This window comes from Algoriphagus aquaeductus, assembly GCF_003253485.1.
GTDB lineage: Bacteria > Bacteroidota > Bacteroidia > Cytophagales > Cyclobacteriaceae > Algoriphagus > Algoriphagus aquaeductus.
Window position 1 is genome coordinate 57,672 of the sequence record NZ_QKTX01000007.1, and the last position, 115,343, is coordinate 173,014.

At 43.0% G+C, this 115,343-nt stretch carries 108 protein-coding genes and 1 pseudogene (2 of these 109 cut by a window edge); 55 read left to right on the forward strand and 54 right to left on the reverse strand.

Features of this window, described 5'->3' with window-relative positions; all coding sequences use genetic code 11:
- Positions 1-1,142 carry the 5' portion of a tyrosine--tRNA ligase gene (tyrS, locus tag CLV31_RS10840; RefSeq protein ID WP_111392917.1) on the reverse strand. It extends 151 nt beyond the left edge of the window, so the window shows 1,142 of its 1,293 coding nt (coding positions 1-1,142); its start codon is at positions 1,140-1,142; its stop codon lies beyond the left edge, outside the window.
- Between the two features lie 173 nt (positions 1,143-1,315).
- On the opposite strand from tyrS, the gene CLV31_RS10845 reads away from it, so the two are divergent.
- Positions 1,316-4,558, forward strand: coding sequence for a S41 family peptidase (locus CLV31_RS10845; protein ID WP_111393081.1), 3,243 nt, complete (start codon positions 1,316-1,318; stop codon positions 4,556-4,558).
- Positions 4,559-4,618: 60 nt separating this feature from the next.
- Here CLV31_RS10845 and CLV31_RS10850 read toward each other — a convergent pair whose 3' ends face one another.
- Together CLV31_RS10850 and CLV31_RS10855 are read right to left on the reverse strand one after the other, a co-directional pair.
- Complete coding sequence (locus CLV31_RS10850) at positions 4,619-4,948, reverse strand: BlaI/MecI/CopY family transcriptional regulator (RefSeq protein WP_111392918.1); 330 nt, start codon at positions 4,946-4,948, stop codon at positions 4,619-4,621.
- Between the two features lie 175 nt (positions 4,949-5,123).
- On the reverse strand, positions 5,124-5,873 hold the full coding sequence (locus tag CLV31_RS10855; protein ID WP_111392919.1) for an acyl-CoA desaturase: 750 nt from the start codon (positions 5,871-5,873) through the stop codon (positions 5,124-5,126).
- A gap of 139 nt (positions 5,874-6,012) precedes the next feature.
- Here CLV31_RS10855 and CLV31_RS10860 point away from each other — a divergent pair, with 139 nt between their 5' ends.
- Positions 6,013-6,378 carry a phage holin family protein gene (locus CLV31_RS10860; protein ID WP_111392920.1) on the forward strand — a complete coding sequence of 122 codons (366 nt, stop codon included), beginning with the start codon at positions 6,013-6,015 and terminating at the stop codon, positions 6,376-6,378.
- Here CLV31_RS10860 and CLV31_RS10865 read toward each other — a convergent pair.
- Complete coding sequence (locus CLV31_RS10865; protein ID WP_111392921.1) at positions 6,367-6,789, reverse strand: AlbA family DNA-binding domain-containing protein; 423 nt, start codon at positions 6,787-6,789, stop codon at positions 6,367-6,369. The two genes, CLV31_RS10860 and CLV31_RS10865, sit on opposite strands and share 12 nt — an antisense overlap.
- 95 nt (positions 6,790-6,884) lie before the next feature.
- On the opposite strand from CLV31_RS10865, the gene CLV31_RS10870 reads away from it, so the two are divergent.
- The 5 genes from CLV31_RS10870 (at position 6,885) to CLV31_RS10895 (ending at position 11,909) form a co-directional block, all read left to right on the forward strand.
- A complete protein-coding gene (locus CLV31_RS10870; protein ID WP_111392922.1) occupies positions 6,885-7,442 on the forward strand; it encodes a hypothetical protein in 558 nt (185 codons plus the stop codon).
- Positions 7,443-7,500: 58 nt separating this feature from the next.
- On the forward strand, positions 7,501-8,403 hold the full coding sequence (locus CLV31_RS10875) for a histone deacetylase family protein (protein ID WP_111392923.1): 903 nt from the start codon (positions 7,501-7,503) through the stop codon (positions 8,401-8,403).
- A 96-nt stretch (positions 8,404-8,499) separates the two neighbouring features.
- Positions 8,500-9,132, forward strand: a complete 633-nt coding sequence (locus CLV31_RS10880) for an OmpH family outer membrane protein (RefSeq protein WP_111392924.1) — start codon at positions 8,500-8,502, stop codon at positions 9,130-9,132.
- Positions 9,133-9,324: 192 nt separating this feature from the next.
- Positions 9,325-10,296 carry a deoxyhypusine synthase family protein gene (locus tag CLV31_RS10890; RefSeq protein ID WP_111392926.1) on the forward strand — a complete coding sequence of 324 codons (972 nt, stop codon included), beginning with the start codon at positions 9,325-9,327 and terminating at the stop codon, positions 10,294-10,296.
- A 26-nt stretch (positions 10,297-10,322) separates the two neighbouring features.
- Complete coding sequence (locus CLV31_RS10895) at positions 10,323-11,909, forward strand: OmpA family protein (RefSeq protein WP_181452611.1); 1,587 nt, start codon at positions 10,323-10,325, stop codon at positions 11,907-11,909.
- Between the two features lie 61 nt (positions 11,910-11,970).
- Here the strand turns inward: CLV31_RS10895 and CLV31_RS10900 are convergent, their stop codons facing one another.
- The gene (locus CLV31_RS10900; RefSeq protein WP_111392928.1) at positions 11,971-13,431 is read right to left on the reverse strand and encodes a Gfo/Idh/MocA family protein; all 1,461 of its coding nucleotides are present in this window, start codon (positions 13,429-13,431) and stop codon (positions 11,971-11,973) included.
- Positions 13,432-13,736: 305 nt separating this feature from the next.
- Here CLV31_RS10900 and CLV31_RS10905 point away from each other — a divergent pair, with 305 nt between their 5' ends.
- The 3 genes from CLV31_RS10905 to CLV31_RS10915 all read left to right on the forward strand — a co-directional run bounded on the left by CLV31_RS10905 (position 13,737) and on the right by CLV31_RS10915 (position 18,042).
- Positions 13,737-15,329, forward strand: a complete 1,593-nt coding sequence (locus CLV31_RS10905; protein WP_245943379.1) for a beta-N-acetylhexosaminidase — start codon at positions 13,737-13,739, stop codon at positions 15,327-15,329.
- A gap of 163 nt (positions 15,330-15,492) precedes the next feature.
- Entirely contained in the window at positions 15,493-16,848 is a 1,356-nt protein-coding gene (locus CLV31_RS10910; protein ID WP_111392929.1) for an alanine/glycine:cation symporter family protein, read from the forward strand.
- 81 nt (positions 16,849-16,929) lie between these two features.
- The gene (locus CLV31_RS10915; RefSeq protein WP_245943380.1) at positions 16,930-18,042 is read left to right on the forward strand and encodes a glycerate kinase family protein; all 1,113 of its coding nucleotides are present in this window, start codon (positions 16,930-16,932) and stop codon (positions 18,040-18,042) included.
- On the opposite strand, the gene CLV31_RS10920 is transcribed toward CLV31_RS10915, so the two are convergent.
- From CLV31_RS10920 to CLV31_RS10945, 6 genes are all read right to left on the reverse strand, one after another.
- A complete protein-coding gene (locus CLV31_RS10920) occupies positions 18,043-18,480 on the reverse strand; it encodes a DUF6526 family protein (RefSeq protein ID WP_111392931.1) in 438 nt (145 codons plus the stop codon).
- Positions 18,481-18,773: 293 nt separating this feature from the next.
- Positions 18,774-18,962 carry a hypothetical protein gene (locus CLV31_RS21825; protein WP_181452612.1) on the reverse strand — a complete coding sequence of 63 codons (189 nt, stop codon included), beginning with the start codon at positions 18,960-18,962 and terminating at the stop codon, positions 18,774-18,776.
- 57 nt (positions 18,963-19,019) lie between these two features.
- A complete protein-coding gene (locus CLV31_RS10930) occupies positions 19,020-19,505 on the reverse strand; it encodes a hypothetical protein (protein ID WP_111392932.1) in 486 nt (161 codons plus the stop codon).
- 72 nt (positions 19,506-19,577) lie between these two features.
- The gene (locus tag CLV31_RS10935; protein WP_111392933.1) at positions 19,578-19,934 is read right to left on the reverse strand and encodes a response regulator; all 357 of its coding nucleotides are present in this window, start codon (positions 19,932-19,934) and stop codon (positions 19,578-19,580) included.
- Between the two features lie 100 nt (positions 19,935-20,034).
- Positions 20,035-20,361: a DUF962 domain-containing protein gene (locus CLV31_RS10940; protein ID WP_111393083.1), complete on the reverse strand. Its 327-nt coding sequence runs from the start codon at positions 20,359-20,361 to the stop codon at positions 20,035-20,037.
- 5 nt (positions 20,362-20,366) lie between these two features.
- The gene (locus tag CLV31_RS10945; protein WP_111393084.1) at positions 20,367-20,942 is read right to left on the reverse strand and encodes a DUF4136 domain-containing protein; all 576 of its coding nucleotides are present in this window, start codon (positions 20,940-20,942) and stop codon (positions 20,367-20,369) included.
- 133 nt (positions 20,943-21,075) lie between these two features.
- Between CLV31_RS10945 and CLV31_RS10950 the strand changes: the two genes are divergently transcribed.
- On the forward strand, positions 21,076-21,558 hold the full coding sequence (locus CLV31_RS10950; RefSeq protein ID WP_111392934.1) for a deoxycytidylate deaminase: 483 nt from the start codon (positions 21,076-21,078) through the stop codon (positions 21,556-21,558).
- Here CLV31_RS10950 and murB read toward each other — a convergent pair.
- On the reverse strand, positions 21,555-22,568 hold the full coding sequence (murB, locus tag CLV31_RS10955; protein WP_111392935.1) for a UDP-N-acetylmuramate dehydrogenase: 1,014 nt from the start codon (positions 22,566-22,568) through the stop codon (positions 21,555-21,557). The two genes, CLV31_RS10950 and murB, sit on opposite strands and share 4 nt — an antisense overlap.
- Before the next feature lie 78 nt (positions 22,569-22,646).
- Here murB and CLV31_RS10960 point away from each other — a divergent pair, with 78 nt between their 5' ends.
- Complete coding sequence (locus CLV31_RS10960; RefSeq protein ID WP_111392936.1) at positions 22,647-23,591, forward strand: succinylglutamate desuccinylase/aspartoacylase family protein; 945 nt, start codon at positions 22,647-22,649, stop codon at positions 23,589-23,591.
- A 216-nt stretch (positions 23,592-23,807) separates the two neighbouring features.
- On the opposite strand, the gene CLV31_RS10965 is transcribed toward CLV31_RS10960, so the two are convergent.
- The gene (locus CLV31_RS10965) at positions 23,808-25,538 is read right to left on the reverse strand and encodes a phospho-sugar mutase (protein WP_111392937.1); all 1,731 of its coding nucleotides are present in this window, start codon (positions 25,536-25,538) and stop codon (positions 23,808-23,810) included.
- Positions 25,539-25,737: 199 nt separating this feature from the next.
- Between CLV31_RS10965 and CLV31_RS10970 the strand changes: the two genes are divergently transcribed.
- Positions 25,738-26,595 (forward strand): hypothetical protein, encoded by an 858-nt coding sequence (locus CLV31_RS10970; RefSeq protein ID WP_181452613.1) that lies wholly within the window; start codon positions 25,738-25,740, stop codon positions 26,593-26,595.
- Positions 26,596-26,622: 27 nt separating this feature from the next.
- Positions 26,623-28,437: a glycoside hydrolase family 2 protein gene (locus CLV31_RS10975; protein WP_111392939.1), complete on the forward strand. Its 1,815-nt coding sequence runs from the start codon at positions 26,623-26,625 to the stop codon at positions 28,435-28,437.
- Between the two features lie 229 nt (positions 28,438-28,666).
- On the opposite strand, the gene hppD is transcribed toward CLV31_RS10975, so the two are convergent.
- Complete coding sequence (gene hppD / locus CLV31_RS10980) at positions 28,667-29,761, reverse strand: 4-hydroxyphenylpyruvate dioxygenase (protein WP_111392940.1); 1,095 nt, start codon at positions 29,759-29,761, stop codon at positions 28,667-28,669.
- Here hppD and CLV31_RS21830 point away from each other — a divergent pair.
- On the forward strand, positions 29,760-29,915 hold the full coding sequence (locus CLV31_RS21830; RefSeq protein WP_181452614.1) for a hypothetical protein: 156 nt from the start codon (positions 29,760-29,762) through the stop codon (positions 29,913-29,915). The genes hppD and CLV31_RS21830 overlap by 2 nt on opposite strands.
- A gap of 20 nt (positions 29,916-29,935) precedes the next feature.
- On the opposite strand, the gene CLV31_RS10985 is transcribed toward CLV31_RS21830, so the two are convergent.
- From CLV31_RS10985 to CLV31_RS10995, 3 genes are all read right to left on the reverse strand, one after another.
- The gene (locus CLV31_RS10985; RefSeq protein WP_111393085.1) at positions 29,936-30,937 is read right to left on the reverse strand and encodes a 1-acyl-sn-glycerol-3-phosphate acyltransferase; all 1,002 of its coding nucleotides are present in this window, start codon (positions 30,935-30,937) and stop codon (positions 29,936-29,938) included.
- Positions 30,934-31,836 carry a bile acid:sodium symporter family protein gene (locus tag CLV31_RS10990; RefSeq protein WP_111392941.1) on the reverse strand — a complete coding sequence of 301 codons (903 nt, stop codon included), beginning with the start codon at positions 31,834-31,836 and terminating at the stop codon, positions 30,934-30,936. The genes CLV31_RS10985 and CLV31_RS10990 overlap by 4 nt, the downstream gene beginning before the upstream one ends.
- Positions 31,837-32,050: 214 nt before the next feature.
- Entirely contained in the window at positions 32,051-32,761 is a 711-nt protein-coding gene (locus tag CLV31_RS10995) for a head GIN domain-containing protein (protein ID WP_111392942.1), read from the reverse strand.
- Between the two features lie 417 nt (positions 32,762-33,178).
- Here CLV31_RS10995 and CLV31_RS11000 point away from each other — a divergent pair, with 417 nt between their 5' ends.
- Positions 33,179-33,715, forward strand: a complete 537-nt coding sequence (locus tag CLV31_RS11000) for a hypothetical protein (RefSeq protein ID WP_111392943.1) — start codon at positions 33,179-33,181, stop codon at positions 33,713-33,715.
- A gap of 3 nt (positions 33,716-33,718) precedes the next feature.
- On the forward strand, positions 33,719-34,792 hold the full coding sequence (locus CLV31_RS11005; protein ID WP_111392944.1) for a class I SAM-dependent methyltransferase: 1,074 nt from the start codon (positions 33,719-33,721) through the stop codon (positions 34,790-34,792).
- Positions 34,793-34,850: 58 nt separating this feature from the next.
- Here CLV31_RS11005 and CLV31_RS11010 read toward each other — a convergent pair whose 3' ends face one another.
- Together CLV31_RS11010 and CLV31_RS11015 are read right to left on the reverse strand one after the other, a co-directional pair.
- Positions 34,851-35,489: a response regulator gene (locus tag CLV31_RS11010; protein ID WP_111392945.1), complete on the reverse strand. Its 639-nt coding sequence runs from the start codon at positions 35,487-35,489 to the stop codon at positions 34,851-34,853.
- Entirely contained in the window at positions 35,482-37,305 is a 1,824-nt protein-coding gene (locus CLV31_RS11015) for a sensor histidine kinase (protein ID WP_146250891.1), read from the reverse strand. Before CLV31_RS11015 ends, CLV31_RS11010 begins: the two co-directional genes overlap by 8 nt.
- 398 nt (positions 37,306-37,703) lie before the next feature.
- Between CLV31_RS11015 and CLV31_RS11020 the strand changes: the two genes are divergently transcribed.
- Together CLV31_RS11020 and CLV31_RS11025 are read left to right on the forward strand one after the other, a co-directional pair.
- Positions 37,704-38,645 (forward strand): hypothetical protein, encoded by a 942-nt coding sequence (locus CLV31_RS11020; protein WP_181452615.1) that lies wholly within the window; start codon positions 37,704-37,706, stop codon positions 38,643-38,645.
- Positions 38,646-39,002: 357 nt separating this feature from the next.
- Complete coding sequence (locus tag CLV31_RS11025; protein WP_111392948.1) at positions 39,003-39,983, forward strand: fasciclin domain-containing protein; 981 nt, start codon at positions 39,003-39,005, stop codon at positions 39,981-39,983.
- 489 nt (positions 39,984-40,472) lie between these two features.
- Here the strand turns inward: CLV31_RS11025 and CLV31_RS11030 are convergent, their stop codons facing one another.
- Both CLV31_RS11030 and CLV31_RS11035 read right to left on the reverse strand, forming a co-directional pair.
- Positions 40,473-42,149 carry a membrane dipeptidase gene (locus CLV31_RS11030; protein ID WP_111392949.1) on the reverse strand — a complete coding sequence of 559 codons (1,677 nt, stop codon included), beginning with the start codon at positions 42,147-42,149 and terminating at the stop codon, positions 40,473-40,475.
- Between the two features lie 27 nt (positions 42,150-42,176).
- Positions 42,177-42,626 (reverse strand): D-Ala-D-Ala carboxypeptidase family metallohydrolase, encoded by a 450-nt coding sequence (locus CLV31_RS11035; RefSeq protein ID WP_111392950.1) that lies wholly within the window; start codon positions 42,624-42,626, stop codon positions 42,177-42,179.
- 521 nt (positions 42,627-43,147) lie between these two features.
- Here CLV31_RS11035 and CLV31_RS11040 point away from each other — a divergent pair.
- Complete coding sequence (locus tag CLV31_RS11040) at positions 43,148-44,338, forward strand: hypothetical protein (RefSeq protein ID WP_111392951.1); 1,191 nt, start codon at positions 43,148-43,150, stop codon at positions 44,336-44,338.
- A 127-nt stretch (positions 44,339-44,465) separates the two neighbouring features.
- Here CLV31_RS11040 and CLV31_RS22180 read toward each other — a convergent pair whose 3' ends face one another.
- Positions 44,466-44,597 (reverse strand): hypothetical protein, encoded by a 132-nt coding sequence (locus CLV31_RS22180; protein ID WP_262510280.1) that lies wholly within the window; start codon positions 44,595-44,597, stop codon positions 44,466-44,468.
- 35 nt (positions 44,598-44,632) lie between these two features.
- Here CLV31_RS22180 and CLV31_RS11045 point away from each other — a divergent pair, with 35 nt between their 5' ends.
- Both CLV31_RS11045 and CLV31_RS11055 read left to right on the forward strand, forming a co-directional pair.
- A complete protein-coding gene (locus CLV31_RS11045) occupies positions 44,633-45,646 on the forward strand; it encodes a hypothetical protein (RefSeq protein WP_111392952.1) in 1,014 nt (337 codons plus the stop codon).
- A 346-nt stretch (positions 45,647-45,992) separates the two neighbouring features.
- Positions 45,993-46,484, forward strand: a complete 492-nt coding sequence (locus CLV31_RS11055; RefSeq protein WP_111392954.1) for a hypothetical protein — start codon at positions 45,993-45,995, stop codon at positions 46,482-46,484.
- A 37-nt stretch (positions 46,485-46,521) separates the two neighbouring features.
- Here CLV31_RS11055 and CLV31_RS22055 read toward each other — a convergent pair whose 3' ends face one another.
- The gene (locus CLV31_RS22055; protein WP_245943381.1) at positions 46,522-47,085 is read right to left on the reverse strand and encodes a hypothetical protein; all 564 of its coding nucleotides are present in this window, start codon (positions 47,083-47,085) and stop codon (positions 46,522-46,524) included.
- 95 nt (positions 47,086-47,180) lie between these two features.
- On the opposite strand from CLV31_RS22055, the gene CLV31_RS11070 reads away from it, so the two are divergent.
- From CLV31_RS11070 to CLV31_RS11080, 3 genes are read left to right on the forward strand one after another with little or no spacing between them, the layout of a single operon-like run.
- A complete protein-coding gene (locus CLV31_RS11070; RefSeq protein WP_111392955.1) occupies positions 47,181-47,387 on the forward strand; it encodes a helix-turn-helix domain-containing protein in 207 nt (68 codons plus the stop codon).
- Between the two features lie 10 nt (positions 47,388-47,397).
- On the forward strand, positions 47,398-48,783 hold the full coding sequence (locus CLV31_RS11075; RefSeq protein WP_111392956.1) for an McrB family protein: 1,386 nt from the start codon (positions 47,398-47,400) through the stop codon (positions 48,781-48,783).
- Entirely contained in the window at positions 48,780-50,150 is a 1,371-nt protein-coding gene (locus CLV31_RS11080; protein ID WP_111392957.1) for an McrC family protein, read from the forward strand. The genes CLV31_RS11075 and CLV31_RS11080 overlap by 4 nt, the downstream gene beginning before the upstream one ends.
- 359 nt (positions 50,151-50,509) lie before the next feature.
- Here the strand turns inward: CLV31_RS11080 and tnpA are convergent, their stop codons facing one another.
- The 3 genes and pseudogenes from tnpA to smc form a co-directional block, all read right to left on the reverse strand.
- A complete protein-coding gene (gene tnpA, locus CLV31_RS11085; RefSeq protein ID WP_111392958.1) occupies positions 50,510-50,971 on the reverse strand; it encodes an IS200/IS605 family transposase in 462 nt (153 codons plus the stop codon).
- A gap of 494 nt (positions 50,972-51,465) precedes the next feature.
- Positions 51,466-52,296 (reverse strand): annotated as a pseudogene (locus CLV31_RS11090) (KilA-N domain-containing protein).
- A gap of 179 nt (positions 52,297-52,475) precedes the next feature.
- Positions 52,476-56,015 carry a chromosome segregation protein SMC gene (smc, locus tag CLV31_RS11095; RefSeq protein ID WP_111392959.1) on the reverse strand — a complete coding sequence of 1,180 codons (3,540 nt, stop codon included), beginning with the start codon at positions 56,013-56,015 and terminating at the stop codon, positions 52,476-52,478.
- 1,019 nt (positions 56,016-57,034) lie between these two features.
- On the opposite strand from smc, the gene CLV31_RS11100 reads away from it, so the two are divergent.
- From CLV31_RS11100 to CLV31_RS11115, 4 genes are all read left to right on the forward strand, one after another.
- Positions 57,035-57,556 carry a hypothetical protein gene (locus tag CLV31_RS11100; RefSeq protein ID WP_111392960.1) on the forward strand — a complete coding sequence of 174 codons (522 nt, stop codon included), beginning with the start codon at positions 57,035-57,037 and terminating at the stop codon, positions 57,554-57,556.
- A 77-nt stretch (positions 57,557-57,633) separates the two neighbouring features.
- Positions 57,634-58,134: a QcrA and Rieske domain-containing protein gene (locus CLV31_RS11105; protein WP_111392961.1), complete on the forward strand. Its 501-nt coding sequence runs from the start codon at positions 57,634-57,636 to the stop codon at positions 58,132-58,134.
- Positions 58,131-58,670: a YceI family protein gene (locus CLV31_RS11110; protein WP_111392962.1), complete on the forward strand. Its 540-nt coding sequence runs from the start codon at positions 58,131-58,133 to the stop codon at positions 58,668-58,670. The genes CLV31_RS11105 and CLV31_RS11110 overlap by 4 nt, the downstream gene beginning before the upstream one ends.
- Complete coding sequence (locus CLV31_RS11115) at positions 58,667-59,542, forward strand: DUF5777 family beta-barrel protein (protein ID WP_111392963.1); 876 nt, start codon at positions 58,667-58,669, stop codon at positions 59,540-59,542. The genes CLV31_RS11110 and CLV31_RS11115 overlap by 4 nt, the downstream gene beginning before the upstream one ends.
- Here CLV31_RS11115 and CLV31_RS11120 read toward each other — a convergent pair.
- Positions 59,536-61,119 (reverse strand): hypothetical protein, encoded by a 1,584-nt coding sequence (locus CLV31_RS11120; protein ID WP_111392964.1) that lies wholly within the window; start codon positions 61,117-61,119, stop codon positions 59,536-59,538. The two genes, CLV31_RS11115 and CLV31_RS11120, sit on opposite strands and share 7 nt — an antisense overlap.
- A gap of 208 nt (positions 61,120-61,327) precedes the next feature.
- Between CLV31_RS11120 and CLV31_RS11125 the strand changes: the two genes are divergently transcribed.
- Positions 61,328-61,882: an REP-associated tyrosine transposase gene (locus CLV31_RS11125; RefSeq protein ID WP_111392965.1), complete on the forward strand. Its 555-nt coding sequence runs from the start codon at positions 61,328-61,330 to the stop codon at positions 61,880-61,882.
- Positions 61,883-62,206: 324 nt separating this feature from the next.
- A complete protein-coding gene (locus CLV31_RS11130) occupies positions 62,207-63,121 on the forward strand; it encodes a helix-turn-helix transcriptional regulator (RefSeq protein WP_111392966.1) in 915 nt (304 codons plus the stop codon).
- Positions 63,122-63,414: 293 nt separating this feature from the next.
- Here CLV31_RS11130 and CLV31_RS11135 read toward each other — a convergent pair whose 3' ends face one another.
- The 4 genes from CLV31_RS11135 to CLV31_RS11150 form a co-directional block, all read right to left on the reverse strand.
- The gene (locus tag CLV31_RS11135; protein ID WP_111392967.1) at positions 63,415-64,929 is read right to left on the reverse strand and encodes a DUF4301 family protein; all 1,515 of its coding nucleotides are present in this window, start codon (positions 64,927-64,929) and stop codon (positions 63,415-63,417) included.
- 107 nt (positions 64,930-65,036) lie between these two features.
- Positions 65,037-65,795 carry a LytR/AlgR family response regulator transcription factor gene (locus CLV31_RS11140; protein WP_111392968.1) on the reverse strand — a complete coding sequence of 253 codons (759 nt, stop codon included), beginning with the start codon at positions 65,793-65,795 and terminating at the stop codon, positions 65,037-65,039.
- A complete protein-coding gene (locus tag CLV31_RS11145; protein WP_111392969.1) occupies positions 65,792-67,609 on the reverse strand; it encodes a sensor histidine kinase in 1,818 nt (605 codons plus the stop codon). The genes CLV31_RS11140 and CLV31_RS11145 overlap by 4 nt, the downstream gene beginning before the upstream one ends.
- Complete coding sequence (locus CLV31_RS11150) at positions 67,606-68,811, reverse strand: histidine kinase (protein ID WP_111392970.1); 1,206 nt, start codon at positions 68,809-68,811, stop codon at positions 67,606-67,608. The genes CLV31_RS11145 and CLV31_RS11150 overlap by 4 nt, the downstream gene beginning before the upstream one ends.
- A gap of 371 nt (positions 68,812-69,182) precedes the next feature.
- Here CLV31_RS11150 and CLV31_RS11155 point away from each other — a divergent pair, with 371 nt between their 5' ends.
- Positions 69,183-70,211 carry a hypothetical protein gene (locus CLV31_RS11155; protein ID WP_111392971.1) on the forward strand — a complete coding sequence of 343 codons (1,029 nt, stop codon included), beginning with the start codon at positions 69,183-69,185 and terminating at the stop codon, positions 70,209-70,211.
- A 25-nt stretch (positions 70,212-70,236) separates the two neighbouring features.
- On the opposite strand, the gene CLV31_RS11160 is transcribed toward CLV31_RS11155, so the two are convergent.
- The 3 genes from CLV31_RS11160 to CLV31_RS11175 form a co-directional block, all read right to left on the reverse strand.
- On the reverse strand, positions 70,237-71,106 hold the full coding sequence (locus CLV31_RS11160; RefSeq protein WP_111392972.1) for a 5-oxoprolinase subunit C family protein: 870 nt from the start codon (positions 71,104-71,106) through the stop codon (positions 70,237-70,239).
- The gene (locus tag CLV31_RS11165) at positions 71,103-71,798 is read right to left on the reverse strand and encodes a 5-oxoprolinase subunit B family protein (protein WP_111392973.1); all 696 of its coding nucleotides are present in this window, start codon (positions 71,796-71,798) and stop codon (positions 71,103-71,105) included. Before CLV31_RS11165 ends, CLV31_RS11160 begins: the two co-directional genes overlap by 4 nt.
- Positions 71,799-72,065: 267 nt before the next feature.
- The gene (locus CLV31_RS11175; RefSeq protein WP_111392975.1) at positions 72,066-72,788 is read right to left on the reverse strand and encodes a LamB/YcsF family protein; all 723 of its coding nucleotides are present in this window, start codon (positions 72,786-72,788) and stop codon (positions 72,066-72,068) included.
- 364 nt (positions 72,789-73,152) lie between these two features.
- Here CLV31_RS11175 and CLV31_RS11180 point away from each other — a divergent pair, with 364 nt between their 5' ends.
- From CLV31_RS11180 to CLV31_RS11185, 3 genes are all read left to right on the forward strand, one after another.
- Complete coding sequence (locus CLV31_RS11180; protein WP_111392976.1) at positions 73,153-73,278, forward strand: 30S ribosomal protein THX; 126 nt, start codon at positions 73,153-73,155, stop codon at positions 73,276-73,278.
- Positions 73,279-73,671: 393 nt separating this feature from the next.
- Complete coding sequence (locus CLV31_RS21835) at positions 73,672-73,833, forward strand: hypothetical protein (RefSeq protein ID WP_181452616.1); 162 nt, start codon at positions 73,672-73,674, stop codon at positions 73,831-73,833.
- Between the two features lie 114 nt (positions 73,834-73,947).
- A complete protein-coding gene (locus tag CLV31_RS11185; protein ID WP_111392977.1) occupies positions 73,948-75,120 on the forward strand; it encodes a serine hydrolase domain-containing protein in 1,173 nt (390 codons plus the stop codon).
- A 225-nt stretch (positions 75,121-75,345) separates the two neighbouring features.
- On the opposite strand, the gene CLV31_RS11190 is transcribed toward CLV31_RS11185, so the two are convergent.
- Both CLV31_RS11190 and CLV31_RS11195 read right to left on the reverse strand, forming a co-directional pair.
- Positions 75,346-75,633, reverse strand: coding sequence for a hypothetical protein (locus CLV31_RS11190; RefSeq protein WP_146250893.1), 288 nt, complete (start codon positions 75,631-75,633; stop codon positions 75,346-75,348).
- A 56-nt stretch (positions 75,634-75,689) separates the two neighbouring features.
- A complete protein-coding gene (locus CLV31_RS11195; RefSeq protein ID WP_111392979.1) occupies positions 75,690-76,208 on the reverse strand; it encodes a YdeI/OmpD-associated family protein in 519 nt (172 codons plus the stop codon).
- A gap of 401 nt (positions 76,209-76,609) precedes the next feature.
- On the opposite strand from CLV31_RS11195, the gene CLV31_RS11200 reads away from it, so the two are divergent.
- The 5 genes from CLV31_RS11200 to CLV31_RS11220 all read left to right on the forward strand — a co-directional run bounded on the left by CLV31_RS11200 (position 76,610) and on the right by CLV31_RS11220 (position 80,606).
- On the forward strand, positions 76,610-76,762 hold the full coding sequence (locus CLV31_RS11200) for a lmo0937 family membrane protein (RefSeq protein WP_111392980.1): 153 nt from the start codon (positions 76,610-76,612) through the stop codon (positions 76,760-76,762).
- An 86-nt stretch (positions 76,763-76,848) separates the two neighbouring features.
- Positions 76,849-77,184: a hypothetical protein gene (locus tag CLV31_RS11205; RefSeq protein ID WP_111392981.1), complete on the forward strand. Its 336-nt coding sequence runs from the start codon at positions 76,849-76,851 to the stop codon at positions 77,182-77,184.
- Positions 77,185-77,300: 116 nt separating this feature from the next.
- Positions 77,301-78,452 (forward strand): methionine aminotransferase, encoded by a 1,152-nt coding sequence (locus CLV31_RS11210; RefSeq protein ID WP_111392982.1) that lies wholly within the window; start codon positions 77,301-77,303, stop codon positions 78,450-78,452.
- 386 nt (positions 78,453-78,838) lie between these two features.
- Positions 78,839-79,708, forward strand: coding sequence for a sulfite exporter TauE/SafE family protein (locus CLV31_RS11215; RefSeq protein WP_111392983.1), 870 nt, complete (start codon positions 78,839-78,841; stop codon positions 79,706-79,708).
- A gap of 7 nt (positions 79,709-79,715) precedes the next feature.
- Positions 79,716-80,606, forward strand: coding sequence for a DUF1684 domain-containing protein (locus CLV31_RS11220; RefSeq protein ID WP_111392984.1), 891 nt, complete (start codon positions 79,716-79,718; stop codon positions 80,604-80,606).
- A gap of 16 nt (positions 80,607-80,622) precedes the next feature.
- Here CLV31_RS11220 and CLV31_RS11225 read toward each other — a convergent pair whose 3' ends face one another.
- A complete protein-coding gene (locus CLV31_RS11225) occupies positions 80,623-81,651 on the reverse strand; it encodes a sugar phosphate isomerase/epimerase family protein (RefSeq protein ID WP_111392985.1) in 1,029 nt (342 codons plus the stop codon).
- Between the two features lie 233 nt (positions 81,652-81,884).
- Here CLV31_RS11225 and CLV31_RS11230 point away from each other — a divergent pair, with 233 nt between their 5' ends.
- Genes CLV31_RS11230 through CLV31_RS11240 form a run of 3 tightly spaced genes read left to right on the forward strand, consistent with a single transcriptional unit; the run spans position 81,885 to position 84,548 of the window.
- A complete protein-coding gene (locus CLV31_RS11230) occupies positions 81,885-82,751 on the forward strand; it encodes a TraB/GumN family protein (protein WP_181452617.1) in 867 nt (288 codons plus the stop codon).
- A gap of 19 nt (positions 82,752-82,770) precedes the next feature.
- Positions 82,771-83,823 (forward strand): sensor histidine kinase, encoded by a 1,053-nt coding sequence (locus CLV31_RS11235; RefSeq protein WP_111392987.1) that lies wholly within the window; start codon positions 82,771-82,773, stop codon positions 83,821-83,823.
- Entirely contained in the window at positions 83,820-84,548 is a 729-nt protein-coding gene (locus CLV31_RS11240) for a LytR/AlgR family response regulator transcription factor (protein ID WP_111392988.1), read from the forward strand. The genes CLV31_RS11235 and CLV31_RS11240 overlap by 4 nt, the downstream gene beginning before the upstream one ends.
- Before the next feature lie 76 nt (positions 84,549-84,624).
- On the opposite strand, the gene ggt is transcribed toward CLV31_RS11240, so the two are convergent.
- From ggt to CLV31_RS11255, 3 genes are read right to left on the reverse strand one after another with little or no spacing between them, the layout of a single operon-like run.
- Entirely contained in the window at positions 84,625-86,328 is a 1,704-nt protein-coding gene (gene ggt, locus CLV31_RS11245; RefSeq protein ID WP_111392989.1) for a gamma-glutamyltransferase, read from the reverse strand.
- A complete protein-coding gene (locus CLV31_RS11250) occupies positions 86,325-88,697 on the reverse strand; it encodes a S9 family peptidase (protein ID WP_111392990.1) in 2,373 nt (790 codons plus the stop codon). The genes ggt and CLV31_RS11250 overlap by 4 nt, the downstream gene beginning before the upstream one ends.
- A gap of 28 nt (positions 88,698-88,725) precedes the next feature.
- Positions 88,726-89,061, reverse strand: a complete 336-nt coding sequence (locus CLV31_RS11255; protein ID WP_111392991.1) for an Hpt domain-containing protein — start codon at positions 89,059-89,061, stop codon at positions 88,726-88,728.
- Between the two features lie 162 nt (positions 89,062-89,223).
- Between CLV31_RS11255 and CLV31_RS21840 the strand changes: the two genes are divergently transcribed.
- Genes CLV31_RS21840 through CLV31_RS11265 form a run of 3 tightly spaced genes read left to right on the forward strand, consistent with a single transcriptional unit; the run spans position 89,224 to position 90,486 of the window.
- Positions 89,224-89,382 carry a hypothetical protein gene (locus CLV31_RS21840; protein WP_181452618.1) on the forward strand — a complete coding sequence of 53 codons (159 nt, stop codon included), beginning with the start codon at positions 89,224-89,226 and terminating at the stop codon, positions 89,380-89,382.
- Entirely contained in the window at positions 89,379-89,837 is a 459-nt protein-coding gene (locus CLV31_RS11260; RefSeq protein WP_111392992.1) for a DUF2452 domain-containing protein, read from the forward strand. The genes CLV31_RS21840 and CLV31_RS11260 overlap by 4 nt, the downstream gene beginning before the upstream one ends.
- 4 nt (positions 89,838-89,841) lie before the next feature.
- Positions 89,842-90,486: a DUF7255 family protein gene (locus CLV31_RS11265; protein ID WP_111392993.1), complete on the forward strand. Its 645-nt coding sequence runs from the start codon at positions 89,842-89,844 to the stop codon at positions 90,484-90,486.
- A 317-nt stretch (positions 90,487-90,803) separates the two neighbouring features.
- On the opposite strand, the gene CLV31_RS11270 is transcribed toward CLV31_RS11265, so the two are convergent.
- Entirely contained in the window at positions 90,804-91,421 is a 618-nt protein-coding gene (locus tag CLV31_RS11270) for a deoxynucleoside kinase (RefSeq protein ID WP_111392994.1), read from the reverse strand.
- A gap of 14 nt (positions 91,422-91,435) precedes the next feature.
- Complete coding sequence (locus CLV31_RS11275; protein ID WP_111392995.1) at positions 91,436-92,326, reverse strand: 3-hydroxybutyryl-CoA dehydrogenase; 891 nt, start codon at positions 92,324-92,326, stop codon at positions 91,436-91,438.
- 293 nt (positions 92,327-92,619) lie between these two features.
- Between CLV31_RS11275 and CLV31_RS11280 the strand changes: the two genes are divergently transcribed.
- The gene (locus CLV31_RS11280) at positions 92,620-93,453 is read left to right on the forward strand and encodes a CvfB family protein (protein ID WP_111392996.1); all 834 of its coding nucleotides are present in this window, start codon (positions 92,620-92,622) and stop codon (positions 93,451-93,453) included.
- Here the strand turns inward: CLV31_RS11280 and CLV31_RS11285 are convergent.
- Positions 93,450-93,809, reverse strand: a complete 360-nt coding sequence (locus CLV31_RS11285; RefSeq protein ID WP_111392997.1) for an arsenate reductase family protein — start codon at positions 93,807-93,809, stop codon at positions 93,450-93,452. The two genes, CLV31_RS11280 and CLV31_RS11285, sit on opposite strands and share 4 nt — an antisense overlap.
- 78 nt (positions 93,810-93,887) lie before the next feature.
- Here CLV31_RS11285 and CLV31_RS11290 point away from each other — a divergent pair, with 78 nt between their 5' ends.
- Together CLV31_RS11290 and CLV31_RS11295 are read left to right on the forward strand one after the other, a co-directional pair.
- On the forward strand, positions 93,888-94,376 hold the full coding sequence (locus CLV31_RS11290; protein WP_181452619.1) for a YkgJ family cysteine cluster protein: 489 nt from the start codon (positions 93,888-93,890) through the stop codon (positions 94,374-94,376).
- A gap of 45 nt (positions 94,377-94,421) precedes the next feature.
- Positions 94,422-95,354, forward strand: coding sequence for an ROK family protein (locus CLV31_RS11295; protein WP_111392999.1), 933 nt, complete (start codon positions 94,422-94,424; stop codon positions 95,352-95,354).
- Here CLV31_RS11295 and CLV31_RS11300 read toward each other — a convergent pair.
- Positions 95,335-95,721, reverse strand: coding sequence for a hypothetical protein (locus CLV31_RS11300; protein WP_111393000.1), 387 nt, complete (start codon positions 95,719-95,721; stop codon positions 95,335-95,337). The two genes, CLV31_RS11295 and CLV31_RS11300, sit on opposite strands and share 20 nt — an antisense overlap.
- Before the next feature lie 225 nt (positions 95,722-95,946).
- Between CLV31_RS11300 and CLV31_RS11305 the strand changes: the two genes are divergently transcribed.
- Genes CLV31_RS11305 through CLV31_RS11320 form a run of 4 tightly spaced genes read left to right on the forward strand, consistent with a single transcriptional unit; the run spans position 95,947 to position 101,725 of the window.
- A complete protein-coding gene (locus CLV31_RS11305) occupies positions 95,947-96,438 on the forward strand; it encodes a DNA topoisomerase IV (protein WP_111393001.1) in 492 nt (163 codons plus the stop codon).
- A 9-nt stretch (positions 96,439-96,447) separates the two neighbouring features.
- Positions 96,448-98,346 carry a DNA topoisomerase IV subunit B gene (locus CLV31_RS11310; RefSeq protein WP_111393002.1) on the forward strand — a complete coding sequence of 633 codons (1,899 nt, stop codon included), beginning with the start codon at positions 96,448-96,450 and terminating at the stop codon, positions 98,344-98,346.
- Positions 98,347-98,387: 41 nt separating this feature from the next.
- Positions 98,388-101,006 carry a DNA gyrase/topoisomerase IV subunit A gene (locus CLV31_RS11315; RefSeq protein WP_111393003.1) on the forward strand — a complete coding sequence of 873 codons (2,619 nt, stop codon included), beginning with the start codon at positions 98,388-98,390 and terminating at the stop codon, positions 101,004-101,006.
- A gap of 17 nt (positions 101,007-101,023) precedes the next feature.
- Positions 101,024-101,725 (forward strand): TrmH family RNA methyltransferase, encoded by a 702-nt coding sequence (locus tag CLV31_RS11320; RefSeq protein WP_111393004.1) that lies wholly within the window; start codon positions 101,024-101,026, stop codon positions 101,723-101,725.
- Positions 101,726-101,736: 11 nt separating this feature from the next.
- Here the strand turns inward: CLV31_RS11320 and CLV31_RS11325 are convergent, their stop codons facing one another.
- Positions 101,737-102,333 carry a hypothetical protein gene (locus tag CLV31_RS11325; protein ID WP_111393087.1) on the reverse strand — a complete coding sequence of 199 codons (597 nt, stop codon included), beginning with the start codon at positions 102,331-102,333 and terminating at the stop codon, positions 101,737-101,739.
- A 106-nt stretch (positions 102,334-102,439) separates the two neighbouring features.
- Here CLV31_RS11325 and CLV31_RS11330 point away from each other — a divergent pair, with 106 nt between their 5' ends.
- Positions 102,440-104,011, forward strand: coding sequence for a hypothetical protein (locus tag CLV31_RS11330; RefSeq protein ID WP_111393005.1), 1,572 nt, complete (start codon positions 102,440-102,442; stop codon positions 104,009-104,011).
- 53 nt (positions 104,012-104,064) lie between these two features.
- Here the strand turns inward: CLV31_RS11330 and CLV31_RS11335 are convergent, their stop codons facing one another.
- Entirely contained in the window at positions 104,065-104,502 is a 438-nt protein-coding gene (locus CLV31_RS11335; RefSeq protein ID WP_111393006.1) for a peptidylprolyl isomerase, read from the reverse strand.
- 116 nt (positions 104,503-104,618) lie between these two features.
- Complete coding sequence (pckA, locus tag CLV31_RS11340; protein ID WP_111393007.1) at positions 104,619-106,223, reverse strand: phosphoenolpyruvate carboxykinase (ATP); 1,605 nt, start codon at positions 106,221-106,223, stop codon at positions 104,619-104,621.
- A gap of 341 nt (positions 106,224-106,564) precedes the next feature.
- Here pckA and CLV31_RS11345 point away from each other — a divergent pair, with 341 nt between their 5' ends.
- Positions 106,565-108,064: a peptide MFS transporter gene (locus CLV31_RS11345; protein WP_245943386.1), complete on the forward strand. Its 1,500-nt coding sequence runs from the start codon at positions 106,565-106,567 to the stop codon at positions 108,062-108,064.
- 424 nt (positions 108,065-108,488) lie between these two features.
- Here CLV31_RS11345 and CLV31_RS11350 read toward each other — a convergent pair whose 3' ends face one another.
- The 7 genes from CLV31_RS11350 to CLV31_RS11380 all read right to left on the reverse strand — a co-directional run.
- Positions 108,489-111,482: a TonB-dependent receptor gene (locus tag CLV31_RS11350; protein ID WP_111393009.1), complete on the reverse strand. Its 2,994-nt coding sequence runs from the start codon at positions 111,480-111,482 to the stop codon at positions 108,489-108,491.
- A gap of 324 nt (positions 111,483-111,806) precedes the next feature.
- Positions 111,807-112,148, reverse strand: a complete 342-nt coding sequence (gene gldC, locus CLV31_RS11355; protein ID WP_111393010.1) for a gliding motility protein GldC — start codon at positions 112,146-112,148, stop codon at positions 111,807-111,809.
- 57 nt (positions 112,149-112,205) lie between these two features.
- Positions 112,206-112,865 carry a CoA transferase subunit B gene (locus tag CLV31_RS11360; protein ID WP_111393011.1) on the reverse strand — a complete coding sequence of 220 codons (660 nt, stop codon included), beginning with the start codon at positions 112,863-112,865 and terminating at the stop codon, positions 112,206-112,208.
- A gap of 64 nt (positions 112,866-112,929) precedes the next feature.
- Positions 112,930-113,628 carry a CoA transferase subunit A gene (locus CLV31_RS11365; protein ID WP_111393012.1) on the reverse strand — a complete coding sequence of 233 codons (699 nt, stop codon included), beginning with the start codon at positions 113,626-113,628 and terminating at the stop codon, positions 112,930-112,932.
- Between the two features lie 10 nt (positions 113,629-113,638).
- Positions 113,639-114,562 (reverse strand): bifunctional riboflavin kinase/FAD synthetase, encoded by a 924-nt coding sequence (locus CLV31_RS11370; RefSeq protein ID WP_111393013.1) that lies wholly within the window; start codon positions 114,560-114,562, stop codon positions 113,639-113,641.
- A complete protein-coding gene (gene truB, locus CLV31_RS11375; RefSeq protein WP_111393014.1) occupies positions 114,549-115,232 on the reverse strand; it encodes a tRNA pseudouridine(55) synthase TruB in 684 nt (227 codons plus the stop codon). The genes CLV31_RS11370 and truB overlap by 14 nt, the downstream gene beginning before the upstream one ends.
- A gap of 37 nt (positions 115,233-115,269) precedes the next feature.
- Positions 115,270-115,343, reverse strand: partial view of a DUF3098 domain-containing protein gene (locus CLV31_RS11380; RefSeq protein ID WP_111393015.1) — the final stretch only. 136 nt of this gene lie beyond the right edge of the window; 74 of the gene's 210 nt are visible here — the last part of the coding sequence; its start codon lies beyond the right edge, outside the window; its stop codon occupies positions 115,270-115,272.

Below are 115,343 nucleotides of genomic sequence, written 5' to 3' on the forward strand. Positions count from 1 at the left end.
TCTCCTTTGGAAGGGAAGATTTGAGCATGGGTTTTTTCTCCGAAAAGATCCAATATATTTTCAATCGAATTAAATTCTTCTTTGGTCAATTGAACCTGGGGCACACCTTCAAATACCGCCAGGAAAGTTCGCTCGTCCAAAGAAGCTAAGTCCTCTGTAGAGGATTTCCCAAAAAGAATCTCGGAAGCTTTTACAGCCATTTCGTAATCTTCCTGACTGTGGACCATGATGGTCACTTGCTTGGCGATTTCCTTTTGGAGCGTTCTCAGGTGAGGAGCTTGGGCATGCTCGGCTTCCAAGCGTTCGATGGTAGATTGATCCAGTATGGTAAAAATGCGGATATATTTAGATGCATCCTCATCTGACACATTCAGCCAAAACTGATAGAACGCATACGGAGAAGTCTTTTCCGGATCTAGCCATACGGAACCGCTTTCGGTTTTTCCGAATTTGGTGCCGTCTGCCTTGGTGATCAAGGGAACAGTCAAAGCATAGGCACTTCCACCGCCCATTCTTCGGATGAGTTCAGTCCCGGTGACGATATTTCCCCATTGATCTGAGCCGCCCAATTGGATGGTACAGTTGTTATTTTTCCAGAGATGGTAGAAGTCATAGCCCTGAATCAGCTGGTAGCTGAATTCGGTAAAGGAGAGTCCATTTCCATCTTCCAGTCTTCTTTTTACGCTGTCTTTGGACATCATATAATTGACCGTGATGTGCTTTCCTACTTCGCGGATAAAATCCAGAAAGGAAAACTGAGACATCCAGTCGTAGTTATTGACCAATTCAGCTTTGTTGGAAGTGGCACCTGAAAAGTCCAAAAATTTGGATAGTTGTCCTTGGATGCAAGCTACATTGTGATCTAGTGTGGCTTTGTCCAATAGATTTCGCTCGGCTGATTTGAAAGATGGATCTCCAATCATCCCGGTGGCCCCGCCGACCAAAGCGAAAGGTTTGTGACCTGCTCTTTGGAGGTGAAGCAAAGTCATCACACCCACCAAATGTCCGATATGAAGGGAATCTGCAGTAGGATCGAACCCCAAATAGGCCGAAGCCATGCCTTTGGCAAGGTGTTCTTCGATTTCAGGTGTCATGTCCTGGAGCATTCCTCTCCATCTCAGTTCTTGTATAAATGAATTCATCGGAAAAAGGTCGTTTTTAATTGCCCGCAAATATAGGGTTATCGGGGAAGTATGGAAATTTCCCTTTGGATTGAATTTTTGGTTAAGTTGCGCAACATAATTGCATGACCACTCTTCAAAAAGGCACAGGTGAGTGCCTGATTTATTTACTTACTTTCGCACAAATCCTTTTGATGTCTATGATAAAACGATTTCTAACTCTGGCTTTTGGAGCCTCCCTTTTTATGGGAAGTGCTGTCCAAGCCCAAACTTCACCCAATTGGTTTCGCTATCCGGCCATTTCTCCGGATGGAAGTCAGATTGCCTTTACTTACAAAGGTGACCTTTATCTTGTCCCCAGCGCAGGAGGCAAAGCCACCCAACTGACCTTTCACGAAGCACATGATTTTAAGCCTGTATGGTCTCGGGACGGGCAGCACATTGCTTTTGCTTCGGATCGGTATGGCAATTTTGATGTGTTTGTCATGAACGCCGGCGGGGGAGAAGCTACCCGACTGACTTATCATTCGACCGATGAGATGCCATTTGACTTCAGTTCAGATGATCAAAAAATCATTTTTGGTGCAGCTAGAATGGACTTGGCTGAGCATCGGCAATATCCTACCGGATCTCAGCCTGAATTGTATCAGGTCAACAAAAAAGGCGGTAGAGTGGATCAAGTTTGGACCATTCCTGCGGAGTATGTGCAAAGCTCCAAGGATGGCTCCAAGATGATCTATCATGATAAAAAAGGAGGGGAAAACGAATGGAGAAAGCATCATCAGTCAGGCATTGCCCGAGACATTTGGATGTATGATGCCTCCAAAAATGAGCATGTGATGCTGACCAAATTCTATGGGGAAGACCGCAATCCGGTTTTCTCTCCTGACGAATCAGAAATCTACTACCTCAGTGAAGCCAATGGCAGCTTCAATGTGTACAGTATGCCGGTAGCTAACCCAAATCAAACTCAGGCGCTGACTTCATTTAAGAATTTCCCCGTTCGGTTTTTGTCCATCGCCAAGGATGGAACCATGAGCTTTAGCTATGACGGGGAATTGTACACCATGAGAAAAGGCAGCGAGCCTAAAAAGGTACAAGTTTCCATTGCTACCCAAGCTATTTCCAATCCGGATAATTACATCTCTATCAATGGTGGTGTACGCGAAATGTCAATTTCCCCTGATGGTAAGGAAATTGCTTTCATTGCACGCGGAGAGGTTTTTGTCACTTCCGTGGATGGTTCACTGACCAAAAGAATCACCAATACGCCTGAGCAAGAGCGATTTGTGGAATTTGCTCCGGATGGAAAATCACTGGTTTATGCCTCTGAGCGTGAAGGCAAATGGCAGATTTTCAAAAGCTCCAAATTGAGAGCAGAAGAACCGTTTTTCTTTGCGGCAACCTTGCTCAAAGAAGAGCCTTTGGTAAGCATGGCTACAGAGGCCTACTTACCTAAGTTTTCTCCGGATGGAAAGAAACTGGCTTATGTAGAAGGAAGAAGAAGCCTGAAGGTGATGGATTTGGCCACAAAAGCGACGGTAACTTTGATGGGACCAGACTTGCTTTTCCACATGAGCGATGGGGATCAATATTTCACCTGGAGTCCTGACAGCAAGTGGCTCCTTGCCAGCTACCGACCTACGATGACCAATTCTGAGGTAGTTCTTTTGGATGCTTCGGGAAAGGAAAAAATGCGAAAGCTCACCCAAAGCGGGTATTCTGATGACAATGCGAAATGGGTCAACGGAGGAAAGCAGATGATCTGGTTTTCCAACCGGGACGGTCTGAGAAGCTATGCTACCAGCGGAAGAATGGAAGAAGACGTCTATGCCTTATTCTTTGATCAGGCTGCTTGGGATAAGTTTCGCTTGAGCAAGGAAGAGTTTGATCTTTTGAAGGAAATCGAAAAATCCAAAAAACCGGATGCCACAGAAGATAAATCTAAAACCGATTCAAAAGCTGACGAGAAAAAGACCGAAACTTTGGTATTCAACTGGGATGGGTTTGAGGATCGAAAGGCCCGATTGACCATTCATTCATCCATAATGGGTGACGCAGTGCTATCCAAAGACGGAGAAAAGCTGTTTTACCTCGCCCGGTTTGAGAAAGGCATGAACCTTTGGTCAACCAATTTGAGAACCAAAGAAACCAAGCAGGAAATTGCCTTAGACGCCAATTCAGGCCGGTTGATATGGGATAAAGACCAGAAAAATCTCTTTCTCCTTGCTGATGGAAGTATCTCCAAAATCAATCCGGAAGGCATGAAGAGGGAATCCATCAAGATTGCAGGGGAGATGACCTTTGATAAAAATGCGGAAACTGCACATCTTTTTGAGCATGTGTGGTTGAGAACAAAGGGGATTTTCTATACGCCGGACATGCATGGAATTGATTGGAATGCCATCAAGCCAGCCTACCAAAAGTATTTGCCACATATCGGTAATAGCTATGAGTTTGCAGAACTTCTTTCCGAAATGATCGGTGAGCTCAACGTGTCACACGCCGGAGCAAGATTTAGCAGGTCAGTGCCAATGGCCGATGCCACAGGTGCCCTTGGTGTATTTTTTGACTACAGCCATACTGGCAACGGGATCAAAATAACAGAGGTAATTCCCGGAGGTCCCTTAGACAAAGCAGATATAAAAGTAGGGGCTGGAATGATCATCGAACGAATTGACGGAGAATTGATCGCACCGGATTTTGATTTTGCAAAGCTTCTCAACAGAAAAGCGGATAAGTTTACCTTGATCGAAGTGTATGACCCTAAAACCAATTCAAGGAATCAGTATACCGTGAAACCGATCACTCTGGGTGCAGAGAATCAATTGCTTTATAAGCGTTGGGTAAAAAAGAACCAGGAAGAAGTGGAGAGGTTAAGTGGTGGAAAATTGGGTTACGTCCATATTCCTGGAATGAGCGACGGGCCTTATCGAAATGTCTATGAGGACATGTTGGGCAAGTATTTTGAAAAAGAAGGGATGGTGGTCGATACCCGATTCAACGGAGGCGGTGATTTGGTGGCTGATTTGGCGATGTTCTTTACGGGAGAGTCTTTCTTGACCTATGCCACCGCTGACAAAGTGGTGGGTGGTGAGCCTACCGCGCGCTGGACAAAACCTACTTTGGCCATGTTTAATGAAGCTAACTATTCGGATGGACATTGCTTTGCCTGCGGCTATACTGATTTGAAAATTGGAAAAACCGTCGGCATGCCTACTCCGGGAACCTGTTCTTTTGCCGGATGGGAAAGCCTTCCTGATGGAACCCGCTGGGGCGCTGTTCCGATTTCTGCCAAAAACAAAGCAGGAGAGTGGTTGGAAAATAATGAAACTAAGCCTCAGTTTGAAGTGAAAAATATGCCTGGTAAAATTGATCAAGGCATAGACCAACAACTCGAAAAGGCAGTGGAAGAATTGCTTAAGGACATCAAATAAAACAAGAAACCCCGGTCCAAAAGGCCGGGGTTTCTTAATTGCTTATCCATTTAAAGTATTTTACTGGTATTGCTTTGTGTTCAGTGATTCGTCGTTTTTGAAAAACTGAGTCAATTTAGCAAAAGAGGTGTCGAAGTATCCTTCCAGCATTCTCTTGATGATGAATGTTCTGTATTCATCTTTAGAAACGATTGGAAAGTATTCGTGGCTCTTGCCGTAAGATTTGTGACTTACAAACCCTTTTCTTTCAAGAATTCTTACGATAGTGGATACCGTATTGTAAGCGGGTTTTGGTTCTGTCATGGGGGTTAGGATATCTTTCACGAAGCCTCGCTCAATATCCCAGAGGATTTGCATGATTTCCTCTTCTGCTCTGGTTAATGGTTTCATAAGGTGTTAAGTTTTAATTCCATAGAAAATTATACGTTTAGTTTCTTATTTGCAAAGCAAATCGGAAAATATTTTTACATTTTAGTTGAAAGTTTTCAATAATCCATTGATAATTAGGTATTAAAAAATAAAGGTCTTCCGGTGGAAGACCTTTATTTTGTTTTTTTTTCAGCCTTTATGCCGCTCTTAATTTGATTATTTTTGTGGCATGCAAAAGCTTAACGATCGGATAAGTAGGGTCAAACTCGTACCATTTTACAGCGAAATTGGGTCTGTTGGGAAGTTTGTGATGATTGTTTTGAAATAACTCTCCGAGCATCAAAACATCCAGTAGCAATGAATTTTTTGATTGATCATTATTATCAAAATTGGCATAGCCGTATTTATGTCCGCTCCAGTTTACAATCGCACCATGGACCGGGCCCATTAAGAAATGAATGGGCAAAAGGAAATACATCCACCAATGAGTACCCGGAAGTTCGAAAACTGAAATGCACAACACATAAAGCAACACGTAAAATACACCCCAGCCAAGTCGTACGGCCATGTTGTCAGCGAACTTGTCAAAATTTCCCCAATCCGGAATATCTTTTGAAAACCGCTCTTCAGGTTTCAACTTGAAGCTGAAATAGTCATTGTAAATGTTTTTGGTCTTCCACATCATCGTAAAAAGATTCTCGGTGTGGTGTGGACTGTGCGGATCTTTGGGAGTGTCCGAATAGGCATGATGCATCCGGTGAAGAATAGCATAGGCTCTGGGTGAGAGATAGGAACTGCCTTGCCAAATCCAGGTGAAAAAGTAGAAGAATTTTTCCCAGAATTTACTCATCACAAACATCTGATGAGCGGCGTAGCGGTGAAGGAAGAAGCTCTGGCAAAACAGGGAGAAATACCAGTGCAATAGGAAGAAGATAATGATAATCACTCGGGCAATTGGTTTATTAATTGGACAAAGATAAGTTTTGATGGAGAAATAATCCCTAATTTCCTGCAACAGTCCTGAATATTGAGAATGATTTTAGTCAGTTTTTGTATTTTATGTCCAACCTTAACCATTTCCAATCATGAGCAGTCAGAGCAAAGCAAGCGCGATTTTGGTCAAAATAATAGTAGGAGGGATCTCGGTATTGATAGCGGATTTTCTGCTGAGGGGAGTTTCTCTGGATAGCTGGCTTACCGGATTTTTATTGGCGGCTGTGATCATTTTGATCAATTTCACCCTGAAGCCTCTGATGATCTTATTGACTCTTCCTATTACTCTTGTGACACTCGGACTGTTTTTATTGGTAATCAATGCCCTCGTGATTTTGATGGCCGCTGAGTTGATTCCCGGTTTTGCAGTGGATGGATTTTGGTGGGCTTTGGGATTTGCTGTAGTCTTGAGTATTATCAATGGTATTTTTGGAAACAGCCTAGATTCAGATCGCTAGGGTCTGATCATCTACTCGTTGGTAGGCTTTGGGTTCACCGTTTTTGACTTGCACATAGACTAATGGTCCAAGAGTGGGTCTGACCTCTACGATTAGAACTGATTTTTCCTCCTTCAAAAGATCGTTTTCATTGAGTTTCACTTCTTGAATGGACAGGGACGCGCGCGGAAGGCAAAATTCTTCATTTGCAGATTCTATCATGTAGCGTTCCTCTTCAGGATCTATCCCGGTGATTACTTTCTTGTCTGAAGTCCCGATCAGAATTATCCCTCCATCCGTATTTGCCATTCCGGAAATGGTTTTAGCGATTTTTTCTTTTGAAGTGATCTTTTGCTTGAAATCCAAGGTCTTACCTTCTTTCTGCTTGAGCAGTTTGTTAACAAAATCTTGATCAAATTTTTTTGAAAACATTTTATTACTTTACTTTCTCCAGCTATATTAATATTGCTTAGTACTCCATCCAATTTACTTAAGAGAATTCTTGTTGAATTAAAAATTTTTAAGACATGGCTTTTACCAATCCGGGATTTGATCCACAAACTATCGCCAACCTCAAGGATGAACTGGCTAAATCAGGAAAGACCTTTAAAGTGATTCCTGACGAAGAAAACTCCGATGAGTTTGTCAATTTCTATTTCATCGGAAAACATGAAGGGCGCGAAGTCATCTATGATGCGGCGCTTTATACACTCAGGTTACACCATGCCAGCGAAGTCTATGAATTGGCTGAGCATGAGGCTGCCAAAAAATTCCCCAATTTCAAAGGAATCAATTACGAAGAAGATGAAAATGGCAATATGAAACCACTTTCCAGCGAAGAGGAGGAAATAGGCTGGTTCATAACCGAAATCATCATGGATTTGGAAGAAGAGGAGGTCGTCAAAGTCCAAGAATTTGTGGATATCGATACCAATCATGATTACGGCATCGGGCTGGATGCTGCCATCAACGTGGAAGAAATCAATGAAAAGGTGGTCGCTAAGTTTATCCAGGAGTTCAATGATGATACCTTGGTGTTGGACGATACCTTGTATTCATTTCAGACTGAAGAAGATGAAATTTGAGTTTTTGGAAAAAATTCAAACCATACCTTTGCAGCGTTAGTTTTACTAGCGCTTTTTTATGCTTAAAATATCCTGGTCTCCTAAGTATGCTCATTCTTTGCCGGAAGGCCATCGCTTTCCCATGGAAAAATACACGTTGCTACCCGAGCAGCTTTTGTATGAGGGTACGGTAAGCCCTCAAAATTTTTTTGAGCCTTCACCTATCGACCCAAAGTGGATTTTGAATACCCATTCGGAATCATATTTTGATAAATTACAGCATCTGGAGTTGTCAAAATCCGAGATTAGAGCTACTGGTTTTCCCCTTAGCAAAGAATTGGTGGAAAGAGAGATTCTGATCGCGGGAGGCTCGGTACAGGCAGCCCTGTTTGCTTTGGAATATGGCATAGGTATGAATATCGCCGGAGGTACACACCATGCATTTTCCGATCGTGGAGAAGGTTTTTGTTTGCTGAATGATATCGCGATTACCGCCAATTTCCTGATCGAAAACCAACTTGCGACGCGTGTTTTGGTGGTAGATCTCGATGTTCATCAAGGCAATGGCACAGCCGAACTGTTTCGGGGAAGGAAGGATGTGTTCACCTTTAGCATGCACGGCGAGAAAAATTACCCACACCGTAAAGAAACCTCCCATTTGGATATTGGACTTCCTGACGGGACTTCAGATCCCAGTTATTTGCAGATTTTGGAAAAAGAACTCAGTAAGATCTTGGACAGTTTTTATCCCGACTTTGTGATTTACCAGAGTGGAGTGGATGTGTTAGCCACTGACCAGTTAGGCAGGCTTGGCATGAGTATCGAAGGGGTAAGGACCAGAGACAGGATGATCTTAAATTTCGCCAAACAGATCAAATCACCGATTATGTGCTGTATGGGAGGAGGATATTCGAAACACCTCAGAGATATTATTGATGGCCATGCCCAACTTTACCGATTGGCTCAAGATCTTTATTTTTAAGGCCTTAACTTGAATTAACCAAGGAAAAAAAAGGCGATTCTTGCAAAATCAATACTTTATCTATATTTGCGACCTGTCAACCATAATCAATTAAAAGTGAAAAAAGGATTAAAATTTATCGGTGTACTGGGTTTGGCTACAGTACTTTTCTATTCCTGCGGTCAAAAAACAGAATCAGGCTCCACGGCATCCTCTTCCGAAGAACGAGTAGCTGCCGGAGATATGAAGGTGGCTTTTGTGTACACTGACTCAGTGATCAACAAATACGATCTATTCAAAAAGAAATCAGAAGAAATTACCGAAAAAGGCAAAAAATTCGATGCTGACCTTCAGTCTAGAGCAAGAGGTTTTGAGCAGGAAGTAGCGCTATTCCAGCAAACCGGCGGTAATATGACCCAAAATCAAATTCGTGCCAAGCAGGATGAGTTGATGCAAAAAGAACAGAATCTCCTCAGCTACAGAAACAATTTGATGCAGGAGCTTTCTACGGATGAATCCAAGCTCTTGAATGATGTCTATGAGCAAGTGCAACTCTTTATGAAAGATTATGCCAAGGAGAATGGGATTGACATCATCCTTAGCCACACACGTGGCGGTGCAATGTGGTATGCCACAGACGCAATCGATGTGACGCAATCCGTCATCGATGGTTTGAATAAAAAGTACAATGCAAATCCAGCTGGTGCTACTACCCAACCTGCAGCAGCTGATACGACCGCTAAGAAATAATCAGTAACCAAACTGTATACTGACCAAAACCCAGATTGAATCTGGGTTTTTTTGTGGGTAAAAAATGGGTAATTTTGCCCCTCTCTTTGAAAATCCGAACGAAATGAAATAGCGCAAATGGGCCGTCTCAAAACTATTGAAGAGGAGTACCCATTTTCGATTTTCTGTGAACTTTAAAAACAAATATGACTTATGAAAATCACTGAATTTTTAAAACACAATTATAGACATTTCAATGCAGCGGCTTTGATCGATGCAGCAGAAGGGTATAAAACTCACCTCAATGAGGGCGGAAAAATGATGGTGACACTTGCCGGAGCCATGTCTACCGCCGAATTGGGGATTTCCCTCGCTGAAATGATCCGTCAGGATAAAGTGCAGATTATTTCCTGTACCGGTGCCAACTTGGAAGAAGATGTGTTTAATCTTGTGGCTCATGACTATTATGAGCGAGTGCCAAATTACCGAGAGCTTACACCGGACCAAGAGCAGGAGCTGCTTGAGCGACACATGAACCGGGTGACTGACACTTGTATTCCTGAAATGGAAGCCATGCGCCGAATTGAAAATGTCATTCTGGAAGAATGGGTGAAGGCCGATCAAGCAGGTGAAAGTTATTTCCCGCATGAATTTTTTTACAAAATCCTACTTTCAGGAAAGCTGGATGCTTCTTTTCAGATCGATCCAAAAAACAGTTGGCTGCTTGAAGCAGCGAAGAGGAACCTTCCTATCATCGTGCCGGGATGGGAAGACTCTACGCTTGGAAACATGTATGCAGGTCACGTGATCTCAGGAGATGTGAAGAATGTACATACTGTCCGAAGTGGCATTGAATACATGATGTTTTTGGCAGAATGGTATACGGTGAATGCAACGGAGGAAAGTAAAGTAGGATTTTTTCAAATTGGCGGGGGAATTGCAGGAGATTTCCCAATCTGTGTGGTTCCGATGTTGCACCAGGATTTGCAGCGTAATAATGTGCCTCTTTGGGGGTATTTCTGCCAAATCTCAGACTCGACTACTTCGTATGGCTCTTATTCCGGAGCAGTTCCCAATGAAAAAATCACCTGGGGCAAACTTGGAAAAGAGACGCCTAAGTATATCATCGAGTCCGATGCGACCATCGTGGCACCACTGGTGTTCGCAATCGTGTTGGATCAATAAGAATGAAAAAATCACTTCGAATAGTTATGAAAGCAGGCAACACGATGTTGCTTGCTTTTTGTATTTCTACCGGATTTACTCAACAGCTCAAATCCCTATCCGGTGCCAATAGCCCAAATGATGATACCAATCCGGTCTGGATTGGAAACAATACGCTGCTATTCACCAGAGCGTTTCATCCTCTAAACCTCGGCGGAAAATCTGACCCCGGAGATATCTGGATGACTCAGAAAAACCAAAACGGAGAATGGGGGGAAGCCATGCATCGGCCTGATTTGAGTTCGACTGGATACGATGTTCCGCTCGGTCTTGAGGATGTTTTGACTTTGTTGGTTTTAAGAACAGAAAATGGGTCCTCTTCCATTCATCAGTATTCCAAGTTTGGTCAGGATTGGAATTATTTGAGGAAGGTAAACTTCCCCGGACTTTCGGGTTTTGAACTGGGATTGACCGGTCGGGTAGTACAGGGAGGAAAGCTTATTTTCCTTTCCGGTAAGAAACCGGGCGGGGTGGGCAATGAGGATATCTATGTGAGTGAGAAGACAGGAGTGATTGACTGGACCGAGCCTTTGAATTTGGGAAAAACCATCAATGGTACTTCTCAGGAGGTAGGCCCGCATTTTGATCCGGAGTCAAACACGCTTTTTTATTCTTCCAGCTCGCATGCAGGAGCCACAGGCAAAGATATCCTTGTGGCGAAAAAACTGGGTGATTCCTGGCAATCATGGAGTAGGCCCGAAAAATGGGAGCAGATCAGTTCCAGAGGTTCGGAGTCTTCGATTACCTTTATTTCTAAAGAGGAAGTTGTCTGGACTTCTACCCAAAATAATGATGGATTTGCAGATTTAATGACCTTTACTCAACCGGTTCCCCTGGAAATTCCATCAGATTTTCAACCCTCAAGTATTATTGCTGAGCCATCTCCTGTCAGGTCGGTTTCATCCGATCGTATCCCTTCCACAAGTACGTCTTCTGCCACAGATGCAGCGGTCCCCATCAAAAACGAAGCGGAGCCTACAATGCCGGAAATTCCAATTTCCTGGTTAGTGATGGATGCCAAGTTGAAAATTGAAATTCCCTATTCCATCACTTGGCTTAGAGGCAATCAGCCGGTCATTTTTCCCAACGAAAGCCTGATCTCCGCGCTTGAAAATGCCAAAGTCACGACGGTTAAAATTTCTTCAAAAAACTATTTTCCCGCTTTTCTTTCGGTGGGAGAGCTGATGAAAAAAGGCAAGACGGTGGTCTTGATGACCAAAGCAGAAACCGGAAGTTCGGTCTTGCTTAGAGATGTCAACTTTAAGGTGGGAACAGCTGAATTGGAAGGGGAAATTACCTTGACCACGCTCAGGGAGTTATCTGAGTTTTTGCTAGAAAATACATCAATTATTTTGAGAATCAGTGGGCATACGGACAATGCGGGAGACCCTAATCTCAATAAGGAACTGTCTATGGAAAGAGCAGCCTCCGTAAGAAAATACTTAGTTTCGAATGGGGTGAGCTTTGAAAGACTGAGGATATCAGGTTGGGGAGGGACTAAGCCCATCGCGTCCAATTCCACTGAAGCAGGCCGGGCAAAAAATAGAAGAGTAGAATTAACGGTTGAAAATTAACCGGTAAATAAAGATTAAAGGTGAAACGGGCTTTTCTGGTATAGAAAAGCCCGTTTCGCTTTTAAAGTATATAACCTGGCCGGTACTCTCTTTTCACAAACTGATTGGCTGGTTCAAAATTGGTGATTTTCATATTTGGTCCGTCCCAAACCAGTTTGATGCCTCTTCCGGGATAATCAAATTGATTTTGTGATCCTTCTCTTGGTATTCGATAATCATAACTTCGAATCGCAAGATTACCCATCAAAACAGACTCAGTCAATGGTCCCGCCACCGAAAACGGAGAGCTCAACTGATTGAATTCTTTTGATCCATATCCACCGATGCAAGCTTCCACCCAATTGTTGTAGTGGCCTCGGTCTCCTTCCGGTACTCGGTACTCTGTCTTCGGAACAGAAACCTCCTTGGTTCTGGAAGTAGGCAATAGCTGAGGATTAGCGCCATAGGTTGAACACATCATTTTTCCTTTGGTGCCTTCGATAATCACTCCGTTTCCTCCGTCACCCATGATTTCATTGGGTTCCAACTCTTCGGGCCTTGTGGGCTGAATTCCGCCATCCATCCAGTGAAAAACCAGATCTTCCTTTCCCGGTCTGTCAAATCGCAGGGTGATATGAGAGGAGGGAGGGCAACTTTCCGGAAAATAACCTCGCTGAAATTCTCCCACATAGACTGACCCTACGGAGCATTCAGCAGATTTGGGATATCCGAGTCCCAAAACTCTAAACGGTGGCTCCATAATATGGCAGGCCATGTCTCCAAGAGCACCTGTTCCATAATCCCACCATCCTCTCCAGTTGAAGGGCACCAAATTACCTACATAGTCCTTGTAAGGTGCCGTACCCAACCAAAGGTCCCAATCCAAGTCAGATGGAGGTGTAACAGGAGTGCTGGGCCATTGAATGCCTTGAGGCCATACCGGACGGTTGGTCCAGGACCAAACTCGCGTAGCTTCCCCGATCAAACCTGCATTGTACCATTCCACCATCTGTCGGACCCCATCACCGGACGAGCCTTGATTTCCCATTTGGGTGACTACTTTATATTTCTCTGCAGCTTCTGTCAAAACCCGGGCTTCATAGATATCGTGCGACATGGGTTTTTGGACATAGACGTGTTTTCCCATTTTCATCGCCATCATCGCCTGAACGGCATGCATATGGTCTGGAGTGGATACCGTCACTGCATCGATATTTTTTTCTTCTTTTTCGAGCATGATTCGATAGTCCTTATAGTAGGAGGCTTTGCCATGATCTTGTCTCGCGCGGGCAGCCCGTGTATCATCTACATCACATAGGGCAACAATATCCGCTTTTCCACTTCTAAAAACACCGCTTACATCACTGTAGCCCATTCCACCCACACCAATGCAAGCTACCCGTAGTCGATCACTTGGTGCAATATATCCCTGCCCTCCCAAGACATGTCTGGGTACAATGTAAAATCCGGCCAATGCCAAGGCAGATCCTTTCAAAAAACTTCTCCTTGAGTTTTTATCCTCTGCTGTTTTGTTCTGATCCATAGTAAAGGTTAATAAAGAATGTTAGACAGTTTCGAGAAGTAATTAATGTCTATTTTTTCAAAAAAGGAATGGAAAATAGACGAATTGTAAATCCGGGTCTTTAAAAATCGGGATAACTAATTGTAACAATTAAAACAGGAAGCCGAAAAGCCTTTTTCTATAATTTTCACCTACAAAAAAAGGATTTATAATTTTTTAAACTAAGTTTCGACAAAATCAGGTTATCGCAAATTGGCAACCTGCATTCACCTTGAATTTCATCCTTTACGGATTATTGGACCTTTTCTAATCAACAACTAACTAATATGAAAAAAGTACTCTGGAGCCTTGCATTGGGAAGCCTTTTGGCCATGGCCTCCTGTAAAGAATCACCAAAATTGTCCCAGTCCGGCTTGCTTCCATTGCCTCAGGAGATATCTGATGGTTCGGGCACTTATGAATTAGGTGCATCCTCGGGTATCAAATTAACTGGGAGTAGTGAGAGACTGACTGGAATCGGCGAGTTTTTAGCGGAGAAACTGCGTCCCGCTACAGGGTTTGATTTTCCTGTATCATTTGATGCCGGGGATATCGAACTTGAGCTTACAGGAAACGACGATTCGGAGTCATATGAACTTACTGTGACTGCTGATGGAGTTAAGATCTCGTCAACTGGAGAAGCGGGTTTATTCTATGGGGTCCAAACACTTTTGCAGATCCTTCCTGCGGAAATTTATCAGGCTAACCTGCAAAACCAATCTTGGATGATTCCTCAAGGAATGATCAAGGATTCGCCTGAGTTTGAGTACCGTGGATCTATGCTGGATGTAGCACGGCATTTTATTTCGGTTGCCGATGTGAAATTTTATTTGGATCAAATGGCTCAATTGAAACTCAACTACCTTCACCTTCACCTTACCGATGATCAGGGTTGGAGGATCGAAATCAAGTCTTGGCCAAAATTGACTGAAATCGGTGGAAGTACTCAAGTGGGTGGGGGTAAAGGAGGTTTTTACACACAGGAAGATTATAAGGAAATTGTGGCTTATGCTGCCGAAAGATTCATCACCATTGTTCCCGAAGTGGATATGCCGGGACATACCAATTCAGCATTAGCTTCCTATGCAGAATTGAATCCGGGCGTGAATCTTCCCAACGGTAAGCTCGACTCGGTCAACAAAGCACCACTTGATTACAGTATGCCCACTCGAAATCCTCAGGCCTCCGAGCTGTATACAGGCATCGAAGTGGGATGGAGCACATTTGCTCCAAAATTGGAGTTAACCTATGCCTTTGTGGATAGTGTGGTTCGGGAAATCACAGAAATTACACCCGGACCTTATTTCCATATTGGCGGGGATGAATCACATGTTACCGAGAAGGAAGATTACATCTACTTTGTGGAGCGGGTTCAGGATATAGTTTCAAAATACGGGAAGACCAGCATCGGTTGGGATGAAGTAGCCACCGCCAAATTGCTCCCCGGGAATGTGGCACAATTCTGGGCGAAAGAAGAAAATGCCAAGTTGGCCAAAGATCAGGGAAATAAAGTACTGATGTCTCCTGCTAAAAAGATCTACCTGGATATGCAGTATGACAGTACCACCCGAATAGGCCTTCATTGGGCTGCCTATGTGGAATTGGATTCGGCTTACCTTTGGGAACCGACTGAATATGCACCGGGAATATCCAAAGAACATATTCTGGGAATTGAGGCTCCCTTATGGACAGAGACTGTTGTCAATCGGGAGGATATCAATTACCTGGCATTTCCAAGACTGGCTGCGGCAGCAGAAATCGCTTGGACTTCAAAAGACAGAAGAAATTGGGAAGGGTTTTCCAAAAGATTGCCTGCCCAAGGCAAGCGGTGGGATGTTCAGGGAGTTGGATTCTACAGGTCTCCCAAAGTGACTTGGTAAATAATTAGCCCGGTGAAAATTTCCATCACCGGGCTTTTTTATAAAAATTGAAAAAGCAGGCAAAGAGAATAAAATCAGCTTATCCTCCTGTCATTTTTTGTTTTTGACCAAAATGAGTCTATACTCGAGTTACAATTTAAAAGCACTGTCTATTCTATCATTCATGGGAGAAATCATCATTTCATTTAGTAACTGGATTTGGGGCCCACCTATTTTAGTATTGTTGTTGGGAGGGGGGACCTACTTTTTTATTCACTCGGGTTTTATTCCGTTTAGAAAAATGGGACATGCGATCAGCCTTCTTCGAGGTAAATACGATGACGATTTAGCCCCTGGCCAAATCTCCTCCCGACAAGCTTTATCAGCTGCAATTGCGTCTACTGTCGGCCTTGGCAATATTTCCGGTGTGGCTATTGCCCTGAATATGGGCGGACCCGGAGCTATTTTTTGGATGTGGGTGGCAGCCTTTGTGGGGATGGCGACCAAGTTTTACACTTGTAGCTTAGCGATCATGTACCGTGGGAAAGATTCAGCCGGGGTAATACAGGGTGGTCCGATGTATGTCATTGACCATGGAATGGGTAAGAAATGGAAATTTCTGTCTTATATATTTTGCATAGCCGGAGTGATTGGGTTACTGGCCATTTTTCAGGCCAACCAATTGACCGCTGTCATTCAAGCAGTGCTGATCGAACCGGATTCCATGGAGGAAACCGTCAGAAATCGCTGGATTATCGGAATCATTATGATGAGTTTGACCGCAACGGTGATTTTGGGAGGAATTCAGCGAATCGCCTCGGTAGCTTCCAAAATGGTTCCGTTCATGGTAGGGATCTATTTCTTTACCGTCTTGATTATTGTTTTCAAATATGTCGGCGATATTCCTGAAATGTTGCAGCTGATTTTTGTGGATGCATTTACCGGAACGGCAGTGATGGGAGGCGCAGTGGGTTCGGTAATTATTGTAGGAGCGAGAAGAGCGGCGTTTTCAAATGAGGCAGGAATAGGAACAGCTCCCATGGTTCACGGGCAGTCCAAAAATAATGAACCCATCCGGGAGGGCTTGATTGCGATGTTGGGACCTTTCATCGATACGATTGTCGTCTGTACTTTGACCGCCTTAGCCATTTTATTGACCCGGGTATGGGAGACTACCGAAAATGACGGAGTGAAGCTGACTTTAGCGGCTTTTGAAATCGGAATCCCTGTCATTGGAAAATATCTGCTGATGATCTCAGTATTGGTTTTTGCGCTTTCCACCATGTTTACTTATTCCTACTATGGCCACAAATGCTCCAACTATCTATTTGGAGCGGACAAAGCTAAATATTACAATTACTTCTATTTGGTCACGATCGTGGTAGGAGCAGTGGCATCTTTGGAGGTGGTGGTAAGCTTGGTGGACGGGATGTATGCCGTGATGGCATTCCCCAATATGATTGCAGCTTTGTACCTGGCTCCAAAAGTAAAGGCTGCATCCAAAGATTATTTCTCTAGAATGAGAGCCAAATCGAAGTAAAGAAATTGGTTACTTGGATAAGAAGTAATTCATTCCTTGCCCACTATTCTTTTGAAAGTAGGAATGTGAATTAAGTTTTGAATGATGAAATTTCTTGTTGCACCAAACGCCTTTAAAGGAACCCTTTCCGGCAAGGAAGCGGCCGAACTGATTTCTGCTACTTTGAAAAGGGAAAGGCCCACTGCTGATCTATTTGTGCAGCCTGTTGCCGACGGAGGAGATGGGACTTGCGAGATGTTGATTGAATCCCTTGGACTGGAAAAAATCCGGTGTGGGTCACTCAATGCAATCGGGCAGCCGATTCTTGGTTTTTTTGGTTGGGATAAAGTACACCAAAGAGCTTTTCTGGATGTATCTACCTGTACAGGCCTAGGAATCTTAAAAGATGAGCAAAAAAATCCCTGGCTGGCTTCGAGTTTCGGAACAGGAATTCTAATTCAAAAGGCCATCCAACTCGGAGCTAAAGAGCTGGTGTTAGGATTGGGAGGAAGTGCGAGTATTGACCTGGCTACCGGGATATTGATGTCATTTGGCTTCCGGTTTCTGGATAAAAGCGGACGTGAAATTCCGGCTTTCTCCCCGGGCTTGCTGGACGATTGCAAACACATCCAAGCGCCGATTGGACGATCTAAAGTGAAATTTACCTGCCTCTGTGATGTAAGAAATCCATTTTTTGGAGAATCCGGTGCAGTTAGGGTGTATGGCCTTCAGAAAGGTTTGGAGAAAAACCATCAACCTGATTTTGAACTGGCAGTGAATTCAATTTTCCAATTGATGCTAAAAAAATCACAAAAAAGCTGGAGGGATCAAGCGGGATTTGGGGCTGCAGGGGGAATTGCAATGGGATTGGATCTTTTTTTTCAGACAGAAATCAAATTTGGAGCGGACTATTTTTTTGATCAGGTAAAAATGGCTTCACAGATCGAAAAAGTGGACTGGGTCATCACAGGAGAAGGGAGATTTGACGCCCAAAGCAATCAAGGCAAGGCATGTTTTGAATTACTTCAACTCACCAGATCCAAAGGAAAGAAAATTGCAATCATTACTTCGGGAGATGAGGCCAATGCATTTGATTTTGATTTGGTTATGAAACTTCCCTCATTAGACTTTACAGCCCCAAATTTGAAAGAAAAAGCTCATGAAAATCTCCATGAGCTTGTTTGTGCTACGATACGATCCGGAAGGTTTGATTAATCAAACTCTTCTGTAATCCCCCTTCCAATCTTTGATTTGAAGTTTGATTTCTTTAGGGGATAATTTTTTCTGAATAGACAGTTCAATCAAATCGGGGAGCTCCCGATCACTTGCAAATCGCAGGGCAATTATTTGAGACAACTTCAATTGATTTTCCTTTTCTTCAAATGACTTTCCCAAAAGCTGAAAATACCTCCATCGCATTTCATTTAGGATTTGTCGATTCTGTAACTTAAGTGCATAGATTCTTGCCAAAAGAGGTAACAAAACCAAAATGACCGCACCTAAGAGTGCGTAGAGGCTGTCTGAAGTAGATTCCGGCGTGCTAAAATCCATGCGATATACGGTCCAACCCAAAAACAAAAGCGTAAGGGGGGTGAGGACAAAATGGTGGAAGGGATAATATCGGGTGTGGTTTTTATAATGTTGAGTTTTCATAGGAAATCAAAAAAAAAGGAGGCTAAGCCTCCTTAATTGAAATGTATGATGATTAATGTTCAGTTTTCTTTTTCTTGGATAAGGTACTGCGTACATCCACTGCGGATAAACCTGCACCCAAACCGACAAGAATACACACGATCAGAAGAAATAATTGTGCTCCTGACATGAGTGGCGAACTGAAAATATCAAGTAGTATCATGTTGTTGTTTTTGTATTACGATTGACAGCCCGAAGATAAATCCGGATACTGACAATACCAAGATTCTCTGTGCTAACTCCCGGGTTTGGGTTTAATCCAAGTCGTCCTCGAAATCTTCGTCGTCTTCAAAGTCTTCGTCTTCCTCGTCGAAATCGACAATGTTGTCGTCTACAAATTCGTTTTCTTCATCGAGATCATATTCGTCCTCGAAATCGTCTTCGAATTCATCCTCTTCTTCAAAGTCATCAATTTCTTCGAAATCTTCTTCAAAATCCTCCATAGCTATGTTTAAAGGGGTTTTAATGATTGAACACCACGAAATAAGAGAAAAATTCAATTAGACCAATACTGGAATCTTTAATTTTTTTTCACGCTCAATTTTTGTTGGAATTGAATTTTCTGAAATCCACTTCTCCCTTAGTTGTTTAGCCCAAGTCTGCATGTAAAAAATCACATCTTCCCGGCAATTTTTATTCAATTGATCGCGCTTTTCTTTGGTCATTTGGGACAGAATTTCAGGATCAGAGAGCCTTTCCAAATGTCCCAAATCTTCAATACTCAATCCAAAATCCAACATTTTGGAGACCATCAGGTCCATCGGATAGCCACTGCTAGGACAGTAATCAATTAATTGCTCATTCCAATCTCCATGCCGCTGCATCGCAAATCGATGTATGTCATCTTTGGACAATTTGGTTAATTCCTGGGCAAGGTTTCCACAATTACATGCGCCCATATGCCCCCACTGATACGCTGCCCCATGTTGAAGTTTAGCAATTGTCCGTTCAATAGCAGCAATTAATTCTGGATTTGCTTTTGCCATAGCCTTACTTTTTTCAGAGTTAACTATAAACCAGAACTTCAGGTTTAAAAAAAAAAAAACTGATCTTTTGGATCAGTTAAAGATATGCTTGATGTATTTTTTTATCAGCGGCTTAGAAAGATAGTCCTTTACGATTCGGTACTGGCTTGCTTTTGAAATATCCCGCTCATCTACCGAACTACTCAAAATGTAAATCTGAGCATCTTCATCCTGAGGTTGAAATTTGTCCAGAAAGTCCCATCCATTCATTTCAGGCATGTTCAAATCCAAAAAGAGATAGTTGGGCTTTAGATCTGTGATTTCCTCCAATGCCCTTTTTGCACTCTGGTACTTGTAAAACTGACATGGCTCCTTGACATTTTTGGATATCAGTTTTTCAGTCACAAATGTGCTGATGGGATCGTCGTCTATGAGAACTATTGTTAACATCGAAATGCAATTATATGCGCCTGAAATGCATAATTACTTATACAAAAGTACATGCTATTTTTACAAACGCAAATACTTTGCCAGAAAAGGTTGTAATTTTTCAAGATGATTTGGACGAAGGCGAGAATTTTTCCTTGCCTCTGAGCAGATCGAAAAAAAGCAAAAAGTCAGAACCTAAACTATAAAGTGGGTATTTGAAGGTTGCAGGCTTATTTTTCTCAAAAAAGAAATGGCCTACCCATGCAAAACCATAGCCTACAATGGGAATAATAATCAACCAAAAATAGCTTTGGAGATAAAGGCAAACCACCAAAATCAGTAGGACCAGACCGGTGCCGACAAAGTGAAGGACTCTTGAAATGGGGTGTTGATGCTCCGAGAGGTAATAAGGATAAAACTCCTTGATCGAGGTGAATTTTTCTTCCATGGTCATTATTGGGTCATTTGGTTCTGTTGGATGAAGGTATCGGTGGCACTTTTTAAAGACTTTAAAGTCCTTTTAGGTTTGTTCTTGGGATTGGTCACTTCTGTCACCGCAGTCAAGGTCATCAGAAACTTGTCCTGAACCGGATCTATGAAATCTAGAATGACCTGAAGCAATTCATAATTGGATGTGCTTACTCTGGGTCGGTTATTCATGCTATACGGATTGAAAAACCAAGGATCATAAATCCGGTAACCCCAAAAAGGATAAGGATTCATTTGGTTCACGATTTCTCGCTGCCTGAGATCTTCATTGGAATGGTAGCGAATGACTAAGTCGGGTTGCTTGGCGTCATAGACCATTCCTGCGGCTTCCAGCTGCTTTTGCAGTTCGTATTTGACCATCTCATCGATCAGCTGATCCGAAAAACTCTGCATTTCCAATTCTTTGTTGACAATGACAAAACTTCGATAAGGCTTTCTTATTGGTATTTCAGTGTTTTCCTTAAAGACCTCTACAGAACTGCATGAAACCGCAAGGAAGGCCAAGGTCAAAATTAGAAACAGGCGACTGTTCAGATTCATGGGGTGATTTCTCAGCATAATTGTTGGTAACTAGGGAAAGTTAATTTTTCTTTCTTAACGAAAAAACTGCCATCGATAGTCATTATCATTTTTTGGCTAGGCATTGTATTGCTACTTTTGGCAAAAGAACATCATGAGTAGACCTGATTTTGACGATATTTTTATGGAGTTGGCCGTCAATTTGGCCAAAAGATCACATTGCATCAAAAAGCACGTCGGGGCAGTACTGACCAAAGACACACGAATAATCTCCATCGGATACAATGGTCCTCCAGCCGGCACTCACAACTGTGATGTGGAATTTCCGGAACATGGATGTGCCAGAGACTCCAAGGGGAGTTGTTCGTTGGCATTACACGCAGAGCAAAATGCCATTCTGTATGCCGTCAAAAACAATACTTCTGTTGAGGGTTCTACTCTTTATGTCACTTTGGCCCCCTGTCTGGCCTGCGCAAGGATAATTTTCTCTATGGGAATATCAAAGGTGGTTTACCTTTTCTCCTATGCCGAATACAAAGGAATAGGATCAGACGAAGGGGTGGATTTTTTGAAAAAATTCGGGGTAACCGTGGACCGCTATGCCAAAGAATTGGAAGTACATGATCCTTTGATTTAGATAAAATTTACTTCAGGGGTCAAAACGATCCCAAATTTCTTGTGGACCGAATCCTGAATTTGTCGGGAAAGGTCTTGAATCTCCTCTCCGGTTCCCCCTCCATAATTGACCAAGACCAAGGCTTGTCTTGCATGAACCCCCACATTGCCAATACGCTTGCCTTTCCAGCCTGCCTGTTCGATTAGCCAGCCTGCCGGTACTTTGATGCCCTCTGGGGTAGGATATCCGGGAATAGTCGGATATTCACCTTGTAGCGTCTCATATTGGACCTTCTCAATGGTTGGATTTTTAAAAAATGAACCTGCATTCCCGATTTCTTTTGGGTCAGGCAACTTGGATTGACGGATCTCAATGACTGCCTCACTCACTGCTTGGATGCTCAATTTTTCAATTCCTCTTTCACGAAGGACATCTTGGATTGCCCCATAGTCAACTTTGAACTGAGGTTTTTTGGACAATCTGAAAGTGACCGAAGTGATGACATACTGATCTTTTAATTCATGCTTAAAGACACTTTCTCGATAGCCGAACCTGCAGGCCTCTGCATCAAAAGCACTTAATTCCATCGTGCTCCTGTTTAATGCCTTCAGACTATGAAAAACCTCCTTGATTTCTACTCCATAGGCTCCGATATTTTGCATAGGAGAGGCTCCGACCGTTCCCGGAATGAGGGATAAATTTTCAATTCCTGCCCAGTCTTTTTCTATGCAATATCTCACCCAATCATGCCAAACTTCTCCCGAACCCACCTCAATCCAGACCGAATTGTCATCTTCGGAAAGCAAGTGGATTCCTTTGATTTCCACCTTAATCACTAATCCCTGCACATCTTGCGTCAGAAGTACATTGCTTCCACCACCCAAGATCAAAACCGGCAATTTTTTATGTTTTGCCCAAATTAGTGCCTTTTCGAGGTCTCCTACAGACTTGGCGATGGTAAAGAATTCGGCTTTTTTATCAATTCCAAAAGTGTTGTAAGGTTTCAACGAAAGGTTTTCTTGTATCTTCATGGGCCAAGGCTTGTCCTGCGAAATAAGCAAGATTTTGCGCCATTCCGAAATGGAAAAACCGATCTATTAACTCTGTCCATGAAAGAAATCCAAATCAACGGAACCCGGGTTCGACCCGGACAGTCAGTCAATATTGAATTACCGATCGCAAAACTTCCAACCCATACGGTGATTGATCTTCCCATTTTTATCCGATCATCCAAGCAGGAAGGCCCAGTGGTTCTGATCAGTGGGGGAGTCCATGGGGACGAAATCAACGGGGTAGTGACAGCCAAAAAAATTCTCGAAGAGGTAGATAATAATTTGACCTTGGAGCGGGGAACGCTTATCATCGTGCCCTTGGTGAATATTTATGGATTTCTTTCCAACAGCAGGACATTTCCAGATGGAAGGGATCTAAACCGGAGTTTTCCTGGCAGTAAAAAAGGTTCTTTAGCCTCCCGGATAGCATTTATCCTCAGTGAGGAAATCATTCCCTTGATTGATTTCGGAATAGACTTTCATACCGGTGGCCGTATGCTTTCCAACCATCCCCAAATCCGGGTCGATTACAAAGACAAAGTGGGGTTGGAATTGGCCAAGGCTTTTGGAACTCACTATGTCGTTCATTCTAAGCACATTGAAAAATCATTCCGAAAGACTGCCTACAAAAGCAGAAAGCACCTCTTAGTGTACGAAGGTGGTGAATCCATGCGCCTCGATCCTTACGCCATTGAGGAGGGTATTGTCGGCACCAAACGCCTCCTTCATCACCTTGAAATGATCAATGCTCCTCAATTGCCTCAAAATACAATTGTATTGAAAGACAGCGAATGGATCCGGGCCAAAGCCTCAGGCATTTTTTACAGTTCGGTGAGATTAGGAGATTTTGTAAGAAAAGGGGAAGTGCTGGCCCATATTTCCGATCCCTATGGTCAGGTGATCGTTCCTGTAAAAGCCGGTACCAACGGGCATGTCATCGGTTTAAATAATAATCCAGTGATCAACGTAGGAGATGCCGTGATACATTTGGGCATGGAGTAGAGGCCTGATGAAATGCCCATGAGAATGGCTTCTCACACAACTTGTCCCGATTCGCCGCGGCAGATCGGGAGGGAAATGATTATCCAAGGCATTCTCCCGATGATAGATCGGGACAGGCTATGTGGCAAATTAAAATCAAATTATAAACAGAGGAACTCAATACAAAAAAAGCACCGCTTCATTTCGGTGCTTTTTAAATACTGACTCTTGTTCAACTTAACTGAAGTAGGCCCTCAGACCTTCGAGTTTGTCCACGAGTTGGGCCTCCACTTTTCGGTAATCCATTGGATCAGCAAGAGGCGCATGTACTGAAAAGTAATATTTGATCTTAGGTTCGGTACCTGAAGGTCTTGCGGAGATTTTGCTTCCGTCTTCCAGATAGAATTGCATTACGTTGGACTTATCCATGTCCAGATTTTCTACCTTTCCGGACTGAACATGGGTTATTGTGGAGTTTTTAACATCCACGATTTTCACTACTTCAGACCCGTTCATTTCCTTGGGAGGATTTGTTCGGAAATCTGCCATCAGTTTTTGAATCTGTTCGGCACCGTCTTTTCCTTTTTTGGTCACCGAGATGAGTGATTCTTTGTAAAATTCGAACTGGTTGTAAATCTCCGCCAAGACCTGGAAGACATTTTTCCCTTGGCTTTTGTAGTAGGCAATAACTTCGGCTACCATCGCGCAGGCACTCACGCCGTCCTTATCTCTCACAAAATCGCCTACCAAGTATCCATACGACTCTTCTCCGCCTCCGATGTAGGTTTCTTTTCCTTCCAAGTCTCGGATGATAGCAGCTATATTCTTGAAGCCCGTCAGGACATTGAAGCATTTCACTCCAAATCCGCCGGCAATTTCATTGATCAGTTCGGTGGTCACGATGGTATTGACCATGAATTGTTTGCCATCCAGTTTTCCGGATTCTTTCCAACGGGAAAGCAAATAGTAGGAGAGAAGGGTACCTGTCTGATTTCCGTTTAGTAATTCAAATTCACCTTTTTCGTTTGGTACCACAGCTGCATAACGGTCCCCGTCTGGGTCACAGGCTAGGACCAATTCGGCTCCTACCTTTTTCCCTAATTCGATGGAAAGTGTCAATGCCTCCGCTTCTTCAGGATTGGGATAAATGACCGTTGGAAAGGTGCCATCCGGCTCGATTTGCTCTTTGACGACATGAATATTGTCGAATCCAAATGCCTTCAGAGCTGCAGGAACCATTTTTCCAGAGGCACCATGAATCGGGGAAAAGACGATCGGAATGGACTTTTGCGCTTGGATCTCTGCTTTGGCGAGGCTGAGTCCCTTCACTTTTTCCAGATAAATCGCGTCAAAGTCTTCTTCAATGTAGTGAATCAACTCATCGTTTTTGTTCCAATTGACCTGGTCAAAAGAGGTTATTTTTTGAACCTCCTTGATGATGTTGTTGTCATGGGGAGACACAACCTGCGCACCATCTTCCCAATAGGCCTTGTATCCGTTGTATTCCTTGGGATTGTGGGAAGCGGTGATCATCACGCCAGATTTGCATCCATAGTGTCGGACCGCAAAAGAAAGCATGGGGGTAGGTCTCATCTCCCTGAAATACATCACCGTGATGCCATTGGCCGTAAGGACATCTGCCGTGGTTTTTGCAAAAAGGGTATTGTTGATTCTACTGTCATGGGTGATGGCTACCTTGATTTTTTCACCGGGAAAGCATTGTAATAGGTAATTGGCCAACCCTTGGGTGGCCATTCCTACCGTGTATACATTCATTCGGTTGGTACCTACGCCCATCAATCCACGAAGGCCTCCGGTACCGAATTCTAAATCCTGATAAAAGGAATCAACCAATTCAGTGGGATTTTCCGCGATTAATTTTTGGATGGAGGCTTTGGTTTCAGCATCCACATTTCCATCTAGCCAACTTTGGGCTTTGCTTAAGATTGCAGGGTCGATTAAACTCATTTTGGTTAAAAATTTCTGTGTGGTCTAAGTTATAGAAATTGTCAAAATATGCCATTCTTCCCTGAAAAATGATCACAAAACCTATCGATTTGGCTTATTTTAAATGATAAAAAAGCAATTTGATTTTGATTGGTTGGGATAAAAAGTATTTTTAGAATCATCAATGCCCGATCATTCATCCATGAAATTCTTCTCCTCTGTGAGCTTAACCTTTTTAACAGCCTTCATACTGGCCTGTTTTTCTCCCGTTAATGCCATCCCCGGCAAAATGGGGCTACCGCCTTTACATGCGAATGATTTTGCTGCCCATATTCACCTTTGGGAAAGTGGGGGTGAATTTTTAGCGGACCCAATCAAGGTGCGAGAATCTACCACAGAGCTCCACGTCCAGGTAGGCGAGAAACTTTTTGTCTTTGGGAAATCAAGGGGAACACTCGATAAAGTAAAGATCGGAATGCATGTCTTGACCTTTGCCCAGTTGGCAGGTACAGAGGGATTGGAAAGTGGTTTCAAGGCAGTTTCATGGAAAAAGCTCAGGGATGGTTCCATCCAGATTCAGTCTTCCTATTCTCCTTGGCCTACGGTCTTGACCTGGACAGTCTTGGCTTCAGGACAGCTTAAAATGGAGGCTCATGGCAACTTGGACTTCCCATCGGCCAATTCCATAGGTTTGGGTTTTGATCTTCCACAAAATGAACTTACCAAACTTCAATGGCGTGTCAAAGGTCAAACAGCAGGAATGTGGCAACCGGGAAATCTTCAGCAAAGCGGAAATTCTGATCCCATTTACTTTCACGGAATTGAAGAGGTTAATCTAAATTTTGAGTCAGTTTCATTGGCGATAAAATCTGATACTCCGGATCTGGTGCTCAAATTCCCTTTACCCTTATCACCGGGATCTACGACCAATCTATCCGACTTAAGCTTCCTTTTTGCCGGTCTGGAGCATGCCATTCCCGATACCGCTTTACCCGAATCACCTTCGGATTTAATTCCACAAGCCCAAGGACGAGCACTTTCTGCCAGAGCCATGATCCTTTGGTTTGATTTCCACTAAACTTGAAAAAACCCAAAAACCCATACTATGCGACAAGTTTTACTCTTCTTTTTTGCGCTCTTCAGCCAATGGTCATTTTCACAAACAGCGCGATTGACCACGCCTTGGACCGACCAAGTCAACGCTCAAGCGCCTCTTCCGGAGTACCCAAGGCCTCAGTTGGTCAGATCTAATTGGCAAAATCTCAATGGCCAATGGGATTACGCCATCCTTCCCAAAGGAAGCCTTCCTGAAACCGGATTTGCAGGAAAAATTACCGTTCCTTTTCCGGTTGAATCCTTCTTGTCCGGCGTACAAAAAACCGTTGGTCCTGAGAATGAACTTTGGTACGAAAAGACTTTTGAACTCATCTTAGACCGAAGAGAAAAGCGAATTCTTCTCCATTTTGGTGCCTCGGATTGGGAAACAGAAGTTTGGGTCAACGGAGTTTCCATCGGAAAGCATCAGGGGGGATTTGATGCGTTTTCATTTGATATTACCAACCAGCTGGCTAAAGGTAAAACTCAAAAAATCAGAGTTAGGGTCTGGGATCCCAGTGATTCGGGACCACAACCCAGAGGCAAACAGGTCAAGGATCCCAAGGGAATTTGGTACACTCCTGTGACGGGCATTTGGCAAACGGTGTGGCTGGAGAATGTTCCGGAAAGCCATATTTCATCCAGCTATTCCAATACAGATTGGGAAAACGGAATTCAGGTATTTTATCCGGCTGTTACCGGAGCAAAGGCTGTTCAAGAAGTTGAAGTGTTGGTCAAGGATGGAGCGGCTATTGTTGGAACTTTCAAAGGCAAAATCAATGCTCCTCTTCCAGTCAAACTCGCTAACCCCAAAGCATGGTCACCGGATAGTCCGCATCTATATGAGGTGGTTTTTAGACTTCTTGAGGGCAAAAAGGTGATCGAGGAGGTCAAGTCCTATGCCGCCTACCGGGATATCAGGATGGCCAAAACCCCAGACGGGTTTCAACGGATGTTTTTGAATGGCAAGCCCCTTTTCCAATATGGTCCTTTGGATCAAGGCTGGTGGCCTGATGGATTGTATACCGCACCTACTGATGAGGCTCTGCTTTTCGATATTGTGAAAACTCAAGAAATGGGCTTTAACATGATCCGAAAGCATGTGAAAGTAGAACCTGCCCGATGGTACTACCATGCTGATCGATTGGGCATGCTGGTGTGGCAAGACATGCCAAGCGGAGATATGGGCAACCGCTGGGAGGTTCGGCCCGGCGTCATTCGAGAAGGGGTAGAGAAGGTGAGGACAGCCGAATCCGAAGCTATCTTCAAAACAGAATGGAAAGAAATTATCAATGAGTTTAAGTTTTTCCCTTCGATCGTCGTCTGGGTTCCCTTCAATGAAGCTTGGGGACAGTTTAAAACCGGAGAGATCACCAAAATGACCAGAGATTTGGATCCAAGCCGGTTGATCAATTCTGCATCTGGAGGCAACTTTGAAATGGAAGGCTCAACAGTGGTAGGCGATATACTGGATTTGCACAATTATCCCGATCCGGTGATGCCTGATCCTAAGATTTTTGGCGAAAATTCTATCATGGTATTGGGAGAGTTTGGTGGACTGGGATTGCCGCTTGAAGGTCATACCTGGCAGCAGAAAGACAATTGGGGCTATCAAAGTTTCACCACCGCAGAAGAACTGAAGGCTAGATATTCGATATTGATTGATGATCTGGCGAAGTATATCCCGAGAGGTTTGGCCGCCGCCGTCTATACCCAGACCACTGACGTGGAAATAGAAACCAATGGGCTAATGACTTATGATCGTCAGATTATTAAAATCGCTGTGGAAGAGCTGAGAAAAATGCATGAGAAGCTGTATAAGTAGAGGCGAGAGATTAGAGACTAGAGACGAGATACTTGACATAGGATTGCCTCTGGTGTCCTTCAATTTTTTCAAGTTTCGAACTTTGGAAAAGAAAACAAAAAGCCGGGCATTTTGCCCGGCTTTTATTGTCCATTAATATTTCTGGATCAAACTCTAAATTCTAAGGTTAAAAGACTAAGCACCATTGTCAATGGTCTAAATTTTCGCATTTAAAGTCTACCATCTAGCCTTACAAGTTTCCTCTCAATTCCTGTTCTCTTTCAATTGCTTCAAAAAGCGCTTTGAAATTGCCTTTCCCGAATGATGTGGCCCCTTTTCTTTGTATGATTTCGAAGAAAAGGGTAGGACGGTCCTGAACAGGCTTGGTAAAAATCTGGAGCAAATACCCTTCCTCATCGCGGTCCACCAGAATATTGAGATCTTTCAGGGGTTGAAGATCTTCATCGATTGTTCCGACACGATCCAACAAGTCATCATAATACGTCGCAGGCACTTCAAGAAATTCTACGCCCCTACGTCTCAACTCACTTACTGTGTGTATGATGTCGTCCGTGGCAATAGCCATGTGCTGAACACCAGCTCCTCCATAAAAGTCCAGGTATTCTTCGATTTGGGATTTTTTCTTTCCTTCTGCAGGTTCATTGATCGGGAATTTGATATACCCATTCCCATTGGAAACTACCTTGGACATGAGGGCAGAGTATTCGGTGGAGATGTCTTTGTCATCAAAGGTGATCAGAAGCTTGAAGCCCATCACATCTTCATAGAACTTCACCCATTTGTTCATTTCACCCAAGGAGACATTCCCTACACAATGGTCGATGTATTTCAGGCCGATTGAAGTAGCTTGGTAGGTACTTTTTCTGGCTTTGAATCCGGGTAGGAAGATGCCTTTGTAATTTTTCCGCTCCACAAACGTGTGAATCGTATCTCCGTAGGTTTTGATACTTGCCACTTTGACCTCCCCGTTTTCGTCTTTTAGAACTGTCGGTTCACCGGCTGATTCAGCACCACGTGAGGTGGTTTCTTTCCAGGATTTTTCCGCATCGTCAACCCAGAGTGCCAAAACTTTGACTCCATCTCCGTGCTTGAGGATATGCTCATTGATTGGATGTTCCGAAGAAAGGGGAGAAGTAAGAACCAATCGGATTTTGTCCTGCTTCAAGACATAGGACGCTCGGTCTTTGATGCCGGTTTCCGGGCCAGCATATGCAATCAGCTCAAATCCAAAGGCATATTGATAAAAAAGAGCACTCTGCTTGGCATTGCCTACATATAGCTCTACATAATCCGTCCCGTTGATGGGTAGAAAGTCTTCAGTCATGGTAAGTTATGTTTGGGTAGAAATCGAAATCAAAGGTAAAAACAAAGCCAAATATTATTTGGTTCTGGCCTATCTTTTTTATCTGAAAAACAATGAGCTCCTGAATGACTTTTCGGATCCATTCAGAATCATTTCTCTCATCATTTGCCATTAGGCAGTGATGAAAAGAGAAAGTTACTCTTGCGGATTTCTGTTCCTCCAAAGGGATATCCAAGCCATCATCAGGAATGCCAATGCCCAAGGTCCTATTTGAGGAAGAAAAGCCAAACTGAAAATGGCCAAATAGTAGGGAACGGCAAGCACAAACCCGATCAAAAATTTCCAAGTGGATGTGAATACCTCATCTTTTACACTAGGCGCCTTCCATAGCCAAATCCAATACAAAGGCAGGTGAAAAATTTTCATCACTTTGTTGTTGAATCCTCCGATGGGTTCTACAGGAGCAGTAACTTTTTCGGATAAAAGAAACTGTTCTACCTCAGATTTGCTGCTGACGTCCACGCGTTTGGCCAAGAGCTTTTCCAAGGACTGAGCATAATTTTCGTCCGGAATCTGTACGGTCAAATTCCTTAATGCCTGCTCCGTTTTTTTGGTTAGCAAACCTGACTTGGATGGCGGCATATCCACCGGAATGGCCTGACCAAACGTGATTCGGACTAGGCTTCCTGATCTTTTATGGGCACTGAAGTCCAGGCCTACGGGTAAAATCACAGGTTTTGACTCCGGGAATTTTTCCAACAGGCCAAAAGCCATTCTGGTAAACCCTTTGCTCAATGGCCTGACATTTCTAACCAGGCTATGGCTTCCTTCAGCGAAAATAATCACACAGCCGTTTTTGCTCAGGACATCATAGGTTTGGTCAAAGGTCTGCTGATTCTGCTGAAGTGTTGAAAACCCGTCACGAACCCGATACACGGGCAGCATGCGGATAATATGAAGCAATTTGGCAGCAAAAGGATGCTTAAAAGCAGAAGCTCGGGTTAAAAAATAGGGATTCAGCCGGGTATGGGTGGCCAGAAGCAGCGGGTCAATCAGGGCATTTTGGTGGTTGGCTACCAAGATGACCGGCCTGTTTTTGGGAATATTCTCTTTGCCTTTGACGATGATTTTTCTAAAATATCCATGCAAAGCGACTTTTACCAATAGCCGTAAAATGGCATTTATAAGATTTTTCATTCCATTTTTCTCCATAAGCCGGCGATTGTCAAGCCCGAAATCAAGTGCCAAATGCCCCACCAGGCAGCGATGATCGCCATGCCACCCAATCCTTCAAAATAGGTGAAAATCAGAACCAGACCCAATCCGGAATTTTGGATTCCTGTTTCGATGGTTAAGGTTTTGGTATCAGGTTTTGGCAATTGACCCAGTTTGGCAGAGATCCATCCTCCAAACAGGGCGGTGAGATTATGAGCCAATACCCACAGGAAAATCACCCCGATATATTGCAGGAAAGTCTTGAAATTACCGGCAAATGCCAATACGATAAAGGCAGCAAATATCAGGATGCTGAGCGGTTTTAAAATTTTGGATACGCGATCGGCAACCAAGGGGAATTTTTGACGAGTCAGAATTCCCAGGATCAGGGGAATGCCCAAAATCAAGCCTACTGTGAAGAATACCTCACCGATATCCAGACTGATTTCTCTGAGCAAATGTGCTGATGGAGGAAAAAGCCCGGCCCAAAAGGTGAAGTTTAAAGGCGTAATCAGAATTGCTGCCACACTCGAAAAGGCGGTCAAACTTACCGATAGTGCGGTGTTGCCTTTGGCCAGATTGGTCAGGAAGTTCGATACATTTCCTCCCGGACAGGCAGCCACCAAAAACATCCCCAAAGCCACACTAGGAGGAGGCTGAAGCACCTGCACCAACAGAAATGTCAAGAAAGGGAGAAGAATAAACTGAGAAAAAACTCCCAGAAAAAAACCCTTGGGATTTTTGATCAGGTAGCGAAAATCCTCCCATTTCAGATCCAAGGCTACCCCAAACATGATCAGAGCCAAGGCTAAGTTCAGTGTCAACAGATCTCCCTGGGAAAAATTGAGCCGGATGGTGTCTAAGGGATTGGGTGAGGTCATTGAGACTAAAATCTACCGAAAAGGGGAGAAAACAAAATTCCTCTTTGCGGATCTGCTGATTGAATGGGGGTTAATTTGAGAACCAGCGACAAAAATCAGTTCAGGCAATACCGAATCGATTCGTCCAAAGTGCTCAAGAGCTGATTTTGGCTTAAAGAAAAAGGATAGATACCTTTCGGTAGCTATCCTTCTCTTTTCAATTATCCGGTTTGGATCAATTCGCTTCCACTTTTCCGATTCCGTTGATTTCTTTTTTGGTCAAGGTGGGATTTCCGGAATAGGTCACTTTTCCAATTCCATTTACTTCCAAGGCGAGATTTCCCTCACAGTGAACCGACACTTTTCCTATTCCCGAACTCACCAAGTCCATTTCCTGAGCGATAAGTTGAGAAGCTTCCACATTACCAATCCCCTCATTCTTGAGGGAAACTCGGTCAGCTTTACCTTTCAGTTCCATATTGCCCATCATATTCAACTCGGCATCAATTTCTCTTGCTTCCAAATGCAATCGGAGATTCCCGACTCCTTCTCCCAAAATTCGAATTTGATCCGTCCGAAAAGAGTTGTTGGTTTTGATATTACCCACGCCTTTAAATTCAAATTCACGAAGGTCAGAAATAGAGAGATTGACTTTGAGATCTTTTTTGTCAAAAATTCCTGAATTGAATTCCTTCAATTCTAAAATCAAGAGATCTCCTTCCTGAGTCACTCTAAGGTTTTCAGCCATATCCGGGTTTCCATCGATGGAAATAGATTCTGCGTCGGACTGAGTAAGCTCAAGGTTGAATATTCCGCTGATTTTCAGTCTGGAGATCCCGCTTAATTCACGGTCCTCGCTGAAGCGATTGTCGGAATCTCCGCTTGATTGACGACAGGAAAATAGGCAAATGCCCAAAAGGAATAGGAGAAATACGTGAGTTTTCATAGTGGGTAAAGTAAAAGGTCAGGCTATTGGACAGAAATATCCGTGCTTCTTTTCAAAGTACAAGGGCTTTGAAAAGATAATCTCTACACTTTCAGAATATCGTATAGATCTGAGACAAAAGTGTCCGAATTTGTGCACTGTCAGAATTGAAATTGCGCTCTGGGTTTCAAATTCAAACATTTTTCAATTGGCACCTTTCTGGTAAATCAGAAAATGAATACGAACCAATCTATTATTTAACAGAAACTCCCGATCCGTCCTGGCGGATCGGGACGGGCAATCTGCCTTCGGTAGGCAGGTTTGTCCGGTAAAAACAAAACACAATCATATGAAATGCCCATGAGTAAATGCTTCTCACACAGGGGAATGATTATCCGGGGCATTCCATCTGGCCATTAAAAATCAAATTATAAACAGATGAAAAGTAAAATTTCTTGGGATCTTGTCTTTATTCTGATCCTGCTTTTGTCCCTTTTTTCCTGTACCACAGAGGAGACCCCGGAGCGTAATGCCAACTCTTTGGTCGGACCTTGGAAGCCTCAGACAGAAGGCTTTATTCAACTTCTGGTCAACGGTACTCAAACCCAACCGGAGCAATTCGGAATCGAGGTCTTGGGAGTAGATCCGTCCACTGCTGCCGATGAAGCCAAAAAATTTCTTTCCCAAACCCTTCTTGGTCCCATTTCCTGGGAAAAAGAACAGGTGACCTTGTTCGCAGATGGTTCTTTTATGGTTCTGTCTGTAGCGGGAGAGGAAACAGGCGGGTGGAAAATGCTGAACAATAACAGTGTTTTTCAGCTGACTTCAGATCAATTTCCAGACCTGTATTACGATTTCCAAGTGGATCAATTCACGAATTCTCAATTGATTCTTTCCAAGAAGGTCGAATTGTCTGTGATCGGACCAGAGACCGAAAAGGCATGGATAGAACTCAAAATCCATCTAAACAGGTGAATTATGTGTTCTGTATGTGCAATGGATTCGGCCAAAGCAGAAGGCTTTGCCGAATCTCTCGTTGATTTGATCAATAAGGGAGCTTTGGCTGTGATGATTTCCATTGGCCATCAAACCGGGCTTTTTGATCGAATGGCCGAATTGAAGAAATTCACAAGTCAATCATTGGCAGACTATTCCGGGCTGAATGAACGCTATGTGAGGGAATGGCTCAAAGCTATGGCCGCAGGTAAAATTATTGAATGGAGTTCAGAACCAGCGGAGTTTTACTTCCCGTCGGAGCATGCAGCTTTCTTGACCCGAAAGCATGGAAGCGACAATATGGCACTCTATACCCAATATATCCAGGTCCTTGCTTCCGTAGAGCAGTCCATTTTATCCTGCTTTTATCAGGGTGGAGGAGTCCCATATTCTGCCTATGAAAGATTTCATGAGGTCATGGCCGAAGACAGCAGACAAACTATTCTTGCGCCTCTTTTGGACCAAATCCTTCCTTTGATTCCGGATCTGACTCAAAAACTGGCCACTGGAATTGAGGTCATGGACATTGGCTGCGGTCGGGGTAAATCGATGATCAAACTGGCCGAAAACTTTCCTAATTCCCGATTTATGGGCATCGATCTATGTGCCGAGCCCCTGGAATCTGCGAGGGAAGAAGTGAGGAGAAAAAATTTGACCAATATTCAGTTCAAACAGGCTGATCTGACTGCTTTCCGTCCGGCAGGAAAATTTGAGCTGATCACCGCATTTGATGCCGTTCATGACCAAGCCCGGCCGGATTTGGTTCTGCGAACCGTCTATGAAAGTTTGAATGATGAAGGGCATTTTTTGATGCAGGATATCGATGGCTCCGAACACTTGGAAAAAAACCTGGAGCATCCTTTTTCTCCACTGCTTTACACGATTTCTACCATGCATTGCATGTCAGTCTCCCTGGCACAGGGAGGCTTGGGACTTGGTACCCTCTGGGGGGTAGAAATGGCCAATCGGATGCTGCGGGAAGCTGGATTTACCCAAATCCGGGAGAATAGACTGCCACACGATCCCATGAATTGTTATTTCATCGTACGAAAGTAAGTCAAGGTTTGAAAAGGAGATCGAGCGGTCTCCTTTTCTGGAGAAAAAATTCCACTGCTTAGGATTCTGAGTACTTTAGGTTTTGGATAAATGCTACCAGCTGAGCTGAGTTTTTTAATCCCAGTTTTTGAATAAGATTTCTTCGGTGTGTGTTTACTGTCAAATCACTGAGAAAAAGTTGTTTTGCAATTTCCGAGGAGGTCAATCCTTCAGCGACCAGATTGGCAATTTGTTTTTCGCGCTTACTGAGAATATTTAATCTTGACTGTGGTCTTTGGGTGCTATGGCTAATTGGCAATAGGAAATAAAAAGTGGGGATGTTGGACATTGCATTTTTTATGGCATCAAGCAGTTCCTTTTTGCTGATCGACTTGGGCAAAAAACCTATAGCACCGGCACCTTGACATTTTTTCATGACTTCCGGATTTGTTTCCATGGTCAATATGATCACTTTACTTTCCTGGCAAACTGCCTTTAGATGTCGAAGGGAATCCAATCCATTTGAATCCGGAAGAAAATAATCCAACAGAATAAGATCGGGCTGAAGTTTTGAGCTAATGCTAAGGCCCTGTTGGAAATTTTCAGCATGAACTAATTTTTCAATGAAGGTTTCATTTCCAAGAAGAGAATAGATCCCTTGCGCAAAGAGTAGGTGATCGTCAATATGGACTATTTTTAACTCGGTGAAATTAAGCATTCAAGGGAATGATAATAGTTAATGTGGTACCTGATGAATTGGTTTCCATCTCAAAGGTGCCTTTGAGGTATTTGACTCGCTCTTGGATATTTTTTAATCCAATACCATTAGAACTTGATAATTGATCCATCCCTTTACCATTATCTTCAGCAATAAGTTCAATTATTCCATCCTGCTCAGCTATACTCAGCAAAACCTCGCTGGCTTGGGCATGCTTGACTATATTTTGCAGAAGTTCATTGGAAATTCGATACAAAATTAACTGAAGCGATTTGGGAAGAGGACTGTTTACCTGAAAATAAAAATTGAAGTCAACTCCAAATTTCTGATTTAGCAGCGCCAGTTGCATTTTTAGGACGTTTTCAAGTCCATTTTCTTCTAAATGGTGAGGGGTTAGGTTGTGACTGAGAGACCTTGCCTCCTGGATGCTCTGGCGGATCAGCTGCTTAAACTCCTCCATAACATCCGAAGAATACTGGTCTGATAGGCTTTCTGTTTTAATGTAAAGACTCGCAAGGATACCACCGATACTGTCATGTAAATCTCTTCCAAGACGCTGTCTTTCATCTTCTTGGACTTGGATCAGCCGATCTGCCATCTTTTTCTCCTTCTCAAGCATCTCAATGGACAATTCTTCCTTTTCCTTCTTGAACAAAGAAGCCCTGCGGGCAAAAGCGGCGGTAATTATGCCCGTTTCAATCATTAACCCAAACGCACTTCCAAAATCCACCAGATAATGCGAAAGACCCAAAGGAAGGATTTTTTGGTTTAACTGTAAGATAATTCCGAATAATACCAGAAAGGCAATTCCTACGAAATAATAGCCTGCCAACGGAGCCTTGGCTTTCCATTGCTGAAAAGGATAGTACAATACCCAAATACTGGAGAAGAGAGAAACCACCAGTGTTATATTGAGAAGTTGAATCTTTAGTTCGGTGTCATCCAACACATCCGGAAATAGGAGTATGGAAAAAATCATAAGAATTTGAACCAGCATAGTTATCCAGATCAATTTGGCCGTAATCTTCCCTGCTTTTTTTGGAGGAAAAAATATCACCACTAAGAGGAGAATCAGCACATTGGTCAATAAATTAAAAAAAGGTCTTGCTTTTCCAACCCAGACCACCCCCTCAGGCCAGAGATACTGAAAAGTGAGCCCCCAGTGCGTCGCCAGCCAAAAAGAGATAGAAAGTACGTAAGCGGCATAGACCGCTCCACTCCAAGACTTGAGCTCTTTGGCAAAAAAGAGGGCAAAGATGAACACGATGCTCATCCAGCCCAAAAACAATCCCATAACTAATGTATCTATGGATTTCCGATGATAGAAGGCCTGAAAATCCAATAGTTCAGGTTCGATATGAAAGGTCTCGCCAACTTTATCCAAAAGGAATAAATACTCCTCCGTACTGCGAGCAGGAACATTTAGAGGCATAACTAAGTCTCTATCTGAAAATGGCCGTTGATGGAAGGGAAATAGATCACCTGCTTTTTGGAATACCTCGCTTGATTTATTTTTATAAACCAAGATGCGGTTGATATGTGGATTATTTGGAATGAGTAGAAGTGGAAGAATAGAATCCGTGGTATTGGTGACTGAAAATCCAAGCCACCACTTATTGCGGGTTATTCCCGAGTTAAACCGGGTTTTTTCATAAGTAAGAGTATCCGAGATTTCCCATGCTTTTTCAGGTGAGAAATCTTCATCGGCAAAAATGCCAAATCGAGGGCTCTGTCTGATTTCTGGGGTACAGGAAATCAGCAAAAAAAACGAAGTAACTACTAAATAAACCCTTGGAATAGGGTCAAGCTTTTGCAAAAATTCATGAAAACGGAATTCAGGATAAAATCTTGAGTAAGAAGATCGCAAACGGGATAGGATTGGGTGAATTGATCTCTAATATAAATACTGAAACATGTTTTCAGTCATTCCTTAAAAAAATACCTATTTCTTGGTATTGAACGCTTCCGTGAAATAAATCAATATTGGGATGTCGATCCTTCCGGTAAATTATTACTACCTGAAAAAACCAAAACTCGACTTTATAGCCCGATGTCTCAAAAAAAAGTAGGTTCTCTTCGATTTCCGGAAAGATTAAAAATTTGTTGGTAAGAACGATTTTTTTTCTGATTTGCCTCTTTCCATTAACCGGATGTGAATTTTTTAATGCTGAAGTCAAAGAATATCTATTTCAGTTTAACTCAGCAGATGGATCATTGGATAAGGTGATAGCCAATGGTTATTTACTGATTGATGGAGTGAAGACCGATATCAGTACCAGTAATATCCAAGAACTCTCGGTTTCTGAAGAGTTTATTTTCCTGACAGCAGTCATCGGCGGAGACACCTATTACCTAAGAGTCCCTTCCCAAAGTAAAAGCTTTGACCTTGTTGAAGACTATTTGCCAGATGCAATGACCTTTCTGAGTAATCTTTATACACCTACCGGGGGCATAGGGAGTTTATCCAATTACTCGGTCAAAGCCGTAGATACTTATGAAGGTTCTGGAAGTTTTGACTTGACAGCAGTGGGAGACTTCATGGCCAATAATTCAACTCAGCCCAAAGCCATCGTTTTTGAATTCGGAATTGATTTTGATACCAAACGAACGGGTGGACTGGCCGGTGGTGGAGGAAGCGGCAACGGTTCGGGGTCTTCGGGAAACTCAGGATCTACATCCTGTGTAAATTTGATTGAAGCCAAAAACTTGGTTAGCTATTGGCCTCAAATCACCTCCGGTAATGCTACAGGAACAGGAAAACGAGTAGCCGGTAACTCTATTTTTGCAGACTATAAAACTTCAGATGTAGCCTTGGTACTCGAAGGAAGTGCAGGGGGGACACGATATGTTGTTCAACTCATGTTTACGGCTTCCAATTTGACCGCAAATAAAACGCTTGAATTTAGAAATGCAGGGACTGGAACCGGACTTACCAATATCGGTGCCGTTGGAAGATTGATTGCCTTCAACGGTACCGTGAATGATGATTGGAGGACGAATCGGGATTTTGGTAAAAACAAAAACATGGGCACACTCAGAATATTGACTGTAATTCCGAAAATTACGGGAACCTATTCCTTTCAAGCCTCCGGTGACGGATATCCTTCGTCAAACAATCAGTTTGTCAATGTCAGTGGCACTTTTTGCATTGATTAGTCCTGCATTTAAGCCGAATTGGTTTGCTTAGGGTCAAAAGTCGTTCCTGCATGGTATATCCCTTGACCATTTGAAAAATTAAAATTCTGTTGTTGCATAAAAGATTCAAACCTGAGTAGTCTCAAATCTTAAGAAATTCTTTGCTTATCAGTGAGGATGTCAGAGAAATTTTGGTTTGGGTGAGATCTCCTCCATAATTAAGGAAAAGCTTATCCATACCTACAGTTCAACCTTAATTTTGTCGGGTTGAAATCCGTTTTTATTCATCTGAACCTCCTTTTTTCTGCTGGTAAAAACATATAAAAAGCGCTGTAGTTCATTGGTTATTAATCGTTTAACCCTTAAACAGTAAAACCAATGACTACTTCAATCAACCAATGGATCAAAACAGGGATGTATTTATTCCTTGTTTTGTTTTTCGCCTCCTGTTCTGAAATCGGGGAACAAAGCAACCCGACAGCAAACACCAGCCTGAAAACCATCCCCGAAGTCCTGAAATCCATGGATGAGGGAGATTTAAATCAGGGTAGCAATGCCCGCAGAAATCCGGGAAATACCTTTGCCACTTTCAATGCCGCTTTGGGCAAATCAGGTTTGGCTTCTGTTTTCTCCAGAAATGATCTTACCGTTTTCGCACCTACTGATGCTGCATTTGCTTCATTGGGCCTTAATCCCGGCAACATTGGTAGTGTAGAAGGCTTGAGCACCATTCTTTTGTATCATGTGGTGGCCGGATCCGTATTTTCTGCCGACCTAACTGAAGGTTTTGTACCTACACTTAATGGTGCCGCTGTCAAAATCAGCCTTGCAGGTGGACCAAAAGTAAATGAGGCCAACATCGTATTGGTCGATCAGCAGGCAAGAAATGGGGTGATCCATGGAATTGATCAGGTCTTGTTGCCTCCAACACAAAACATCATGGATTTGGTGGATTCCAATGCTGATTTCAGTGTATTGAAAACGGCCATTGATGCAGCAGAACTGCGGACCGCCTTAGCCACCACCAATAATTTAACCGTCTTTGCACCAACCAATCAGGCTTTTTTGAATTTACTGGAAGAGCTTGGATATGAAAGTCTGGACCAATTGGTGGGTGATATTGGACTGAATGGCTTAATCAGCGTGTTGAAGTACCATGTTTTCGCCGGAGGAAGAGTCTATTCTTCTGATCTAACCGATACGGGAATTATCATGTTTTCCGGTGATGAGGTAATCATTGACACTTCAGGGCCAAGCCTGATCGATTTGGGTGGGAGAGAATCCTCCATTGTCGCCACGGATATTCAGGCAACCAATGGAGTGGTTCATGTGATCGATACTGTGATTTTGAATCTTTGATTGAAAAAAATAATCTGATTGTCCGCAATTGCACCAACAGCCAAATACTCTTTGATTCATAGGTCGGAAGACCAATGACCGAAGGATTCCAGATTTCAACCTCTTAGAGATACCACTTTAGCTACCTAAGACTTTTGGTAAAAAAGTAGATATACAATAAAACTAATATGATTTTATGGTATTCAGATAGTCCATGAATTTCCTCTGATTTACGATCGAAAGTTTCGACTGCCACTTGCACAGCTGACTGATGTCCGAAGTTTCATAAAAGCTTGAGGTATTCTTTATCCTCAAATTTTTAAGTTGACCTACTTGAAAATTCCGTAAATCAATAATTCATAAAGTAAAAAGCTGTCTCAGTAATTCTGGGACAGCTATTTTGTGAATTTCAAAGTGGATTTTCGTTTTGAGGAAAGATTATCAAAAATCAATGACCCAACTTGCGAGGTTATTCCTCCGGGTTTTTTTTTGAACGGGAGTCACTTTTTTTCATTTCAACCTGGAAAGAACAAAATCCCTACCATTTTCATAAAACAGTCGATCAGCGATCCGCTCAATCGTCCAATTTTGAGGGAGGAACAGGTGATTGTCCATAAGGGCCTTGGGGAATTGTTTGATAAATCGATCTTTGAGTTTCTTGGTATGCATGCAGCTGGTACACCAATCGATGGCCTCTATCAATCCGTCAAAATCAGACCCCACACAAAGGATCTGCGTCAGCATTTTTTCGATTCCTTTTGCTCCTTCCAGATCTTTACCCAGCTTGACTCCGTGCAATATCTGGTTCAAAAAATGATGAAATTGATGAGGCGGAATATCCGTCGAATTCCTTCGGATCATTTCGGTCAATTCTTCTGCGTCGGCGCATTGGTGCAGAAGTTGACCCCTGTGGGTATTGAACAGATTCAAGTCATGGTATTCGTGATCGGAAAGGAAATCCGTATCGGTGAGAATATATTTTCTTCCCTGGTTTTTGACGGTAATCCCACCCACATTTGCTGAAAAATGGTCAGGTCCCAATCGCCTCGCTTTGGTATAGCCGATGACCCGCTCGTCAAGAGAAATTCCCAAAAGACCGTTGGATTCATAGATGGCTTTGACATCTTCATCAAACAGATTGATCGTACTGGCATTGAAACCGGGGGAGGGGAAATTGTCAAACTTATACTTCACCGGTTTTCCCACCCTTACCCGATAGCATTTGTCCTCTTTGACCGAGGAATAGACATAATCTTTAAAACCTTCCTGGGCAGATTCAAAGGGAATGCCGCATAGGCCAGAATGGGAAGAAACCAACGGACTTTTGATTCCTTTGGATTGACGATAGGAATACAATTGAAATCTGGCCTGAGGACTCATGTGCTTGATGTCGGTACAGATTTGATTCTCTTCCAATAGATCGACTAAGTTTTTCCCGGCATCCGTCAGTCCTGAATCCACAGGCCGTAGGTCTTTCTCATCAAAATTACTCACGCGCATCCCGTCCATGGCATAAGCCTGATTGCAAAAATCCCGGTTGTTGCGGTCGATATGAGTCAGATTGGCCATTACAATATTGATCCCCTGACTTTTAATCTTCTGAATATTTTGCCGGATATCCTGCAAAATCACATCAGCATGGCTTTCTTGAAGGTTACTTCTTAATGAATGGATACCCTCCACCGAACACACCACAAACAAGGTATCCGGTTCATTTTCCTTCCATTGACTTTTGGAATTGAGAAATACAATTTTCCGATCGGGATGAAAAGGATCTTTGGCAGGCAGAATCTTCAGGTCATTTTCCACAATGGAGAAGGCGTTGACCTCTCCGAGCAATTGTTGGTATCGCTCGTAACTGAGCACCTCCCCAAATCGGGAGTTCTTGTATTTTTTCAACAAATCCATAAAAATCTTTTTGCTGCTCAGGGCCTTGACCAGATCCACATCGGGTGCAAATAGCGGCATGACCACCATCTTGTAGCCTCCCTGAATCAAAAGGTCTGGAGAAGATTGGGAACCAAACATTTTGTCAATCAAACCCAGGGCAAAAATCTCCAACAACTTGGGAAGCCCCTCCTTGAGGTCCTCCTTGGTAATGGCCTTCCAAGGGGATGTAGAATTTCCGTTTTTTGAGAACTGATTTTTCAGCGTCAGGTGAAGGTGGGAATCAAAGAAATAATTCATAGAAAAAAGATTAAGGTTAGAATTGACTTAAATAGTATCGACCAAATAGGTGACTTTACCGTTTTGCCTCACTGCCCGAAGGCACTGCCTCCTTCCCCCGGCAGGATTGAAAGAGACATGAACCCATTGATCGAATTCCTGAATCAGTTGGTCATAGGGTAAAGCTGAGTTTTTGATCCGTTGGTAGAGTTGTTCTATGCTGAGGTGAGCTACTTCGATATCGGCCGCTTGCCCGGTCAGATGCTGACTGTTAGGGGATCCGCCGATTGCCTGATTGACCCTGGGACAGCGGTATCCGCTGTTGACAAATACCGCCCTGCCCAAACTGTCCCGCAAGGGTTGCAGAACATGCTGACAGAGCAGCCTTAAATGATCAATAATGACCGGACTGGGTGTAAACTGCTCCTCAAAACCCATTCGGGTGGCAGTCTGACTTCGGAGAAGCTCCCGAAGTGGAAAGTTTTTGGAAAGTTGCATAGGAGTACAGGAAAAATTTACTCAAAAGAATCTAATGCGCTAAAAATCAACGCCTAGTAAATGTACTTGATTTTACAAATGGATGTGCTTTGGGGAGGCTTTTTTTTATTTATTGACTCCTTTAAGTTTAATAAAATTCCTCAGCCCCAATCCCGTGATTTGAGTGCGTGTCCATGAGACTGATGAGGATAGCATCTATTACTAAAAAGTACAGGTAAGCCTAAAACAGAGTTTGGATAAGGTAAGGCTAAACCCGGCGCTGAAGGTTTTCTCCCGGATTCAATGATCTTTTTCGGGAATACTAATCCCCGGATTTTAGGCATTGATCCGAAAATTCATGTGATTATAATTTGATTTTCATTTGCCAGATAGCCTGTCCCGATCTTTCATCGGGAGACTGCCCTGGATAATCTTTCCCCCGTATGAGAATCCATTCTCATGGGCATTTCATCAGATTTTTTTGCCTTGGATGCAACCCGCACGCTCACTTTTCCATCCTGAAACAAAATTCCAATTCGTGTATGAAAACTTCCATAAAAAGAACCAACACAATGTTTAACCTATTCAACTTGGGCAATCTTCCGAAGGAGGTCTCCCGTTTTTTGACTTCCTTTTTAGCCATGCCTTTACTCTTTTTCGGGACGGCATGTAAGGATCAGGAAGAAATAATTCCCCAGGGAAATCCCATCAGCCTCAACTTCAAAGAAAGCTCCCTGAGTTTTACGGAATCCCAAACTTCCGGATTGGAAGTCATCCTTCACCTGGACAAGCTGGCCAGGGCCAACTCTGAAATCACGCTGAGATTACAACACGGAGCACTAGACGGCAGATGGGAAACAACCCCGGCAATTTCGGATCAGAATGAACTCAAAATCCCAGTTACGAGAGGGGCACGGCAGGTTTCCTTCCAAATCAAACCTGTAAATGATCTCCTATACAATGGTAACCTTAACCTGACTTTCAAAATCATACAGGTAGGACCTGATCTCAAGATCGGAACCAATGATCAAATCGACCTAATGCTGATCGATGACGAACTCAGTGGAAAATTGAAATCCTTTGAAACCCAGGGCATGCTTACGCAATACAGAAGTTTTGACTACTCGCTTTATGGAAAAATAAACAGGGTGGTGCACAAAAATTCTCAGGCCAGCAACGCTGAAATTTCCTACACCTACCTCTATGATGACAAAAGCCAACTGGTCAGAATCAACTCCAATCCAGCGTATATCAATCAGACATTTTTCTATGATGGAAATGTATTGGCCAGAACCATCAAGCAGTTTTCTTCCAATCAGGTAGAAAGTGAGGAATATACTTTCGATTCCGAAAACCGAATTCTGGGGATTACCGTTCGGGATCGAAATGCAGTCGCACAGAATCCCGTTAAAACCTACACTGAATTCACCTATCACGCCAATGGAAACGTGCACACCATTACCACCATGGAGCCCATTTCCAACTTGGAATATCAGGTAATCCGAAAGATCACCTACACAGACTACCTGGAAAAAACCAATCCTGTGCCCTTTTATCAGGATATCCCAACCTTGATGATTCAACCCCAACTGCCCGGAAAGGTGGTGATCGAAGAGCATAATACAACCTTTACCTATGGGTTGACCTACCAATTTGACTCCTCCGGGAAAGTAAAGCTCCGCACGGCATCAGGACCCAGCGGGTCAGAAAACACACGCTATTTTTATTATTGATTGAATGACATAGGATCAGTTCTTAGCCGATGGATCTCGTTTTTTCATATGCCTGCCTCCCGACACCGAGAGGCAGGCATTTTTTCTTGGTCAGGAAAATGGAAACCGTGATCTACCGAAATTGAACCTACCTCCGCTGGGAATTGGAATACCTACCTGAATAGATGTAACCCATGTCACTGTCATATAGGGCAAATGCCGTATTTACACCTTCTGCCTCCGGTCTTATACTTGGAAAGTCAAAGGATGCATTTTTCATCTTAAAGTTTAAGTCATAACCAAAACCAATTTCCAATGAAAAAATCTATGTTCGCAATGCTGATGGTCCTGCTTAGCATGACCCAAGTTCAGGCCCAAGAGCTTTTCAACGGCCTAAGCAAAGGACCTTACCGAAAAACTGTGGATGAAAGCGATAAAATCACTATTCCCCAATTCAGTATCAATTTTGAAACCTACACCGAGACCAAAGTGGTCGTTCAGGAAGGAAAGTTGAGCAAGCTTCAAAATACATTTGAAGCTGCTAGCAAAGGAGGGCAGTATGGAGGCAGCCAATCGGGATCGGCCAAAACCACCACTATCCTCAATTCCCCACTGGAACTGGCAGATTTTCAGGAATTAGCCAATGACTTTCAGCTGATCTTGGAAGAAGAAATCAGTAAAGCAGGAAAAACGGTTCTTTCTCTAAAAGATTTGACGCAAACTACCGGTTATGGAAAATTGGTCGAAAAGTATTCCACCAAAACAGAAAGTAAAGGCAAGAAAAATTCTGAGGAAAGCGTGGGGGTAGGTCAGATCAACATGTTTCCTGAAAACAGCCTTTTCATGTTCGATGAAAAATCCCTGACCAGGGGAGGAGGAGTTCCCTTTGTGACCATGATGCGGAATTTTAATAAAGAAACAGGCGCGGTGGTGATGCTAAACAATGTGGATGTGGACTTCTCAACCGTGGAGCTGAATGTAAGTCTTGATGCAGGCACCAAGGGAAAAACGACCACGGCAGACACCAAGGTTTTTCCCAAAATGAGAATTTCCAGAAATACCATGGACTTTATCGGAAAGGGTGGATCGCCAAGTACGGCACCGGCCACCATGGTTTCAGAATATGTGGCCAACAAAGAATATGAGGCTAAGATCTATAAGGATACTGCCAAAAGTAAGAGTCTGATTGATAAAATGATGGGTAGCGGTGCCAAGATCGATTTTGATCCATTTATTGTAGAAATGTCAAAAGACACCTATAAACAAGCAGCCAGGGATTTGTTTAGGCAATATGCCCAAGATTTGGCCAAGGCACTTGTGGGTTCCTGATGAAGTCTGAAAAAGGTTTCATTTTTTAACCTGGTATACTATTCTGGCTGTCGGCAAATTTCTTTTGATTTTTGGTCGGAAGCCCGAAGGCCGAAGACACAAAAACTTTTCTTGAGCTTGATTTTCAAATGTTTAAGATGAGTTATTGGAGAATTTCCTTTTATCGAAATTTCATAAATTCTTCTTAACTGTTCCTGCCGGATTTCCAATGCCCGGCAGGATTTTTCTTTTAAACGGAACAGGGAAAAAGTAAAAATGGCAATCGCTGTCCCGACCATTCATATGATTTTCCTTTTTTCGCCCACTGGTGACTTTATTTTTGGCTCCTCAACCCAAAAGACATCTCATGAAGAGTTTCCTGTTCACCGTTTTATTGACTTGGATTACCACTTTTTCTTTTGCCCAATCTAGCTTCAAAAATGAACTTACCGCCGACCATCAGAGAATCCCACAAACCAAAGTCAGCCTGATTCCACCCAACGGCTTTACCTTGGCCAAATCTTACTATGGTTACGAGCACAAGAGTTCCGACTCCATTATTGAGTTGATTGCCCTAGGGGGGCCGGTCGAGGATATCTTTGAAGTCATGACCCCTTCAGAACTCTCCAAACAAGGAATAGAAGTTTACTCCAGGAAGCCCATGAGAATCGGGGAGTACAAGGCCCTATGGATCAAAGGATCCGAATGGAGCAGAGGGAAAAAATTTGGAAAACACGTGATCGTAATCGGGAATGAAAAAGGCTGTTTTTTGATCAACAGTAACTATCCTGCAAGAAAACCTAATATCGGAGAAGCCATCGAAGAATCATTAAAGTCGTTGGTATTTCCGTCAAAGTAAAAGAAGGAAGATACCCTAGATGGTGAATAAGCTGGAGCTAATTCCTCCGCTGAATTTCTTGAAGAAAAACACCTGCCTCTCTCGGATCATTGGCTTTTTCACAAGTCTCCTCCCAACTCTCAAATTCGTGGTAGTCGTGGTCGAGTTCGGGATCGTGGGGATGGAAATGTAGGGGAGGAAGGTTCCAGTTTTTAGGTACAAAAAACTCCTCTGAAATCAGCTTTTCCCTAATGAGTTGAGTCGCCTCTTCTATAGATAGCCGATTTTCATTTGAAAAAATCACTGATCCAAACTGCTTATAATTCCCTGCATCTCGGTAGCGATAATTCAGTTTGAGATTTAGCTCAGTTGACAAATCACCCAAACCAAACCCTTCTAAAAACTTGTCCAATTCCTGTTCTGTCAAAAAAGAAATCTCTGGTTCAATTCCTTGTTCAAAAAAGGTAATTAGACTCAAGATCGAATCAAAAAAACGAAAATGAATTCCTTCGAAATTGTAGACATAGACCAGCCTAGATTCCTTTTGATTGATTAGAGTAAGAATCTCAATCGATCTGGAAGGGGTGAGGTATTCGGTGGAAAGAGGGAAGATTTTGTTCATGATTAATTGGGATTACAGTTGAAATTTAACAAACTAAATCCATTTTGTAGACTATAGTCGGTGGTACGATAGGCCACATTTTTTCAGATTGCAATATGGACGTCAAGGCTGAATACGGCAAAAAAGTTAGAGAAATCAGGAAGTTAAAAGGTGTTTCCCAAGAAAGTCTTGCGGATTTATCCGCTTTAGATAGGACCTATATCTCTGATATTGAAAATGGAAAAAGAAATGTATCCATTGAAACCATTTTCAAGATTGCTGAAGCATTAAAGACCCCTGTTGTTGAGTTTTTTGAATTTTAACCAATAGAAAATGATTGATGGAGTAATTGATTTTATTGTTGATTGTGCGGTAAAATTTGGTGCAAAACCAGACTTAGAATTTAATAAGCCTTACGTTTTTAGAAAAAATGTAGGAACAGATGCACTTAAGGATAATGGTGCTTTTTTTGGTTTTATTCATCCAGAAGAGGAAGGTTCCGGACCATTTCATGACTTTTCATTGACCATTTTTCCAAACGACCAAAACAAACCTTGGTTAGTATGTCTAGGAATTGGTTCAAGTGGTTTCAAAAATGACTATGAACTCGCAACCTATCCTGGACTCAGAAGATTATTTTCAAAGCTGATCGACGAAAGAGGATTTTGTAAATCGGATTTCGCTGACATCGAGACAAGCTTGCCAAAATCAATAACTGGTATCCAGGATTTGCAGCATATAAAAAATACTATTAAAACTTACACAAAAGTATTACCAGCTTGCCAGATAGTTGATGACCCAGAAAGCGCAAAAGGAAAGCAAATAATTGCTGCCTTTGTAGCAGGTTATTCAAAGCTTAGAGATTGGCCTACTAATAATGACCATAGGAAAGCCGTTTCAGAGGCTTTAGAGTCATTTTTAAAAACAGAAACAACTGATGAATCTGAGGAATTGAAAAATCTTTTAAAAGAAAGAAAGTATATAGTTCTTCAAGGGCCTCCAGGAACTGGAAAAACAAGAACTGCAAAAAGTGTTGCGGACAAAATAGGAGCAAAAACATTCTTCACTCAATTTCACGCAGAAACTAGTTTTTCCGATTTTATTTTTGGTATTCGACCTGACACAGAAAACGAAGAACTGAGATATAAAGAAAATTTAGGTAACTTCTCAGAGGCTTTAAAATATGCCGTTGACCATAAATATGAAAATGTCATTTTAATCATTGACGAAATAAACAGGGCTAATCTCTCCAATGTATTGGGACCTATTTTTTATCTATTTGAACATAAAATGGATATTTCTAATGTAGAAATTGAAATTGCTCCCAATTTTAAAATAAATAAACTGCCTGACAACTTTTCTGTAATTGCCACAATGAACACAGCCGACAGGAGTTTGGCCGTTGTTGACTTTGCACTTAGAAGACGTTTTGCATGGTATACATTAAAACCTAAAGCAATTAATTCGAATCAGTTTTTTAAAGAAGACTTTAATCGAATTCAAGAAATATTTGATTGGTATGCCACAAGTACTGAATTAAATTTACAACCAGGACAAGGCTATTTCATTGCAAACACCGATAACGAAATGAAAAATCGTATTCGTTATGAAATATTACCTTTGATAAAAGAATATCTGCAAGAAGGGCTTTTGAGAAACGCCAAAGAAGAATTCAATAAATACTTTTATGATCGATTAAAAATATCAATTTTTGAATGATTGAAATAAAAACAATAGATGTGTTTGAGGAAATACCTTGTCTAACTGAAAAGTCAAGATTATTAAGTGGTTCTTTTTTACATAAAAAATGGTTTCCAAAAGCTGATAAAAGATATATCGGGCAATACCTCCAAAAGTTTATTGATTATAATTCTGAGCAATTTAAGTTTCTTGGCGTACAACCTTATATTGTTGGTTCAGACCAAAGCACTGCATTAACATTTCGTTCTTCTGAGTTCATAGGCTCAATTCCTTTAAGAGCACCAGACACAGGAAAGCAAATCGGTGACTTTGTAGTTATACCCAGGTTTACAGGGTTTGACAGATTTGAGGACTATATTGAAATTCTGAACTTGCTTGGAACTGAAATTAGTCCTCAGGTTATTGATAGTTTACCCTTAGCTTCTGGAAAAAATTTCAGACCTCCATTGTATTTAGAGGCTGTGAAATTCTTAGCCGCTCTTGAAAAACTTACAATGAGACCGTGGAGAAAGTTTGACAATATTGAAAAGGTATCAAGTCAGCCTACTGGTCAAATCAATTGGACAAAATATATAAACAACGAATTCAAAGTTGAAAACAAGTTGAAATTTCCAGCAAGAACAAATGTATTGAGTGAATTTCATTCTGAATATTCGGAAATTAGATTTGTTTTTGACATTTGTAAAAGTGAATTGCTTTCAGCCAATACACCGCAGAGAATTAAGAATATTTTGCGAACCAAATTGAGTTTTCTTGAAGAACTATTATATCATCATAAACCAAAATCAACCAATAAAATCACGATCCGATTTTCCGACAGTCCAATTGTGAAAGCCTGCAAAGAGCAAGCTAATAGGGTTTTAAACTTTAACCTTGTAGACAGCACTGCATGGCGTGTTGACTTTTCAGATGTATTCGAGAAGTTTATACAATACATATTTAAACAAGCTGCCAAAGAAATTGGTGGGAGACTGTATCCTAATTTCAAGTTTCATTCAAGGACTTCAAAACACTATTCATGGGAATTAAAGCATATTGAGCCTGACGCTATTTTTCAAAAGGAAAATCTATTGGTTTTTATTGATGCTAAGTATAAATCAAATCTTTATAATAAATTCGACAAAAGTGATTTGTTAAAAGAAGATCACAGACATGATCTACATCAAATTATGGCTTATTCTTCTTTTAGTAAATCCGAAAATAAAATTGGAATTCTATGTTACCCTTCTGAATGCTTAGAAATAAAAAGTATTTCATATAAAAATGGGATTAATAGTGTTAATAATACCATTTTCATTTTAGGAGTACCGCTTAAAAAAGATTGTATTTCAGAAGTTAAACGGCTAATAATTAATGAAATAAATAGCTTAGAGTTTATCAATTAAAATTCAGTAAAGACTTTTTTGATTTTTCAATTTTTCAATTCCCCCAAACTCCTCCTATGCCTCACCAAAGAAGCCATTTGAGTGATCGCTAATGGGTTGAGGTGGGGAAGGTGGTGTGGCTAAATTTGATCTTCCATTGCATTCGCCCCCCTTGGGGTTGTAGGGACTTATTAAATCAATGGTGCGATAAACATAAGACTCATTTTGGATCTTCTGATTTAATTGGAAATGCTGCTAAATGTTGCTCAAATTCCTGATAAATTTTCGGAAAGAAAATGATCCTGAAAGGATCTTATGTTTCTAGAAAAAATCCCCCCTAATTCACCTCGACCCAGAAGGGGTCGTACCTATACTGAATTCTATTCTATCCATTCAAACAGATAGTCATCTTTGAATTCAATCTCAAATTTTTTTAAAAAATCGAAGTATTCCTCTTTGAACGTTTTTTTTTGATGGTGGTCCTTTTGCTTTTGAATGTAGTTTATGACGGTATTCAAACTTGAATGCGAATAAGAGAAAGCGCCGTAGCCGTCCTGCCATTTAAACTTGGTTTTAGAAAAGCCCTTTGCATTTATCCATTCGTTCGATGATTTTTTGATTTCCCTGACCAAATCCGATAGACAACAACTCGGTTTGATACCAATCAAAAAATGAATATGATCGGGCATTCCATTGATGGCAATTAACTTTTGCCCTTTATGGGTGATGATTCCTGTTATGTATTTGTATAATTCCTCTTCCCAAGTCAGGGAAATCAATGAGTTTCTGCCATGCACAGCAAAAACCACTTGGATATAGATTTGTGAAAAAGTACCTGTCATAGCTTTTCTTGGTTAGGTTAAAGATTCTTGTTAGAGCTTGTTTTTCAGCTCGATAAGACTTTGTTATGAGCTTATTTAAGAACCTAATTTACTTTTTAATGTCATCTCTTACTAAAAAATCATTCGACCCCTTTTGGGTCGTGGTTCAACTAAAGATGATATGTGCTATAAACATGAGACCCATTCTGGGTCAAATTGAACTCTGAACCTCGAACCCAAATTTCAAATCTCGAACTTCAAATTTGCAAATTGTAGGAGATTGCTTGGCCCTCGTGGCTCGTTTCCACCACGGCGGACAGGCGCAATCAGGTTACGCCAACTCCCTCAAATCCACCGGTACCACCCTCGAAACGCCTGCCTCAATCATCGTTACGCCATACATGATATCCGTGCTGGTCCTAGTGCGCTTGTTGTGCGCCACGATGATAAACTGGCTCTCGGAACTGGTTCGATTGCGCTTGTTGCATTGCTAAAATAAGGCTCATTTCCGATTTTCAACTTCTTAATTCAGTCAAATTATTTCGGCGTCTCACCAAAGAAGTCATTTGAGTGATCGCGAGTTGGTTGAGGTGGATTAAGCGATTGGGTTGGGAGAGGCCTTGATGAATCAGCAGGGCATATGTACTTTCCATGTTGGATAGGACCACGAGTTGTTCTAGGGTCGCATAGTCTCGGACGTTTCCGGATTTTTCGGGATTCTGATCTCTCCACTGTTTGGCTGTTTTTCCAAACAAGGCCATATTCAGTACATCGGCTTCATTCGCATAGATGATAGCTGCTTGAGTTTTGGAGATTGCAGAAGGGATTAGATTTTCTTTGATCGCATCGGTATGGATATGATAGTTGACTTTGGCTAGGGTTCGTTGGAAGTTCCATTCCAGCTTTAGTCGGTTGTTTTCATCCTCTTTTAGACGCTGAAATTCTTTGATCAAATAAAGTTTGAACTCTATTGAAATCCACGAGGCGAATTCAAGTGCGATATCCTTATGAGCAAATGTGCCGCCGTATCTGCCTTGTTTTGAGGTGATTCCAATTGCATTTGTGGATTCAATTCATCTTTTCGGAGTAAGAACAAAACTGTTTAATCCAGATTGTTTTCTAAACCCCTCGAATTCGAGGGGTTTAAAATCCGGATTGTACATCTGCTCCCATAGCCCCAATAATTCAATCGTGTTTCTGTTCCTCAACCAATTTTGAATTATGGTATCAGTATGAAGTGGATCTTTATGCCTCGCTAAATCCGTTAGAGAGATAAAATCATCCTGATTGGTATTCAGGATTGTGATCTCCGTACCCTGAACCGATATTTTCTTTCCTTTTGCCATAAAAGTGTATTTGGTTTAAAAAGTTGATTACGAATTAAATATAAGGATTGAGCCTCAAGCCTAAAAGAAACAAAGATGCCAACTCGTAGAATGCTAAAGGCTAAACCACGAACAACGAACTCTGAACCTACTACAGGTAGGAGATTGCTTCGTCGTCGTGCCTCCTCCTCGCAATGACGTTAGGCCAACTCCCTCAAATCCACCGGTACCACCCTCGACACGCCCGCTTCGATCATCGTTACGCCATACATGATATCCGTGCTTGCCATGGTGCGTTTATTGTGCGTCACGATGATAAACTGGCTCTCGGAGCTGAACTTTTGGATGATCTGATTGAACTTGTCGATGTTGGCATCGTCCAGCGGAGCATCCACCTCGTCGAAGATACAGAAAGGCGCAGGCTTCAGCAGGTAGATGGAGAAGAGTAGGGAAGTGGCCGTCAGGGTCTTTTCTCCACCGCTCAGCTGGTTGATGGTCAGGGGACGCTTGCCCTTGGGCTTGGCCATGATCTCGATCGGGGATTCCAAAGGATTCTCCGGATCGACCAAAGTCAGGTCGCAGTCGTCCTGCTCGGTAAAGAGGGAGCGGAAGACCTTCACAAAGTTTTCCTTGATCTTGCCAAAGGCATCCAAGAAGGTATCCTTAGCCACCTGATCGATCTCGGAAATGGTTGACAACAAAGATTCTTTAGCTTTGACCAAGTCTGCTTTCTGAGTAGTGATAAAGTCGTATCGGATCTTGATCTCATCGTAGGCTTCCATGGCCATCGGGTTGATCGGACCGATTTTTTCCAGTCTTTCCTTTTGCTTTCGCACCAAATCACGCAGCTCTTCTTCGGCAAAATCCGCGAATTCAGGATCCAGAACTGGATTTTCTTCCATCAACTGATCCAGATCCAGTTCGAATTCCACGCTCAGTCGTTCCTTCATTCCGCTCATCTTGAGCTTGATCTCGTTGATGGCGTTTTGGAGTTCGCTGAGCAGGTGGTCAAAGCTTTCCTTGGACTTTTGCAGGCTGCGGATGCGGGTATCGGTCTCATCGATCAGGCCACGTGCGCCGTAATAGTCTTTTTCTGCCTCGGTCACGCCCCGCTCGATACTTTCCTTTTCGGAGTAGAGTTCGATCAGTTCGTCGTCCTTGACCTCGTTGTTGTCCAAAAGGGTCTTGATTTCAGCATCCAGGTTGGCGAGTTCGGCTTGGGACTTTTCGATCCGCTCTTTGGAGCTTTCGAAAGCATTTTGCTTGAATTCGATCTCCTGCTCCAGACTGTTGACGCGGTTGACCTGTTGGATATAGGTAATGTTTTCCTGATTGAAGGTTTGGGACTTCTCTGCCAAGCGTTTGTTTTCGGCTTCCACTTCCTCCGTCAGTAGCGCCACCTGCTCCGCCAAACTGTCAAACTGCTCCTTTTCCTCCGCCAATCGGGGCTGAATCTCGGTCAAGCTTTCTTCCAAGTTCGCAATGCGATCCAGGATATCTTCCCGCTTATTGGCATTCGAGCTGAGTAGCTCGGCAAGCTGTTCCTTTTTGGTACGGATGGAGACATAGGCCGAATTGAGCTCGTTGATGGCCAATTGGCTTTCTTCAAGGGCTTTTTTGTAGCTGACTTCCTTGAGCTTGAGCAAGTCGCTGAGCTTCTGATCGAGGTTGGATCGTGTAGTGCTTACCTTTTTGCTCAGGTCTTTGATTTCCTTGTCAAGCTTCTCCAGGTTTTTGGCACGGCCGATTCGCTTTCCTTCGAAAAGGCCCACCGAACCACCCGAGATGGAAAACTTGCGCTTGGTGTATTTACCCGTTTCGGAGAGAAATACGCAATCCGGGTCGGTTGGAAAATCCTTGTAATCCCCCTGTACGAGGTAGACATTGTCCAGGATAAAATTGATCAATCGGCTGTACTTGACATCAAACTCGATGATCTCCGTGGCCGCGATGGCATTGGCGAAAAGCTTGCTTTGGCTGGGCTTAAATCGCTCAAAATGCTCCAATACAAAGAAATTGGCCTTGCCTCTCGCCGCATCGCTGAGCAACTGAATCGCTGCGATCGCCTGCACCTCGGTGTCCACCACATAGTAGTTCATGTAGCTTTCGAGGTAGTTTTCGATGGTCACCCGATACTTTTCATCGGTAGTGAGCAAGTCGGAGAGGAGGGGAATATCCTTGCCCCAAGAGTCGTTTTTCTTGAGAAATTTGATGGCTTCAGGGAAACCTTCGAGATTTTCAACCAGGGATTTGGTCAGATTGAATTCGTTGGTTTTGGAGTCGAGCTTGCGGGAAGAAGTGGTGAGCTCTTCACGGATCATTTCGATCACGCGGTTGGTTTCCTCGATCTTCTGATCCTGATCTTCCTGCTTGGATTTCAGGGTCGCATAGGAAGATTGAGCGGCATCGAGTTGTTCTTTCAGCTCCGCCATTTTATCCTCAAACTCCACCAAATTGGCTTCCTGCGAGCTGTCATCCGAAGAGGTACGTTCGAGTTCCTGCTTGAGGGTGCTGAGCTGGATTTGCTTGATTTCGACTTCCTTGTCGAGTTGGTAGACACGTTCTTTGAGACTTTCGAAGCGCAGCGCAACTTCTTTTTGGGTTTGCTGCTTTTCAGAAGTCACGAGCTTTTGGGCATCGTATTCCTCCCGGAGTTGGGAAACCACAAATTCTTTTTCACCCAGGATCTTTTCTGCCGACTCTTTTTCCTGCTGAAGAGAGCGGATGGAAAAGCCCGCCCGGTCGTTTGACTTGCGGTCATTATCGATCTGTTCGCGCAAAGCTTGAGAGCGATCCTCGAGAAACCGGAGTCGTTCGTTTTTGATTTTCTTCTCCGACTCAAAGGCTCGGATTTTATTGACATGCTCGTTGAGTGTCTTTTGGCGGGAGGAAAGGAGCTTTTCCTTGTGGATCAGATCGGCTTTAAGTTCGCTGAGTTGGGCCTCCAGGTCCGCGATTTGGGTTTGAACTTGGAGCTTACGGTCGGATTCCTGTGTGATTTTTGAATTGGCTTCAATCAGAGCCTGAGCGTATTGCTCGATGGATTTTTTGGCCAAGTTGATACTCGCCAAGCGATAGTCGGCTTTGATTTCAAAGTACTTGGCAGCCTGCTTGGCCTGTTTTTCCAGCGATTTGAGATTCTTATCAATCTCAAACAGCAAGTCCTCAACCCTTGCCAAATCAGCATCGGTATCCTCAAGTTTGCGGAGTGTTTCTCTTTTACGGTTTTTAAACTTGGAGATCCCGGCCGCTTCTTCGAAAAGCTCGCGTCGGGAGTTGTTTTTGTCATTGAGCAACTCCTCAATCATCTTGAGTTCGATGATCGCATAGGAGTTGGAGGTGATTCCCGTGTCCATGAAGAGGTTGGTGATGTCCTTCAGGCGGCAGGTGACTCCGTTGATTTGGTATTCGCTTTCCCCGGTGCGGTAGTAGCGACGGGTGATGGTGACGTGCGTGTATTCGGTAGGGAGGAGGTTTTTGGTGTTTTCAAAAGTCAAAGACACCTCCGCCATGTTAGTGGGCTTACGGTTTTTGGTGCCATTGAAGATGACGTTTTCCATCTTGTCGGAGCGTAGCATTCGGGATTTTTGCTCCCCGAGCACCCAACGGATGGCATCAACTACGTTGGATTTGCCACAGCCATTTGGACCCACGACACCGGTGATACCTTTGTCGAAGTGGATGACCATTTTATCCCCAAAACTTTTGAATCCTTTGATTTCCAGTTTGCTAAGCAGCATGCTCTTTTTTCCTCGCGATTAAGCTTTCAAAATAGGGGGAAAGGATGGAATTGGCAATATTTTGATGAGATATGCTTTGCTTCGCTCAGCGAAATATGCTTTGCGAAATATACTTCGCTGCGTTTAGTGAAATATGCTACGCGAGGTATACCTCCCTGCGGTCGGTGAGATAGGGGTTTGGTGGTGGTTCGAGGTTGGGAGTTCATTGGCTGGTCGTAAATCGTAAATCCAGAGATATGCTGCGCGAAATACACTTCGCTGGGCTCAGTGAAATATACCTCCCTGCGGTCGGTGAGATAAGGGTTTGGTGGTGGTTCGAGGATGGAAGTTCATTGGCAGGTCGTAAATCGTCAGTCGTCAATCGTAAATCCGGAGATAAGCTGCGCGAGATATACTTCGCTGCGCTCAGTGAAATATGCTACGTGAGATATACCTCCCTGCGGTCGGTGAGATATACTTCATGAGATAAGCGATGCGAAATACACTTCGCTGCGCTCAGTGAAATATACCTCCCTGCGGTCGGTGAGATAAGGGTTTGGTGGTGGTTCGAGGATGGAAGTTTATTGGCAGGTCGTAAATCGTCAATCGTAAATCCGGAGATACACTGCGTGAAATAAACTTCGCTGCGCACAGTGAAATATGCTACGTGAGATATACCTCCCTGCGGTCGGTGAGATAGGGGTTTGAGGATAGTTCAAGGTTTGGAATTCCTCTGCTGGTCGTAAATCGTCAGTCGTCAATCGTAAATCCGGAGATAAGCTGCGCGAGATATACTTCGCTGCCCTCAGTGAAATATGCTACGTGAGATATACCTCCCTGCGGTCGGTGAGATAGGGGTTTGAGGATAGTTCAAGGTTTGGAATTCCTCTGCTGGTCGTAAATCGTCAGTCGTCAATCGTAATTCTATATCAATTTATTTCGCGACCGAAGGGAACATATTTCAACTGTATTTCAACTGTATTTCAACTGTATTTCAACTGTATTTCATTTTCAATCCGATTTTAATTTAAATTGTCCTCATGGATTTAGGACAGATCATTTACATCATCGCCATCATTGCTTATTTTATCTATCAGGCCTCCAAGAAGAAAAAATCTATGGATGTTCCGGATTCCGGTGAAAATCAACCTCAAGCGCCTCAAAAAGGGCTGACCTTTGAAGAAATACTCAAAGAGATCCGAAATGCCCAGAATCCACCTGCTGCTGAAACACCAAGACCTCCAATGCCTGAACCTGCTCGGGCTAGGCCAATTCCACCAAATTTCCCCGAGGCAAAGGTCCAACAGAAGAAGAGATTTGAACCTGTCGAGGAAGTAGATGATGAAGCCACCTATTACGAAGGGGCATTCGGTTTTCCGGCAAAGAATAATCCTTACCAATCTATGGCAAACAAAAAGTTTGCTGAACCACAAATCAAAAAGACTCCCCAGTGGGAATCCTCGCCCAAAAAAGTAAATCCTTATGCTGAGCTGCTCAAAAATCCCAAAACAGTACGGGAAGCCATCATTGTAAGCGAGATCCTAAGACCCAAACATTTTTAAAGCTAAGCCTAAACCTTTTCGATCTGAATCGATTGATAATTCGTATGTAATCAAACAAACGAAACAATCAATCTATCATGGGAAAGCACATCGAATCCATAGGGGGAAGTTTAACAGATTCCAGGAGAAAATTCATTGAAAAAGCGGGCTTGGCTACCATAATGAGCACTTTTGGGGTGGCCTTTTTTACATCCTGCTCAAGTACTGAAGACGCAGACCCCAACAATCCCAATAATCCTCCAAGCGGAGATCAGCCCAACGGAATTACAATTTCCGGCACCACCGTGAGGATCGATCTTTCTGTTCAGACCCGGCTGGCCGCCTCGGGAGGTTGGTTATTAATCCAAAATGCCCGAACCTTGGTAGCCAATGTCAACGGTTCTTATGTGGCAATGACCTCGGTATGTACCCATTCGGGTTGTTTTGACAGTTGGACTTTTGCAAACAACCGTTTTACCTGTACCTGCCACGGTTCGGTTTTTGACCCATCAGGCAGAGTATTGCAGGGACCGGCAGCATCGCCCTTGCAACAGTACACCACGCAACTTAGCGGTACAACCTTAACCATCACCCGATGAGGCTTCTACTTTTTTTGGTGCTCTTCTCCTTTGCATTTTCAGTCCGTGCACAGGAATTTCAAACTCAAGGAGGAAAGGCCATATTTCTATCCAAGGCTCCTTTGAGTGAGTTTACCGGGGAATCAAAAAATCTAAAAGGACTGATCGATGTAGAGAAAAATCTGGTGGACTTTTACCTGGATCTGAATACGCTAAAAACCGGGATTAGCCTCAGAGATAAACATATGCGGGAAAATTACCTCGAAACAGAAAAATATCCTTTTGCGGAGTTTACCGGAAAATTTGAATCAGTTCCCAAGCTCACTGCTTCGCCGGAAGCGGTTAAAGTGAAGGGCAAGTTTAAAATTCACGGAGTAGAGCGTGACGTCACTGTGTCAGGAATACTAAAAAAGCTGGCCAACGGGAGTTTGGAACTGAAGGCAGAGTGGATCATCGCTTTGGGTGATTACAATATTGAAATCCCCAAATTGGTCTTTTACGAATTGGCACCTGAGCAGCAGGTGAGTATCGAGGCAACCTTGAACCCTAAAAAATGAAAAAAACTATTCTATTTCTGCTGGTCTTAGGTTGGAGTCTTCCTCTATTTGCTCAGTTGGAGCGAAAGCTGGAAAACGAAGATCTTCCCGTGGATTTGATTTTCCACGCCCCAAGACACATCAATTTACTGACGGTAGAACCCCTGGAAAAGAAATCCATGCATTTTGCCATCATGCATACATTTGGAACATTAAATGGGGGAATAGAAAACCTGTTTGGATTGGACAATGGTGCCAATATTCAATTCAGTTTTGAATTTGGGTTGAGTGAAAAGTTGTCTTTGGGTTTTGCAAGAAGCAGTCGGGACAAGTTTTACAATCTGTATGGCAGATACCATCTGATTCAGCAAACCCAGAATGACCGGATTCCTTTGTCGATAAGTTTGGCTGGAGGCGCAGGGGTGGTAAGCAATCCCTATCAGTTTCTGGGTCCTTTGGAGCGACCAGATTTCAATGACCGATTGGCCTACTCGGCTCAGGTCATGTTGGCGAGGAGATTTTCGCCCAAAATCAGCTTTCAGCTCAGTCCCATGATCAGTTACTTTGTCAATCCCCTGGAGATCTATCAAATACAAGGTGATCAAAATCTGTATGTAGCGCTAGGCATGAGCGGTAAGATCAAGGTGACGGACCGGTCTTCTCTTACCCTTCAATACATCCCCAACCTTAACTCTGATCTCCGAAGCAATTTTGGGATCGGATGGGATGTGGAAGCCGGGGGGCACGTCTTTCAGATGTACTTTGTCACCTCACAGGCGCTTAACGAACAGTACCTATTGGCAGGAGGAAATGGCGTGCCGGGGGAGGAATTCCGATTGGGATTTAATGTCAACCGGATTTTTGCCCTGGGCCAGAAAAAACGAAGTTATTGATTTGATTTTCTTTTAAAGGATCGGACCCAAATCCGGTCCTTTTCTTTTTCGTCTTGAAGCACATACTCCGAAGTGAGCCATTTTTCCAAGGCATCGACATCCACCTGTTCTTTGGGATAGGCATGTTGGTAATAGCGGTAAATCAATACTTTGATTTGGGAAGGATTTAGGCTTTTGACCGAATCGATTTTCTCAATCCCAACCAGTTTGGATTGAGCTTGAAAGTTACCGTCCAGAAGAACTTCCTTGCTGAAATCGATAAAGTTATTGACTAGTATAAATTCCTGATTTCCAACTTTTTTCAGCTCCTCATTTAAGGTGATTAGTAAACAAGGATAGCTTTTGAGATTTTGCTGGTAAAAAATTGAAAATAGGGCAGGAATAGCTAAAATCACCACTAACAAAATTGAACGAAACGGCAGGTAAGGTGATCCTGTCAACAGAAAAAACACCCCTTGAAATCCAGCCATTTTAAAGTCTCCTTGGAAAAGACTGATCCCCACACCAAGCAATAACATGGCTAAAAGCACCCGTCGCATTTTCGGTTTCGCCTGCCAATCCTCCCAACCTAAGGCAATCAAAAATGCTAAGATAGGGACCAAAATAATCAGGTGCCGGGGATTGAGATAGATGGGGTTGTAAAACTCCAAGGTTGAACTCATCAGCCAAAAACCCACGATAAGGAGTAACGCTGCGATAGAAAACTCGAGGCTTGGTCTGTTCTTTCTTTTCATGGTTTGCCAAAGTGAAGGCAAGGCCATGATTATCCAAAGCCAATAACCACGTTCTACAAGGGTGATAATCGGCAGGTAGCTTATTCTCCGGAGAATGGATCGGATCCCCTTGTCGGCATAGGTAAATTCGGAGATGTAATGACCGGCATTGATCGAGGCTATCCGATAAAATGGATCTCCAAACTTAAGCCAAAAGTAGCTGATATAAACCGCAGCAAATAAGAACCCGATTCCCAGAATCCAAAGGTAAAAGGACGAATTAGCGGTTTTTTTCCTTCGATCGAAAAAGTATAGAACCAGCGGTAACGGGCCCAAAAGCACGATAGTCTCTTTGGTCATAAATCCGAAAAACAACGCTGAAACAAGCCCCAATGCAGCCAAAAAGGGCTTTTTATCTCTATATACAGCAGAAAAAGGAATTAAAACTACCCAGAAAACAAGTAAGGAATCCGGATAGACTTTGGTGAGAAAATGAAGAAAATAAACTTGGGTGGAAAACCACAGAACCAAGATCCAAGGATTGGATTTAGTTGGAAGCGCCTTGAGCAATAGCGCAAGAGACCCGAGGTAACTGAGTAAGGAAATGAGTGAAATCCGATGAGGCTCAAACCCAAAAATATATCCAATCAGACCTGATGGCACATAAGCCCCCCAGCGGGTGGAAAAGTGATATGCATTGGCCTCCATGGTGCCTTCCCAAAACTTCTTCCCCGCTAGTAAGTAATAGACATCATCCGAAAAGGTAATCCCGTCAAAACCAACGAGCCAGTACAGAAAAAGAAAAGTTGATCCCGCCACGAACGCCAAGGATTTGGGATTTCTATTGCTTAAAAATGCGGCCATGAAGTAAAAATAGGGGAAAGAGTGGTTGGTTCAAGTCAATGTATGTTTTAAGGCTCCATCTAGATTGGTTCAAGACTTCAGTCTTGGACCCACCTGTATGCAGTCTTCAGGCTGCCGATTTGATTAGCAAATTCTAATAATTGAATCCTAACCCTCTGAAATCCTGTATTTTTTAATAAATTCATATTCATTTTTAACGTAATTTTTTATGAGTAGGAAGTATAAAATCCGAGATCAAGAAAGGCTTTATTTTGTCACTTTTACAGTCGTTGAGTGGATTGATTTATTTTCAAGGCAGGTCTACAGAGATATTTTTTTGGACTCTTTAAGGTTTTGTCAAACCAATAAAGGACTGGACTTATGTGCCTATTGTATCATGTCAAGTCATGCCCATCTCATTTTAGGTAGGAGTGGTGACCAAAAACTCGAAGATATCATCCGAGATATTAAAAAGTTTACCTCTCTAAAAATCATTCAGACGATCAAAGAACTACAGGAAGAAAGCCGAAGAAATTTTTTGATTCATCATTTTTCCAAAGCGGGAAATTCAAATCCTAATAATTCGATGTATCAAGTGTGGCAGCAACATAACCATCCCTTTGAATTGAATACAGAGGATAAAATCAATCGATGTTTAAATTACATCCACAGAAATCCAGTTGAGGCAGGTATTGTTTTATCACCTGAAGAATACCTTTACAGTAGTGCTAAAAATTACGCTGGCCATCCTGAAAAGCTGATTGATGTGATTTTGATTGAATAGAAAAGTGTATTTGGGGATTTATGAATATAGAAAAGGAGTCTGAAGAATTTAACCGGTTCAATTGTAAAAGTGCAGTCTGAAGACTGCATACATTAAGGTCCAAGTCTGAAGACTTGAACCAGTCCAGAGTAGAAAGTATAAAATTCGAGATCAAGAAAGGATTTGAAGACTTGAACCATGCTAGCGACTGCATACATGAAGGTCCAATTATAGACTTGAACCTTTCCATATCAGCCCTTCTTCTTTATTCCCTGACAATATGCGTCAATCCATTCGGTTGGTTGAATGGTTCTTTCTACTTTTAGACACTAATCGTCACCACCTATGGCACAATCCGGACAAATCGAGCAGCAAAAGATTCTTCGCGTATTCAAGTTGATCAACCTTCTTCAAGGCACTATCGGAAAACCGGTGCACCGACTTGCCGAACTTCTGGAAACAGACGAACGCACGATTTACCGCTATTTCAAGCTTTTGGAGGCACTTGGTTTTGTGGTGGTCAAGGAGTTTAGCAAATACAAAATCCAGGAGCGTCCCGAATACCTTCCGGGTACTTCGACTTACAGCACTTTTTCTTCAGAGGAAAATCAATGGCTTAAAGGTCTGATCGAAAGTCAGGGTAAGGGCAATCTTCTTAAAGATTCCATTCTGCAAAAGCTTCAACTCAAATCTGAGGTCAAGCAAGGAAGCGAACATCTTTTTAAAGCACACCTTGGCCGTCAGGTGGATTTGATAGGTCAGGCCATGACCCTTAAAAGAAGGGTTTGGCTTAAAGAATACTATTCACTCAGCAGTGATACCGTTTCGGATCGCTTAGTCGAACCGGTGGGTTTTGGTTCAGACTATGAGCACATTCATGCCTTTGAGGTCGAGAGCAAGAGCATGAAAATGTTTAAAATTGAGCGGATAGGAGAGGTGGTAATCAGCTCTGAACCCTGGCAATTTGAATCCAAACATGAATTGCCGGCTCAGGCTCTTTTTGGATTTACGGGAAAAGGCAAATACCCGGTAAAATTAAAGTTGAGCAAAAAAGCCTTTCAATTGATGCAGGAAGAACATCCCAATGCTCGCCCATTCATGCAAATCAAAAATCGAAACCACTATTATTTTCAGGGCGAAATCCCACACCTGCCTGGATTGGCGAGGTTTATCCTTGGCCTACCCGGCGAAGTCAAGGTAGAAGAAGGAGAGGAAATGAAGGCTTATCTTAAAGAGCAATTGGAGAAAGGCAGCTATTGAATAGTCAATTATTAATACTGATTCTACGCTATTCTGCCAGTTGACGAATATTCCACTGATTTTAGGCTGGAAGACCGATGACCGAAGATGCCCAATAATATGGTGTTAATTTGGTCTTTTGACCTTTAGAAATGCTACTGGCAAGATTCCGTATATTTTATAAATTTTCAATTTCCAATGATCAGTTGTCAATGATCAAAATTCAAATAGGAATGCTGAAATAAAAATGATCAATTTTCAAGACTGCCCCGCATTCCCTGAAAATTGATCATTGAGTTTGATTATTGAATTTTTCAGCCCTGATGCTCGTCTCTCAGCAAATCATTGACGGTTTTTACCGGGTTGAAAGTGATGAGCGGCACTTCCACAAACAGGGTGTTCCAGCCTGCCATCGCCCCATTCCAAAGACCGGGGAGTTCCAAGGCTTTAAGATCTCTGCCGCTTTTTGACTTTTCGGTGATGAATCCCGTCTGCATGTCTCTAAACTCCAGAAGATCAAACGATCGCCCATGATAATCTTTTGTACCACATACCAAATCAACCGGGTTGAAGTGGGTAGATGCCATCATCTGGGTTTTTGAACTCGGGTCATTTAGGTCAATCTGGGCAGTTTCAAGGATTTGGAGGGAATGTGAACCGTCTTTTTCTTCAATCCAAAAAGGTCCACCTCCGGGTTCGCCGGTATTCTTCACCATGCCACAGACTCGGATGGGCCGATTTAGTTTGTCCTTGATGTACCTCGCCAATTCTTCCAAGGATTGCCCAGACTCTGTGGTCGGGATTTTCCCTCCCAGCACTTCATGATAGACTTGGGCAGCTTGAGCTACAGACTGATGGGTGATTTCCTGGTCCATGGCCCGGATGGCGTCAAAGATTTTTTCCTGTGCTTCCAAAAGCAATCCTCCGATCGCCATTTTATACTCCTTAGTGGTCGATTTCAATCGGTCAGGCACGACGTTGTCGATGTTTTTGATAAAAATCAGGTCTGCCTTGATATCATTCAGATTTTCCAAAAGAGCGCCATGACCCGCGGGTCTAAAAAGCAAACTGCCATCTTCTTCTTCAAATGGTTCGTTGTCCATCGTCACCGCAATAGTATCCGTGGACTTTTTCTGTTGAGAGTAAGAAATCTCAAATGCCAAGCCTGTGGCCTCCTGGATACCGGGTAGGACTGATTCAATCTCTGTTTTGAACTTCTCTTCATGCTCCGGAGAAACCGTAAAATGGATTTTTACTGTATTTCCTTTGCCCACAGCGTAGTGTACTCCTTCGATCAGGTGTTCATGAGCGGGAGTACGGTTTTCATTTAGATACTTGTGAAAGCGTAGAAGTCCCTTGGGAAGCGAACCATAGCCCAAACCTTCTTCGGAAAGCAATGCAGCTACGATTTTCTTGTAATCTCTGCTTGCCAAACTTGCAGCGATGCTACTTCCCTGCGATCTGAGATAAAGGTCCAAGTCCTCGTAGAAAGCAAATTTTTCAATGTTTTGGATAAACTTTTTGGTGAAGCTGCTTTTCTCCAAATCTCCATCTCCTTCCAAGAATGAAAAAAGATCCTTAAACATCCTTGAGGCAGCGCCTGAAGCAGGTACAAATTTTACAATTTCTTTCTGGGAAGCTTTTTTGGGATATATCTCCAGAAAATGTTTGAGTTCCTCCGCATTTAAAACTTTGATTCCATGACCCGGCGTGGCAGGTGCAATGATTTTGAGAAAAGGAAAGCCGTTTTTAAAGTTATCTATCTGCTGGGTGACAGTGGCAGGGTCCATACCCTGGTCCAAAATTTTAGTATAGAGTTCCGGATTCATGTTGGAAAATGGGTTTTGGGAAGTTATCCATCAAGATAATAGCCGGACTGCCTAAGCTCAAATTAAAGGGAGTGTTTTTTTTGCGAAAACTAAAAATCCCTAGCGCATCAGATCCCCATTCTCCGAAGAAACTCCTCTTTCTTTGTTCCGGATATAGCCACTTGCTTTTCGTTGTTCATGACGATATATCCACCTTCTGACCGAACATACTTTTTGACTTCTCCCAAATTGATCAGGAAACTGTTGTGAACCCTCATGAAGTTGAAATCACCCAATAGATTTTCGTATTCTTTGAGGTTTTTACTGACCACTAATTTCCGCTTATCTACCAAATGAAAATCGGTGTAGGAACCGTTGGCTTCACAATAGAGAATTTCCCGTGTGGGAATAAACTCAATTCCCTCCGCCGTAGAAAGGCATATTTTTTTGAACTCCGAACTACCACCAAGCATGTTTTGGAGAAGATTTTCCAAAAGACTCTGTCTGCTTTGAGATTGGACCCTTTTTTTTGCTTTTGCGACCGCCGCAATCAATTCATCCAAATCAATCGGTTTCAGCAAATAGTCGATCGAGCTGAATTTTATGGCCTGGATGGCATAATGTTCAAATGCAGTCGTGAATATCAGGTGAAAATCCAAATCAGTGACCTGTTGGAGTACTTCAAAACCTGTCCCTGTCTGCAATTCGATATCCATAAACACCAAATCAGGACGATGATGGGTGATTTTCTGAACGGCTTCGGCCACTTGAGATGCGGTATCCAAAATCTCAGTTTCCGGGCAATAGGTCTCCAAAAAACCTTTCAAAGTCTCACGGCTGTGGTACTCATCTTCTACGATAATCACTCTGAGTTTGCTCGTATTCATAGCTTGGGAAGTAAAATAGACACCTTCGTGCCTGTGGGTAAGTCTTCGATTCTGATGTGGGGTTTTTGGGTTTCCTTAAACATCTTTAGACGCTCTTCCGTCAGCGCCAATCCCCTTGAGGGTCTGTAGGAGGCTGATTTTCTGGCCTCTGCTGCTATTCTGCCGATACCGTTATCTTCCACTTCACACAGGATATGGTCTTCTTGATCTATAAACCGGATCCAAACCTTGCGGTCCCCATCGGTTTTGGGCATGAGACCATGTTTGAGGGCGTTCTCCACAAAAGGCTGTACTATAAGCATCGGCACTTCCTGATAAATCAAATCTCCATGTTGCGGAAGGCATATTTCGTAGGAAAATGCATGATCAAATCGAAGCGACTCCAAATCCAGATACACTCTCAACAGTTCTATTTCTTTTTCCAACGTGACATGGATGTCAATGGAGTTTTCCAAAACCTGCCTGACAAACTTGCTAAACTTGGCCAGGTACGATAGAGCGGCATCTTTTTGACCGCTACTGATCAGGTGCTGAATCGAACTGAGGCTGTTGAAAATAAAATGAGGGTTGATTTGAGCCCTCAATGCGGTCAATCTTGTCGAAAACGTTTCTTTTTCCGCAAGCTGCTTCTCTTCATTGATGAGTTTGATTTTGTAGGACAATCCCAAGGCGAAAATGGTACTCTCGATCGCAGCACCTGTCACCATATAGGTCAGCTTCAAAAAAAACATAGTCAACAATGCCCCGGAGGTAAAAATCAACGTGCCTGCTATCACAAAATATTTAAGTCGGCCCGGATAATGAATCCAGAGATATCCGATTCCGAAAAATGCAAAGCCTGCCATGAAATAACGCTGTATATCCATGATCACGGATTGCAGATAGCTGTAGGGATTATGGATAATCAAGCCCAAATTGATCAATATAAAGGCGACCAAGACCAACCCGACCCAACGAATTATCTTGTCAAACCCGGGAAGAACTTTGTCTATATCCAAAAAATGCCTGATAAAGAGAAGGTAGGACAGATTGATCAAAATCTGGGAAGCAGTAGTCAGGAGGAAATAAAATCTAAAGTCTGCATACCCAAAATAATCGGCCAAATAGGGGCTGATACGGGAATAATAGATCAGCTGAAAAAGCAGAAAAGCACCATAATAGATAAACTGAACCTGTTTGACATTGAAAAATAAAATCAAATTGAACACCATCAGGACTGCCGCAACTCCCAAAAAGAAAAAAGCCAAAACCTGACTTTTGAATGAATCCTGACTGATAAACTCCTCCATCTGCCGATGAGCCTCCGGAGTGGAAAAAGCGAAAGTCTTTTTATTCAGGTCCGGGGTTGCTCTCAGGTATCGGGATTTGATGTATAATTTTCGTCCGTCAAACAATTCAGCGGTGGAAATGGGAATGTAATTTTGATTTTGAAAAGCTGACCTTTTTAAATCATTGGGGACCATTGAAGTCAAAACGAGGGCAATAGGAACGCCGGATCTTTCCACGAATAGCTCACTTATTTCGACCAATCCCGGATAAAAGATCAAACTGTCGTATTGATGGATCAGTTGAAAATGATCCGAAAAGTCGACTTCAAACCAATATTCGAAATTACGGTTGGCGATGCCCGGAGGTGAAGCTTTGTCAAATTTCCCATCTTCGGACCATTTCAGCACCGTTTGGATACTGGCATTCCCCTCAATCCTTAAGCCTTGGGATGAAACAGTCATTTGATAGGGCAAGGATTGGTCTTGCGCCGGCACCGGAGTCCAGGCCATTGAAAAGGAAAGTACCAATAGTGCGAACCTCTTCATGATGAAAACAGATTTGGAAAAATGATTGAAACTGACTTGCAGTTTTCATTTCCATCCGGGCATTTGGCAGGACCGATTTTGCTTTCTATCCGATAGGGTCGGATGTCATTGATCAGGCGAATGTAGTCTTGCCAAGGAGTGAGGGATTTCAAATACGCTGAATTTTGGACAAACTCTTCGTTTTCGATCCGCTTGTTGATCAGGACGTTAAGTTCAACGAGTTCAAAACTTAGCTCAAAGCTTATTTGGATACCAATATTTCCATCGCTCAGGTGGATTTGTTCTTCCAGGAGATTTTCGATCAGACTTTGCACGATGATGGATGGAATTTTGGCCTGAGGAAACTCTTCTAATCGAACTACCTGAATGCTGTACTTTAGTTTATCTCCATACCTAAGCTCCTGAAGCTGCAGGTACCAGTCCAGCATTTGAACCTCATCCGATACCGTGACTGACTCTTCATGCAATTGGGCTAGAAAATACCTGAGCAACTTTCCGAAAATGGACAGGAACCGGAGCGAGCTCCGCTTGTCTTCCAATAAAATGTAATGCTGAATGGCATTGAGTGAGTTGAAAACAAAATGCGGACTTAGCTGTGCGGAAATAGCCTCAATTTGCAATCGAGTCGCTTTTTGTTGGATTTTCCAACGCTCTTTTTGCTCCTCTTTCGCTTTTTTCTCAGCCCGGATCCGTGCCATGTGACTGGAATAGATGGACGATACAGCCATGAGAATCCTGAGGTGTTGTTTGGAAAAGTAGTCTGCCTCTGAATTTTCACTGTCTATGACTCCGATGACTTTTCCATCCAATAAAATAGGAACAGCCAATTCGGAGAGCCTAAACTCATCATCTTGAATATATTCCGGATAATTTCGGGTATCGGAAATGAGAATGGGAAGTCCGGTCTGAGCCACTTTTCCGGTAATGCCCTCTCCAATAGGGATTTGAAGTGCATTCAGGATTTCGGTTCCAGTTGGATTCTTTGGTCCGAGAGCAGCTTTTTGGACAAGTACCTGATTGTTTTCATCTACCAAGTAAATGACCGCGTCCTCAAATCCCAGGATGGAGATACAGTTTTTGGCCATGTCCCAGAGCAATTGATCTTCTGAATCCATACCATGCATGGATTTGGAGAAATGGTAGAGGATTTCTTCAATTTCTTTGGGACTAATTGACTTCACGGATTTCACCTTTTGCTTCATTTAAGATAGAAATTGTCCGGCACTTTCTTGTGCCTCCAAAATCCTCATACCCAACCAAGGTAACTGAATGTCATTCCGTTTTTTGTCGGTTTTGATCTATTCGGCATTTGATTTGACAAAAGGGAGTTTTGGATTGACGGATTAAAAAAACAGGTCCTAAATCCGCTTAGGGATAAAATTTCAGTGATTTGATCAAAGATCAATTCAAGCCTGAGATCCATCAATTGAAAACCCGCCTCGATCGATTAGTCCGATAATTTTCTCCAGACCCGCTCTAAGTTTGGATTGACCAAAGGGATAATCCCAAGCGGTCACCCATTCAATATTTTATTCCGAATAACCGGAGCATCATTAATTAAAATCTAAAAACCATGAAAAAGTATCAGTTATTCTTATCGACCGGGGCAATCCTGTGGTGTGCCGCCTGCGACCCTTTGAACACCGAAAATGTAAGTCCTGAGCGGGAAGAATGGAATCAGGCAGAGTCCGGAGACTTGGCTCATGCAAGGGTCGGATTTGACCTGAAAATCAACCAAAAAGTGAATCAAATCTATGGCTTGACTGAAGCTACTTATCAGGAACTTCTTCAAGAAGAGGGATTTCGGGAGGCAAAATTGACCCTAAGGAAGGCTGGAGACAGGCCCCAGTACCTAACAGAAATGCTTCGGTTATCTCTTCGCAAATATGATAATGTGGTTTTGAAACGAGGTAATTTCTTGAGCCCCCTCGCCAAAAGAAACCATCAGGCTATGATGCAGGAAATCCCTCAGTTTGACTATGACTTGGACGGCTATTATGATCCTCAGGCCCTTACGCCAATTTATATAGAATATGAAGGGATTCCCGGCGAATTGACTTCAGAACCCACAGAAGAAATCTCCTTCAATTTTACCAAAATCACACATCATGGGGCGACTTCCTCAGATCCGGATTGCAAATCCCCCTGGTGCAATATTCCTGCACCGATCAGAGGCGTTCAAATGCTCAAAGTGATCAGGTTTTTGGAAGAATTGCCTCGATATGCCCAAGACCCATCCCGAATGAATCAAGCTTTGGAGCAACTCGAAATTGACGCGGGCCTGGATCCTGTCGCCATAGCATTACTCCTTCCTGCGGTGCAAAAAGTGCGGGAAAGCGCCCGGAGATCTTCTACCAAAGGAGGAATCAGCGTGGCTGCAGGAGATATAAACGGGTTTTACAATCCTGAATCCGGAAATCTTCATGGGGCCTTTCTTGTATTGGGAGCCTATGGATCTTTGGGGAAGTTTATCCGGACGGATTATGATGATACCGGTGATTTGGACTGGGCTTTAATCCAGCTTCACAGGAAAAAATTTGAATTGGAAATGTTTCTCCTATGGTCTGAATTCTGGAATAACGAAGCCGGAAATGAAAGATAAAAGTAAAAGCAAAAAGACCTTGGTATCAGGGCCTTTTCAAGCTGAATTCCAGCTGATCCCCAGGTTTTTTTTGAGCCAAAATCCATTGACTTTCCTCCTCGATCTGTAAAATCCGAGGATATCCGCCAGTCACTTGAGCATCTTTCATCAATAGCAATAATTTTCCTCCCGAGGTCAATTGGATAGTTCCGGGATAGACTGGATTGGTGGGGAGTTCCGGCAGAGAATTGGGAACCAAATCCTGGAGCTGTACGGCCATCCTGTTGGCCAATGACGAAACGGTAAATCGGTGAGTCAGAATAAGATTTTTTTCCTGTTTGGACAGCAAATCCCAATCTGGCCCAGGAAACACTTCCAATTCAGTTTTTTCAAACCATGAAGTGTTCCATTTGGCTTTGGCATAGAAAGGAAAAAAGGGGGAAGGAACAGCGAAGTAGGGCAGTTCCGTACCTTTTTTTGCATATTCAAGAGAAGTGATTCCCTGATACCAACTTTTTGAAGATAATCTTTCCTCGCTTTGGAATCCCCCTTTTATTCCTAAATAGACTCGAGCACCTGTGTAAAAAGGACCAATGTCCAGCACATCTCCGGATTCCGGATATATCAGCCCAGAAGGGTGTGTTTCTTTCCCGTTGAGTTTTACCAGGGCAGATGCCCCTGCTATACAGATGATTGTCGGATCAGAAAAAGAAAGCGACAAGCCGGGTTGTGAGATTTCTAAAACTGCGGACTCCTTTCTGTTTTGCAAAAGATGATTGACCCAACCGGCTGATTTTTGGTCAGCAACTCCGGAAATGGGAATGCCCCAATGGGAGAGATTAGACCTCCCCAAGTCCTGAACGGAAGTACATGGACCGGTCTTCAAAATTTTCATCAATCCTGACTTTAGATTCATTTCCGGCTTGGTTTTCTGGGAAAACGACAGAGACTTTCATATTCCCTGACACTGATCGGTAGAAATTCAAGGCTTTCGCCAGGTTTGGCCCAGACAGGGGGAAACGCACTTCCATCAAAAAAAGAAATCGGAGACCGTCCGATGACATGCCAGCCACCGGGACTTTCGGCTGGATAAATTCCGGTCTGAAAATTACCAATCGCAACTGAACCTGCCGGTATACTGCGAACCGGAATCACTTTTCTGGGAGTATGGAGCTTTTCAGGAAGTCCGTTTAAATACATGAATCCGGGCAGAAAACCAAAGAAATGAATGCGGTACGTAATACTTGAATGAAGTTCAATCAATTGATCGATCGAAATATTTTTTGCAGAAGCCAACTCAATGAGGTCTTTGGCCAACACTTGGTCATAACAAACCGGAACCTGCCAGACGATATCAGAGCGTGTGATTTTTGATTTTGACAAATCAACAGCCCGGAGCCAATTTTCCATAAAAGCGACCGTTGGTTGTTTTTTCCAAATTATGCTAAGTCTCGTAAATCCAATTCGAGTCTCCATAATATCGGTCTTCAATTCTGAAAGGAGTTCTTTCTGGACAAGAAGCTGCTGTTGCAGGAGTCCATCCGAAATGGGTTCATTCCAGGCTATTTCTCCGATTTGTGGGGAAAGTTTTTGATAGACCAAATTCATGTTTTTATAAAATGAATATACGGAATCTTGCCAGTAGCATTTCTAAAGGTCAGAAGACCAAGTTAACGCCATATTTTTGGCAATCTTCGGTCTTCGGTCATCGGTCTTCCAGCCCAAAATCAGTGGAATATTCGTCAACTGGTAGAATAGCGTATAATCAGTTTTTATAATTTGATTTTTGAAGGCCACATGGAATCTCGCAAATCTTACAATCATTCCATTGTGTAACTTTTTAGTCATTCCTGTCTGCCTCAGGCAGGCTCGATTTCATGGCCAATACTTTTTTCGGATTTGGGGAAGAAAATTCATCAATCCCGGATTATCTCCATGAAAGCAAATGGTTTCGGCTGTTACCGGGAGGGGTATTCCTGTTCTGCTTGTGATTTGGTCTTTCTCAAGAATAGCCTGAAGGTGTCGCTCCACTTGGTCTAATCTGGTCAATAAAGAATCCGGATACGATCTCGGACTGAGACCATAATTGTTTTCGTAAGATCGATCTCCAAAAATCTCCCGAATAAAGGCCAACTTCTTATGCCTAGCCAACTTTTCAATTTCAGAATAAGGTGGAACAAACAAAGGAACATTCGGATATCTTTCTCCAACCAAATCAGTCAAAAAATCGGCGAACTCAGCATTTGATGCGGCATCATTATACAGCGCTCCATGAAACTTGATATGAGCCATTTCCAGATCTGCCTCTTTTGTCATCCTCTGGAACAGGGATATTTGGGAGTTAATCGAGTCGGAAAGATCCGGGAAAGTGATTTTCAGAGACTTTCTTCCAAAATTTTCCCGATCGGGATAGGAGGGATGCGCCCCTACCAAAACGCCGGCTTCTTTGGCCAATGAAAGTGATGCACTAAGCGTGGCCTCATCACCATAATGTCCTCCGCAGGCCAGATTGGCCCGGTCAATCCAAGGATAAATCAAGGATTCGAATGGAATTCCTTCGCCGAGATCACAATTTATTTGGGGACGTTGTAACAACATAACATGCTTGGGGAAGGCAGGACAGATTAAATCAAAAACCACCACTATCGAAATGCTAAAATCAGGATAATTTAAGAAAGGTCTAGGTAAAATCGGCTTTCCGTTACCGGATCATTTGCTGGTTTCCCTTTGATATTCGAGGCTATGAGTGAACTTCAGACAGACGGGACCTATTTCGGAATTTTGACTGTTCGAAAATAAGCGCAAGCCACTTGTTTTTTGGGTAAATCTAGCTTCCGATGTAGTTACTTCTACCCGGTTCAGTTGAGTATCAATTGAATAATTTGGGAAAGAAAAAATTGAGAATTGACATGATTTTGTTCATTTATTAATTTCACGGTGAACATAACCAATACTACAACTTATGGGAAAAGGAGATTTGAAATCCAAAAAAGGAAAAATCAGCCGAGGAACATTTGGTGCCAGTAGACCCAGAAAAAAGGCTAATAAACTGGCCAGAAAAATCAAACTTAACCAACAAAAAAGCTGATGATCAAAAAAGAGGGAGCCCCCCTCTTTTTTTATTTGAAAATCTGCATTCATATCACTAACCAAATTGAAAGGTTAAAAAGTTGAAAATCACGGATCCAAGTGATCAAATCAAATGACATCTCCCGGTGAATCGGAGGTAAAAGGATACAGACTCCTTAGAATTAATCCCAATTTTACCCTGCACTTCGTGTAGGGTCATGTATAGTTCGGTTCCATTGGAGCTGTTAAATAAGTCAAGTTGAAATTTCAAGGGTATCCACAGTCCCATTCTTATTCTCTCGCTCCGCATTTACAGGTACGCTATGGATATAATTATATTTTTTAATCTGTTATCTGAATACCTGCCTTCTTACCAGTACGCTAAGCGAGCATATGAAACTTCTCCAAAAGGATGAAATCAGAAATCCTTCGGTCTCCTATGCTAAGCGCAGCCGAATCATCCTACCCAATATTCAAAGCCGATGGGACAGTAGGAGCAATTGCGGACAATCCTAATCAGATCAATGAACCACCTGAATTACTTCGGGCAAAAGAGGATAGAGCGATTGACTGACATTGCATAAAAAGTCAACAGGCTGATCCGTCAATTGGAAATGCTCATTGATCAATTTGGAAATATTTTCTTGGGGAGGCCTTCTAGATTTGGTTATTCAAAATCCAAAAAACCATGAAAACCAAGATTTTACATTCACTTTATTTCTGTTGTCTAGCCGGATTGATGTTGTTCTCCGGCTGTGATATTGCGCCTATCGTACCCATTCCTGAGAATCCGGGCTATGTCAATTCCAACCAAAAAGTATTCGATGTCAATAAGTTTGAAAACAATGTAGTGACAGCCCTTGGTCAACAATGGACAGGCTATTCTTATGTCATTAACCGAAATGGGCAAGAGGCGAAATCCGGGACATTTGGGGAATGGATCAGGGGAAGGGCAGGAAAGCCTGCCGATCTCAATTCACCGCTGTATTTGGCCAGTGTCAACAAAACTATTGCATCTGTGGCTTTGATTATCGCCATGCGGGAGTTTGGCAGTGGAGTGATCCCCATGGTCAATACTCAGATCCAGCCATTTTTGTTACCGCAACTAGGGGCGAGCCCTGCGGTAGGCTCCCTGAGATTTAGGGATATTTTAACCCACCGGACGGGTTTTGCGCAGAATATGAACCTTGGCTTGTCGAATATGAAAGTGCTGCTTCAGTCCAACACCGTGGCACCAAATAGCCCCTATGTCTATTCCAATGTGAATTTTATTTTGGTCAAATACGTCTTATTCCGATTGGCGGGACAAAACCTTGCCGGGCTGACTACAGACCAGGAACAACAGGACAAAATCGATGATTTTTACTCGTTTTATGTCCGAACCAGAATTTTCAATCCTGCTGGAATTAACAGCTTCTCGACCAACTCCAACTCGGTAAGGTATTACCAATTTGGAGATTCAGAATCGGTAACAGGCTGGAGTATAGGCGACACCAAGGTCCGTCTGGGTTCCGGTGGATTCTACCTTAATACGCTGGATTTAGCAAAATTTCAAGCCTATCTGAACAATTCAGATGCTTTATTAAAGGTGCATGAAAGAACTTTCATGTATAACAATTACTTGGGCTGGAATGACTCAAATCCATTAACCAATCCAATTGTAGGCACAGAGGGGACCTATTACAGTAAGCAGGGAAGTTTCATCAATACAGAAGGGCAGGGGGTCAGGACCTTGATCATGACTTTCCCCAAGAATAAGGTGGAAGTGGTCTTTTTGGCCAATTCCCGAGGAGGGATATTGGATAATACCACCCCGCTGAATAATCTTTTTAGGGATGCTTACGATGCCGCTTGGGACTAAGTACAAGGGCGATTATTTATTTATGCAAAAAAATGAGGGACTTGATCAGGCCCTCATTTTTTATTTTCTGTATATCCGCTTTCCTACCAGTAAACTTAGCTAGCTTAAGAAATTTCTAAAAAAAGGTGGAAATCAAGAATCCTTCGCTCTTCGGTCATCTGTCTTCCGACCCATTAAACAATGAGAATTTGGCTGGTAGTGCAATTGCGGACAATCACATTTTATTTATCTAGGCAATTTTTCAACCACCCTTCCGGTGTCCGGATCCACGACTACCCGAATGGGTCCCAAGGTATCCGAATCCGTCGTCTGGAACACCACGATGTAATTTCCATCTACCCAAGCCGATACCTCAGCTTGTTTCCAATCTCCTACAATAGTGGATTTTTCGGCACTCGTCAATGAATTATAGGCGATTTCTCGGAATACAGTGAGAGGATCTTCAGCATTGTCCATGGAACAGGAAAACAAAAGTATGCTGAATATGAAAAGGATGAATAAATTGGTCTTCATGGGTATTGTTTTTTTGATATTCGTTCAACTCGTAGACTTAACTTGTGTAAAAAACGCTACAAATTATTGTAATGTTTGATCCATCCATTCAGCTGCTTGAAATCCAGTATCCCATTGGCCACCTTTAAATGGTGCAAAATGGCCAGAGATTTCCTAATCCTGGAATCCGGATTTTTTACTTTGGTGACCAAGTAAATCAGGCTCCGCTGCTTGCCGGGAGTCAGCTTTCTAAAAAAAGCATTTCCCTCCTCATCTTGGTCTAGCATGACTTGGAATTCCTCGGGTACCTCATGACCAAATTCACTGTGATCTCTTTCCAATCTGACGGTGACCGGACTTTCATATTCGAGCAGGTGTTTTTTCCTTAATTCCAGGTTAATCAATATATACCAAGTCTCCTTTGACTTTAAGAGCGCCATGCGATAAGGTCCCTGATCATTTAGCCATACCAATACCCTGCGGTGATTTTCATCCATCATTTGCATAGCAATGGATTCTGGTACAGGCACATGATAATGCCAGTGATTAAAATCAAACTTTTCTAAGGTTCCGACAAATTCAAGTGAAAATGACATGATAGGCAGTTTATAAAGCAGTCAAAATTCCATCTTTTGCTGGGACAATTTTCAGCAATAATCAGCCTTTACAAAAAAGAATGGAAAAAAAATCTGACAATTTTCAATCCGGCTTCATTCTTTTTCGGAAATCCAATCGGTTGGGTAAAATCCATTAATTTGGCAGCACCAAGACCGATTGGTGGATAGCTAATAAAAAATTCGATCTGACTTAAAAAATCCACATTTTGAGGATAATCCCCACAGCCAATTCGGGATTAAACCATCCGTTAAAAATTATTTTTTCAAAGAAATGCCCTATAAACGTTCTCAGAGGGGTTTTGAAATAAATGAGGTTCAATTCGGCATTAGACTTGGATTTCTAGTTTTCGAAATTGAAGTTTCACCAAAACCCTAAAATCATGAACTCGCTATTGTATTTGTTCGCTGTCGTATTAGTGATGGGTTGGTTCATCGGAGTTTTTGCCTACAGCCTCACTGGACTGATCCATGTGCTATTGGTTTTGGCAATTATTTCGGTTTTGATCAGACTAATCAGCGGAAAGACCGTATAAACATGCAGAACACCTTGTCTTCCCTGTCTTCTCAATCATCAGGTGACCGGGGACTTTGGTGGATTTTCTTTTAATCATTCAAATAAATGCGTGAAATTGAAAATGGTGAAGCCGCTATCCTGGATAAGGTTTCCCATGGAATAGAGGAAACGCAACCACTTAAAACCAATTATAATCCTATGAAAACTACTAAAACAAAACTCGCTCTTTGGATTGGAGGATTGGCAGCCGGAGTTGCAGCAGGTGCCTTGATCTATCAAAACCGTGAAAAACTAGGACCCCAGAAAGAAAAGCTTTCCAAACTTCTGGGGGAACTTCAAAAAACAGGAGAAGAACTGGGTAAAAAAATTAAAGCAGCGGGACTGGAAAGTATAGAAAGAGGCAAGGCCTTGACTCAGTCTACTGCCGAAAAATTAAACTAAACTTCTTTAGTTTTTATTCATTTGGGCCGCAGAACGTGTTTCTGCGGTTTTTTTTTTGTTTTTGGTAAAGAAAAAATTCTTTTCTTAAACGCTGAATATTCAATTTCAAAGAAGCCATGGTGTCCAAACTTCCGCATATAGGAACAACAATTTTTACCGTGATGTCAAAAATGGCGACAGATGCTGAAGCCATCAACTTATCCCAGGGTTTTCCGGGTTTCAAGTCTGATCCTATTTTACTGGATTTGGTAGCCAAGTTTACCAAAGAAGGGATGAACCAATATTCTCCCATGCAGGGGATACCTGGTTTGAGAAAAATTCTGGCAGAGAAAACCAAGTTAACACAGGGGTATTTTCCGGATCCTGAAACAGAAGTTACGATAGTTTCAGGAGCGACAGAAGCACTTTTTTGTGCCGTGTCTGCAGTGACCCGGCTCGGAGATGAAGTCATTGTATTAGAACCTGCCTACGACAGTTATGAACCTGCCATCACGCTCAATGGGGGAATACCGGTATATATTCCATTAAATTCTGGAGATTTTTCGGTGGATTGGGGAAAAGTCAGTTCCGCGATCACCTACAAAACTAGGGCCATCATGGTCAACTCCCCGCACAATCCAAGTGGCTATGTCTGGACCGAAAACGACGTAAATCAACTGGCAGAATTGGTTGAAAGAACCGGGATTTTGGTCATCAGTGATGAAGTGTATGAGCACATTACTTTTGATGGTAAGCCACACATTTCTTTGGGATCACATCCGGTTTTGAGAGAAAAAACGTTTGTCTGCGGTTCTTTTGGCAAAACATTTCATGTGACCGGATGGAAAATTGGATATTGTATAGCTCCCAAAACGTGGTCGCTGGAATTTAGAAAAATACATCAATACGTCACGTTCAGCACGGTGACTCCCATTCAATTTGCTTTGGCAGAGTACCTGGAAGTACCTGAGCGATACCTGAGTATTCCGGATTTTTATCAGAAAAAGAGAGACTTGTTTTCCCTAGGATTGTCCAAAACAGAATTTGAATTCACGCCTTCTACGGGAAGTTTTTTTCAGTTGGTGTCTTATCGCCACCTATCCACTATGGCAGACAGAACCCTGGCAGAACGGATGACCAAGGAACTGAAAGTCGCCTGCATTCCGATATCCGTTTTCTATTCGGATAAAAGAGATGATAAGATCATTCGCTTTTGCTTTGCTAAGGAGGAAAGTGAATTAAATGAGGCATTAAATAGACTTTCTGAATTGCATAGAATTTTAGAATAAGGCCGAATCCTGATAATCCATATTTCCTACAAATAGCTGGGGGCATCCCAAAATCAAAGGAATAATCCCATAAGCCTGATTAGGAACAATTGGGGTCAAAAAATTACACCCACTTTCTTGTCGGAAGAATCAGCAGTCTTATGAAATTTCTTCGGGAGGTTGAAATCTGGATTCCTTCGGTTGCTTGTACTGAGGATGTCGAAGCTTAGGTCACCTGTGCTGAATGCAGTCAAAGGATCCGACCTGACTATTAAAGAAGATTTGGCTGGTAGTGCACTTGCGGAGATAAATAAAATATTAATTCTATATATCCTACCTTTTTGATAGGGAAAATAAATTTTCCAATTACCTTTGGGTCTATCAAACCTAAATATCCCAACCGATTTATGGAAAAACTTCTGATTCGATTCCGAACAGAACCGTTTTGGTCGATGTTTTTTGCCTTTGCTGCGGTGATGTTTACCCTATTGGTAACGCAAACGCTCACCGAGTCTATCAAGAGCTGGGAGATTGATACCGAAATGTTTTTATGGTTTTTGTTGGTTGGGTTTGTGGCACAAAGCATCGATGGAGCGTTGGGAATGGCATATGGAGTGAGTTCCAATTCAATCTTATTGGGAATTGGAATACCTCCGGCTACAGCCTCTGCGTGGGTACATTTTGCACAGGTTTTCACCAGTCTGGCGTCCGGGATTTCCCATTGGAAAATGGGAAATGTGGATTGGAAATTGGCTAAAAAGCTGCTGATCCCCGGTGTAATGGGGTCCATTTTGGGAGCATTTCTGCTTTCGAGCCTGGATCCAAATATGGTCAAACCCATCATTGCACTTTACCTGTTTGTAATGGGAATCGTCATCCTCAGAAAAGTAAAGAAGAAACATCCGGCAAAATTCAACAGAGAAAGCAGAAGTATTCCAATTTTGGCGACTTCAGGCGGATTTGCTGATGCAATTGGTGGGGGAGGCTGGGGACCCATTGTCAACAGTACCCTGTTGAGTAAGGGGAAAATAGCTCGCTATGCGATTGGAACAGGAAATTTTGTGGAATTTTTTGTTTCACTGGCCAGTGCATCCACCTTTTTGTTTTTTGTCAAAGAGTTGAGTTTGGCCCCTGTACTGGGCTTGATTTTGGGAGGAATCATTGCCGCACCGTTTGCCGCAATTATATGCAAGCTGGTAAAGCCCAAATACCTGATGATCGCAGTTGGGATTTTGATTATTTTTCTGAGCATACGTACCTTTTACCTTGCGCTCTAAGCCTCCCATGAACAGGTTCACTGCTTTATTATTGATACTTCTATTTTACATCCAACAAGCTAATGCCCAAGTGACAGAATTTGAAAATTGGAAGCTGGCAAGAGTAAGCGAACTGAGGAGCGAAGACGGTTGGATCAATCTGGCTGGATTACTTTGGCTGGATGAGGAAAATATTTTTTTGAATCAAATTTCAGATGACAGTTTGGTTCTTTCAGACCGGGCTGGGAAAAAGAATATTGGTTCCTTTCAATTGGGGAATGATACCGTTTGGTTCAATTTCAATTCCAAACTTGTCAAAAATTCCAAGCGATTACTTCCTACAAAATCACTTCAATATCCTACAGAAAACTATGCGCTAGGAGCCCTTTATTACGACCATTGGAAATGGACGGTGATCCAAAGGGGTGGACTGTATGCAATTAGACTCAGGGATTTGACTCATCCTGAATTGAAAAATTTCACAGGAATTCCTGTTTTTGACTATAATCCAAATTTTAGAGTAGTGGCTTTTTTTGAACCTCGGTTCAACGAGACCATGGAGATACCCAATGTCCTTGGGCAGCTGATCGAATGGAAGGTCATGGGGATTTTAAGATTTGAATTGGAAGGAAAAAAATACGAGCTCACTGCTCTGGATGAAGCAGGCAAGCTGTTTGTTATTTTTTCAGATGAGACAAGCGGAAAAGAAACGTATCCCACTGGTCGCTACCTCTATGTCAACTATCCGGATAGGACGGGAATCACGGAAGTTGATTTTAATTTTTCTTATAATCCTCCCTGTGCCTTTACTCCGTTTGCCACTTGCCCGATTCCGCCTAAAGTAAACCGACTTCCCTTCGCTTTAGAGGCAGGAGAGAAGGCACCAGTTGGACATCGAAAAAAAAACGGGTCATTTTGACCCGTTTGAAAAGATTTTAAACCAATGCTTTTCGGCAGAATTCCAAACACTTTTGAACTTCTTTCACCGCGTCCGAACCTTGGGGAACCTGGTACTCGAGTTCGATAGTTGCCGGAAATTTGTACTTGTTTTTCTGCATGAGTTTCAGCATTTCTCCGATTGGGGTATCGCCGCTTCCCCAAGCCACGTTTCCTTTTCCGTTGGCAGGCGTTTGCCGGTCTTTGGTGTGCATGCTAAGTATTCGCGCTTGGTGCTTTTCGATCAGCGGAATCAAATCCGAATGACCCGCCGCGATATAATGTCCCGCATCGAGATTCAATCCGTTTTTAGGGCTTTGGGCGATTGCCGTGTCCCAGAAGGTAAATGTTTCCTGTTCATGTCCGTGATATCCAACTGACATCCCATGTTGTTCCCCGAGTTTGCCCAAGCGTAGTGTTTGTTCGTCATTAGACGGATGTTCAAGCGTGACATGGCTAGCACCCAGGGCTTTGGCCGCCTTCATTCCGTAGGCCACTTCCACATCTGAATTGTTGATCCCAAAAGCACTCGGCTTGAAGGCATATATACTCACACCTGCATCTTTGTACATTTTGCGGAGTTGCTCAAATTTCTTCATGTCCGCATTGGCTCTCCAGGCGGCCACCTCTTTGGTATAGGCGCTGCTTTGTGCTTGCAGATCAGTCAGTTCTTTTTTCTCATCTTCAGTGAGTTCTTCACCCCGCCTTTGTTTTCCACCAAGTTGGAAAACTCTCATGCGGTTGAAAGAAGGAGCGGGCATTCCTGCAAAGCTTTCCGCAGGATCCCCCATGAGTTCAATAGCCGATATGCCCGAATCCACCACATATTTCAGGGTTGCTTCGGCGCTTTGGTCAGGCATGGATCGAAATGAATAAGTGATGCATCCGATCTGGACACCATTGATGACGGAGTTTGGCTTATTTAATGACTTAATCAGTACAGGGGCACCTTCAAGCCAGGCTGGTGCAGTGACCAATCCTGCAAGTCCCAAGGCTGATTTTTGGATAAATTCTCGACGCTTGTTCATGGCTAATGGGTTTGAATTGTTTGGAGATGGAATTTATCATTTTTTGCTGCACCACCTCCAACAATTACTGCAAGAAGTTTGGAATAGGTTTTTTTGGTGATATTTCCTTTTAAATGTAGGATCTGAAATTGGTGTTCCTCCTCATTCATCTCTCAAATTCTGCATTAATGGAGGTTGATACCTTTTGTTATACTTTTTACCCGATCTTTCAGCCATCATAAAATGTCATGGATATGAAAAGTCTAACTCATAAAACTTATTTTTTCCTCCTGATTTTCTTTTTCATGGGGTTCACCTCCTTTGCTCAGGAGACCTCATTGCTTTGGAAAATTTCCGGTAACGGTCTTTCTAAAGAATCCTACCTTTTTGGAACTATCCATATCATCTGTGCAGAAGATTTTTTGATGGACAGTCGGATTGAAGCCGCACTAGCCCACAGCGAGGGCCTTTTGTTGGAATTGGACTTGTCAGATCCGCAAATGGCCATGAAAATGCAACAGCAATCCCTGAATGAAGGGATGAAAAATATTCAATCGGAACTGACAAAGGAAGACACCGAATTATTGGATCGCTTTTTTACCGAAAATTATGGGGCTGGAATAGCCCAATTGGGAATTCTAAAGCCCTTTGTATTGAGTTCTATGGCCTTACTTAAATCCATCCCCTGTGAAGATGTGAAAAGCTACGAGACCTTTTTCATGGAAAAGGCAAAAGCGCAGACCAAAAGCATAGAGGGTTTGGAAACCGTCGAGCTTCAAATGGGGATTTTTGATCAGATCCCGGCGGCTGTTCAAATGGAAGAATTGGTAAAAATGATCAAAGAGGAATCCGGTGCGGATGAATTCCGCAAGCTGGTCAGTACCTACCTGACAGAAGATATCCACGGCCTGTTTGACGTGATGAAAGCAGACGGAATGATGAATAACTACCGAAATATCCTATTGGACAACAGAAATAAGAACTGGATTCCGATTCTTCAGGAAAAACTGAAGCAAAAAAGCCAATTTATTGCTGTGGGAGGAGGACACCTTGGAGGGGAAATGGGAGTAGTTGAACTTCTTCGAAAAGCTGGCTTTACCGTAACACCCATTCTCCCATAATTCCTGATTTGAACAAAAAATGGGGACAAAAAACAACTTCAGCAAAACCAAATTATATTGGCTCCTACAGGTAGTCGGCTGGAGTTCGATTGTATTTATCGAAACAATCAATTATACCTTTTTCATCCACGGATCATTTGAATGGACTTTTTTTCAGCAGTTCATCCTGTATTCTCTGGTTGGTTTGTTTGTTTCCCATGGATATAAATCGGTATTTATCCGGGAAAGAGTGTTTTCTCGAAGCTTATCCAGAATATGGTTCAAAGCTTTTTTGGATACCTTGGTCATCGCCTTGATGATGGCAATTCTTCTATATCTGCCGTATGTTTTTATCGATTTTCAGGCCTTGTTAAAACAGCAAACGATTATCTCTTTTTTTGGCCAAGTGATGAACTTGGGGAGGTATGTGTTGGTATGGATCATCATCTATTACCTCTATCACATCCTGAAGCGAAACTCGGAAATCAGCGAGCAGAAACTCATGTTGGAGAATGTGGCCAAATCAGCAGAATTGGAATTGCTGAAAATCCAGCTTAATCCGCACTTTCTGTTCAATGCCCTCAATAGCATCAAGGCCCTCGTTCTGATCGATCAGGAAAAATCCCGGGATGCCATCATCAAGCTTTCTGAGCTTTTAAGGTTTTCGCTGAATTATGAAAAGGCCCCGCTCATTTCGTTGAATGATGAAATCAATGAGGTGATCAAATATCTGGAACTGGAACAGATCCGCTTTGGCAAAAGATTGGAAGTCGAAATTCTGATTCAGGAGGAAACATTGGAGCAGCGGATTCCTCCCGCTATGATCCTTACCCTTGCCGAAAATGCCATTAAACATGGGATTACCAAGCTGCCTGATGGAGGGAAAATAAAAATTGAAAGTAAAATCAAGGGACAAAAGATGTGGGTGGAATTGATCAATTCAGGACAGTTGGAGGAAAATTTTTCCATGGGAATCGGCCTCAGCAATCTTGAAAAAAGACTCCAGAATTTGTTTCCGGATAAATCTTCCTTTCATCTGGATAATTTCGGAGATAGCCATGTGAAAGCAACCCTAACTTACCCGATGTCATGAGTAAAAAACGAGTGTATTTAGTCGATGATGAATTGTTGGCTCTGGAAGAGCTTAAAGTATTGCTAAACCCCTACGAGGACCTGGAAATCATTGGTGCCAATGATCGGGTAGAGGAGGCGATTTTGGAATGCAATGAGTTAATGCCCGATCTTATTTTTCTGGATATCAACATGCCGGGAAAGGACGGATTTGCTTTTCTGGAAAGCTTGGAAGAAGTCAAAGATGTAATTTTTGTGACAGCCTATGATCAGTTTGCCATCAAGGCGTTTGAAATCAATGCGCTGGACTATTTGCTAAAACCGCTTAACCCCAAACGGCTGGCGGAAGCCATCCAACGATTTCGATCCAAAGTATTTTCAAATCCAGCCACCCCTCAGGAAGACGATCGACTGAGTGCCGATAAAAAGATTTTTATTAAAGACGGGGAGAAATGCCATTTCGTACCAATCGCTAAGATTTTTCTGCTTGAAAGTGAAGGGAATTATGTACGGGTTTACTACGACAAGCACAAACCCCTCTTGCACAAATCCTTAACCTATCTCGAGCAAAAATTACCGGATGACCTTTTCTTTCGGGCCAATCGGCAGTATATGTTCAATCTGGACTTTATCGATCAGATTGAACCCTATTTCAACAGTACGCTGCTAATCATCTTGAAATCAGGACATAAAATTGATCTCAGTCAACGCCAAAGTGCTAAGTTTCGAGAGATTACGGGGGTGTGAATGGGGTGAATAGTGAAAGGTAAGCAGTAAGTGGGGGTATAATCTTCACATGCTGCTTACCATCCATCACTATCCATCAAAAACCTGCTGCTTTATCATCCCCGCGCGGATCTGCGCCTCCTTCCAGTCTACCATCTGGCAAAACCAGAATCGCATCCACTTTTCCGATAATCGGACTATTGGCTTCATTGATCAAATATCCCCGTGCTTTGAGTGTGGATATTAGAGTAGAATCGAAGGAATTGGGTTCAAAATTGACCAGATCCGGGAGCCATTGATGATGAAACCGGGGAGATTCTACCGCTTGTTGCATTCCCATACCAAATTCCGCCACATTCAGGATTGTCTGAAGCACAGAGGTAATTATAGTGGATCCGCCCGGAGTCCCCACGACGATCCAAAGCTTTCCGTCCTTTTCTACAATCGTTGGAGTCATGGAGCTAAGCATTCGCTTTCCGGGGGCGATGCTATTGGCCGCTGCACCGATGAGTCCAAACATGTTGGGCACGCCAGGCTTCGCGCTGAAATCATCCATTTCATTGTTCATAAAAAAGCCCAGCTCATCGATGTAAACCTTGGACCCGTAGGCTCCATTCAGGGTCGTAGTGACAGAAACCGCATTTCCTTCCGCATCCACAATAGAGTAGTGGGTGGTCTCCATACTTTCCGCAAAGGAGATGTTTCCTTGAGAAATTTCCGAGGACCTTGTGGCTTTTTCAAATGAAAAATTACTCATTCTTGACTTGAGGTACTCCGTATCAAGCAATTCATTAACAGGTATTTTTACAAAGTCAGGATCACCGAGGTAATAATTGCGGTCAGCATAGGCTCTTCGTTCTGCTTCGACCAGGAGTTGTATGTACTCCGGTGAATGATGACCCAAAGCTTGGAGATCATAGGGTTCAAGCATTTTCAAAATCTGAACAAGCGTAACTCCGCCTGAGCTCGGAGGCGCCATGGAAATGATTTTCAAATCCCGATAAGGATAGATAATCGGATCCCTCCAAACCGCCTGATAGGAGGCCAAGTCCGCTTCTGTAATGATTCCTCCTTTTTCCTGAATATAACGGGCAAGGATCTTGGCAGTCTCTCCGGTATAAAATTCATCTCGCCCATTTTTAGCAATTCGTTCTAAGGTAGCTGCGAGCACGGGTATTTTCAATGTGTCTCCGGCTCGGATTTCCCGGGCAAAAAAAGTATGGGGACCATTGACATCAATAAACGTTTCCCTGTTGCGCTTTAACCGATCAGCCTGGGCTGCAGTCACCACAAATCCATTTTTGGCCAAATCAATCACCGGTTGAAGAATCTCGGAGGGCTTGAGTTTGCCAAATTTGGACTGAGCTTCAAAAATCCCTGCAATGGTTCCGGGTACTCCGGATGCTAAGGCTCCCTTGGTACTGAGTTGTGACAAAAAATCCCCGTTTTCATCCAAAAACATGTCTTTGGAAGCAGCCATGGGGGCCTTTTCCCGGTAGTCGATACTTCCTGTACTCCCGTCAGCCATCCGATAAACCATAAAGCCTCCTCCTCCTAAATTCCCTGCAAACGGAAAGGTTACTGCCAATGCCATTTCGGTAGCCATCATGGCATCAAAGGCATTGCCTCCTTTTTGCAGGATTTTCAAGCCGATTTGAGAAGCTTCTTCCCGTGCAGAGACCACCATGGCTTTCTCAGCAATCAGTCCGATTTTTGGACTGGGAACTTCCTCCTTTTTTCCACAAGAAAAGATAAGCACACTGAGCGAGAGGGCGAGTGATACTATTCCGGATGATTTCATTTAGACTCTTCCAAAAGGGTGGTGTTGAATAATTTCAAAATACGCTTGTACTCATCTGCCCAAGAACTTGGCTCCACAAAACCATGATCTTCTACCGGATATACGGCCATTTCCCAATGGTCTTTACCCAGTTCAATAAGGCGCTGTGCCAACCTGACTACATCTTGAAAGTGGACATTAACATCCAGCATCCCGTGGGCGATCAACAGATTTCCCTGCAATCCTTCAGCAAAATAGATCGGAGAGGAGCGACGGTAAGCAATCGGATCCTCTTCCGGAGTGTTCAGAATATTGGCAGTGTAGCCATGGTTGTAATGTGCCCAATCGGTCACAGATCTGAGGGCTGCACCCGATTTGAAGACATCACCATGGTTGAACAAGGCCATCAACGTGATAAATCCTCCATAACTTCCTCCATAAATTCCGATTTTCCCGGTATCAACACCCTGAGCTGAGACAAGGTATTTCGCACCATCAACTTGGTCAGAAAGGTCTTTTCCTCCCATGTGCCGATAGATTCCTGTTCTCCAATCTCTCCCATACCCCGCCGAAGCCCGATAGTCAATATCCAAAACCGTATAGCCTAAATCGGCCAATAGGTTGTGGAACATATACTCCCGGAAGTAGGTGCTCCACCATTTGTGTACATTTTGCAAATATCCCGCACCATGGACAAAAATGACCGCAGCGCCATTCTTCTTGGCAGGATCAGGTAAATACAACCTGGCCGGAACTTGAGCCCCATCCTGCGCGGGGAATCTGACCAACTGTGGATCTCTCCAAGAGTAGGCCTTGAACTCAGCAGACTGACCTGAGGTCAATTGTTTTGGGGCAGCACCAGCCCGGTTTTCCTGTACATACAATTCCGTAGGGATATTGGAGTAGGAGTAAAGAATGGCCAATTGCTTCTCGTCGGGAGAAAGAACCACTTCATTGTTACCGGTCATCGAAGTGATTTTTTCCATTTTACCGCCCATCAGTGGCATACGGTAAAAGTGCCGCTCTCCGGGATCCACTTCTGAAGTGGTCAGGTACCAGGATTTTTTATCCTTGGAGATTTTAGGATCAAAAACCTCATACTTGCCGGAAGTCAAAGCCTTTTTTTCTCCGGTCAGCACATCCAGTAGATAGAGATGGGAGTAACCCGTGGATTCCGATTGAAAATAAATATGTCTGGAGTCAGGAAGCCATCCCAATGTACCTCCTCCAAAAGATCCGCCTATTCCCGGACCTGCCACCCAAGCTTCATCCCGCTGCCGATCTAAAGTCTTCAATTCACCGCTCGTCAGGTTGAGTTCGGTGATCCAGCGGTCTTTGTTGTCAAAAGAACGTACCTGAACAATCGCCCTCTTTCCATCAGGTGAAAAATAGGGTCCGGAGAGGGTCAAATCCCTTTCTTTTTCTTCCCAGGTCTTTTCAGGATAATCTTTCACATAATCGGGCAAATCTTTGATCCCGGGCAGATTGGAGGTAGTGACATAATAGACCGTATCTTTCTTCAAATCATAGATGCCTATGATCACTTTATTGGGCTGGGTACCTACTTTGGGCCTGGTATTGAGATCTTCTGTATATCCGGAAGCAGCGGTATAATCCGGCACTTTGGTATTTTTATTTGAAGCAGGGGTGAAAACCGAAAAAGTGGCAAAACTTCCATCCGGACTCAACTGAAGGTTGGAAAGATTCTTTCCCTCGGTATAAAATACAAAGTCAGAAGTTTTCTCTCTGACTGATTCACGGTATTTCTGACTCTGATTTTGGGCATTTTTCCGGTCCCTTACCACTTGCAACAGGGCGAGATTTTCTGATTCCAAAAAGGAAATCTTAGCTCCAGCATTTCCGGCAGGAGATGAAGGTTTGCTTCCATTGACAATGGAGGTGACCTTTCGGATGTTTTTTGAGCTGCGGTCAAAAATATAGAAGTTAGACCCTGAGTTAAAGGAAATCAGGTTTTCATTGGCCATAAATTGAAGATTGCTGATCGGATCAAACCATTCAAAAAGGGTGGTTTTGGTTCTCTTTCTCCGATCTTCCAATTGAATCGAAGTTTTCTCTTTGTAAATCCTGAGGGATTCATCCTGGTTAAAAGTAGCCAAATCTTTTCTCAGGATTTTTTCTTCAGACCAGTGAACCTTGGAGATTTGATTTGGCTTGGCCAAGTCTATTTTGTAAAGTGAATCGGCCGGATCGTTTTCAAGGTTGTACCTGAAAAAAATCTGTTTGCTGTCCTCACTCCAATAGGGAGCACTTGGGAAGATCCCCATCCATTTGGGATCTCTCATGATGTAGTCTACCGAAAGAGAAGACTGCGCCTGAGCTGAGGCAAATATGCACAGCAACACAGGCAGAAAGAAAATTTTCCGCTGCATAGTAATAAGTTTATTTGGGTGATGATCTTTAATGGAGTCCGCTCAGAAAAGTCTTCAATTCTGATTCGATGGTTTGGAGTTGATCTTGAAGTTGATCATTCAGAGCTTTGGAGCTTTCCAGATTAATCTCGATTTCCTCCAGCGTTTTTCGGGTTTTGATTGCCCCGATATAGCTCATGCTCGGTTTGGCTTTATGACATCTTTTTTTGATGGAAACATAATCTCCGGCGTCATAAAACAAATCCAACTCTTTAAGATCTTTGATATTGGTGTCCAAAATGATTTGAATCATTTCCCGGATCATTGCCGGATCATCATCGCCAAAATACTGATAAATGGACTGTTCGCTGATGAGTTGATACATATACGGGTGAAATACTTAAAGAGTGATAAAAATCCGATTTTAAAGGAACTTGATAAATTTAAAAACAATTTTCAAAAAGCATCATTTCTACAAATGAGTTTTACCCGCATTCCTGATAAAACAGCGTAATGTTTAATTTTGCCTTTCACAAGTAAGAAGTCCATGCAAAAAAATAAAAAAATCTTCTTGGCCCTCTTTGTCCTTTTCATGCTGATTATTCTTTATGTCAGCTATGATATTTCCAAAAGAACCACCTTCCCGGGTTCAAAAGGAAATCTCAAGGAAAGAATTTCCAACGAAGTAGAATCCCCCTCCAAATGACCGGTAAAAAAATAGACGTTGAAAAGCTTGATCTGGACCTGATGAAGGAAAAGACAACTGAAAATCCCGGGACTTTGCCCTACGCACATCATGCGGGAAGTGCCCTGATCAAGCCGGAGGATAAAGGTAAGATTACCGGACGTGCAGTGGCTGCCATGCATAGTCAAACTGACATGCAAATGGCTCAAATCTATGAACAAATGAAGCTTTTGGCTGACCAAGCCAAAAAAATCCAAGCTCGGGTAGAAGTGTCTGAGCGGATTTATCAGGCTTCTATCGCTTTTGAACCACTGATCAACCATCGCTACTTCCTGTATCAAAAGTCGGATGGTACGGACTTTATGAGTATGATCGCCCCAGAGGAGTGGGGGAGAAAAAAAGAGTGGGCCAATTTTGTGGCTGAGGTGAAATTACTGGCAGACCACACCTGGGAAATTCTCCGCGAAAATTCCTAAAAGCATGGAGCATCTGATGACCAGGCAACTGGATTTCATCCTGAAAGAAGGAGGGGCTGATTACGATTGGCAAACGGAATTGGAGGTGGTACCCAAATATCTGGACGAAAGGGGGAAAAATTGGCTGAAAGGAATACTTGCCGAGTTAGGAGGCAATGGTACACTGCCTTTGTTGGAAAAATTGAAGTTTGATTTCAAAATCGGCAGGCAATTGATTCTTTGGGATGAAGAGCTTCACTTCAACCGCTATCGGCTGGCGACTTTCCGGTCGGAAATGTATCAGGAACTCAGCTTTCCCTTTGTCGAAAGTTACAAGAGACTGTGCCGAACCTATGAAAAAGAAGCGCTGAAAGCAGGAATGCCGCAACGGATATGGTCAGGCCCTCCGGTGGCAGGAAATCTGTTTGGAAAAGCAGGTGATCCGGGGGATTTCTCAGGCAACGGAGCTTCGGGATGGAAGCTTTTGGCTTACAACAGTGCCCAAATCGATCTACAAACCCGGATTCACGGATTCAAACTCCTCCGGCTCAATCCGTATGAAACTTTGATGACAGGAGGCTCGCTTAAGCGATTGGATCAGCTGCTGGTCAATCCCAAAGAAGAACAGCGAATGGTGATCTACAATTGGCTGATGAGGAAGTTGGGGTAGGTGGATTTTGGAAAAATGAATTGGTGAAAATGTTGAAAAGTGAAGGTCGAGAACCATTGAATTTCGATTGTCGAACGTCGAACTAAGATTTTTGAACATAAAAAAAGGGATTTCTTTTGAAACCCCTTAATTAATGAATCTGTATATCCGCCCTCATACCAGTAGGCTTGGCTAGCTTAAGAATTTTCTCAAAAAGGCAGAAATCAAGAATTCTTCGGTCACTTGTACTGAGCTTGTCGAAGTATCGGTCTTCCGACCCATTAATCGATGAGTATTTGGCTGGTGGTGCAAATAGCGGTTAATCATATTATTGAATATCAGGCAAAAAGCCCAAACATTTCCCGTTCTATTTTTTCGACGATAAAGGAAAAATCCTCAGGCCGCTCCACGAAGTCCAAATCATTTACGTCTACGATCAGTAATTTGCCTTCCCTGTAGTTGCCTATCCAATCCTCATAGTGAGAATTCAGATTTTTGAGGTAATCGATCCGCATGGCCGTTTCATAGCTTCTGCCACGCTTTTCGATCTGACCGACCAGCTTTGGGATGTCCGCTTTGAGGTAGATCAAGAGATCGGGAGCTTTGACATGAGAAATCATGGAATCAAACAAACTTCGATAATTCCAGTAGTCCCTTTCGGTCAGGAGTTTGCTTTTGTAAAGATTGGCGGCAAAAATATAGGCATCTTCATAGATGGTCCGATCCTGAATGGTTGGAATGGTACTTTCCTGAATTTTTTTGATCTGATTGAATCTGGAATTGAGGAAGTACACCTGCAGGTGGAAAGCCCACCGCTTCATGTCCTCATAGAAATCTGGGAGATAAGGGTTGTCATCTACTGCTTCAAACTCTGCTTTCCAGCCGTAGTGTTTGGCCAATTTTTCAGTGAGCGTGGTTTTCCCACTTCCAATATTTCCGGATACCGCTAAATGCATTTGTTGAATATTAATTACTTGGAAAATCTTGGAGAAACCACCAGTTCTTTGCTTCCCGGAGAGTATTGATAGAATCCTTCTCCCGACTTCACTCCTTTAAAACCCGCCTCAACCATATTCACCAAAAGTGGACAAGGGGCATACTTTGGATTGCCAAATCCGTCATGGAGTACTTTCAGGATAGAAAGGCATACATCAAGCCCGATAAAATCCGCCAATTGAAGCGGGCCCATCGGATGAGCCATGCCTAATTTCATTACGGTATCGATCTCGGAGACTCCGGCTACTCCCTCAAAAAGGGTGTATATCGCTTCATTGATCATGGGCATCAGGATTCTATTGGCCACAAATCCTGGATAATCATTGACTTCGACTGGTTCTTTGGAGAGGTTTCGGGAAAGATCCATGATGATCTCAGTCACCTCATCAGAAGTGGCATAGCCTCGGATGACTTCCACCAACTTCATCACAGGCACCGGATTCATAAAGTGCATTCCAATTACCTGAGTGGGTCTTTTGGTGACAGCAGCTATTTTGGTAATCGAGATAGAAGAGGTATTGGAGGCCAAGATGGCCGAGGATGGAGCCAATTGATCCAATTGTCTGAAGATATCCAGCTTAAGGGACATGTTTTCGGTCGCCGCTTCCACGATCAGATCAGCTTGTTTGACACCGTCAGAAAGTTCGGTAAATGGAGTGATTCTTGCCAAAGCGGCATCTTTATCGGCCTCAGTGAGTGACCCTTTGCTTACTTGCCGATCCATGTTCTTAGATATGGTGGCGAGGGCTTTTTCCAACTGTATGGTGGAAATATCAATGAGCGAAACTTGATACCCGTGCTGTGCAAAAACATGGGCGATGCCATTTCCCATAGTGCCTGATCCGATTACTGAGATGAATTTCATAACTGTCTTATTACGAGTGAAAAACGTGAATATTTGGGTTTATGATGGCTAGTGTAGCCTGTTTTGGTTGCTTCAAAGCTAATCCTAAGCCAAGGTAATTCCAATTTCAACAGGTCATTCCTGACTTTGTTTGTCGGAAAATTCAAATCATGAGACGGGATTAATCTATACCTTTGAAGACATGAAATCGAGCCTGCTTGAGGCAGACAGGCATGACTAATAAAGTCACACAATGGAATGATTGTAAGATTTGCGAGATTCCATGTGGCAAATGAAAATCAAATTATAAACACATGAAAGAATTAGGACTGATCAGCAAATTAACCATCAACCGGTTTACAGATTTTGGAGCTTATTTGGCCTTAAGTGACGGGGGAGAAGTCCTACTTCCCAAGGGATATCTGAAAGGGGATGAAAAGGAAGGAGATGAGGTGGAGGTGTTTGTCTACACTGACAGTGAAGACCGTCCTGTGGCTGTAACTGATCGTCCTATTGTCCTGTTGGATGAATTTGCCGTCTTGGAATGTAAGGAGGTCACCAAATTCGGAGCATTTATGAATTGGGGATTGTTGAAAGATTTATTCGTTCCCAATGCCGAAATGGCCAAGCCAATGACTCCGGGTCAAAAATATCTGATACGGGTTTGTGTGGATTACAAGAGTGATCGCCTGATCGGTGTGAGTAAATACAGGGAGTTTATGTACCCTGCGCCCAAAGATTATGAGCCGGGCAATGAATGTGAAGGATTGATTTTTGAAAAAACCGAATTGGGTTATAAGGTACTTTTGGAAGACCGCTACGAGGGCTTGATCTATGCAAATGAGGTTTTTCAGCCTTTGGAGATAGGTGCCCGACGGAAACTTTGGGTCAAAAAGAGAAGGGATGATGGAAAAATTGACTTACAGTTGCTGCCGGTGGGCCGAGTTAAATACGAGGAGGGAGCTGAAAAAATCCTTGAAATATTGGAAGAAAAGGGATTCTTACCCCTTCATGACAAATCCGATCCGGAAGAGGTCAAGCAGCTTTTGGGCATGAGCAAGAAGCATTTCAAGCAGTGCATAGGTCAATTGTATAAGGCCAGGGAGATCGTAATCCAGGAGGATGGGATCTCCCTGAGCCGTGATTAGTCCAACTTAAAGATATCGGTTGGAGTTTTACAGAGAATTGCCCTGTTTCGGAAAATAGCAATGGGTGCTTTGATCAGGTAAGGATAATTGACCAGAATATTAAGCCATCCTTCGTCATCCCAATCCTTACCCGCGATCAGCCTTTGGTAATCCGGATGTGCTCTGTTGAGCAGGTCCTTTGCCCTGAGGTTTAATTTGAGCAAGATCTGATCCCATTGAGTGGCTGTGAGTTTTTCACGGATCAGATCAATTTCATTCACAAATTTGGCGATAGATTTGGCGTAAGCCTTGGTCTGCTTATCAATCGGCTGAATTGAGCTGTGATAGAAATAAAGCTCAGAAGGATGTGTTTTCATGGCGCTTCTGGGTTTTGTGATATCATAAGTTAGCGATTTTTACAAATAATTGAAATTCAAATGCTTGTATAAGTGAAAATTGATCTCGAAAAATTTAGAAAGGAAAGCAAGTCGGATTTTCCCGGCAATAAAAAGCTGAAGGAAAAGCTCAAAAAAACCAAACCCAAGGACTTGGATTTGACTTTTCATCGGTTACATGAAGAGGTATTTACTGAATTGGATTGTCTGGATTGTGCCAATTGCTGTAATACTACCAGCCCGATTTTCATCCAAACGGACATTGACCGCCTGGCTAAAACCTTCCGGATGAAGAGCAGCCAATTTATTGAGGAGTACCTGCACCGAGACGAGGACGGAGATTATGTTTTAAATTCTGCTCCTTGTCCGTTTTTGGGAGCGGATAATAAATGTCTGGTCTATGAAGATCGGCCCAAAGCATGTCGGGAATACCCCCACACTGACCGGAAAAATATGCTGGGGATTTTAGACCTGAGTTTGAAAAACACACTGGTCTGTCCTGCTGTTCTCAAAATTTTTTATGAGATCGGCAAAGATTATAGGAAGTGAAGCAATACTTTTGCTTTTTTGGCAATCAAACCTATCAAAATAACTATGAATTCATCGGATACTCAGTTTCTCGGAGTAGATGTGGGGGGAACCCACTTGAAAATCGGATTAGTGGACAAGGAAGGCAACATGCTTGACTTTCAAAAAGAAGACACCACCCAATACAGAGAGCATCCCGATGGATTTGGTCCCAACTTCGTTTCCATCATAGGAAAATATCTCGCCAAATATCCCCAAGTCGAAAAAGTAGGTATCGGGCTACCGGGAATGATCACCAAGGACAGAATGACTCCATTGGAGATCCCGGCTATCCCGGATCTCAATAACTTTCCGCTCAAGGCAAGCCTCCAAGCCAGATTTCCAAAGCATGGTTTCTTTTTGGAAAATGACGCCGCCGCAGCAGCGATCGGGGAGTTTCATTATGGCAAAGGAGATGTTGCCGAGAATTTCCTTTTCATCACCATGGGCACAGGCATAGGCAGTGCCTTGGTTCTCGACGGTCAGGTGTTCAAAGGTTCTCGAGGCAATGCCTTGGAAATGGGCCATATGCTTTCCCGTGGCAATGCAGGCTTGGAAACGCTGATCGGAAGAAATGGCATTTTGAAAATCATGGATAATCTGATCGGTGCTTATCCGGAAAAAGCAGGAGAACTGGTAGGAAAAGAACTGGGCACCCATCTTCTGGTCGATACCGCCAAGGCTGGAAACGAGGTGTCTTTGATGGTTTTCAAAGAGGTGGCCGAAATCCTGAGTGAGGCTATTGTTTCAACCATCCGGGTACTGGATGTGACCGATGTTTACTTTGGAGGAGGGATTTCAGCAGGTTTGGAATTTATGATGCCAACCATCGAATACAATACCCGAAAATATCTGACTCCTTATTATGTCAAGGACCTTAAATTGAAAAAAGCGACTTTGGAAAACAATGCGGGTACACTTGGTGCTGCAGCCCTCTGCTTTATGGGTTCAGGGTTGTGATATTGACTTCAGATACTTTGCTCAATGCATTCATCCGAAAAAGAACCCTAAGCGGTTCTTTTTCGCTTTTTTGCCCATCGCAATCAGAACTTGGTTCGAGGAAATAAAAAAAGAAACTTTGGCTTTTATCTACCAGTTCTACGCGGTCTGGCCTGCCAAATGTCTTGATCAAAGATTGGTTGTCAGCTCCAAGGAAATTGTTCTTGATTCGCTGTAGCTCTTCGAGATCCTGCATCCTAAGCCCCTTACAGCCATCCCGATCGGCTTTCCAATTTTCAAGGTTCACCGCTCCTGCATCAAGTTTAGGACTGCAAGAGTGGATGCCAAAAATCAACAGGAATAATAGGACTGACTGATGTATTTTCATAGGATTCAAATTGTCGTACAAAGATGGGCTGAAAATAGGCGGAAATCTAAATTTTAGATTTTTGAATCGAGAAAGAATTATGGGAGGCAGGAGTAGGAACTTGATCTTCACCGATTTGAAACAAAGCTTGATTTAGTCTGACAAGAATTGACATTTTCCGAACACTAAGAAAGCCCCGAAGGTTTATTCAAATCGGTTATATTAGCACGTTCAATCACTCATTTCATGTATTACAGATTCGGAAAAGCCTTCTACTACCTCAGCATTCTGACTTTTCTTTTTTTCTTATTGTATTTCTATTCTGCCCTGCCCGAACAAGTGGGCATACGGGTCGATGAAAGTGGAAATATCAATAGAGATTGGGAAAAAGGAACCTTTTTTTACTCCATGATTGGGGCCTTCCTTTTGCTCAATGCGATTTCCCTTTTTACCCCCAAGTCGCTTGAAACCAAAACCAACCAAAAGATGCACCGGGTTTTCCCCATTGGAGATCCGTTTCGAGATTATATTCTGGCGTGGTTTTATTCCTTTGCAGGATTAATCAACCTGAGCTTAGGACTTTTGGTATTTTATGTACACGCCATCAACAATCAGGAAGAAATAGCGGCTGGATCTTTCAGCTTTTGGTTTTTCCTGATGCCCACTTTGCTGTTTGTATGGGTAGTTGGCTTGTTTGTTTTGCTTGTTGGAAAATTCAAATCCGTACAGCGCTCTTAAAATAGAATTATGGCAGAACCTGTAAAATATACCGAAGACAGTATCAAATCCCTTGATTGGAGGGAGCATATCCGACTCAGGCCCGGCATGTATATCGGGAAATTGGGAGACGGAAGTGCTCAGGATGACGGTATTTATGTATTAGTCAAAGAAATATTGGATAATTCCATCGACGAGCACATGATGGGTCATGGAAGAACGATTGATGTGAAGATCTCCGAGCATCGGGTAGAGGTTAGGGATTATGGTCGGGGCATTCCTTTGGGCAAAGTCATCGACTGTGTGTCTAAAATCAATACTGGAGGTAAATACGACTCCGGGGCCTTTCAAAAGTCGGTTGGGCTAAACGGTGTCGGTACCAAAGCCGTCAACGCGCTTTCGGATTTTTTCAAAGTGCAGTCTTTCCGTGAGGGAGAAACCAAAATGGCTGAATTTGAAAAAGGCATTTTGGTCAATGATCCTGCGATTGATAAAACTTCCGAGCGTAATGGTACACGGATTACTTTTTCTCCGGATGCCTCGATTTTCAAAAATTACCACTTCATTCCGGAGTACCTCGAAAATCAGATTTGGAATTATGCCTATCTCAACGCAGGGCTCACGATCAACTACAACGGGAAAAAGTATTTCTCAGACAAGGGACTGTATGACTTGCTTTCCAATAAGGTGGACGAGGAGAGCATTCGCTACCCGATCATTCACCTCAAAGGAAATGATATCGAAGTGGCTATCACCCACTCGGGAAGTTATGGTGAAGAATACTATTCCTTTGTCAACGGGCAATACACCACCCAAGGTGGAACTCACCTGGCTGCCTTCAGGGAAGCCATTGTGAAAACCATCCGGGAATTTTACAAAAAGGATTACGACGCCTCGGATATCAGACAGTCGGTCGTGGCGGCCATTGCCGTAAGAGTACAAGAACCGGTCTTTGAATCCCAAACCAAGACCAAGCTGGGCTCTCAAAATATCGGTCCTGACGGCCCTACCTTGAGGACCTTTGTCAATGACTTCATCAAAACGGAGCTTGACAACTACCTCCATAAAAACCCCGGTGCAGCCGATGCTTTGCTGAAAAGAATCTTGCAATCCGAGCGGGAAAGAAAAGAAATCTCAGGCATCAAAAAGCTGGCAAACGAGCGAGCCAAAAAGGCCAATCTTCACAACAAGAAACTGAGAGATTGCAGGGTGCACTACGACGATCCCAAAGGAGATGAAGACATCAAAAACAAAACGATGCTCTTTATTACAGAAGGGGATTCGGCCTCAGGCTCGATCACCAAAAGCCGGGATGTACAGACTCAGGCGGTATTTTCACTGAGAGGCAAACCGCTGAACTGCTTCGGTATGACCAAAAAGGTGGTCTATGAAAACGAGGAATTTAACCTGCTTCAGCACGCTCTGAATATTGAAGACGGAATCGAAAATCTCCGATACCGAAAGATCGTCATCGCCACGGATGCCGATGTGGATGGAATGCACATCCGCTTGCTGATCATGACGTATTTCTTACAGTTTTTCCCTGATTTGGTCAAAAATGGGCATTTATTCATCTTGGATACGCCTCTGTTCCGAGTCAGAAATAAGAAAGAAACGATCTATTGCTATTCAGACGAAGAGCGTCAGCGGGCCATTCATAAGCTGGGCAATAAGCCTGAAATCACCCGATTCAAAGGATTGGGAGAGATTTCTCCAGAGGAGTTTGGCAATTTTATCGGGGAGGATATTCGCTTGGATCCCATTATCTTAAACAAGGATACCAAAATCTCTGACCTGCTGACTTTCTATATGGGAAAAAACACTCCTGATCGTCAAAACTTTATCATAGACAATCTGAGGATTGAAAAGGATTTGGCATTGGATGATCCCAAGAAAACAGAGGAAGAGGAGGAGATAGAGGCAGCCTGATTTTTTATTGATTGATTACAAATATTGGTTTGACTAAGTAAATGAGCGAAGAAAATAACCTTGCAGAAGGAGCAGACGAAAGTTTGCATGACTCTACCCCGGTGACAGGGATGTATAAAGATTGGTTTCTGGATTATGCCTCTTATGTAATCCTGGAGCGGGCCGTTCCTGCCATTGAGGATGGTTTGAAGCCTGTACAGCGCAGGATTCTGCATGCCATGAAAGAAATGGATGATGGGCGATTCAACAAAGTGGCCAACATCATCGGGCAGTCCATGCAGTATCACCCCCACGGGGATGCTTCCATTGGCGATGCAATAGTGAACCTCGGTCAAAAAGACCTTCTGATCGAAACTCAAGGCAACTGGGGCGATGTGCGTACCGGGGACGGTGCTGCCGCGGCCCGATACATAGAAGCCCGACTTTCCAAGTTTGCCCTAGAGGTAGTATTCAATCCCCAAACTACGGATTGGCAACTTTCCTATGATGGCAGAAAACGTGAACCGATCACCCTTCCGGTCAAATTTCCACTTCTTTTAGCTCAGGGAGTGGAAGGAATTGCGGTGGGTCTTTCTACTAAAATTCTTCCGCACAACTTCCGTGAACTGATCGAAGGCTCGATTGAAATTCTCAAAGGGAATAAAACAAATGTGCTTCCTGATTTTCTGACAGGAGGGCTGGCCGATTTTTCCGACTACCAAGAAGGACTCAGAGGAGGAAAAATAAAGGTTAGAGCCAGGATTGAAGAGGAAGATAGCAAGACCTTATTGATCAAAGAGATACCATTTGGAACGACCACGGACTCCTTGATCGATTCCATCCTCAAAGCCAACGATAAAGGGAAAATCAAAATCAAAAAGGTGGTGGACAACACCGCCAAGGATGTGGAAATCCAAATCCAATTGGCACCGGGAGTGTCTCCGGATGTAACCATTGATGCCCTTTATGCCTTTACCGATTGTGAAGTATCTATCTCTCCCAATGCCTGCGTAATCATTGAGGACAAACCGGTTTTTCTAACCGTAAACCAGATACTTGAATACAACACCAAAAAAACCAAGGAGCTTTTAAGAAGAGAACTGGAGATTCGAAAAGGTGAACTTTTGGAAAAATTGCTTTTCTCATCCTTGGAGAAAATTTTTATCGAAAACCGCATTTACCGCGATATCGAAGAATGTACCACTTGGGAAGCTGTCTTGGAGGCAATTGACAGAGGGCTTGATCCATACAAACCTGATTTTTACAGAGAAATCACCCAAGACGACTTGATACGTCTTACAGAAATCAAGATCAAGCGAATATCCAAGTTTGACGCCTTCAAAGCGGATGAATTGATGAAACGTCTTCAGGAAGAATTGAAAGAAGTCAATTACAACCTGAAGCACCTGACTGAGTATGCGATTGCTTATTATCAAAATCTTTTGGATAAGTATGGCAAAGGGCGGGAGCGAAAGACTGAAATCAGAGCATTCGATACCATTCAGGCAGCAGTAGTAGCAGCCAACAACGCCAAACTTTATGTCAACCGGGTCGATGGCTTCGTGGGTTACGGGTTGAAAAAAGACGAATTCATCTGTGATTGCTCGGATTTGGATGACATCATTGCGATCCGAAAAGATGGAAAAATGGTGGTGTCTAAAATTCAGGAAAAGCTCTTCATGGGGAAAGACATCCTATTCGTGGGCGTATTCCGAAAAAATGATGAACGAATGACCTATAATCTCATCTATCTGGATGGCACTTCCGGAAGATGTATGGTCAAGCGCTTTCAGGTAGGAGGCATCACCCGAGACAAAGAATACGATCTGACCAAGGGTACCAAAGGCTCAAAAATCCTATACCTGACCGCCAATCCAAATGGTGAAGCAGAAACGGTTACAGTTTATCTGACCCAGGGCGCTAAGGCAAGAGTCAAAGTTTTTGACTTTGATTTTGCAGGAATCGAGATCAAAGGAAGAGGCGCAGGTGGAAATATTCTGACCAAATATCCGGTTAGAAAGATCCAATTCAAGATGGAAGGAAAATCTACGCTGGGAGGTCTGAATGTGTACTACGATTCGTCAGTTGGCCGTTTGAATACAGATCAGCGTGGCCGCTTGATCGGAAACTTCCTTGGAGATGACAAGATTTTGGTTTGTTACAAAAACGGGGATTATGAATTGACCAGTTTCGAGTTGACCAATCGATATGAATCAAATGATGTCTTGTTGATTCAGAAATTTGATCCTCAAAAGATCATTTCCGCCATTTATTTTGACGGCGCAACCAAGACTTATTTTGTGAAGCGGTTCCTAATTGAGACGACCACGGTCAATAAGCGATTCGGCTTTATTTCAGACCATAAGCAGTCGCATCTGAAGCTTGTCACGACCGATTCCCAGGCTCAAATCATGGTCACGGTAATCAAGGGCAAAGAGGAGGAGCAGATGGAATATGATCTCGAAATGCTGATCGATGTGAAAGGTTGGAAAGCGATTGGAAACAAGCTTAGTGCGCATCCTGTCAAGGATATTCAGCTGATCGAATCTGAGAAATCCAAAACTGAGGAGCAAGAGGAGTCCGAGGAAATGGACCTTGACACCGAGGATCAACTGGAAATCGGAAGCACGATCGATCTCACACCAAAGAAAGAAGACGACGAACAATTGGGGCTATTTTAAATAGCCCTTTTTTTAGAATGAAAGAAAGAGAACCATTACTCGAATTTGACCAAGGGCTTTTGGAATACCTGGGTCAATACATTACTGAACATAAAAAATCGGTGATGGAAAAGGTTCTTAGCCAAAGGACACGATTTATCACGGTGGTTTTGGAAGATATTTTCAAGCCACACAATGCCAGTGCCGTGATCCGAACCTGTGATTGCTTTGGACTTCAGGATATTCATGTGATCGAAAAAACCAATCAATACAAAATCAATCCCTATGTGACTCGAGGTGCTTCTCAATGGGTGGATTTGCACAAATATTTCCGCCAAGACGGCTCCTCGGTGGATGCCTGTTTCGAGGCTTTAAAGTCAAAGGGATATAAGATCTATGGAACCAGTCCGGCACCTACGTCGATCTCCATCTATGACCTGGAACCCTCTGAAAAGCTTGCTTTGGTCTTTGGAAATGAGCACGAGGGAATCAGTGAAGAAGTCAAGCAAAAGTCCGATGGACTTGTTCATATCCCCATGCTTGGATTTACGGACAGCTTCAATATTTCTGTTTCTGCTTCCGTTTTCCTGTATGATTTGATCAAAAAGGCCCGTGCATACCAACACCCGGATTTTTATCTTTCAGAGGAGGAAAAGAACCTTCTCCGAATGAAATGGTATCGGGAGATCGTCAAGCATTCCTATCTTCATGAAAAAATGTATTGGAAGTTGAAGGAATAGTTTGATTCGAATTACCTTTTGAAAATTTCGGAGAATGACTTTTTCTGAGGCTGATTTTTGGCATTTCTAGCCTTTTGACGCTGACGTTGTCTCTTCTTTTGTTCTTTACTTTTTACCAATACGGTTCGGGCAGATATCCCAACTTGGCCTCGATAAAACTCCTCCCTTCCTGCCAAATTGATGTTGGGCTTGTAATCCAACGAAATTACCGCATTAGCCAGAGTCATTTCGATGCCAGCGATAAGATCCACACCGGTAGTTGCATTTCCATAAGTATGAATAATCTCCTTGGTCGTCGGATTCTTGACAAAGCTCTCTTCCTTACCAAAGGACACTCCGCCGCCGTAGTAGTAATTAAATCGCTTGGAAATAATAGGCCGGTGTCGTTCTGCCAAGACCGAAAAGGTCGTGTTCCGGCTAAAGTCAGACTGAAGAATTCCTTCAATCGTGACACGATCCAAAACCCGCTGCTGCACACTCAACCCTACCGTGCGATTGATGTCCGAATTACCCAAACGCAGTCCAAAAGCAGTTCCATAGCGCTGGGCAGCGGCCTGACTTCCAGTCAAAACCAAGAGTGAAAGCAGGAGGTATAGAGGTTTTTGCATATCGTTTAGGGATTGGATTTTGCCCTTGTCCAATTATCATTCCATAATTGATTCCAAAGAATCCAATCTTTCACTAGTTTACTTTGTATTTTAAAACCCCAGAATTATGAAAAAAGGACTTAAGCTAATTTCAGGTGTTCTTTTTCTGCTTTTTATACTTTTCATCGGATTTGGTTGGGTTCAATTTCAAGATCGGCATTCAGGTTATGAGATTGATCTCCGCCTTTCTTCGGATTCAGGACCCATCATGGCTGGCTTTTCGAAAGTGGACATCACACCGGCTTACTTCGAAACCTGGAAAGATGCAGATGGAGATTCCAGATACAATCCCGAAAAAGGAGACACCTTCGAGGATAGCAATGGTAACGGTAAGTTTGATGCCATTTGGCTGGCAGGTTTTCATAATTCCAGGCCTGCCAAGTCGGTGTTAGACCCCCTTTGGGCTAGAGCCATGGTCATTATTTCAGGTGAGGTCAAGATTGCACTTTGTGTGATCGACATGATCGGCTTTGGTAATGATGAAGTGATTGCTACCCGCAAAATCATTCAAGAAAGTAATCCCGAACTGGATTATGTGATTATTGCCAGCACACATGTCCATTCCTCTCCGGATTTGATGGGGATGTGGGGGCCTTCCGATTATACCAGAGGAGTCAATCCAGAATACCTCCGACAAGTACAGGAAGGGATCAGACAGGCAGTAAATCAAGCCTATGATTCAAAACGGCCAGCCAAATTCAGATTTGCAGAAGAGCAGGAAAAACTCAAGGCACTAGTCGGGGATACGCGTCCTCCTTTGGTCTATGATGCCAGTTTAAAACTAATGCAAGTACTGGACGCCGAATCCGGACAAACCTTGGGCACCCTGATGAATTGGGGAAATCATCCTGAGACCCTATGGTCAGAAAATATTCAGATCAGTTCCGATTTTGCCGATCCATGGAGAAAAATGGTGGAGAATGGAATTCAGGTAAATGATTCCGTGCAAATCGAAGGAGTGGGAGGAGTGGCCCTTTTTCTGAATGGGGCTGTGGGCGGCCTGATGACCACCCATCCAGATATGAGCGTGGAAGATCCTTTTTCTTTTGAAAAAATTCAGAAACCATCTCCGGAAAAGGTTCAGGCACAAGGCAAGGCCCTCGCCAAAGCAACTTTGGAAACCCTACAAGATACTAATGCGGTAGCATACACCGATCTGAATATGAACTTTCGTGCAAAAACCATCCATCTTCCAATGGATAATAGCTTATTTCAGCTGGCAGCATTTCTGGGGATTTTCGATCGGGGATTTACCGGTTGGAAGCAGATTCGTTCGGAGGTTTCTGCCTGGACCTTGGGTCCTGCTACCTTTGTGCATACACCGGGTGAGCTTTATCCAGAAATTCTTCATGGAGGGATCGAATCCCCGGATGGTGCTGATTTCGGAATTGAGCCTGTAGAAGTGCCCGCTATCCTGAGTAAAATCCCGGGGAACTTCAAGTTTTTTGCAGGGATGTCCAATGACATGATCGGATATATCGTACCCAAAAGCCAGTGGGATGTAAAACCTCCCTTTACCTACGACTACAAAGACAGACCTTATGGTGAAATCAATTCACTTGGGCCGGAAACGGCTCCAAAAATCCATTCAGAGCTCTTGAAAATACTTGAGGAATTGAATCCTTCAAAAAAGAACTAAAGATCAAGAATGATTGATTCCAAAGAAAAATCCCCTCATCTGAGGGGATTTTTTTAAGCTTCCTGGATCACGATTTTTTCGATTTTGTCTCCCGCTCGGATCGCATCGATTACTTCAAGACCCTCTACCACTTTACCGAAGCAGGTATGATTTCGGTCTAGGTGAGCCGTATTAGTACGGCTGTGGCAGATAAAAAACTGAGAACCACCGGTGTTTCTTCCCGCATGGGCCATGGAAAGGACACCACGATCGTGGTACTGATTCCCCCCATCCAGTTCGCATTTGATTTTGTAACCAGGCCCACCTGTGCCATTTCCGACAGGACAACCTCCTTGAATGACAAAATTTGGGATTACCCGGTGAAAAGTCAATCCATCATAAAAGCCTTTATTGGCAAGGTCCACAAAATTCTGAACGGTGCCCGGGGCATCATTCTCGTAAAATTCGACTTTCATGGTACCTTTTTCTGTTACTATCTCAGCTGTTTTCATTTTCGGTATTTCGCTCTGATTGATTGGAAAATTTTTGCAAAACGCAAAAATAGGACTAGATCTTAGTATTCTATGCCTTAAAATAGAAAAGGAGTGAAAATCACTCCTTTTTCTCCTTAATCTGCTTTAGGAGCCCCCAAAAGAATATCGGAAGAGGCAAAGTCCTTATATTTTTCAAAATTTTTGATGAATGCTTGGGCAAGCTCTTTCGCTTGCTTATCATAAGCCTGCGGGTTACTCCAGGTATTTCTTGGGTTCAATACTTCAGCGGGTACATTTGGGCAGATTTTGGGAACTTCAAATCCAAAAGTAGGGTCAGAATGCATCGGTGCAAAATCCAGTTTTCCCTCCAATGCTGCGGAAATCATAGCTCGCGTATAAGAAAGCTTCATCCTGCTACCCACTCCGTAAGGACCTCCGGTCCAGCCTGTATTGATCAGCCAGACATTCACTTCATTTTTTTCCATTTTTTCACCAAACAGTTCGGCATACTTCGTAGGATGAAGTGGAAGGAATGCCGCTCCAAAACAAGCCGAAAACGTAAGTTTGGGCTCAGTGACGCCCATTTCTGTTCCTGCTACTTTAGCGGTGTATCCTGAGATAAAATGATACATCGCCTGACTTTTGTTCAGTCGGGAAATGGGAGGGATTACCCCAAATGCATCAGCGGTCAAGAAGAAAATGTTTTTGGGAACTCCGGCAATTGACGGTTCGATGGCATTGGCAATGTGATGAATAGGGTAGGCCGTTCGAGTATTTTCGGTCACTTCATGGTTGCTATAATCTACCTCTCTTGTTCCGGGCTTAAATCGCGTGTTTTCTACCACCGCTCCAAATTTGATGGCATCGAAAATCTCGGGTTCTTTCTCTCTAGTCAAATCAATAACCTTAGCGTAACAACCTCCCTCAAAGTTGAAAACAGAATCCTCTGTCCAGCCATGTTCATCATCTCCGATCAAGTGACGGTTAGGATCGGCGGAAAGTGTTGTTTTTCCCGTGCCAGACAGACCAAAAAAGATGGCCGTATCTCCATCGGATCCCACATTAGCGGAACAGTGCATGGAGAGGACATTTTTTTGGTAGGGCAAAATAAAGTTGAGTACTGAAAAAATCCCCTTTTTCATCTCACCCGCATATCCTGTACCTCCGATTAGGATGATTCGCTTGCTTAAATTTAAAATCGCAAAATTGGGATTTTTGACCCCGTCGGTTTGGGGATCTGCTTCAAATTCAGGGGCACAGATGATCGTAAAATCATGGACAAAATTCTCGAGTTCCTTGGAAGAAGGCCTTAAGAACATATTTGCGCAGAATAGATTATGCCATGCCCAGGTATTGATTACCCTCAGGTTGAGACGGTGGTCTTGATCAGCACCTGCAAAAGCATCCCTGACAAAGAGTTCTTTTCCATCCAAAAATGTCGTCATTTTTGAAAAAAGCCGGTCAAAATGATCTTCTGTGACCGGAATATTGACTTCGCCCCACCAAACTGCATCTCGGGTGAGGTCATCCATGACTACATACCTGTCTTTGGGAGACCGGCCGGTAAATTTACCCGTGTCCGCCATAAATGCCCCGGTAGAAGTCAATTGGCCTTCCTTGCGAGCCAAAGCATACTCCACCAATTCGGCCGGAGAAAGATTGAAGTGCACCTTTCCCTTTGAATCCATTTGGGAAAGAGAAAATGAAGAAGATTGAGGTTCCAGAACCAAGTCCTGCATACTTATTTGGGTTTATTGTCTGAAAATTGTCTGGTCAAAATTAGATAATTACTTGCAATCTCAAATTAAAAAATCGTTGTTTTTTTGCTTTTCAATCGATTTCGGAGAAAAATCCAAAAATAATTTGGTTAGTGAAATTCCAAGGAAATTCAATAAAAACCCTGATCACCTTGAGGAATTTTTTTTGATAAAGCATTTATGCCCAAATTGATTCTTTGCATTGAAGTGACAAAAAAGTTTATCATTGCAGAATATATTAAACCCAAATTTTCATTCCCTTGAAAAATCAACCAACCCCAGAGTTTAGTGGCGCCACGGCCTTTGGTCATCCTAAAGGATTGATGACTTTATTCTTCACCGAGATGTGGGAAAGATTCAGCTACTATGGGATGCGCGCCCTCTTGATCCTATTCATGACCAAATCCATTGTGGATGGGGGATTGGGTTTCGATGACAAAACTGCAGGAGCAGTCTATGGATTATACACTATGGGAGTATATCTATTGGCACTTCCCGGAGGTTGGCTGGCTGACCGATTGTTTGGATTAAAAAAATCGGTTTGGTATGGAGGTATTATCATTGCGTTGGGACACTTTACGATGGCTCTTCCGGGGATTCAGACCTGGATCAACGGTGCTTCAGAAGTAAAGGATTCGCTCAGCACCCTGGATACGACTTCTTTTTTTCTCGGGTTGATTCTGATTGTCTTAGGGACAGGATTATTGAAGCCAAATATCAGTTCTATAGTAGGTCAATTGTATCCGGCGGGTAGTTCAAAAAGAGATGCCGGATTTTCTATTTTTTACATGGGAATCAATATTGGGGGGTTCATAGCTCCGATTGCTTGCTCAACCATGGCAGAATATGACATGCATTTGGGATTTGGACTTGCGGGGCTTGGAATGGTGTTTGGCCTTATTCAATATAAACTTACCGGCAAAGCCCTAGATGGCTACGGGGAGGCACCCAAGGCTATAACCCCGGTAGAGGTAACCGCTCAAAAGAAATTAAAATCCCTGACCACCCTGATTGGGCTTATTGGGGTAATCCTCGTTGGAGTATTATTCACCGGAATCATCCCAATTAATGCTTCTGCCATTGCCGGCGCCTCGGGTACGGTTATCGCGATAGTCGGTTTTGGATACCTGGGGTATGTGATTGCATTTGGTGGCCTCTCCAAACCTGATAAAAACAAAGTAGGTGTGATTGCTATTTTATTTGTTTTCTCTGCCATGTTCTGGTCAGGGTTTGAACAAGCAGGATCCACCCTGAATCTGTTTGCTGAGCGCTTTACAGATCGGACCATTTTGGGATGGAATATCCCCACGGGTTATTTTCAGTCCATCAACTCCCTGTTTATCATCATATTTGCACCATTCTTTGCTGCCCTTTGGGTCTGGTTGGGCAGGATGAACCTTGAACCTAGCTCTCCATTGAAATTCACCTTTGGTCTATTGCTTTTGGGAATCGGCTTCTTTGTCATGTATTTCGCTACCAAAATCGCTGCTTCCGGAGAGTTGGCTGCCCCAAGCTGGCTGATCATCACTTATTTGCTTCATACGTTTGGCGAATTGAGTTTATCACCGGTGGGACTTTCATTGGTGACCAAGTTGGCACCGAATGGCTATGGTGGACAAATGATGGGTATCTGGTTCCTTTCTGTAGCCTTGGGCAATCTGTTTGCGGGATTGATCGCCGGAGAAGCCAGCGGAGGCTCAGAAGAAGGCTTGGCAGCGATGCCCGATCAGTTTATGATGATCGTATATACCGTAATCGGTTCTGCTGTGTTACTGTTCTTATTAAAGCCGGTATTAAAGAAAATGATGGGGGAGGTGCATTAACCTTTCTTTCCTCGGAATTTAATAGCACCTGCCTGTTGATTCGGGCAGGTGTTTTTTTATGATGGTCAAAGAAAACAATCTTGTTGGATGAGATCTGCCAGGATTTAAAAGCCTGATAAGGGTTTTACACATTTCGGCTACAACTTCTGCTAAAACTACCTCATCCCAGTCTTGGCAAATGAAAAGTATTCTGAAGTAGGGGTCTCAGGTTTTTTCAATTGAATCAATTCCAAAAGATCGACTTCCAACCCTTCGATCCTTTGGCTTTAGAAATAGAATTATGGGTAGCTCGAAAAATTAATTTGAAATGATCTGAGTAGTACCAAGTCCCAATCTTTACTAGAATCCAGGATTTCATCAGGAGAGGAAAAAAAGAGGCTGTCCAAAATGAACAGCCTCTCGAATAACAAACGATAAAATTTGATTAATTCAAGAACTCATCAAAAGTCAGGCTGACAAAGTACATGCTTCCGACTGTTGGATTACCCCAAGCCTGACGATAGCCATCATTAAACAAGTTGGTACCACCAACCTTGATGATAGACTTCAAGCTTTTAAGCTTATAGCTAAACTGAGCATCAAATGTTCCGAATGCAGGCATCACCGAAAGCTGCTGTGAAGAAACTGCTGGAGCTACAAAAGATGACTGCCATACAAATTCTCCCTGCCATCTGTAAGAGAATGCAAACCCAAGATTCTTCACAAACTCTCGGTTAGCAAAGTTGATCACGTAACGATATTCCGGTGTGTTGAAAGCAGGCTGGAAGCCTGTTTCTGCAAGTTCGTCTAGGTTTGAAAGCGTATTGAACGATACGTTACCTCCGATTGAGTAATTCTTTGGAAGTTTATAATCTGCACCCAATGCCCATCCCCAAGATTTGATGATCTCGGTACGATTAACCGGTATAGAATAAACGTTTCTGGTGTTGGCAGACAACAAGTTGATTCCAAGAGCTGAAGCTGGATTTTGTGGATTAGGATTTCTATCCTGAATCAATACCTGACCACCAATGAAGTTCTCAAAACGGTTAAAATATGCATACGCATCGATCAATAGACGATTTGAATAAAGGCCTTTGTAACCGATTTCAAACGATTTTACTTTTTCAGGTCTAAACTGAGTCAATTGGAAAGTAGTCAATTTGTCTTGATTGGCCTGAGCTGCAAAAACAGGAACTAACTGCGGCACTGCAGCGGCTATAAATGCCTGAATAGCTTGCGGGTTATTTGGTAATTGTCCATTTCTAATTGCTTCATCAGCTCTTCTTTGTGCTTCCGCAAGGGCTAATTGCTGAATGGCCGGATCCCTTGTTGAATCTAGAAAAGCATTACCAAATGCGGTCACTGTAGCTAAGCTGTAAACTGGGTTTGCATTGAAATTATATCGATCTCTGAAAAACTGAAGACCACCCAATAATCTTGCCTGTGGAGTGACCAAGTCGATATATTGATCTTGGGTAGAAGGAATTCTGAAACCGGTTTGATAAGAACCTCTAAAGTTGTGGTTGTTGATAGAATATACACCGGAAACTCGAGGAGACCACTGACCGTCAAAATTCTCATTTTTATCGTAACGTACAGAGGCAGTCAATTTGAATTTGTCATCAAAAAGGCGCTTAGCTCCTTGGATATATCCACCGTATTCATTGATTCTGAATTCGTCACCATTTTCATCCACTGCAAAAAGGGTTTTTTCTGAGTTCAGTGCATAAATTCTATAATTAGCACCTACTACAAAATCAGCCCAAGTGATATCAGTCAGCTGATAAGATCCTTCCAAATGATAAAGGTTTGTTTTGTCTACGAACTGAGATCCAATTCTACGTGGGGGAGTTTGGAATTGTCCAGGGATAGGAGTGGAAGTGGTCGCAGCCAAAGCCTGCTGAAATTCAGGACTTCCGGGTTGGAATCTACCTTGATCAGCTACCCCTCGAGCTGCTGTATGCGCAGCTTGATCGGTTGCACCGGTTAGCTTTGCCTGCGCGAAAGCTCCGACATATTGACCGAACCAAGTCTCGGATGGTTTCCATGCTTCATTGATTGCATTGGCGGCAATAGCCACAGCAAATGCATCACCCGATCTTTCTTGAGTGGTATAAGCCCTCAAAAACCAGTTTGCCCCTCTCAACTCAGCTTTGTATTGCCCCATATTGAAATTGGCGATGGAGTAACGGTCAGCACCTGTGTAGACAGTGGTTCCAAAACCATAATTTCCTTGAAAGATAGCTTCAACCCGGTCATTCAATCTCCAATGCAAAGCAGCGTTAAGCTTAAGTGACTTGGTATTGTAATCAGCTAAATCTCTTTCGGCATATCCAGTTCTTGATACTTGGGTTTGTGGAATGATTCCCAATGCAGCCTGAGGTAAAAGCCCTGCCTGTACCAAAGATTGACCGACAGTAAACATATTTTGAGTGCTTTCATCACCATAGATATTCACACCATTGTATCCGGGGTTTGTCCCACGGTTACCGTCAAATCCAAAGCCATTTGCCAAAGACTGATCTCTGAAATCATTGGCCTGCCAATCATCCGCACGAAGGTAGCCCACGTTCATCTTGAAAGCCACTTTATCACTGAAGGCCTTGGCATATCTGGCACTGAAGTCATAGAAACCTGTCCCAGGCTGAGATCTGCCACTTTCATGCATCAAGCCGGTGCGGACATTCGCCGAGAGGCCTTGGTACTGAAATGGATTTTTGGAAGTCATCAACAAAATACCATTGATGGCATTGGGACCATAAAGAGCGGAAGAAGCTCCGGGAAGTAATTCTACACTTTCCAAATCCAGCTCGGAAATACCTACAATATTACCTACTGAGAAGTTCAGGCCCGGAGCCTGATTGTCCATCCCATCAATCATTTGAACAGTTCTGACATTGCCATTGGCATTGAAACCTCGAGTGTTAAAGGATTTAAAAGTCAGGGATTGGGTACTCATTTCAACGCCTTTCATATTGTTCAAGGCATCATAGAAACTCGCCTGAGGAACTTCACGAATAGCGATGATATCCATTTTTTCCACGGAAACCGGAGATTTCATAATGCTCTCTTCCACTCTGGAGGCAGAGATCACCACTTCCTGTCCCAAAATGGAAGATTCTGCCAGTTCTACAGACAGATTGGTCATTCCTCCGCTAACCTCAACTTCTTTGGAATTGAATCCCACCATGGAAAATACTAAAGTAAAAGGTGGGTCCTGATTGACATTAAGCGTGAATTTACCTGATAGGTCGGTAATCGTGCCGATCACTTTGCCTTTCACGATGATGTTCACGCCCACTAAGGTCTCCTTGGTTTGAGCATCGGTGACCGTTCCGGAGATGGTTGTCTGGGCCAGGGCAATGGTAGTTCCCAAGGAAACTAGCAATACCAATGAAAACACTGTGCCCCAGATTTTTCTGGTAAAATTTTTCATAGGCTATTTTGTGAAATTGTTAGGATGATTTTCAATTGGGTTTTTTTACAATTCAATTACTCGAAATTTATAGTAAAAAGGCAATTTTCTATGGATCTATAAGAAAAAAAAATAGGTATTATATAAGGCTAAAAATGCTTAAAAATGGAAACTGAGGCAGTTTTTTCTAAAAAAAGCTAATAAAAGGCGAATTCTGTTGAAGAATAATTCTATGGATTTCGTTTTTATTATTAAATCAGTAAATCTGTCTTTTTACAATTGATCTGTAATAATAAAAAAGCCCACTCTGTGGTGGGCTACTGTACACTATTGATTTTTAGTTAATTAAGAATTTTTCCTGTTTTCCTCATTGACATGCTTCACCAATCGGTCACACAGCTCTTTCATTTCTTCTGACATATATTCATCCCCTGTACTGTTTAGGATGGTTTGGGCCATTCCGCCTAGGATATCAATATAAAACCTTTTCATCTCTACCACAGACATATCTTCAGTCCAAAGGTCAATTCGAAGCGTGGAGTGATTAAGATTATCCCAAACGTTTAGACTGATACTTTTAGTAGATTCCATGCCCTCAGCTTCTTTGTCTGAAGCGTCCCACAGGATAGCTTTGGGAAGGTTATTGCTGTCCAGTTCTACCTGGAATTTGATTTCTGATTTCTTCATTATTTTTGATTTTATCGGGAAACCGACTTTATACCCGGCTGGTTCCACCAAGTGAAATTAATCGAATCTCATTTCCGGGATTTCCCCTTCGATTATAAGTTTTCCGGCTGTTTTTGCTTTTATTTCTTCTACACTCACTCCTGGAGCTCTTTCCTTAAGAATAAATCCACCCTTAGGGTCTACCTCTAATACAGCAAGATCAGAGACAATTTTTTTTACACAGCGTATGCCTGTAATCGGTAAGCTACAGGAGGGAAGAAGCTTGGATTGCCCGTCTTTGGAACAATGCTGCATGGCCACTATGATATTTTTGGCAGAAGCCACCAAATCCATGGCACCTCCCATACCCTTGACCATTTTACCGGGAATTTTCCAATTGGCGATGTCTCCGTTTTCGGAAACCTCCATAGCACCTAAAATGGTCAGGTGAACATGGCCACCCCGTATCATGGCAAATGATTCAGAGGAGTTGAAAAGGGCAGAGCCGGGGACCATGGTGATGGTTTGTTTTCCGGCGTTGATCAAGTCAGGGTCGATTTGATCTTCGGTGGGGAAGGGGCCAATGCCCAACAAGCCATTTTCAGATTGCAAGACCACATCCAAATGGGATGGAATGTAATTGGCAACCAACGTAGGAATACCGATTCCGAGATTGATGTATTGCCCGTTTTCCACCTCTTGAGCGATCCGTTGGGCGATTTGTTCTTTGGTTAGCATTTGGGTTTGTTCTAGGATTCAGAAGACAAGATGTAAGAAACAAGACTATCCGACTTCTTTTTGCTTATTTTTTTGAGACAGTTCTTTGTTCGATTCGCTTTTCGTAGTCCTTTCCTTGGAAAATACGCTGTACATAGATGCCGGGCGTATGGATTTGATTTGGATCCAATTCGCCTGCCGGTACCAATTCCTCGACTTCAGCAATGGTGATTTTCCCAGCCGCAGCCATCATCGGATTAAAATTCCTTGCCGTTCCTCTGAAAATCAGGTTGCCGGCAGTATCGCCTTTCCAGGCTTTGACTAACGAAAAATCCGCACGAAGCCAACGCTCCATGAGATATTCCTTCCCATCAAATTCTCTGATTTCTTTCCCTTCCGCCACCTCTGTGCCGACACCTGCCGGAGTGAAGAAAGCCGGAATTCCAGCGCCTCCAGCACGAACCCGTTCCGCTAGGGTTCCTTGGGGAATAAGGTCTACTTCCAGTTCACCGCTCAAAAGTTGACGCTCAAATTCTGCATTTTCGCCCACATAGCTGGAAATCATTTTCTTTACCATCCGCTTTTTGAGCAGCAGACCTATTCCAAAATCCTCAACCCCTGCGTTGTTGGAAACGATAGTAAGATTCTTGATGTCTTTTTCCAGTAAGGCTGCGATACAATTTTCAGGTATACCGCTCAATCCAAATCCGCCCATCATCAAAAAGGCGCCACTGGGAATGTCTGCAACCGCTTCGCGAGCGTCTTTGACAGTTTTGTTGATCATATCTTTGGGTTTATAGTATGGCCTTGGCTGTTTTTTGATCCTGGAAAAGCTGATTTTTCAACGCTTCCAAACTTTCAAATTTTTTTTCTTCCCGAATAAATTCCCGGAAATAAACTGTAATCAATTTGTTGTAAAGGTCGCCCTGAAAATCAAACAGGTGAGCTTCTACCGTTTTCTTGGAACCGTCCACTGTGGGACGATTGCCTATATTGAGCATTGCTTTGTAGAGAATTCCTTCTACTTTGGCCTCTACGGCATAAACGCCGTCATGAGGGATAAGTTTGTAATCATTGGGAATATGGATATTGGCTGTCGGAAATCCAATCGATCTGCCGATTTGCTGCCCTTTAACGACCAATCCATTCAACTCATATGGCCTTCCCAAGTAATTGGATGCGGTTTTGACGTCACCTAATTCGAGCGCCTTCCGGATTTTGGTGCTGGATACTCCAATATCTTCGACATCCTGCCGGGATATTTCCTCCAATTCAAAACCAAAATCACTGCTGTGTTCTTTAAGGTATTCGAAGCTTCCTTCTCTGTTTTTACCAAAGCGGTGATCATAGCCGATGACCAGTTTTTTGGTCTGAATTTTATCAATCAATACGCTACGGATAAACTCCTCCGAACTCAACTGTGAAAATTCCTGAGTGAAAGGTATGGTGACCAAATGATCTATACCAAACTGCCTGAGCAAATTTGCCTTCTCCTCAAAAGTGGAGAGCAATCTCAGATCGTGCTCATTGGGATATAGGACCAACCGAGGATGAGGCCAAAAAGTGATCAAGACAGTTTCACCCTGGATCTTTCTTGCGATTTCACGGATTCGACGGATGATTTTTTGGTGACCTAAATGGACTCCATCAAAAGTACCCGAAGTGACTACCGCATTGGGTACCGGAAGAAATCCCTCCAATCCTTCATAGATTTTCATGGGGACGCGCCTTTATTTCTTCCACTAAATCCAACACTTTTTTTGCATCCCGAAGATGATGACCACCGATTCTGGTACGGCAAAGTGTTTTTAAATAGGCACCCACACCAAGAATCTCACCCAAATCCCTTGCAAGACTTCGGATATAGGTTCCTTTGGAACAGGAAATCCTAAAATCTACCTCATTGCCTTCAAATCGTGTAATTTCAAACTCCCTAACTTCCACCGGACGGGGGTCCATTTTGACTTCTTTGCCTGCTCTGGCTGACTCATACACTCTCCGCCCGTCCACTTTGATTGCTGAGTGCATGGGAGGAATTTGAAAGATGTTTCCGGTGAGCTGATGCGCTGCTTTTTCCACCATTTCCAAGGTAATATGAGTAGGGTCCGACACCTGGATTACCGGTTTTTCAAGATCAAAAGATTCGGTAGTGGCTCCGATCACAAAAGTTCCTGTGTACTCTTTTTCCTGGCCCATGAAGGTCTCGATCTGCTTGGTCATCTTCCCGGCACAGACGATCAACAGGCCAGTAGCCAATGGGTCCAGGGTCCCTGCATGACCCACCTTTTTGATTCGGAGGGCATTTCTGACTTTTTTGACCACATCAAAAGAGGTCCATTCCAGAGGTTTGTCTATTAGAAAAACTTCTCCGTAAGCTTCTTGCTGCATGCGTTTTTACTTTGCTTTGGTTGACAAAGCGTATGGATTAGCTTTTTTCTCCTTTGGAAAAAATGGCATAAAACTCAAATATAAAACCTGCCAGCGTAACGATAGGACCAA

Excerpts from the sequence above, each read along its gene's own strand:
- smc (WP_111392959.1), bottom strand. The coding sequence starts at position 56,015 with ATGCTGCTTAGCAAACTGGAAATCAAAGGATTCAAAAGTTTTGGGGAT.
- CLV31_RS10930 (WP_111392932.1), bottom strand. The coding sequence starts at position 19,505 with ATGGCAAAAGCAAATCCAGAATTAATTGCTGCTATTGAACGGACAATT.
- CLV31_RS11140 (WP_111392968.1), bottom strand. The coding sequence starts at position 65,795 with ATGAATACGAGCAAACTCAGAGTGATTATCGTAGAAGATGAGTACCAC.
- CLV31_RS10960 (WP_111392936.1), top strand. The coding sequence starts at position 22,647 with ATGAAAGAAATCCAAATCAACGGAACCCGGGTTCGACCCGGACAGTCA.
- CLV31_RS21840 (WP_181452618.1), top strand. The coding sequence starts at position 89,224 with ATGCAAAAAAATAAAAAAATCTTCTTGGCCCTCTTTGTCCTTTTCATG.
- CLV31_RS11295 (WP_111392999.1), top strand. The coding sequence starts at position 94,422 with ATGAATTCATCGGATACTCAGTTTCTCGGAGTAGATGTGGGGGGAACC.
- CLV31_RS10965 (WP_111392937.1), bottom strand. The coding sequence starts at position 25,538 with ATGAGTTTAATCGACCCTGCAATCTTAAGCAAAGCCCAAAGTTGGCTA.
- CLV31_RS11010 (WP_111392945.1), bottom strand. The coding sequence starts at position 35,489 with ATGCTTAATTTCACCGAGTTAAAAATAGTCCATATTGACGATCACCTA.
- CLV31_RS11105 (WP_111392961.1), top strand. The coding sequence starts at position 57,634 with ATGGGAAAGCACATCGAATCCATAGGGGGAAGTTTAACAGATTCCAGG.
- CLV31_RS11070 (WP_111392955.1), top strand. The coding sequence starts at position 47,181 with ATGGACGTCAAGGCTGAATACGGCAAAAAAGTTAGAGAAATCAGGAAG.
- CLV31_RS11230 (WP_181452617.1), top strand. The coding sequence starts at position 81,885 with ATGAAAAGTCTAACTCATAAAACTTATTTTTTCCTCCTGATTTTCTTT.
- pckA (WP_111393007.1), bottom strand. The coding sequence starts at position 106,223 with ATGCAGGACTTGGTTCTGGAACCTCAATCTTCTTCATTTTCTCTTTCC.
- CLV31_RS10875 (WP_111392923.1), top strand. The coding sequence starts at position 7,501 with ATGCTTAAAATATCCTGGTCTCCTAAGTATGCTCATTCTTTGCCGGAA.
- CLV31_RS11250 (WP_111392990.1), bottom strand. The coding sequence starts at position 88,697 with ATGCAGCGGAAAATTTTCTTTCTGCCTGTGTTGCTGTGCATATTTGCC.
- CLV31_RS10950 (WP_111392934.1), top strand. The coding sequence starts at position 21,076 with ATGAGTAGACCTGATTTTGACGATATTTTTATGGAGTTGGCCGTCAAT.
- CLV31_RS11280 (WP_111392996.1), top strand. The coding sequence starts at position 92,620 with ATGAAAGAATTAGGACTGATCAGCAAATTAACCATCAACCGGTTTACA.
- CLV31_RS11240 (WP_111392988.1), top strand. The coding sequence starts at position 83,820 with ATGAGTAAAAAACGAGTGTATTTAGTCGATGATGAATTGTTGGCTCTG.
- CLV31_RS11325 (WP_111393087.1), bottom strand. The coding sequence starts at position 102,333 with ATGCAAAAACCTCTATACCTCCTGCTTTCACTCTTGGTTTTGACTGGA.
- CLV31_RS11165 (WP_111392973.1), bottom strand. The coding sequence starts at position 71,798 with ATGAATTTGGTCTATCAAAAACTTTCCCCACAAATCGGAGAAATAGCC.
- CLV31_RS10920 (WP_111392931.1), bottom strand. The coding sequence starts at position 18,480 with ATGAAAACTCAACATTATAAAAACCACACCCGATATTATCCCTTCCAC.
- CLV31_RS10870 (WP_111392922.1), top strand. The coding sequence starts at position 6,885 with ATGGCTTTTACCAATCCGGGATTTGATCCACAAACTATCGCCAACCTC.
- CLV31_RS11215 (WP_111392983.1), top strand. The coding sequence starts at position 78,839 with ATGGAAAAACTTCTGATTCGATTCCGAACAGAACCGTTTTGGTCGATG.
- CLV31_RS10940 (WP_111393083.1), bottom strand. The coding sequence starts at position 20,361 with ATGGAAGAAAAATTCACCTCGATCAAGGAGTTTTATCCTTATTACCTC.
- CLV31_RS11100 (WP_111392960.1), top strand. The coding sequence starts at position 57,035 with ATGGATTTAGGACAGATCATTTACATCATCGCCATCATTGCTTATTTT.
- CLV31_RS11040 (WP_111392951.1), top strand. The coding sequence starts at position 43,148 with ATGAAAACTTCCATAAAAAGAACCAACACAATGTTTAACCTATTCAAC.
- CLV31_RS10905 (WP_245943379.1), top strand. The coding sequence starts at position 13,737 with ATGAAAAAAGTACTCTGGAGCCTTGCATTGGGAAGCCTTTTGGCCATG.
- CLV31_RS11130 (WP_111392966.1), top strand. The coding sequence starts at position 62,207 with ATGGCACAATCCGGACAAATCGAGCAGCAAAAGATTCTTCGCGTATTC.
- CLV31_RS11220 (WP_111392984.1), top strand. The coding sequence starts at position 79,716 with ATGAACAGGTTCACTGCTTTATTATTGATACTTCTATTTTACATCCAA.
- CLV31_RS11320 (WP_111393004.1), top strand. The coding sequence starts at position 101,024 with ATGAAAGAAAGAGAACCATTACTCGAATTTGACCAAGGGCTTTTGGAA.
- CLV31_RS11120 (WP_111392964.1), bottom strand. The coding sequence starts at position 61,119 with ATGGCCGCATTTTTAAGCAATAGAAATCCCAAATCCTTGGCGTTCGTG.
- CLV31_RS10910 (WP_111392929.1), top strand. The coding sequence starts at position 15,493 with ATGGGAGAAATCATCATTTCATTTAGTAACTGGATTTGGGGCCCACCT.
- CLV31_RS10895 (WP_181452611.1), top strand. The coding sequence starts at position 10,323 with ATGAAAGCAGGCAACACGATGTTGCTTGCTTTTTGTATTTCTACCGGA.
- CLV31_RS11265 (WP_111392993.1), top strand. The coding sequence starts at position 89,842 with ATGGAGCATCTGATGACCAGGCAACTGGATTTCATCCTGAAAGAAGGA.
- CLV31_RS11370 (WP_111393013.1), bottom strand. The coding sequence starts at position 114,562 with ATGAAAATCTATGAAGGATTGGAGGGATTTCTTCCGGTACCCAATGCG.
- CLV31_RS21825 (WP_181452612.1), bottom strand. The coding sequence starts at position 18,962 with ATGGAGGATTTTGAAGAAGATTTCGAAGAAATTGATGACTTTGAAGAA.
- CLV31_RS11345 (WP_245943386.1), top strand. The coding sequence starts at position 106,565 with ATGACTTTATTCTTCACCGAGATGTGGGAAAGATTCAGCTACTATGGG.
- CLV31_RS11190 (WP_146250893.1), bottom strand. The coding sequence starts at position 75,633 with ATGAAGACCAATTTATTCATCCTTTTCATATTCAGCATACTTTTGTTT.
- CLV31_RS22180 (WP_262510280.1), bottom strand. The coding sequence starts at position 44,597 with ATGAAAAATGCATCCTTTGACTTTCCAAGTATAAGACCGGAGGCAGAA.
- CLV31_RS11225 (WP_111392985.1), bottom strand. The coding sequence starts at position 81,651 with ATGAACAAGCGTCGAGAATTTATCCAAAAATCAGCCTTGGGACTTGCA.
- murB (WP_111392935.1), bottom strand. The coding sequence starts at position 22,568 with ATGAAGATACAAGAAAACCTTTCGTTGAAACCTTACAACACTTTTGGA.
- CLV31_RS11030 (WP_111392949.1), bottom strand. The coding sequence starts at position 42,149 with ATGAATTATTTCTTTGATTCCCACCTTCACCTGACGCTGAAAAATCAG.
- gldC (WP_111393010.1), bottom strand. The coding sequence starts at position 112,148 with ATGAAGAAATCAGAAATCAAATTCCAGGTAGAACTGGACAGCAATAAC.
- CLV31_RS10850 (WP_111392918.1), bottom strand. The coding sequence starts at position 4,948 with ATGAAACCATTAACCAGAGCAGAAGAGGAAATCATGCAAATCCTCTGG.
- CLV31_RS10890 (WP_111392926.1), top strand. The coding sequence starts at position 9,325 with ATGAAAATCACTGAATTTTTAAAACACAATTATAGACATTTCAATGCA.
- CLV31_RS11330 (WP_111393005.1), top strand. The coding sequence starts at position 102,440 with ATGAAAAAAGGACTTAAGCTAATTTCAGGTGTTCTTTTTCTGCTTTTT.
- CLV31_RS11160 (WP_111392972.1), bottom strand. The coding sequence starts at position 71,106 with ATGAATCTAAAGTCAGGATTGATGAAAATTTTGAAGACCGGTCCATGT.
- CLV31_RS11200 (WP_111392980.1), top strand. The coding sequence starts at position 76,610 with ATGAACTCGCTATTGTATTTGTTCGCTGTCGTATTAGTGATGGGTTGG.
- CLV31_RS10985 (WP_111393085.1), bottom strand. The coding sequence starts at position 30,937 with ATGAAAAATCTTATAAATGCCATTTTACGGCTATTGGTAAAAGTCGCT.
- CLV31_RS11365 (WP_111393012.1), bottom strand. The coding sequence starts at position 113,628 with ATGATCAACAAAACTGTCAAAGACGCTCGCGAAGCGGTTGCAGACATT.
- CLV31_RS11185 (WP_111392977.1), top strand. The coding sequence starts at position 73,948 with ATGAAAACCAAGATTTTACATTCACTTTATTTCTGTTGTCTAGCCGGA.
- CLV31_RS11135 (WP_111392967.1), bottom strand. The coding sequence starts at position 64,929 with ATGAATCCGGAACTCTATACTAAAATTTTGGACCAGGGTATGGACCCT.
- hppD (WP_111392940.1), bottom strand. The coding sequence starts at position 29,761 with ATGACTGAAGACTTTCTACCCATCAACGGGACGGATTATGTAGAGCTA.
- CLV31_RS21835 (WP_181452616.1), top strand. The coding sequence starts at position 73,672 with ATGAAATCAGAAATCCTTCGGTCTCCTATGCTAAGCGCAGCCGAATCA.
- CLV31_RS11315 (WP_111393003.1), top strand. The coding sequence starts at position 98,388 with ATGAGCGAAGAAAATAACCTTGCAGAAGGAGCAGACGAAAGTTTGCAT.
- CLV31_RS11145 (WP_111392969.1), bottom strand. The coding sequence starts at position 67,609 with ATGAAGAGGTTCGCACTATTGGTACTTTCCTTTTCAATGGCCTGGACT.
- CLV31_RS10945 (WP_111393084.1), bottom strand. The coding sequence starts at position 20,942 with ATGAATCTGAACAGTCGCCTGTTTCTAATTTTGACCTTGGCCTTCCTT.
- CLV31_RS11260 (WP_111392992.1), top strand. The coding sequence starts at position 89,379 with ATGACCGGTAAAAAAATAGACGTTGAAAAGCTTGATCTGGACCTGATG.
- CLV31_RS11335 (WP_111393006.1), bottom strand. The coding sequence starts at position 104,502 with ATGAAAACAGCTGAGATAGTAACAGAAAAAGGTACCATGAAAGTCGAA.
- CLV31_RS10860 (WP_111392920.1), top strand. The coding sequence starts at position 6,013 with ATGAGCAGTCAGAGCAAAGCAAGCGCGATTTTGGTCAAAATAATAGTA.
- CLV31_RS11195 (WP_111392979.1), bottom strand. The coding sequence starts at position 76,208 with ATGTCATTTTCACTTGAATTTGTCGGAACCTTAGAAAAGTTTGATTTT.
- CLV31_RS11275 (WP_111392995.1), bottom strand. The coding sequence starts at position 92,326 with ATGAAATTCATCTCAGTAATCGGATCAGGCACTATGGGAAATGGCATC.
- CLV31_RS11360 (WP_111393011.1), bottom strand. The coding sequence starts at position 112,865 with ATGCTAACCAAAGAACAAATCGCCCAACGGATCGCTCAAGAGGTGGAA.
- CLV31_RS11300 (WP_111393000.1), bottom strand. The coding sequence starts at position 95,721 with ATGAAAATACATCAGTCAGTCCTATTATTCCTGTTGATTTTTGGCATC.
- CLV31_RS22055 (WP_245943381.1), bottom strand. The coding sequence starts at position 47,085 with ATGAACAAAATCTTCCCTCTTTCCACCGAATACCTCACCCCTTCCAGA.
- CLV31_RS11080 (WP_111392957.1), top strand. The coding sequence starts at position 48,780 with ATGATTGAAATAAAAACAATAGATGTGTTTGAGGAAATACCTTGTCTA.
- CLV31_RS11255 (WP_111392991.1), bottom strand. The coding sequence starts at position 89,061 with ATGTATCAACTCATCAGCGAACAGTCCATTTATCAGTATTTTGGCGAT.
- ggt (WP_111392989.1), bottom strand. The coding sequence starts at position 86,328 with ATGAAATCATCCGGAATAGTATCACTCGCCCTCTCGCTCAGTGTGCTT.
- CLV31_RS11305 (WP_111393001.1), top strand. The coding sequence starts at position 95,947 with ATGTATTACAGATTCGGAAAAGCCTTCTACTACCTCAGCATTCTGACT.
- CLV31_RS11045 (WP_111392952.1), top strand. The coding sequence starts at position 44,633 with ATGAAAAAATCTATGTTCGCAATGCTGATGGTCCTGCTTAGCATGACC.
- CLV31_RS11180 (WP_111392976.1), top strand. The coding sequence starts at position 73,153 with ATGGGAAAAGGAGATTTGAAATCCAAAAAAGGAAAAATCAGCCGAGGA.
- CLV31_RS11075 (WP_111392956.1), top strand. The coding sequence starts at position 47,398 with ATGATTGATGGAGTAATTGATTTTATTGTTGATTGTGCGGTAAAATTT.
- CLV31_RS11115 (WP_111392963.1), top strand. The coding sequence starts at position 58,667 with ATGAAAAAAACTATTCTATTTCTGCTGGTCTTAGGTTGGAGTCTTCCT.
- CLV31_RS21830 (WP_181452614.1), top strand. The coding sequence starts at position 29,760 with ATGGTAAGTTATGTTTGGGTAGAAATCGAAATCAAAGGTAAAAACAAA.
- CLV31_RS11005 (WP_111392944.1), top strand. The coding sequence starts at position 33,719 with ATGTGTTCTGTATGTGCAATGGATTCGGCCAAAGCAGAAGGCTTTGCC.
- CLV31_RS11000 (WP_111392943.1), top strand. The coding sequence starts at position 33,179 with ATGAAAAGTAAAATTTCTTGGGATCTTGTCTTTATTCTGATCCTGCTT.
- CLV31_RS11125 (WP_111392965.1), top strand. The coding sequence starts at position 61,328 with ATGAGTAGGAAGTATAAAATCCGAGATCAAGAAAGGCTTTATTTTGTC.
- CLV31_RS11150 (WP_111392970.1), bottom strand. The coding sequence starts at position 68,811 with ATGAAGCAAAAGGTGAAATCCGTGAAGTCAATTAGTCCCAAAGAAATT.
- CLV31_RS11110 (WP_111392962.1), top strand. The coding sequence starts at position 58,131 with ATGAGGCTTCTACTTTTTTTGGTGCTCTTCTCCTTTGCATTTTCAGTC.
- CLV31_RS11270 (WP_111392994.1), bottom strand. The coding sequence starts at position 91,421 with ATGCATTTAGCGGTATCCGGAAATATTGGAAGTGGGAAAACCACGCTC.
- CLV31_RS11350 (WP_111393009.1), bottom strand. The coding sequence starts at position 111,482 with ATGAAAAATTTTACCAGAAAAATCTGGGGCACAGTGTTTTCATTGGTA.
- CLV31_RS11155 (WP_111392971.1), top strand. The coding sequence starts at position 69,183 with ATGAAAAAGTATCAGTTATTCTTATCGACCGGGGCAATCCTGTGGTGT.
- CLV31_RS11025 (WP_111392948.1), top strand. The coding sequence starts at position 39,003 with ATGACTACTTCAATCAACCAATGGATCAAAACAGGGATGTATTTATTC.
- CLV31_RS10845 (WP_111393081.1), top strand. The coding sequence starts at position 1,316 with ATGTCTATGATAAAACGATTTCTAACTCTGGCTTTTGGAGCCTCCCTT.
- CLV31_RS10935 (WP_111392933.1), bottom strand. The coding sequence starts at position 19,934 with ATGTTAACAATAGTTCTCATAGACGACGATCCCATCAGCACATTTGTG.
- CLV31_RS10900 (WP_111392928.1), bottom strand. The coding sequence starts at position 13,431 with ATGGATCAGAACAAAACAGCAGAGGATAAAAACTCAAGGAGAAGTTTT.
- CLV31_RS11285 (WP_111392997.1), bottom strand. The coding sequence starts at position 93,809 with ATGAAAACACATCCTTCTGAGCTTTATTTCTATCACAGCTCAATTCAG.
- CLV31_RS10915 (WP_245943380.1), top strand. The coding sequence starts at position 16,930 with ATGATGAAATTTCTTGTTGCACCAAACGCCTTTAAAGGAACCCTTTCC.
- CLV31_RS11235 (WP_111392987.1), top strand. The coding sequence starts at position 82,771 with ATGGGGACAAAAAACAACTTCAGCAAAACCAAATTATATTGGCTCCTA.
- CLV31_RS11055 (WP_111392954.1), top strand. The coding sequence starts at position 45,993 with ATGAAGAGTTTCCTGTTCACCGTTTTATTGACTTGGATTACCACTTTT.
- CLV31_RS11310 (WP_111393002.1), top strand. The coding sequence starts at position 96,448 with ATGGCAGAACCTGTAAAATATACCGAAGACAGTATCAAATCCCTTGAT.
- CLV31_RS11205 (WP_111392981.1), top strand. The coding sequence starts at position 76,849 with ATGCGTGAAATTGAAAATGGTGAAGCCGCTATCCTGGATAAGGTTTCC.
- CLV31_RS10975 (WP_111392939.1), top strand. The coding sequence starts at position 26,623 with ATGCGACAAGTTTTACTCTTCTTTTTTGCGCTCTTCAGCCAATGGTCA.
- CLV31_RS10995 (WP_111392942.1), bottom strand. The coding sequence starts at position 32,761 with ATGAAAACTCACGTATTTCTCCTATTCCTTTTGGGCATTTGCCTATTT.
- CLV31_RS11175 (WP_111392975.1), bottom strand. The coding sequence starts at position 72,788 with ATGTTGTTACAACGTCCCCAAATAAATTGTGATCTCGGCGAAGGAATT.
- CLV31_RS10990 (WP_111392941.1), bottom strand. The coding sequence starts at position 31,836 with ATGACCTCACCCAATCCCTTAGACACCATCCGGCTCAATTTTTCCCAG.
- CLV31_RS10865 (WP_111392921.1), bottom strand. The coding sequence starts at position 6,789 with ATGTTTTCAAAAAAATTTGATCAAGATTTTGTTAACAAACTGCTCAAG.
- CLV31_RS11210 (WP_111392982.1), top strand. The coding sequence starts at position 77,301 with ATGGTGTCCAAACTTCCGCATATAGGAACAACAATTTTTACCGTGATG.
- CLV31_RS11035 (WP_111392950.1), bottom strand. The coding sequence starts at position 42,626 with ATGCAACTTTCCAAAAACTTTCCACTTCGGGAGCTTCTCCGAAGTCAG.
- tnpA (WP_111392958.1), bottom strand. The coding sequence starts at position 50,971 with ATGACAGGTACTTTTTCACAAATCTATATCCAAGTGGTTTTTGCTGTG.
- truB (WP_111393014.1), bottom strand. The coding sequence starts at position 115,232 with ATGCAGCAAGAAGCTTACGGAGAAGTTTTTCTAATAGACAAACCTCTG.